The organism is Phyllobacterium sp. GQ127 (genome assembly GCF_059758635.1).
On record NZ_JCAXDZ010000002.1, the window covers coordinates 335,708 to 447,484 of the forward strand.

109 protein-coding genes, 1 tRNA gene and 1 pseudogene (2 of these 111 only partly in view) are annotated in these 111,777 nt (G+C 53.9%); 69 read left to right on the forward strand and 42 right to left on the reverse strand.

Annotated features, from left to right (window positions below):
* On the forward strand, positions 1 to 354 hold the end of the coding sequence (locus AC6CHM_RS09985; protein ID WP_498172992.1) for a hypothetical protein. The gene continues 396 nt to the left of window position 1, outside the view; 354 of the gene's 750 nt are visible here — the last part of the coding sequence; its start codon lies off the left edge, out of view; it ends in the stop codon at positions 352 to 354.
* A 64-nt stretch (positions 355 to 418) separates the two neighbouring features.
* Here the strand turns inward: AC6CHM_RS09985 and chrA are convergent, their stop codons facing one another.
* The 4 genes from chrA to AC6CHM_RS10005 all read right to left on the reverse strand — a co-directional run bounded on the left by chrA (position 419) and on the right by AC6CHM_RS10005 (position 3,687).
* Entirely contained in the window at positions 419 to 1,633 is a 1,215-nt protein-coding gene (chrA, locus tag AC6CHM_RS09990) for a chromate efflux transporter (RefSeq protein ID WP_498173298.1), read from the reverse strand.
* Positions 1,634 to 1,685: 52 nt separating this feature from the next.
* Positions 1,686 to 1,985 carry a PadR family transcriptional regulator gene (locus AC6CHM_RS09995; protein ID WP_307282771.1) on the reverse strand — a complete coding sequence of 100 codons (300 nt, stop codon included), beginning with the start codon at positions 1,983 to 1,985 and terminating at the stop codon, positions 1,686 to 1,688.
* Positions 1,986 to 2,062: 77 nt separating this feature from the next.
* On the reverse strand, positions 2,063 to 3,325 hold the full coding sequence (arsK, locus tag AC6CHM_RS10000) for an arsenite efflux MFS transporter ArsK (RefSeq protein ID WP_498172994.1): 1,263 nt from the start codon (positions 3,323 to 3,325) through the stop codon (positions 2,063 to 2,065).
* Positions 3,326 to 3,357: 32 nt separating this feature from the next.
* Positions 3,358 to 3,687: a metalloregulator ArsR/SmtB family transcription factor gene (locus AC6CHM_RS10005; RefSeq protein ID WP_115051285.1), complete on the reverse strand. Its 330-nt coding sequence runs from the start codon at positions 3,685 to 3,687 to the stop codon at positions 3,358 to 3,360.
* A gap of 46 nt (positions 3,688 to 3,733) precedes the next feature.
* Here AC6CHM_RS10005 and AC6CHM_RS10010 point away from each other — a divergent pair, with 46 nt between their 5' ends.
* From AC6CHM_RS10010 to AC6CHM_RS10040, 7 genes are all read left to right on the forward strand, one after another.
* Positions 3,734 to 4,258 carry a DUF6428 family protein gene (locus tag AC6CHM_RS10010; RefSeq protein ID WP_498172996.1) on the forward strand — a complete coding sequence of 175 codons (525 nt, stop codon included), beginning with the start codon at positions 3,734 to 3,736 and terminating at the stop codon, positions 4,256 to 4,258.
* 69 nt (positions 4,259 to 4,327) lie between these two features.
* On the forward strand, positions 4,328 to 4,684 hold the full coding sequence (locus tag AC6CHM_RS10015) for an ArsR/SmtB family transcription factor (protein ID WP_498173300.1): 357 nt from the start codon (positions 4,328 to 4,330) through the stop codon (positions 4,682 to 4,684).
* Positions 4,677 to 5,168: an arsenic resistance N-acetyltransferase ArsN2 gene (gene arsN2 / locus AC6CHM_RS10020; RefSeq protein ID WP_307282785.1), complete on the forward strand. Its 492-nt coding sequence runs from the start codon at positions 4,677 to 4,679 to the stop codon at positions 5,166 to 5,168. Before AC6CHM_RS10015 ends, arsN2 begins: the two co-directional genes overlap by 8 nt.
* Before the next feature lie 11 nt (positions 5,169 to 5,179).
* Complete coding sequence (gene arsB, locus AC6CHM_RS10025) at positions 5,180 to 6,241, forward strand: ACR3 family arsenite efflux transporter (protein ID WP_498172998.1); 1,062 nt, start codon at positions 5,180 to 5,182, stop codon at positions 6,239 to 6,241.
* Positions 6,238 to 6,657 carry an arsenate reductase (glutaredoxin) gene (gene arsC, locus AC6CHM_RS10030; protein WP_354342526.1) on the forward strand — a complete coding sequence of 140 codons (420 nt, stop codon included), beginning with the start codon at positions 6,238 to 6,240 and terminating at the stop codon, positions 6,655 to 6,657. Before arsB ends, arsC begins: the two co-directional genes overlap by 4 nt.
* On the forward strand, positions 6,632 to 7,360 hold the full coding sequence (gene arsH, locus AC6CHM_RS10035) for an arsenical resistance protein ArsH (RefSeq protein ID WP_115051280.1): 729 nt from the start codon (positions 6,632 to 6,634) through the stop codon (positions 7,358 to 7,360). Before arsC ends, arsH begins: the two co-directional genes overlap by 26 nt.
* Before the next feature lie 130 nt (positions 7,361 to 7,490).
* A complete protein-coding gene (locus tag AC6CHM_RS10040; protein ID WP_498173001.1) occupies positions 7,491 to 8,216 on the forward strand; it encodes a membrane-anchored protein in 726 nt (241 codons plus the stop codon).
* Here AC6CHM_RS10040 and AC6CHM_RS10045 read toward each other — a convergent pair.
* The 3 genes from AC6CHM_RS10045 to AC6CHM_RS10055 all read right to left on the reverse strand — a co-directional run bounded on the left by AC6CHM_RS10045 (position 8,213) and on the right by AC6CHM_RS10055 (position 9,957).
* Positions 8,213 to 8,914: a polysaccharide deacetylase family protein gene (locus AC6CHM_RS10045; protein WP_498173003.1), complete on the reverse strand. Its 702-nt coding sequence runs from the start codon at positions 8,912 to 8,914 to the stop codon at positions 8,213 to 8,215. The two genes, AC6CHM_RS10040 and AC6CHM_RS10045, sit on opposite strands and share 4 nt — an antisense overlap.
* A 2-nt stretch (positions 8,915 to 8,916) precedes the next feature.
* A complete protein-coding gene (locus tag AC6CHM_RS10050; RefSeq protein WP_440807492.1) occupies positions 8,917 to 9,672 on the reverse strand; it encodes a glycosyltransferase family 25 protein in 756 nt (251 codons plus the stop codon).
* A gap of 141 nt (positions 9,673 to 9,813) precedes the next feature.
* The gene (locus AC6CHM_RS10055) at positions 9,814 to 9,957 is read right to left on the reverse strand and encodes a DUF1127 domain-containing protein (protein WP_115051276.1); all 144 of its coding nucleotides are present in this window, start codon (positions 9,955 to 9,957) and stop codon (positions 9,814 to 9,816) included.
* Between the two features lie 182 nt (positions 9,958 to 10,139).
* Here AC6CHM_RS10055 and AC6CHM_RS10060 point away from each other — a divergent pair, with 182 nt between their 5' ends.
* The 8 genes from AC6CHM_RS10060 to AC6CHM_RS10095 all read left to right on the forward strand — a co-directional run bounded on the left by AC6CHM_RS10060 (position 10,140) and on the right by AC6CHM_RS10095 (position 16,439).
* On the forward strand, positions 10,140 to 11,438 hold the full coding sequence (locus AC6CHM_RS10060; RefSeq protein ID WP_115051275.1) for an amidase: 1,299 nt from the start codon (positions 10,140 to 10,142) through the stop codon (positions 11,436 to 11,438).
* A gap of 85 nt (positions 11,439 to 11,523) precedes the next feature.
* Positions 11,524 to 11,835 carry a Dabb family protein gene (locus AC6CHM_RS10065; RefSeq protein WP_115051274.1) on the forward strand — a complete coding sequence of 104 codons (312 nt, stop codon included), beginning with the start codon at positions 11,524 to 11,526 and terminating at the stop codon, positions 11,833 to 11,835.
* 5 nt (positions 11,836 to 11,840) lie between these two features.
* Positions 11,841 to 13,112, forward strand: a complete 1,272-nt coding sequence (locus AC6CHM_RS10070) for a glycerate kinase type-2 family protein (protein ID WP_435530073.1) — start codon at positions 11,841 to 11,843, stop codon at positions 13,110 to 13,112.
* 154 nt (positions 13,113 to 13,266) lie between these two features.
* Positions 13,267 to 13,479 (forward strand): hypothetical protein, encoded by a 213-nt coding sequence (locus AC6CHM_RS10075; protein WP_336440592.1) that lies wholly within the window; start codon positions 13,267 to 13,269, stop codon positions 13,477 to 13,479.
* 599 nt (positions 13,480 to 14,078) lie between these two features.
* A complete protein-coding gene (locus AC6CHM_RS10080) occupies positions 14,079 to 14,417 on the forward strand; it encodes a hypothetical protein (RefSeq protein ID WP_498173005.1) in 339 nt (112 codons plus the stop codon).
* Positions 14,418 to 14,592: 175 nt separating this feature from the next.
* On the forward strand, positions 14,593 to 14,799 hold the full coding sequence (locus tag AC6CHM_RS10085; RefSeq protein ID WP_354342512.1) for a hypothetical protein: 207 nt from the start codon (positions 14,593 to 14,595) through the stop codon (positions 14,797 to 14,799).
* Positions 14,800 to 14,904: 105 nt separating this feature from the next.
* Complete coding sequence (locus tag AC6CHM_RS10090) at positions 14,905 to 15,927, forward strand: MsnO8 family LLM class oxidoreductase (RefSeq protein WP_115051596.1); 1,023 nt, start codon at positions 14,905 to 14,907, stop codon at positions 15,925 to 15,927.
* 134 nt (positions 15,928 to 16,061) lie between these two features.
* Positions 16,062 to 16,439 (forward strand): hypothetical protein, encoded by a 378-nt coding sequence (locus AC6CHM_RS10095; protein WP_115051269.1) that lies wholly within the window; start codon positions 16,062 to 16,064, stop codon positions 16,437 to 16,439.
* 61 nt (positions 16,440 to 16,500) lie between these two features.
* On the opposite strand, the gene proC is transcribed toward AC6CHM_RS10095, so the two are convergent.
* The 3 genes from proC to AC6CHM_RS10110 all read right to left on the reverse strand — a co-directional run bounded on the left by proC (position 16,501) and on the right by AC6CHM_RS10110 (position 19,663).
* Entirely contained in the window at positions 16,501 to 17,319 is an 819-nt protein-coding gene (proC, locus tag AC6CHM_RS10100) for a pyrroline-5-carboxylate reductase (protein ID WP_115051268.1), read from the reverse strand.
* Positions 17,320 to 17,391: 72 nt separating this feature from the next.
* Positions 17,392 to 18,696, reverse strand: a complete 1,305-nt coding sequence (locus tag AC6CHM_RS10105) for an O-antigen ligase family protein (RefSeq protein ID WP_498173009.1) — start codon at positions 18,694 to 18,696, stop codon at positions 17,392 to 17,394.
* Positions 18,665 to 19,663: a glycosyltransferase family 2 protein gene (locus AC6CHM_RS10110; RefSeq protein ID WP_498173011.1), complete on the reverse strand. Its 999-nt coding sequence runs from the start codon at positions 19,661 to 19,663 to the stop codon at positions 18,665 to 18,667. The genes AC6CHM_RS10105 and AC6CHM_RS10110 overlap by 32 nt, the downstream gene beginning before the upstream one ends.
* A 77-nt stretch (positions 19,664 to 19,740) precedes the next feature.
* Here AC6CHM_RS10110 and AC6CHM_RS10115 point away from each other — a divergent pair, with 77 nt between their 5' ends.
* From AC6CHM_RS10115 to AC6CHM_RS10125, 3 genes are read left to right on the forward strand one after another with little or no spacing between them, the layout of a single operon-like run.
* Positions 19,741 to 20,910: a glycosyltransferase family 4 protein gene (locus AC6CHM_RS10115; protein WP_498173013.1), complete on the forward strand. Its 1,170-nt coding sequence runs from the start codon at positions 19,741 to 19,743 to the stop codon at positions 20,908 to 20,910.
* A gap of 2 nt (positions 20,911 to 20,912) precedes the next feature.
* Complete coding sequence (locus AC6CHM_RS10120; protein ID WP_307282830.1) at positions 20,913 to 21,659, forward strand: WecB/TagA/CpsF family glycosyltransferase; 747 nt, start codon at positions 20,913 to 20,915, stop codon at positions 21,657 to 21,659.
* Positions 21,656 to 22,516: a DUF6492 family protein gene (locus tag AC6CHM_RS10125; protein WP_440807513.1), complete on the forward strand. Its 861-nt coding sequence runs from the start codon at positions 21,656 to 21,658 to the stop codon at positions 22,514 to 22,516. Before AC6CHM_RS10120 ends, AC6CHM_RS10125 begins: the two co-directional genes overlap by 4 nt.
* Here the strand turns inward: AC6CHM_RS10125 and AC6CHM_RS10130 are convergent.
* Complete coding sequence (locus tag AC6CHM_RS10130) at positions 22,513 to 23,772, reverse strand: lipopolysaccharide biosynthesis protein (protein WP_336440738.1); 1,260 nt, start codon at positions 23,770 to 23,772, stop codon at positions 22,513 to 22,515. The genes AC6CHM_RS10125 and AC6CHM_RS10130 overlap by 4 nt on opposite strands.
* Positions 23,773 to 23,840: 68 nt before the next feature.
* On the opposite strand from AC6CHM_RS10130, the gene AC6CHM_RS10135 reads away from it, so the two are divergent.
* The 3 genes from AC6CHM_RS10135 (at position 23,841) to AC6CHM_RS10145 (ending at position 26,810) form a co-directional block, all read left to right on the forward strand.
* On the forward strand, positions 23,841 to 24,239 hold the full coding sequence (locus AC6CHM_RS10135; protein WP_498173014.1) for a type II toxin-antitoxin system RelE/ParE family toxin: 399 nt from the start codon (positions 23,841 to 23,843) through the stop codon (positions 24,237 to 24,239).
* Complete coding sequence (locus AC6CHM_RS10140; protein ID WP_307282839.1) at positions 24,236 to 24,514, forward strand: helix-turn-helix domain-containing protein; 279 nt, start codon at positions 24,236 to 24,238, stop codon at positions 24,512 to 24,514. The genes AC6CHM_RS10135 and AC6CHM_RS10140 overlap by 4 nt, the downstream gene beginning before the upstream one ends.
* Positions 24,515 to 24,635: 121 nt before the next feature.
* On the forward strand, positions 24,636 to 26,810 hold the full coding sequence (locus AC6CHM_RS10145) for a GumC family protein (protein ID WP_498173017.1): 2,175 nt from the start codon (positions 24,636 to 24,638) through the stop codon (positions 26,808 to 26,810).
* Between the two features lie 26 nt (positions 26,811 to 26,836).
* On the opposite strand, the gene AC6CHM_RS10150 is transcribed toward AC6CHM_RS10145, so the two are convergent.
* On the reverse strand, positions 26,837 to 28,090 hold the full coding sequence (locus tag AC6CHM_RS10150; protein WP_307282845.1) for a sarcosine oxidase subunit beta family protein: 1,254 nt from the start codon (positions 28,088 to 28,090) through the stop codon (positions 26,837 to 26,839).
* A 200-nt stretch (positions 28,091 to 28,290) separates the two neighbouring features.
* On the opposite strand from AC6CHM_RS10150, the gene AC6CHM_RS10155 reads away from it, so the two are divergent.
* Complete coding sequence (locus AC6CHM_RS10155) at positions 28,291 to 29,190, forward strand: bifunctional methylenetetrahydrofolate dehydrogenase/methenyltetrahydrofolate cyclohydrolase (RefSeq protein WP_498173018.1); 900 nt, start codon at positions 28,291 to 28,293, stop codon at positions 29,188 to 29,190.
* Positions 29,191 to 29,228: 38 nt separating this feature from the next.
* Positions 29,229 to 30,191, forward strand: a complete 963-nt coding sequence (locus tag AC6CHM_RS10160; protein WP_115051260.1) for a GlxA family transcriptional regulator — start codon at positions 29,229 to 29,231, stop codon at positions 30,189 to 30,191.
* A 77-nt stretch (positions 30,192 to 30,268) separates the two neighbouring features.
* Here the strand turns inward: AC6CHM_RS10160 and edd are convergent, their stop codons facing one another.
* The 3 genes from edd to zwf all read right to left on the reverse strand — a co-directional run bounded on the left by edd (position 30,269) and on the right by zwf (position 34,350).
* On the reverse strand, positions 30,269 to 32,095 hold the full coding sequence (gene edd, locus AC6CHM_RS10165; protein ID WP_307282848.1) for a phosphogluconate dehydratase: 1,827 nt from the start codon (positions 32,093 to 32,095) through the stop codon (positions 30,269 to 30,271).
* A 66-nt stretch (positions 32,096 to 32,161) separates the two neighbouring features.
* Positions 32,162 to 32,896 carry a 6-phosphogluconolactonase gene (gene pgl, locus AC6CHM_RS10170; protein ID WP_498173021.1) on the reverse strand — a complete coding sequence of 245 codons (735 nt, stop codon included), beginning with the start codon at positions 32,894 to 32,896 and terminating at the stop codon, positions 32,162 to 32,164.
* The gene (gene zwf / locus AC6CHM_RS10175; RefSeq protein ID WP_115051257.1) at positions 32,878 to 34,350 is read right to left on the reverse strand and encodes a glucose-6-phosphate dehydrogenase; all 1,473 of its coding nucleotides are present in this window, start codon (positions 34,348 to 34,350) and stop codon (positions 32,878 to 32,880) included. The genes pgl and zwf overlap by 19 nt, the downstream gene beginning before the upstream one ends.
* Positions 34,351 to 34,520: 170 nt before the next feature.
* Between zwf and AC6CHM_RS10180 the strand changes: the two genes are divergently transcribed.
* The 5 genes from AC6CHM_RS10180 (at position 34,521) to AC6CHM_RS10200 (ending at position 40,810) form a co-directional block, all read left to right on the forward strand.
* A complete protein-coding gene (locus AC6CHM_RS10180) occupies positions 34,521 to 35,996 on the forward strand; it encodes an aldehyde dehydrogenase family protein (RefSeq protein WP_498173022.1) in 1,476 nt (491 codons plus the stop codon).
* A gap of 38 nt (positions 35,997 to 36,034) precedes the next feature.
* Positions 36,035 to 36,784 (forward strand): SDR family oxidoreductase, encoded by a 750-nt coding sequence (locus AC6CHM_RS10185; protein WP_115051255.1) that lies wholly within the window; start codon positions 36,035 to 36,037, stop codon positions 36,782 to 36,784.
* A gap of 121 nt (positions 36,785 to 36,905) precedes the next feature.
* Complete coding sequence (locus AC6CHM_RS10190; protein ID WP_498173024.1) at positions 36,906 to 37,748, forward strand: oxidoreductase; 843 nt, start codon at positions 36,906 to 36,908, stop codon at positions 37,746 to 37,748.
* A 145-nt stretch (positions 37,749 to 37,893) separates the two neighbouring features.
* A complete protein-coding gene (locus AC6CHM_RS10195) occupies positions 37,894 to 39,330 on the forward strand; it encodes a glutamine synthetase family protein (protein WP_115051253.1) in 1,437 nt (478 codons plus the stop codon).
* A gap of 193 nt (positions 39,331 to 39,523) precedes the next feature.
* On the forward strand, positions 39,524 to 40,810 hold the full coding sequence (locus AC6CHM_RS10200; protein WP_498173026.1) for an NAD(P)/FAD-dependent oxidoreductase: 1,287 nt from the start codon (positions 39,524 to 39,526) through the stop codon (positions 40,808 to 40,810).
* Positions 40,811 to 40,835: 25 nt separating this feature from the next.
* Here the strand turns inward: AC6CHM_RS10200 and AC6CHM_RS10205 are convergent, their stop codons facing one another.
* Positions 40,836 to 41,960, reverse strand: coding sequence for a beta-ketoacyl-ACP synthase III (locus AC6CHM_RS10205; protein ID WP_498173027.1), 1,125 nt, complete (start codon positions 41,958 to 41,960; stop codon positions 40,836 to 40,838).
* A gap of 140 nt (positions 41,961 to 42,100) precedes the next feature.
* Here AC6CHM_RS10205 and AC6CHM_RS10210 point away from each other — a divergent pair.
* Positions 42,101 to 42,424: pseudogene (locus tag AC6CHM_RS10210) on the forward strand (inorganic phosphate transporter); the annotation flags it as partial.
* Positions 42,425 to 42,666: 242 nt separating this feature from the next.
* Here AC6CHM_RS10210 and AC6CHM_RS10215 read toward each other — a convergent pair.
* Together AC6CHM_RS10215 and aceA are read right to left on the reverse strand one after the other, a co-directional pair.
* Positions 42,667 to 42,900 carry an SMc00767 family acetate metabolism repressor gene (locus AC6CHM_RS10215; protein ID WP_115051250.1) on the reverse strand — a complete coding sequence of 78 codons (234 nt, stop codon included), beginning with the start codon at positions 42,898 to 42,900 and terminating at the stop codon, positions 42,667 to 42,669.
* Between the two features lie 22 nt (positions 42,901 to 42,922).
* Positions 42,923 to 44,212: an isocitrate lyase gene (aceA, locus tag AC6CHM_RS10220; RefSeq protein WP_115051249.1), complete on the reverse strand. Its 1,290-nt coding sequence runs from the start codon at positions 44,210 to 44,212 to the stop codon at positions 42,923 to 42,925.
* 242 nt (positions 44,213 to 44,454) lie between these two features.
* Here aceA and AC6CHM_RS10225 point away from each other — a divergent pair, with 242 nt between their 5' ends.
* A complete protein-coding gene (locus AC6CHM_RS10225; protein ID WP_307282876.1) occupies positions 44,455 to 45,900 on the forward strand; it encodes a helix-turn-helix domain-containing protein in 1,446 nt (481 codons plus the stop codon).
* Here the strand turns inward: AC6CHM_RS10225 and AC6CHM_RS10230 are convergent, their stop codons facing one another.
* The gene (locus AC6CHM_RS10230) at positions 45,901 to 46,770 is read right to left on the reverse strand and encodes a LysR family transcriptional regulator (RefSeq protein WP_115051247.1); all 870 of its coding nucleotides are present in this window, start codon (positions 46,768 to 46,770) and stop codon (positions 45,901 to 45,903) included.
* 489 nt (positions 46,771 to 47,259) lie between these two features.
* Here AC6CHM_RS10230 and AC6CHM_RS10235 point away from each other — a divergent pair, with 489 nt between their 5' ends.
* The 4 genes from AC6CHM_RS10235 (at position 47,260) to AC6CHM_RS10250 (ending at position 51,306) form a co-directional block, all read left to right on the forward strand.
* Positions 47,260 to 48,348 carry a polyamine ABC transporter substrate-binding protein gene (locus AC6CHM_RS10235; RefSeq protein ID WP_498173030.1) on the forward strand — a complete coding sequence of 363 codons (1,089 nt, stop codon included), beginning with the start codon at positions 47,260 to 47,262 and terminating at the stop codon, positions 48,346 to 48,348.
* A gap of 67 nt (positions 48,349 to 48,415) precedes the next feature.
* Positions 48,416 to 49,561, forward strand: coding sequence for an ABC transporter ATP-binding protein (locus AC6CHM_RS10240; protein ID WP_115055258.1), 1,146 nt, complete (start codon positions 48,416 to 48,418; stop codon positions 49,559 to 49,561).
* A 13-nt stretch (positions 49,562 to 49,574) separates the two neighbouring features.
* Entirely contained in the window at positions 49,575 to 50,486 is a 912-nt protein-coding gene (locus AC6CHM_RS10245; RefSeq protein ID WP_498173032.1) for an ABC transporter permease subunit, read from the forward strand.
* A 1-nt stretch (position 50,487) separates the two neighbouring features.
* On the forward strand, positions 50,488 to 51,306 hold the full coding sequence (locus AC6CHM_RS10250; protein WP_115055256.1) for an ABC transporter permease subunit: 819 nt from the start codon (positions 50,488 to 50,490) through the stop codon (positions 51,304 to 51,306).
* Between the two features lie 83 nt (positions 51,307 to 51,389).
* Here AC6CHM_RS10250 and AC6CHM_RS10255 read toward each other — a convergent pair whose 3' ends face one another.
* Complete coding sequence (locus tag AC6CHM_RS10255; protein WP_498173034.1) at positions 51,390 to 53,282, reverse strand: AsmA family protein; 1,893 nt, start codon at positions 53,280 to 53,282, stop codon at positions 51,390 to 51,392.
* Positions 53,283 to 53,583: 301 nt separating this feature from the next.
* Between AC6CHM_RS10255 and AC6CHM_RS10260 the strand changes: the two genes are divergently transcribed.
* Positions 53,584 to 53,940 (forward strand): hypothetical protein, encoded by a 357-nt coding sequence (locus AC6CHM_RS10260; RefSeq protein WP_498173036.1) that lies wholly within the window; start codon positions 53,584 to 53,586, stop codon positions 53,938 to 53,940.
* 58 nt (positions 53,941 to 53,998) lie between these two features.
* On the opposite strand, the gene AC6CHM_RS10265 is transcribed toward AC6CHM_RS10260, so the two are convergent.
* Positions 53,999 to 57,070: a PAS domain S-box protein gene (locus AC6CHM_RS10265; RefSeq protein ID WP_498173038.1), complete on the reverse strand. Its 3,072-nt coding sequence runs from the start codon at positions 57,068 to 57,070 to the stop codon at positions 53,999 to 54,001.
* 294 nt (positions 57,071 to 57,364) lie between these two features.
* On the opposite strand from AC6CHM_RS10265, the gene AC6CHM_RS10270 reads away from it, so the two are divergent.
* Positions 57,365 to 57,820 carry a phasin gene (locus tag AC6CHM_RS10270; protein ID WP_115055277.1) on the forward strand — a complete coding sequence of 152 codons (456 nt, stop codon included), beginning with the start codon at positions 57,365 to 57,367 and terminating at the stop codon, positions 57,818 to 57,820.
* A gap of 281 nt (positions 57,821 to 58,101) precedes the next feature.
* Positions 58,102 to 58,178 (forward strand) — tRNA-His (locus AC6CHM_RS10275).
* Between the two features lie 14 nt (positions 58,179 to 58,192).
* Here AC6CHM_RS10275 and AC6CHM_RS10280 read toward each other — a convergent pair.
* Complete coding sequence (locus AC6CHM_RS10280) at positions 58,193 to 59,272, reverse strand: AbrB family transcriptional regulator (protein WP_498173040.1); 1,080 nt, start codon at positions 59,270 to 59,272, stop codon at positions 58,193 to 58,195.
* A gap of 502 nt (positions 59,273 to 59,774) precedes the next feature.
* Between AC6CHM_RS10280 and AC6CHM_RS10285 the strand changes: the two genes are divergently transcribed.
* The 3 genes from AC6CHM_RS10285 to AC6CHM_RS10295 all read left to right on the forward strand — a co-directional run bounded on the left by AC6CHM_RS10285 (position 59,775) and on the right by AC6CHM_RS10295 (position 63,338).
* Positions 59,775 to 60,452, forward strand: a complete 678-nt coding sequence (locus tag AC6CHM_RS10285; RefSeq protein WP_115055249.1) for a response regulator transcription factor — start codon at positions 59,775 to 59,777, stop codon at positions 60,450 to 60,452.
* A complete protein-coding gene (locus tag AC6CHM_RS10290; RefSeq protein ID WP_307282899.1) occupies positions 60,442 to 61,848 on the forward strand; it encodes a sensor histidine kinase in 1,407 nt (468 codons plus the stop codon). The genes AC6CHM_RS10285 and AC6CHM_RS10290 overlap by 11 nt, the downstream gene beginning before the upstream one ends.
* Positions 61,849 to 62,243: 395 nt before the next feature.
* Positions 62,244 to 63,338, forward strand: a complete 1,095-nt coding sequence (locus AC6CHM_RS10295; RefSeq protein WP_115055247.1) for an extracellular solute-binding protein — start codon at positions 62,244 to 62,246, stop codon at positions 63,336 to 63,338.
* Between the two features lie 182 nt (positions 63,339 to 63,520).
* Here the strand turns inward: AC6CHM_RS10295 and xseA are convergent, their stop codons facing one another.
* Complete coding sequence (xseA, locus tag AC6CHM_RS10300; RefSeq protein WP_498173043.1) at positions 63,521 to 65,104, reverse strand: exodeoxyribonuclease VII large subunit; 1,584 nt, start codon at positions 65,102 to 65,104, stop codon at positions 63,521 to 63,523.
* A 117-nt stretch (positions 65,105 to 65,221) separates the two neighbouring features.
* Between xseA and AC6CHM_RS10305 the strand changes: the two genes are divergently transcribed.
* Positions 65,222 to 65,812 carry a DUF2585 domain-containing protein gene (locus tag AC6CHM_RS10305; RefSeq protein ID WP_115055245.1) on the forward strand — a complete coding sequence of 197 codons (591 nt, stop codon included), beginning with the start codon at positions 65,222 to 65,224 and terminating at the stop codon, positions 65,810 to 65,812.
* Here the strand turns inward: AC6CHM_RS10305 and AC6CHM_RS10310 are convergent, their stop codons facing one another.
* The gene (locus AC6CHM_RS10310) at positions 65,813 to 66,769 is read right to left on the reverse strand and encodes a LysR substrate-binding domain-containing protein (protein WP_115055244.1); all 957 of its coding nucleotides are present in this window, start codon (positions 66,767 to 66,769) and stop codon (positions 65,813 to 65,815) included.
* A gap of 200 nt (positions 66,770 to 66,969) precedes the next feature.
* Between AC6CHM_RS10310 and AC6CHM_RS10315 the strand changes: the two genes are divergently transcribed.
* Positions 66,970 to 67,251 (forward strand): DUF1127 domain-containing protein, encoded by a 282-nt coding sequence (locus tag AC6CHM_RS10315; protein ID WP_115055243.1) that lies wholly within the window; start codon positions 66,970 to 66,972, stop codon positions 67,249 to 67,251.
* Between the two features lie 123 nt (positions 67,252 to 67,374).
* On the opposite strand, the gene AC6CHM_RS10320 is transcribed toward AC6CHM_RS10315, so the two are convergent.
* The 6 genes from AC6CHM_RS10320 to AC6CHM_RS10345 all read right to left on the reverse strand — a co-directional run bounded on the left by AC6CHM_RS10320 (position 67,375) and on the right by AC6CHM_RS10345 (position 72,870).
* Entirely contained in the window at positions 67,375 to 68,346 is a 972-nt protein-coding gene (locus AC6CHM_RS10320; RefSeq protein WP_498173046.1) for a DUF937 domain-containing protein, read from the reverse strand.
* A 76-nt stretch (positions 68,347 to 68,422) separates the two neighbouring features.
* A complete protein-coding gene (locus AC6CHM_RS10325) occupies positions 68,423 to 69,361 on the reverse strand; it encodes a phosphoribosylaminoimidazolesuccinocarboxamide synthase (protein WP_336440572.1) in 939 nt (312 codons plus the stop codon).
* 82 nt (positions 69,362 to 69,443) lie between these two features.
* On the reverse strand, positions 69,444 to 70,187 hold the full coding sequence (locus tag AC6CHM_RS10330) for an SDR family oxidoreductase (RefSeq protein WP_498173049.1): 744 nt from the start codon (positions 70,185 to 70,187) through the stop codon (positions 69,444 to 69,446).
* A 17-nt stretch (positions 70,188 to 70,204) separates the two neighbouring features.
* Positions 70,205 to 71,578 (reverse strand): glutamate--cysteine ligase, encoded by a 1,374-nt coding sequence (locus AC6CHM_RS10335; RefSeq protein WP_115055239.1) that lies wholly within the window; start codon positions 71,576 to 71,578, stop codon positions 70,205 to 70,207.
* Positions 71,579 to 71,682: 104 nt separating this feature from the next.
* Positions 71,683 to 72,417 carry a 16S rRNA (uracil(1498)-N(3))-methyltransferase gene (locus tag AC6CHM_RS10340; protein WP_498173301.1) on the reverse strand — a complete coding sequence of 245 codons (735 nt, stop codon included), beginning with the start codon at positions 72,415 to 72,417 and terminating at the stop codon, positions 71,683 to 71,685.
* Between the two features lie 15 nt (positions 72,418 to 72,432).
* Entirely contained in the window at positions 72,433 to 72,870 is a 438-nt protein-coding gene (locus AC6CHM_RS10345) for an Lrp/AsnC family transcriptional regulator (RefSeq protein WP_336440568.1), read from the reverse strand.
* A gap of 133 nt (positions 72,871 to 73,003) precedes the next feature.
* Between AC6CHM_RS10345 and AC6CHM_RS10350 the strand changes: the two genes are divergently transcribed.
* Entirely contained in the window at positions 73,004 to 73,903 is a 900-nt protein-coding gene (locus AC6CHM_RS10350) for a DMT family transporter (RefSeq protein WP_337353630.1), read from the forward strand.
* A 4-nt stretch (positions 73,904 to 73,907) separates the two neighbouring features.
* Here AC6CHM_RS10350 and AC6CHM_RS10355 read toward each other — a convergent pair whose 3' ends face one another.
* The gene (locus AC6CHM_RS10355; RefSeq protein WP_498173302.1) at positions 73,908 to 74,513 is read right to left on the reverse strand and encodes a hypothetical protein; all 606 of its coding nucleotides are present in this window, start codon (positions 74,511 to 74,513) and stop codon (positions 73,908 to 73,910) included.
* Between the two features lie 67 nt (positions 74,514 to 74,580).
* Between AC6CHM_RS10355 and AC6CHM_RS10360 the strand changes: the two genes are divergently transcribed.
* Positions 74,581 to 75,282 carry a type 1 glutamine amidotransferase gene (locus tag AC6CHM_RS10360; protein ID WP_336440566.1) on the forward strand — a complete coding sequence of 234 codons (702 nt, stop codon included), beginning with the start codon at positions 74,581 to 74,583 and terminating at the stop codon, positions 75,280 to 75,282.
* Positions 75,283 to 75,457: 175 nt separating this feature from the next.
* Positions 75,458 to 75,601, forward strand: coding sequence for a hypothetical protein (locus tag AC6CHM_RS10365; RefSeq protein ID WP_336440565.1), 144 nt, complete (start codon positions 75,458 to 75,460; stop codon positions 75,599 to 75,601).
* Between the two features lie 6 nt (positions 75,602 to 75,607).
* Here AC6CHM_RS10365 and AC6CHM_RS10370 read toward each other — a convergent pair whose 3' ends face one another.
* Complete coding sequence (locus AC6CHM_RS10370; RefSeq protein WP_336440564.1) at positions 75,608 to 76,345, reverse strand: metallophosphoesterase family protein; 738 nt, start codon at positions 76,343 to 76,345, stop codon at positions 75,608 to 75,610.
* A gap of 158 nt (positions 76,346 to 76,503) precedes the next feature.
* On the opposite strand from AC6CHM_RS10370, the gene AC6CHM_RS10375 reads away from it, so the two are divergent.
* The 3 genes from AC6CHM_RS10375 to glcF are packed head-to-tail and all read left to right on the forward strand — an operon-like array spanning position 76,504 to position 80,547.
* Positions 76,504 to 78,000, forward strand: a complete 1,497-nt coding sequence (locus tag AC6CHM_RS10375) for an FAD-linked oxidase C-terminal domain-containing protein (protein WP_498173053.1) — start codon at positions 76,504 to 76,506, stop codon at positions 77,998 to 78,000.
* A 2-nt stretch (positions 78,001 to 78,002) separates the two neighbouring features.
* Positions 78,003 to 79,214 (forward strand): glycolate oxidase subunit GlcE, encoded by a 1,212-nt coding sequence (glcE, locus tag AC6CHM_RS10380; protein ID WP_498173055.1) that lies wholly within the window; start codon positions 78,003 to 78,005, stop codon positions 79,212 to 79,214.
* A 1-nt stretch (position 79,215) separates the two neighbouring features.
* Entirely contained in the window at positions 79,216 to 80,547 is a 1,332-nt protein-coding gene (glcF, locus tag AC6CHM_RS10385; protein ID WP_498173057.1) for a glycolate oxidase subunit GlcF, read from the forward strand.
* Positions 80,548 to 80,618: 71 nt separating this feature from the next.
* On the opposite strand, the gene AC6CHM_RS10390 is transcribed toward glcF, so the two are convergent.
* Positions 80,619 to 81,407: a L,D-transpeptidase gene (locus AC6CHM_RS10390; RefSeq protein WP_498173059.1), complete on the reverse strand. Its 789-nt coding sequence runs from the start codon at positions 81,405 to 81,407 to the stop codon at positions 80,619 to 80,621.
* 190 nt (positions 81,408 to 81,597) lie between these two features.
* Here AC6CHM_RS10390 and AC6CHM_RS10395 point away from each other — a divergent pair, with 190 nt between their 5' ends.
* The 6 genes from AC6CHM_RS10395 to msrA all read left to right on the forward strand — a co-directional run bounded on the left by AC6CHM_RS10395 (position 81,598) and on the right by msrA (position 86,995).
* The gene (locus AC6CHM_RS10395) at positions 81,598 to 82,245 is read left to right on the forward strand and encodes a DNA-3-methyladenine glycosylase I (protein WP_307282953.1); all 648 of its coding nucleotides are present in this window, start codon (positions 81,598 to 81,600) and stop codon (positions 82,243 to 82,245) included.
* Positions 82,246 to 82,332: 87 nt separating this feature from the next.
* On the forward strand, positions 82,333 to 83,847 hold the full coding sequence (hisS, locus tag AC6CHM_RS10400; protein ID WP_115055228.1) for a histidine--tRNA ligase: 1,515 nt from the start codon (positions 82,333 to 82,335) through the stop codon (positions 83,845 to 83,847).
* 6 nt (positions 83,848 to 83,853) lie between these two features.
* Positions 83,854 to 84,984: an ATP phosphoribosyltransferase regulatory subunit gene (locus tag AC6CHM_RS10405; RefSeq protein WP_498173065.1), complete on the forward strand. Its 1,131-nt coding sequence runs from the start codon at positions 83,854 to 83,856 to the stop codon at positions 84,982 to 84,984.
* Positions 84,981 to 85,673, forward strand: coding sequence for an ATP phosphoribosyltransferase (gene hisG, locus AC6CHM_RS10410; RefSeq protein ID WP_307282961.1), 693 nt, complete (start codon positions 84,981 to 84,983; stop codon positions 85,671 to 85,673). Before AC6CHM_RS10405 ends, hisG begins: the two co-directional genes overlap by 4 nt.
* A gap of 119 nt (positions 85,674 to 85,792) precedes the next feature.
* A complete protein-coding gene (msrB, locus tag AC6CHM_RS10415) occupies positions 85,793 to 86,287 on the forward strand; it encodes a peptide-methionine (R)-S-oxide reductase MsrB (protein ID WP_115055225.1) in 495 nt (164 codons plus the stop codon).
* Between the two features lie 21 nt (positions 86,288 to 86,308).
* The gene (gene msrA / locus AC6CHM_RS10420) at positions 86,309 to 86,995 is read left to right on the forward strand and encodes a peptide-methionine (S)-S-oxide reductase MsrA (protein WP_370878802.1); all 687 of its coding nucleotides are present in this window, start codon (positions 86,309 to 86,311) and stop codon (positions 86,993 to 86,995) included.
* Between the two features lie 59 nt (positions 86,996 to 87,054).
* On the opposite strand, the gene AC6CHM_RS10425 is transcribed toward msrA, so the two are convergent.
* Both AC6CHM_RS10425 and fumC read right to left on the reverse strand, forming a co-directional pair.
* Positions 87,055 to 87,450 carry a DoxX family protein gene (locus tag AC6CHM_RS10425; RefSeq protein ID WP_115055223.1) on the reverse strand — a complete coding sequence of 132 codons (396 nt, stop codon included), beginning with the start codon at positions 87,448 to 87,450 and terminating at the stop codon, positions 87,055 to 87,057.
* 99 nt (positions 87,451 to 87,549) lie between these two features.
* A complete protein-coding gene (gene fumC / locus AC6CHM_RS10430; protein ID WP_354342457.1) occupies positions 87,550 to 88,941 on the reverse strand; it encodes a class II fumarate hydratase in 1,392 nt (463 codons plus the stop codon).
* A gap of 139 nt (positions 88,942 to 89,080) precedes the next feature.
* Here fumC and AC6CHM_RS10435 point away from each other — a divergent pair, with 139 nt between their 5' ends.
* Positions 89,081 to 89,491, forward strand: coding sequence for an SRPBCC family protein (locus tag AC6CHM_RS10435; RefSeq protein ID WP_498173074.1), 411 nt, complete (start codon positions 89,081 to 89,083; stop codon positions 89,489 to 89,491).
* Positions 89,492 to 89,494: 3 nt separating this feature from the next.
* Positions 89,495 to 89,851 carry a VOC family protein gene (locus AC6CHM_RS10440; protein ID WP_440807581.1) on the forward strand — a complete coding sequence of 119 codons (357 nt, stop codon included), beginning with the start codon at positions 89,495 to 89,497 and terminating at the stop codon, positions 89,849 to 89,851.
* A 33-nt stretch (positions 89,852 to 89,884) separates the two neighbouring features.
* On the opposite strand, the gene AC6CHM_RS10445 is transcribed toward AC6CHM_RS10440, so the two are convergent.
* A complete protein-coding gene (locus AC6CHM_RS10445) occupies positions 89,885 to 90,445 on the reverse strand; it encodes an NADPH-dependent FMN reductase (RefSeq protein ID WP_498173076.1) in 561 nt (186 codons plus the stop codon).
* An 88-nt stretch (positions 90,446 to 90,533) separates the two neighbouring features.
* On the opposite strand from AC6CHM_RS10445, the gene AC6CHM_RS10450 reads away from it, so the two are divergent.
* A complete protein-coding gene (locus AC6CHM_RS10450) occupies positions 90,534 to 90,941 on the forward strand; it encodes a winged helix-turn-helix transcriptional regulator (protein ID WP_115055218.1) in 408 nt (135 codons plus the stop codon).
* Between the two features lie 72 nt (positions 90,942 to 91,013).
* Here AC6CHM_RS10450 and groL read toward each other — a convergent pair whose 3' ends face one another.
* The 4 genes from groL to AC6CHM_RS10470 form a co-directional block, all read right to left on the reverse strand.
* Positions 91,014 to 92,660 carry a chaperonin GroEL gene (gene groL / locus AC6CHM_RS10455; protein WP_115055217.1) on the reverse strand — a complete coding sequence of 549 codons (1,647 nt, stop codon included), beginning with the start codon at positions 92,658 to 92,660 and terminating at the stop codon, positions 91,014 to 91,016.
* A 56-nt stretch (positions 92,661 to 92,716) separates the two neighbouring features.
* The gene (gene groES, locus AC6CHM_RS10460; protein WP_115055216.1) at positions 92,717 to 93,013 is read right to left on the reverse strand and encodes a co-chaperone GroES; all 297 of its coding nucleotides are present in this window, start codon (positions 93,011 to 93,013) and stop codon (positions 92,717 to 92,719) included.
* Between the two features lie 363 nt (positions 93,014 to 93,376).
* Entirely contained in the window at positions 93,377 to 93,688 is a 312-nt protein-coding gene (locus AC6CHM_RS10465; RefSeq protein WP_336440553.1) for an ArsR/SmtB family transcription factor, read from the reverse strand.
* Positions 93,685 to 94,719: a cation diffusion facilitator family transporter gene (locus AC6CHM_RS10470; RefSeq protein ID WP_498173082.1), complete on the reverse strand. Its 1,035-nt coding sequence runs from the start codon at positions 94,717 to 94,719 to the stop codon at positions 93,685 to 93,687. Before AC6CHM_RS10470 ends, AC6CHM_RS10465 begins: the two co-directional genes overlap by 4 nt.
* 161 nt (positions 94,720 to 94,880) lie before the next feature.
* Between AC6CHM_RS10470 and AC6CHM_RS10475 the strand changes: the two genes are divergently transcribed.
* From AC6CHM_RS10475 to AC6CHM_RS10500, 6 genes are all read left to right on the forward strand, one after another.
* Positions 94,881 to 95,729: a TIGR01459 family HAD-type hydrolase gene (locus AC6CHM_RS10475; protein ID WP_498173303.1), complete on the forward strand. Its 849-nt coding sequence runs from the start codon at positions 94,881 to 94,883 to the stop codon at positions 95,727 to 95,729.
* 12 nt (positions 95,730 to 95,741) lie between these two features.
* The gene (locus AC6CHM_RS10480; protein ID WP_498173084.1) at positions 95,742 to 96,722 is read left to right on the forward strand and encodes a bifunctional riboflavin kinase/FAD synthetase; all 981 of its coding nucleotides are present in this window, start codon (positions 95,742 to 95,744) and stop codon (positions 96,720 to 96,722) included.
* Between the two features lie 101 nt (positions 96,723 to 96,823).
* Entirely contained in the window at positions 96,824 to 97,669 is an 846-nt protein-coding gene (locus AC6CHM_RS10485) for a MipA/OmpV family protein (protein ID WP_336440550.1), read from the forward strand.
* Positions 97,670 to 97,940: 271 nt separating this feature from the next.
* Entirely contained in the window at positions 97,941 to 100,859 is a 2,919-nt protein-coding gene (gene ileS, locus AC6CHM_RS10490) for an isoleucine--tRNA ligase (protein WP_498173086.1), read from the forward strand.
* A gap of 189 nt (positions 100,860 to 101,048) precedes the next feature.
* A complete protein-coding gene (locus tag AC6CHM_RS10495) occupies positions 101,049 to 101,729 on the forward strand; it encodes a hypothetical protein (protein ID WP_115055209.1) in 681 nt (226 codons plus the stop codon).
* Positions 101,730 to 101,863: 134 nt separating this feature from the next.
* The gene (locus tag AC6CHM_RS10500) at positions 101,864 to 102,847 is read left to right on the forward strand and encodes an Lnb N-terminal periplasmic domain-containing protein (protein WP_498173090.1); all 984 of its coding nucleotides are present in this window, start codon (positions 101,864 to 101,866) and stop codon (positions 102,845 to 102,847) included.
* 5 nt (positions 102,848 to 102,852) lie between these two features.
* Here the strand turns inward: AC6CHM_RS10500 and AC6CHM_RS10505 are convergent, their stop codons facing one another.
* Positions 102,853 to 103,284 carry a nucleoside deaminase gene (locus tag AC6CHM_RS10505; RefSeq protein WP_498173304.1) on the reverse strand — a complete coding sequence of 144 codons (432 nt, stop codon included), beginning with the start codon at positions 103,282 to 103,284 and terminating at the stop codon, positions 102,853 to 102,855.
* A gap of 99 nt (positions 103,285 to 103,383) precedes the next feature.
* Here AC6CHM_RS10505 and AC6CHM_RS10510 point away from each other — a divergent pair, with 99 nt between their 5' ends.
* Genes AC6CHM_RS10510 through AC6CHM_RS10525 form a run of 4 tightly spaced genes read left to right on the forward strand, consistent with a single transcriptional unit; the run spans position 103,384 to position 108,653 of the window.
* Positions 103,384 to 105,255 (forward strand): pseudouridine synthase, encoded by a 1,872-nt coding sequence (locus AC6CHM_RS10510; protein ID WP_498173091.1) that lies wholly within the window; start codon positions 103,384 to 103,386, stop codon positions 105,253 to 105,255.
* A gap of 8 nt (positions 105,256 to 105,263) precedes the next feature.
* Positions 105,264 to 105,821, forward strand: coding sequence for a 16S rRNA (guanine(966)-N(2))-methyltransferase RsmD (gene rsmD / locus AC6CHM_RS10515; protein WP_115055205.1), 558 nt, complete (start codon positions 105,264 to 105,266; stop codon positions 105,819 to 105,821).
* Positions 105,822 to 105,876: 55 nt separating this feature from the next.
* A complete protein-coding gene (locus AC6CHM_RS10520; protein WP_115055204.1) occupies positions 105,877 to 107,346 on the forward strand; it encodes a M16 family metallopeptidase in 1,470 nt (489 codons plus the stop codon).
* Complete coding sequence (locus AC6CHM_RS10525; RefSeq protein WP_435530069.1) at positions 107,343 to 108,653, forward strand: M16 family metallopeptidase; 1,311 nt, start codon at positions 107,343 to 107,345, stop codon at positions 108,651 to 108,653. Before AC6CHM_RS10520 ends, AC6CHM_RS10525 begins: the two co-directional genes overlap by 4 nt.
* A gap of 2 nt (positions 108,654 to 108,655) precedes the next feature.
* Here the strand turns inward: AC6CHM_RS10525 and AC6CHM_RS10530 are convergent, their stop codons facing one another.
* Entirely contained in the window at positions 108,656 to 110,488 is a 1,833-nt protein-coding gene (locus AC6CHM_RS10530; protein WP_115055202.1) for a monovalent cation:proton antiporter-2 (CPA2) family protein, read from the reverse strand.
* A gap of 143 nt (positions 110,489 to 110,631) precedes the next feature.
* Between AC6CHM_RS10530 and AC6CHM_RS10535 the strand changes: the two genes are divergently transcribed.
* Positions 110,632 to 111,777, forward strand: partial view of a TldD/PmbA family protein gene (locus AC6CHM_RS10535; protein ID WP_336440546.1) — the 5' portion only. It continues 198 nt past the right edge of the window; only the first 1,146 of its 1,344 coding nucleotides appear in the window; the start codon lies at positions 110,632 to 110,634; its stop codon lies beyond the right edge, outside the window.

The following is a 111,777-nucleotide window of genomic DNA, read 5'->3' on the forward strand; positions in this document are numbered from 1 at the left end:
GTTACGGCCGGAGTGGGCGCTAGTGTCACTGGCGGGGTCCGTGCAGGGGCGGGCTTAAGCGTTGGTGGGGCAGGTGGCATAAATGCTGGCGTTGGCGTCGGCATTGGTAACACCATCACTAATCCTGGCAGTGGCATAAGTCCCGGCACCAGGACGACTGCTGGAGTGACTCCCAGGGGAACTTCTGTCAGTCCCGGTACGCACCTGAATGCCCGTGTGGTATCCGCCCGGTTCGCCAGCTTGAGTGCAACCGAGCGCACGAAGTTGAAGGTGCGTTGCCGCGATATTTCCGCTAATGCAATGAACTATGACGGCGGGCTTGTCGCTCTTTGCAAGATGCTGCGCGGTATCTGATCCACGTCAAATTAATGTTAGGTGGCCCCAAATGGGGGCCACTTTTCTTGTAACGATCTGAAGTCTACGCAGCGCCCATGATCGCGCCAGCAATGGCAAGAGCGGCTACGACAATCCAAGGCGGCATCTTCCATATTGTCAGAAACAGGAATCCGGCTGTCACCAGCAGGAAGTCCGATGGCTTGAAAACTGCGCTCGTCCAAACAGGATTATAGAATGCAGCTGCAAGAATCCCCACCACAGCGGCATTGGCGCCTCTCATGGCTGCTTGCGCTAAGGGGAGGCGTCTGAGGTCGTCCCAGAACGGCAAGGTTCCATAGGCAAGAAGCAATCCCGGCAGAGACAATGCAATCACTGCAATAAGCGCGCCGAGCAGCCCGTTGGGCGGTGAACTCACAATTGCGCCAAGATAGGCACCAAACGTAAAAAGCGGCCCGGGAACCGCCTGTGCTGCCCCATAACCTGCAAGGAACGCCTCGTGGCTCACCCAGCCGGGAGCCACGACCGCTGTTTCGAGCAGTGGCAAAACCACATGGCCGCCACCAAAGACGAGCGCGCCAGAACGGTAGAACGCGTCAAACAGCGAGATCGCTTGGCTGTGCAAGCTATCTGGCAATATCACAGGAAGAGCAAACAAAGCCGCAAACAGAATGAGGGCCAGGATGGCGCTGCGCCTGGTAACGGAAAAGCCGAGACGATGTGTGTCTTGAGTATCGGTATTGCGGCAAAAGAACAGACCGGCCAATGCGCCACCTGCAATCGCGCCTATCTGTCCGAGTGTGCTACTAAGGAAAACTGCGGCAGCTATTGCGGCCAGCGCAATGGCAATTCTGGTTTTATCAGGTGTCAGCGTACGAGCCATGCCCCAGATTGCCTGTGCTACAACGGCGACGGCGACAAGTTTCAATCCATGGATAATGCCCTGACCGATTGGCCCCGCAAAATTTGCTGCTCCATAAGCAAATGCGATCAACAAAATCGCGGAAGGGAGCGTAAAAGCCGTCCAGGCTGCGATTCCTCCCAATACCCCGCCACCCCGGAATATTCCGATAGCGAAGCCAACCTGGCTGGAAGCAGGGCCGGGCAGAAACTGACATAGGGCCACCACGTCGGCAAAGGCTCCATCGGTCAACCATTTGCGGCGATTTACAAATTCCTCTCGAAAATAGCCAAGATGGGCAATGGGCCCGCCAAAGGAGGTAAGGCCGAGTTTCAGGAACACAATGAATACTTCGACAATCCGGTTCATGGCGGAAGCGATGGGGGTGGGTTCGACCATGGTCACTCAGCAGTTCCTTATTGCGGATGGACGGGCGCTCTTTTCCAGAGCTCTAAGAAATCATTTCTCCAAAGAGTTCCTTTACTTTGAGACGGGCGATTTCCAATGCCTCGCGTCCCAAAGGGGTGGCACGGTAAAATTTGCGGGCCGTACGTCCGTCGCGCCGATTTTCTGAAACAAGATAGCCCTTCTTTTCCATGGCCTTGAGCATTGGATAAAGCGTGCCCGCACTCAGCCTATACCCATGATGGGCAAGCTCATCGATCATCCATTGGCCGTAAAGTTCCCCTTCGACTGCGTGATGCAAGACGTGCAGCCGGATGAGGCCGCTGAGTAAATCCTGATGTTCCATGTTTGCCCGGCTATAGTTATTCGGCTCACAATAGCGATTTTCGATATCGTCAATCTATAGGGAGAAGAAGCCGGTCGTCAATCGGGAATACTGGTTAACTCAGCCAAATTAGACAGAGGTCTGCGGGCTGATTTCTTGGCAAAAACGCCATGGCCCTGCCTGCCGAGAGCGGCGAACGAGATGACGGCCGTTAATCCAAGTACCGCAAAGGCTATCAAGCCGGCTCGAACACCAAAATGTTGCATGGTAAATGCGAATGCGAAAGGCGCCGCGGCAGTCGCAACCAAGCGAATTGCGGTGGCCTTTCCGACGCGTTGTCCGTAACCGTGGCTGCCGAAGAGAGCGAGTGGCAGCGTTCCCTGTACGATGCTGGCAAGCCCAGCTCCCAAACCAAAAATGATAGCAAATGCAAGGGACCCGGGAACCCATGAGCCGCTCAACAGCAGGATGAAAACGGACACAGGCACGAGCAGTGCTGAGATCAGCGCCAGACCCAATGGTGGGATATGATTGCCGCTGAACATGCTGAATAGTCGACCGGCAACTTGAGCGGGGCCAAACAATGTTCCGATCAGGACGCTTGTGCTTCCAATTCCCAATGAGGTCAACATCGGCAACATGTGGATAAGAATTGCTGCGTCAACGAAGCTTACAAGGGCGAGTCCCATGGACATCAGGATAAAGCCTGATCGTCTCCGGTCTTGAGCAAGGCTGCCCTCGACGGAGGGCGTTGCCGGTGCCTCACCAGACATATCTGCCCTCGATCTGGCGGGTAGGCAGGACAGCCAGACATGTATTGGAAGGCAGAGAGTTATATGGAGCGCGGCAAAGACGATATAGACCTCTCGCCACGACAAAGACGCGTGGAGTGCTGAGGTCAAGGGCCAGAATATTGTCGAAGCGAAGCCTGCGATAAGCGTGAGATAAGTGATCGCCCGTGGTGCGGTGACAGGGTTGATCTGTACCAATACAGCAAAGGCGGCATTGTAGAGAACGAAGGTGGAGGCAAGCTCTATCGTTATCAATCCAGCAGTAAAGGTCATGGGGCTTGGGGCAATCGCGCAGGCGATCAATGCCGTCACCGCGCCAATGGTGCCCCAGCTCATGACTTTGCCTGCTCCGTGGCGATCTATCCAGCCGCCCGCCACTGGAGCGGCCAATCCACCTGCAAGAAGCGAAATTGAGAAAACGCCAAAAACCCATTCCGGTGGCCAGCCAAAATCTTCCGCCATAGCTTGGGCAAGTACACTGAAACTATAATACAGCGTGCCATAGCCGATAATTTGCGTTAGGCCGAGAACGGCAACGACGAGGTAGTCCCGATGGGAGGAAGCGGACATTCTGGACCTCTTGGATCAAACGGGTACGCGGCTCAGTCGGTGCAGGTATCAGCGCAATTTTTCTCGACTGGGTCGCACCGTCCTTGACAGCAATCTTTCATCAGGAATTCAATTAACCCGGAGAGCGCGGGATAGACGGCGCTGTAAATGATGGAACGCGCCTCGCGCCGTGACTGGATCAGGCCAGAGCGCTCCAGATGGCTCAAGTGAAACGAGATCTTGGACGATGATGCTCCCATAGCGTCGCCTACCCCTCCGGCAGGCATTCCCTCCGGGCCAGCCTTGACCAGCAGGCGCACAATCCTCAACCGGGTTTCTTGTGAGAGCGACGCAAAAGCGTCAAGGGCTTGCAATTCATTCATAATTACCTCAATATCTCAAAAGATGTTGAAATGAGGTTATATGATCATGAACTCCGTTACCAGCCCTATACTCATAGATTTTCATGGCGATGCTTCACTTCATGCATTGTTGTCAGCGCTCGAACCCTATCACGAACGCCCTCTTGTTATTGAATATGCAGGGAGGACCATCCAGCCCGGATATCATGTTACAGAGGTGAAGGCAGGTTCGTTTGTAACGCTGGACTGCGGTGGCAATCCCGATAGCTGGCATGAATCGGTCCTGCAGGTAGAAGACTTGCCGTCGGGACAGGGTAGAGACTTTATGACTGTGGAAAAATTCAGCAGCATCCTCAGCCTGGTGGGAAAGAAGGTTGAGCTTCGTGCCGATGCTCGCCTGACGTTCGAAGTAGGGCTGCCAGATATGCCCATGCAAATATTCGACGCGAGCACGTTGATCCTTGAGGCTGAACGGCTTGTGTTGAACCTGGTTGCTCGTCCAACGATCTGCAAGCCGAGACATCGTGCGGCGCAAGCCGCTGCCACCAGCTGTTGTGGCTCGAGCAGTGCATCGTCCACATGCTGCAACTAGAGCAAGTTTGCTCTCGTTGATCAGCAAAACAAATTGACTGCAAGCAATTATATCCGTATATCTCGATATATGGAAAAAGAAAGCACAATCGATGCCTTCGCCGCCTTGGCCCAGACCACGCGGATGGATGCGTTCAAGCTTATCGTTATGCATGAGCCTGACGGCATTCCTGCGGGTGAAATTTCACGGATACTCAATGTACCGCAAAACACCATGTCCACCCATCTTGGCATTCTTTCCCGGGCCGGCTTGATTTCCTCCGAACGGCAAAGTCGATCCATCATCTATCGTGCGGACTTCGAAAGCCTGCGCGGAGCGATCAATTATCTTCTGAAAGATTGCTGTGCCGGACATCCGAACATTTGTGCGCCACTGCTTGCGGATATCGTTCCCTGTTGCCCGCCCAAGGAGACCTTCAATGGCTGACCGTATCTCCAATGTCTCGATCCAGTGCAGCGGAAACTCCGCCCGCTTCGTCATTGCCGAATCGATTCTGTCGTCCGATGAGGAATTGGCAAAAGCGCTGCAGGAAGCCTCGCTGCCGATTGACGATCTGTTGCAGTCCGGAGGCGCATTCTTTCGCTTCACGGATGATAAGGGTGAGCCTGCCGGATTTGGTGGGATCGAATTGCATGGCAAGAATGCTCTGCTGCGTTCGATCGTAGTCCCGCAAGGCATGCAGAAGTCGGGTTGCGGCACTGCCATTACTCGCTCGCTGTTGCGCTACGCCGAGATGGCGGGTGCAGAATCTGGATATTTGCTGACAATGGGAGCCGCGCCATTTTTCAACAAGCTCGGTTTCAAGACCATCACCAGAAGCGAAGCGCCCCCCGAGATTCTGGCGACGCCGCAAGCCTCTGGTCTTTGCCCTTCAATCGCTACCTTGATGGTGCGCTCGGTCTCTCTTTAAGGAAAAGCAGAATGTCTATCTTCGAGCGCTACCTCACCGTGTGGGTTGCCCTGTGCATTGTCGTCGGCATTGCGCTTGGTCATTTCATTCCAGTCGTTTTCCAGGCCATAGGTTCGGCGGAATATGCCAAGGTCAATATTCCGATGGCAGTACTGATCTGGTTGATGATCATCCCCATGCTGCTGCGCATTGATTTTGCTTCGCTTGGCCATGTAGGACAGTTCTGGCGTGGTATCGGCGTCACGCTATTTATCAACTGGGCGGTCAAGCCGTTTTCCATGGCATTGCTCGGTTGGCTATTCATCGGCTGGCTGTTTCGGCCATATTTGCCTGAAATGCAGATCGACTCGTATATTGCCGGTCTGATCATTCTGGCAGCGGCTCCATGCACAGCAATGGTATTCGTCTGGTCTAACCTTACAAAAGGCGAGCCGCATTTCACCCTGTCGCAGGTTGCCTTGAACGACGCGATCATGATCGTGGCTTTTGCTCCCATTGTCGGCCTCCTGCTCGGCCTTTCGGCAATTACCGTGCCTTGGGATACGCTTGTCCTGTCAGTGGTGCTTTATATTGTTATTCCGGTGATTATTGCGCAGTTTGCCCGCCGCCAGTTGCTGGGACACGGCAATGCTGCGTTCGAACGCGTTCTTGGTATCTTGCAACCAATTTCGCTGGTCTCGCTTTTAGCAACCCTCATCATGCTCTTCGGTTTTCAAGGTGAGCAGATCATAGCCCAGCCGCTGATTATTGCCTTGCTGGCAGTGCCCATCCTCATTCAGGTCTATTTCAATTCGGGACTTGCCTATCTGCTCAATCGCATAAGCGGGGAACAGCATTGCGTGGCAGGGCCATCCGCGCTGATCGGCGCCAGCAATTTCTTCGAACTCGCCGTTGCAGCCGCCATTAGTTTGTTTGGCTTTAATTCCGGTGCGGCCCTTGCCACAGTTGTGGGCGTGTTGATCGAAGTGCCCGTCATGCTGTCTGTCGTGTGGATCGTAAATCGCAGCAAGGGCTGGTACGAAAGCGGTGCCGCCGTTCAAAATCTCAAGAAAATTGAAAGGACAGTCGGATGACCGTCACCATCTACCACAATCCATCCTGCGGCACGTCGCGCAATACGCTGGCACTCATTCGCAATGCGGGCATTGAACCTGTCGTGATTGAATATTTGAAGACAGCGCCGAGCCGCAAAGAACTCAAAGACATGATCAAGCGAGCCGGTTTGACGGTGCGTGAGGCTATTCGCGAGAAGGGAACGCCTTACGCCGAGCTTGGTCTTGACGATCCATCCCTGACGGATGAGCAATTATTAGATGCAATGGAAGCACATCCGATCCTGATCAACCGCCCTTTCGTTGTAACGGATCTCGGCGTGCGTTTGGCGCGGCCATCTGAACGGGTGCTGGATATTTTACCTGCGCAACAAGGCCCCTTCACCAAGGAAGACGGTGAAGTCGTTATAGATGCGGAAGGAAATCGCCTTGTCTGATCTGCCGAACACAAATCCGGAGGCTCTGCGTCTGCCAGAGTCCGCAAAGCTCAGTGCTCCGATGTCGACGCATCGTCCACGCATTCTTCTGCTGTATGGCTCATTGCGCAAAGTCGCCTATAGTCGTCTCCTGACGCAGGAAGCAGCCCGGTTGCTTGAGCATTTTGGTGCCGAAACGCGGATCTATGATCCTTCCGGTCTGCCACTGCCGGACGACGCACCGGTCGATCATCCAAAAGTTCAGGAATTGCGGGAATTATCACTCTGGTCCGAAGGCCAGGTCTGGACCAGTCCAGAACGCCACGGCGCAATGACAGGCGTCATGAAATCGCAGATTGATTGGATACCGCTCGCAATGGGAGCAATCCGTCCGACGCAGGGCCGCACGCTTGCCCTCATGCAGGTCTCGGGCGGCTCCCAGTCTTTCAACGCGGTCAATCAGATGCGGGTGCTTGGACGCTGGATGCGAATGATCACTATCCCCAATCAGTCCTCTGTGGCGAAGGCCTATCAGGAGTTTGATGAAAACGGTCGCATGAAACCCTCCGCCTACTATGATCGGGTGGTGGATGTGATGGAGGAGCTGGTCAAATTCACACTGCTGACTCGCGATGTTTCCGGTTATTTGACAGATCGCTATAGCGAGCGAAAGGAGAGCATCGCGATGCTGGAAAAGCGTGTGAAACTGAACGAAGCGGTTTAACAACACTTTGGGGGCTTCCATGAGATGGCGCGTGTAGCGGCCGTCCTGTTCAAACTTATGCAGACTGAGGATGGGCAGAACCCTGCAAATAGCCTATGTACCATTCGGTCTCTTGCATCGGGTTTGAAAATTGAAAGCTTATAAATCACTCATTCGCCGGGTCGGTTATTATGCGCTTCGCCCGCACCCGCCTCACTATCCTTCGCCCTTTCGCAATCCTGTTTTGATTGTGGGGTCTGCGCCTGTTTCAAATCTGCCGGATGGTCATCAATCCAATTACCACCTTCTTACGATCAACGGGTCGCAATCGGTGTCGACCGGTTGGGGGCTGGCCGATCCCGATGTGACTTTCCTTCAATACAGGCAGGTCTATGGCACCAATGACAATGCCGTGGCGGTACGCAAGGCATTGAAAGACCAGTCGACAGGGCATCTTTATGTGATGCGCTGGACCCAGAGCAGGAAAGAGCTTGAAGACGGGCTGGCTGCGTTCAATTACAGCTATCGCCACCTGCATATCGTGAACAGGCTGCAACGCATGGCATTGTTCAAGCGCATTATGGGCTATCTGAACACTGAAGACGATCTTGAAACAAGATTCTCAAATGGTGTGACTGCCGTGCTTTACGCGCTGGCCAGTGGGGCTCGCGCCGTTATCATCACCGGCATCAATCCTGCGTCCCAAGGGCACATTTACAACAATCTCAATCTGGGTCGTCAGCATAGCCAGACTGATCATGATGTGCTGGTTGCACTTCTTCGGGCTGGCCATCCTGTTTACACCGCTGATCCGGACGTTGCGCAATCAACGGGATTGCCGCTCTGGAAAGCGGATAACTGGACTCTGGGTTCTTAGCGCAGCAGGCACTTTGCGACGAAGTGTAACCAGGTATCATCGCGGCGGATTGTCAGCCTTGGCAGGTTCATCAGATCGTCATTGCCGGTCGAGCGGCGCCGTTCTGTGCCTGCTGCCACTATATAGCCTGCCTGCCTTACGAGCTCGCGCACCTTGTCATTGTGGTCGCCATAGGGATAGGCAAAAGTGTCGACGCTCTCGCCGATGATCTCCTGCAACTTTTCCCTACAAAAGGAAAGCTGTTCGAAAGCCTGCGTCTCGGAAATCTGACTGAGATGCACATGATCCATTGTATGCGCACCAACTTCGTGACCGGAAGAAAGCCATTGTTTTATCTGGCTGATATCCATGCAGGTTGCTGGTAAAACACCGAGCGGACGATCCCATTCATTCGAGCCGCCAATCTGGTTGCTGACGAAAAAATTGGTCGCGGTGAAACCGAATTCCTGCAGGATCGGCATGGCATTTTGATAAACATTGGTAAAGCCATCATCGAAGGTGATAGCGGCCACTTTTCCGGTTTTCTGACCGGAAATGTAAGGCAAGCTTTCGCGCAGCGAGAGCCCTTGATAACCCAATCGCTTGAGCCAGCCCATCTGCCGCCGAAAGGATTCCGGGCTTACAATCATGCTTCTAAAGGGCGTCTTGCGAAACGGTGGCGTGGCGATCTGATGATATAGGAGAATTGGTACAGGCACGGTCAGCTCTCCTTGCCGCGAGAATAGGCGTTGACCCGCATTCGGTAAATCGGCCGTAATATTTCGCGCCTTAATTTTTCCAGCAAAGGTTTCTTCTGTTGAATTGTGCTGCCGCCAAGTTGCGAAGAAACTTCCCTGACGCCGCCAGGAACGACTGCGAGCGGCGACAGTCCTGTTATCCAGTTCATCTGCAACATCGTATCAACCGGACGGTCAAAGGTTTCGGTGACAGCCAGTAATCGTTTGGCTGCTTCGTAACCGATGAGTTGGGTTACCATTCCCAGCCCGACTGGTTTGGCGCGCAGAATGCGGGCGTTGTCAGCGGCAAAAACCTCCGGCCCCTGTTCGCGATGAGGCCGGAATGGAAAGCGGATAAAATCCGTCGGGCCTGCAAATCGGGCGGCTGCGGAATATGCCGCGGCAAATTCGGGCGTCAGGGCAACATCATCCTCAAGCACCAGCCCTGCTGTGAGATTTTGGTCGACGATCGCTTGCCATGCTTTCCGGTGCGACAGGAAACAGGCGACTTCCCTGATATTGAGATCAAAGGGATAGCGCGGAGCATGCAGTCCGGCTTTGTAGACCCGGCGGACATCTTCATCGGTCAGTTTTCTGGCATCGACAGCGTCGACGACATCGGTCGAAACAGGGAGCGTTTGGCTAAGCAAATCTACCTGTTGCTGTCTGTCTGTAGACCGTGCCAGATGTATGATGAATGCTTTGATCACTGTAGAATGCTCACCCCGGGCTCCGATCATCGGATATTGTCCCACGAGCTTCTTAGTACCGGTTTGATGTGCGCCGTGCAATGCGATGCATCGGATGTCGTGCCACCAAACACTCAACAAAAAGCGCCGGAGCAAAGCCCACGGCGCCTTTTTAAAGCTTTACGGGTTTGATTAGTTGCACGCCATCCAGGCAATCTGGCGGATGTCGGCGCGGGAAATTCCAAGATCAGCAAGATTGCGATCGCTGCACAGGCGCAGCTCATGGAGATTCTGGCGATATTGACGATATTTCTGAATGCGATTGCGAAGGCTCATGGCTCTTACCCCTTTTATTGTTGCCCTCCCTGTTGCGTAGATTGCTTCAAATAATATCGATTTAAAACTATGAATGTTGCAACGCACCCTTGCACTCGGTGCATGGCAAGTTACCGGACTTTAACCCGCAAGGTCTTCGCGCTATAGAAAGCGTGACGCAACATTTCCAGCGGGATATTTTCTTGCCAAATCCAAATCCGTCGGCCTCCCAAAGGCTTGAACATATTCTTGCGCGCTTGATGGAGCGTGAGGCAGACGAGCGGGTTTTTACCCGCCTCTATGCCGGTTCAGCGCGCCAGGAGGCGCAGGCCTCGGACAGTCGCTTCCGCAAGAACGAAACGCTTGGGCCGCTCGATGGGCGAATAGTCTCCATCAAGGATCTGTTCGACGTTGCCGGGGAGGTCACCTTGGCTGGCTCGGTGATACGGAAAACGGCTGCGGCAGCGACCAATGATGCGCTCATCGTGCAGCGATTGCGCGCAGCGGGTGCGGTCATCATCGGCAAAACACTCATGACCGAGTTTGCATTCACCGCAGTAGGCTTGAATCCGCACTATCCGACAGCAGGCAATGCCATGGATTCTTCGCGCGTGGCTGGCGGCTCATCTATCGGAGCTGGAATTTCGATAGCGGAAGGCACGAGCGAAATTTCAATCGGCTCGGACACGGGCGGTTCGATACGGATTCCAGCGGCTTTGAATGGCGTGACCGGTTTTAAACCAACCGCCAGGCGCGTTCCTCGGCAAGGCGCGTTTCCCCTTTCGCCCAGTCTGGATTCCATTGGGCCTTTGGCGCGAAACGTAGCAGACTGCGCATTTACCGACTCGGTCTTGGCGGGGGAGCGTCCGCAGCCCCTCGATCAGTTCTCATTGTCCGGCCTGCATATTGGCGTGCCGCGCGGTATATTATTCAGCAATATCGAATCGGAAATTGAAAAGGCATTCGATTTAAGTCTTCAAGCCTGCGAAAAAGCCGGTGCGACGATTGTCGACTGTTCGATAGATGACCTGATTGAGGCCATGGCGCGAGCAACCTTGGTCGGATCGATTGCAGGTATCGAAGCCAGCAGGATTCACGCGGGATGGTTGCGAGATGAAAGCCTGGACGTAGACCAGCGTGTGCAGCGTCCGCTCTTGCGTAGGTTGGAGACGTCCGAATCCGATTACATCGACCTCATGTTGAAACGTCAGTCTTTGATGCATGAAATGGATCAGCGATTGAGAGTCTATAATTTTTTGGCCTTGCCGACTGTGCCAATTATGGCTCCTTCGATTGAGGCGGTCAGCGATGAAAATTTCTACCGGGAAACAGAATCGCTGCTGCTGCGCAATACGCAGGTGGCCAACCAGTTTGATCTGACCGCGATCAGCCTGCCGATGCCGGATATGGCACTGCCAGCGGGGCTAATGCTCATGGCGCAGCACGGTACCGACCGCAGGTTGCTTGCTATGGCAATGGCCGTAGAGCGCATTTTGACCTGACGTTTTGTTGAGGGGGTGAAATATTGCTCGCAATTTTCAGCAATCCCGTCAGGATGCGCATCCAATATTCAGAAGGAAGGTTTTCATGATCCGTCACTGTGTTTTTATCCGTTTTCGTGATGGGGTTCCCACGTCGGATAGACAGGCTTGTTATGATGATCTCGCCATACTCTGCGCGAAACTGCCGGGCGCCCTGACCTTCCGGTCCGGTGTCAATGTCAGCCCGGAGGTGGGCATGGATAAAGGATTTACCGAAGGCTTTCTGATTGATTTCGCTGACGCCGCAGCGCGGGATGCCTATCTCATCCATCCGGAACATCAAGCCATTGGCGGGCGCATCGTCTCTTCAGCCATTGGCGGTCCGGACGGCGTCTTTGTGTTCGATCTGGAAGTTTGACACCCATGCGAGACAAGGAGTTTTTCACCAAACTGTTCCGCGCTGCTGTGGACGCCGCCAATCCTGAGCGCGTGATTGCATCTCACCTGCCACCAAGGCCAAAAGGCCGGACGATTGTAATCGGCGCAGGCAAAGGTTCGGCGCAAATGGCGAGCGCGTTTGAAAAAGCATGGACGGCCAAATATCCTGATTCATCCATCGAAGGACTGGTCGTGACCCGTTATGGTTTTGGCGTGGCCTGCGAGCACATAGAAATTATCGAAGCGTCCCATCCAGTGCCCGATGCGGCGGGTCTCGTCGCCTCGAAACGTCTTCTGGAAACCGTGTCCGATTTGACGGCGGATGATCTTGTCATCGCCCTTGTGTCGGGTGGGGGCTCTGCATTGCTGCCATCGCCGCCGGACGGCATGACCATTGAGGACGAGATTGCAGTGAACAAGGTTCTTCTGGCTTCAGGAGCACCAATTTCGGCAATGAATGCGGTTCGCAAGCACTTATCCGCCATCAAGGGCGGACGTCTTGCTGCAGCGGCATTTCCGGCCCGGGTATATTCGCTTGTCGTGTCGGATATTCCCGGAGACAATCCTGCATTTGTCGCTTCCGGGCCTACGGTTCCGGACGAAACAACGCGGGAAGAGGCGCTGGCAATTGTGGACCGCTACAGTCTCGACTTGCCGGCCGCAGCTCTTGCGCATCTTCAATCACATGCTGCGGATGCTCCAAAACCAGGCGATGCTGTTTTCAAAGGTCACGAACACCATGTCATAGCATCGGCTGGTGTTTCCCTCGAAGCTGCTGCCAAAGTTGCGCGGGAAAATGGCATCGAGGCCGTCATTCTCTCTGACGCAATAGAAGGCGAGGCGCGGGAGGTTGCTCATGTGCATGCGGCTCTTGCAAAACACGTGCTTGCAAAAGGACAGCCTTTTACGAAACCCGTTGTGATCCTCTCCGGCGGCGAAACCACAGTCACAGTGCGCGGAAAAGGCAAAGGGGGTCGCAATACCGAATTCCTGTTGTCGCTCGCCATGGATATTGATGGCGCCAATGGCATCAGTGCTTTTGCCGCCGATACGGACGGCATTGATGGTTCCGAAGACAATGCAGGTGCATTTGCCGATAGCACAACGGTGGCGCGTTTGCTGGCAAAGGGACAGGACGCATCGGCCTATCTCAATGGCAATAATGCGTGGACGGCATTCGATGCCATTGGGGATCTTTTTGTACCCGGACCCACTGGAACAAATGTAAACGATTTGCGGGCAATTCTTGTTCGTTGACGCGCTATCGCCATTATTCGATGGTCAACCGTGGTCCGCGTTTACGGGTTTGACATTTGCATAAGAGTTTGCGACCGGATGGGACGCAAATGTCAAATTCGCAGCGCTTGAGGCCTGCGCCACTCAATGGCGTTTTATGCAAAAGGAAAGTTGAATGCGAGTTGCACCTACCTTGATTATTCTTTCGGCAATCGTCGTTGCTGGTTGCACAACCGGTTCGACTGGTGGCGTTCCCGCCAATTCGCCGGTCAAGGACGTCTCGTTTGTCCCGCCGCCGAAGTCTCTTACCGAACGTGCAAAGCCTGAAAAGAAATTGACCCTCGAAGAGAGCGTCGCAAGGCGCAAACTGGAGACGGGCAAGCAATAAGCCCTGATACGTTTTATGGCCTGATTACAATGCCGTTTCATTTCGCAAGAACTGAAACGGCATTTTTATTTGAATGAGAGCCGGGCGAGCATCCGAGAATGAAATTTCGATTGTGGCCGCTATTCCGCAATGACCTGACTGGCACAGTCCACTGTAGAAGCAAGGTTTTACAATTCCATGGGAAGCTAGCAGTTGGATGGCCGTTCTGCGCCCGCTGAGCCTGAGGCCTAGAAACAACAAAACCCACCGCGGGAGGAGGTGCGGTGGGTTTCGTTGGTTATGGAGGGTCTTCTGGGAGGAGAAGAGACCGTCCGTTTCGACAGGGTCGGGAGGAGGTGACGCTGTCGAAAATTCCTGATCTGAAAATAACTCAATCACCGTGATTTAATACAGACAATATTGCATAGCAGCATTGCAGTTGGTGCAATGCAACATTTTCGCTTGGTTTTAAGCGAGACATCACAGCCAGTTGAAGAGGCTCCGGGAACGCAAACGGCGCTGCATCGTTTATAATGGGTTAACGAGGTTGAAAACGGCAAAACTGCCGCGCTTTGGAATATGGCTGGAAAGGGCGAATCATGCACCTTTTAAGATCATCAATGATATTGCTTACGACAGGGTTTCTGGCATTTGCCCCTGTTACGACAAGTCATGCTTTTAGCATCAAAGGGTCTCTGGAAACCGAAGGTGAAGGCGGCGATATTAGTAATAAGAAGTTCCAAAGGGCGGCTGTATTGGAAGCCAAGGCCTATATTTGCGGTACTGGTACTGAAGCTAGTGAGGCTGCTATGCGGGCCGGCATGGCGGAGACCGGTTTGCCGGAAGATATCGCTGTTGAAGTCGTTTCCGACCTCGCCTCTGGTATTATTGATAATGCCACCAAGACCGGATCAAAAAAGATGTGTGAAACTCCTGAAGTGCAAATGTCTAGCTTTTAGTTGAGAAAGTACGTTGCTGAATGATCTCATAGGGTTGCATGCAACATGATAAAATTTGAAATTAATTTTACTGTAAATTACTAACGAAACCTGTGGTCCGTGCAAGATTTAGTCTTTTCAAAATGTCAAATGTGGTATTAGGGTCCCGCAACTTTGGGTTGTGGGAGCGGCAGGCATGAATAAGAGGACCGAGACATTGGAAGTTCTGAAAACAGAGCTTTCCCGGTTATGCGCTCTTGCAGATGATGAGGGTTTTGAAATGATTGCCTATTTCATTGAAACCGCCATTCGCGAATCCGATGAACAGCTTTCACAGGAAAGACGCCCCGTTGTTGGCATGGAGTTGCGCTTGGCTTCCTCCCGCAGCGGCACAGTCGGATAAGAACAGGATTTAACAAGATCCCGATTTAATCGACGTTCAATTTTTGTGAATCATGAAATCGCGTGGCCTCATTGTGTAGCGTTTGACGCGGCCTATATTCAGCTCATGATCCCATTATCAGTCCTCGACCTTTCACCGATTGCAGCAGGCAGCACTGCCGCGCAGTCTCTTCGTAACTCACTGGATCTCGCGCAGAATGCCGAGCGCCTTGGCTATCATCGTCTTTGGCTTGCCGAGCATCACAGTATGCGCGGCATTGCCAGTGCGGCGACAGCCGTTGTGATCGCGCATGTTGCAGCGGGGACCTCCAAAATTCGCCTTGGTGCGGGCGGTATCATGCTGCCCAACCACTCGCCTTTGATGGTCGCCGAAGCTTTTGGCACGCTTGCCTCTCTTCACCCTGGCCGCATTGACCTTGGCGTTGGCCGCGCTCCGGGTACGGATCAGATCACGGCTCAGGCGCTTCGCCGTAATCTCAATCAGGATATTAATGGGTTCCCGCAAGATGTCGTCGAATTGCTGAGTTATTTTGGCGAGCCTCAACCCGGCCAGCATGTCATAGCCGTTCCGGGTGCGGGACTTGATGTTCCCGTGTGGATTTTGGGCTCCAGCCTTTTCGGCGCTCAGCTCGCTGCCGCATTGGGGCTTCCTTATGCTTTTGCATCCCATTTCGCGCCAGCGGAAATGGAGCGCGCAATCGAAATTTATCGCGCGCGTTTTGAGCCATCTCGCTATCTCGACAAACCCTATGTGATGCTTGGTCTCAACGTATTTGCCGCTGAGAGCGATGAAGAAGCCCAACTTTTGCAAACATCCCAGCAACAGGCCTTTGTAAATTTGCGTACCGGAAATCCCGGACCGCTTCCAGCGCCTGTTCAGGGCTATGAAGAAACGCTTGATCTGCATGCAAAGGCGATTCTGCGCCAAGCTCTATCCTGTTCTGTCGTCGGTGCCGCGCCTGCCATCAAGACCGGTGTCGAAGAGTTTATCCATCGTACCGGCGCCGATGAGATCATGGTTACGGGCCATATTTTCGAGCATAAGGCGCGGGTGCGGTCATATGAAATTCTGGCCAAAACAATGATTGGACATGATAGGACGCCCGCGCCGGTTGGTCTGTTGGCATAAATGGCGGACACATTTTTGCCGCAATATTGCCTTGAAAAAACCCGGCCATCGACTGGTTGAGATCGAATTTCGCAGGTGAAGTGGCGGGCATCATCAATAGATGATCGTTCGCCAATCATCTGAAAGGAAAAACGATGCGAAAGATGATAGTGCTCGCGCTCTGCGCGGCATTCCCCTTGGCCACTTCGGCCGCTTATGCCCAGACAGCTACGCAGACCGCTCCAAACGCTGCTGCTCCATCACCTGAAGCGCCAGCTCAAACAGGGGCACCGCAGATCACGACCATCAATATTGTCGATATCAATGAATTGCCGGATGCCACCAAAACGCAGGTCAACGATGCCGTTGCTCAGCGCAGCGATGAAGACGTAAAGAAACTGCGTTCTTCCATCGATAAATCGCCGGAAGTAACATCCGCGTTGAAGGAAAAAGGCCTCACATCCGAAGCAGTTGTGATAGCCAGCCTCGATTCAAAAGGGCTGCTGACGCTCGTCACCAAAAAGCCGAGCTAATCCAAATTTCTTTGCCTCCAGCAAAGTCAGTGAATACGACCGGAAACTTCCGGTCGTATTTCTATGCCTGATTACCCAATTCGACAGCACGCTTATGTGCAGCGGAAACCGCTTCGATCACGAGGTTTTTAAGCCTGTCTGCACCCATCAAGACATCGAGGGCGGCGGCCGTTGTTCCCTTCGGGCTGGTTACCTGTTCCCGCAGCTTTGTCGGCGTATCCTCGCTTGAAGCGGCCAATGCGCCTGCTCCGAACACTGTCTGCATGGCCAGTATTTCTGCGGTCTTCCGTTCAAGCCCTGCATGGACACCAGCCTCTGTCAGCGCTTCTATGAAATGAAATACATAAGCCGGTCCCGATCCTGAAACGGCTGTTGCAACATCAATCAGACTTTCATCATCCACTGCGGCCACGGCGCCGCTGGTTTCAAGCAGCCGGTCAACAAATGCTGCATTATCATCTGCGACATGGGCATTGCGAAATGTCACGATCATGCCCTTGCCGATTGCTGCCGGCGTATTGGGAATGGTGCGGATGATCGCTGCGCTTGCACCGAGATGTTCTTCAAAGAATGCTACTTTTATTCCCGCTGCCACACTGACAAATGTCGATGTTCCTGCAAATCGCGCATAGGCAGGAAGCACGTCGCGCATCACCTGAGGCTTCACCGCGACAAGTATGACACGCGGTGCGAGATCGTCCTCAACCTTTGATGCGTCATCAACAGCATTCACGCCCAAACTTGCAGCGCGTTCGAGAAGGGCAGGGGTTGGCTCGACAACAGTGACTTGGTCAGGCTGCAATATCCCGGCGTCCAGCCAGCCTTTAAGCATGGCAAAACCCATATTGCCGCATCCAACCAGAACCACATTATCGGACATTTTTTCTCTCCATTTGAATGGGCGGCACTTTGATCCGGTCCGGGTGCTTCGGTCAACTGGCTTCCGTCAAAATCAGGAACGCGATTGCAATGGAACCCGGGCCGTCATGCGCAATCCGAAACAGGCCATGACGACAATCAACCAGACAGGATCCGCCCGGCGAAAGAAAAAGCTCTCAAGAAAGGCATTCATAAGCGAGAAGGTCAGGCACATCATAAGAAAATCGGAGAGAAATATATTCTCGCGTTTCCTCAAAGTTCGCACATAGTCCACAAGCGGAAGCACGACCAGAACGACCATCGCGCAAATCAACGCGGGAACGCCCATAGCAATGGCAATATCCAGATAGCCATTATGCGCATGAACTATGCCTCGGACATCCCAGTCCAGATAATATGGGTTTTCCGCTTGCCGGACAACTGCCGCTTCCCAAAAGCTTTCCAGTCCATAGCCTCGCCATGGCGTTTCGCGGAGCTTTTCAAGACCAAACTGCCATATTGATGTTCGGCCCGTAAAGGTCGCATCGGCTCCCATTTGAACCAGTAGATCGTGTAGGGGAGGAAAGAAAAGCGTGCCAATGGTGAAACAGAAAAAGCCTGCAAGCGCAGCCACGATGAGCAGCGCAGTCAGTATTCGTAATCCGAATAGACCTGGAACCATGACAAGCAGGATCACCATGGGGACCAGCGCAGTGGATGTTTTGGAGCCAGTATGCGCAACAAAGACCAGCGCAAATATCAAAATTGCTGTCCCGCTTTTTCGCCAGTCACGGCGAATGAGATAAATGCCTGCAAAGGCGAAGGAGGCCATGACGGGCCCGGCAACATTCTTATGGGCAAAAATACCGCGCCAAAGTCCGGCATGTTCAGACTCTATTTCACCCGCCGTATGCTTGGCGAGATCGGGTACGACGACCAATCCGACATAGGACAGAACAAGTACTGCCGTTGCAGCAATAATCAGAGCAAGCGAGAAGCCGTCCATGTCGGGTGGAAGCGCCAGAACAGCAACGACGCATAATACCCCGATAATGGTGAAGATGACCGCACGTTGTGCCGAACCGGGATCGACAGCAACAAGCGTTGAAAGGAAAACAAACCCGAACATGACGATCCACAGCGGGCTTGCAAGAGAAAGCAGACGGCGTGGATCAGCCAACACAATCATCGCAAGAATTGAAACGCCGCCAAGGGCGCCAAAACCCAGCTGGTTGACCAGATCACCGCCGCTCCCGGCAATGGCAGTGCTCGCCGGTTGAAAAGGCCGGAATGACACAAGCAGAACACACAAAATCAGCCCGGCAAGAAGGCTGGCGACAAGCCGCATCGGTATCGCCATAGGCGCGTCAGTTCTTTTCAGGTTGCCGATATTGCTCATTCGAATATCCGAATTCTGCCAAGACGCGGCCAAGCCCAATATAAATTTGATAGACACCGATAGATAGCGAGCCGGTTTGCGCTGTTTTCAGCGCGGCGCGAAAAGGCGAAATTGCAAGCAGCGCAAGGCTTTTCAAAATGGTCTTTACCTTGCCCAAAGGTTCGTCAGCGCGTTTGCGTTTTTCGATGAGGCTTGAGATGACGCCATTGCGCAAAGCGCGTGCCCTGATCCAGCCGGCTTCTACGCGCCGGGCAGGCACGGTTTCATAGACGGGCGCTTCTGCACACCACGCAATGGTAAAGCCTTTGACCACGCTCCTGCTGATAAAATCAGAATCTCCGCCACCCATAAAATTGAAGGTGAGGTCGAGAAACGGGAAAGGCATCGCCTCAAGCACATTTCGCCCAATCAGCAGATTGCCCGAGGAGTAAATAATCGGCACGCGTCCGGTTGTATCATAATGCGGGCTGAATACAGGATGCTTTGCCCATATTTGGTGTTCCGGCTTTGCAAATATCGGGATTTGAGGGCCGCCGACAAAATCGACATTATAGGCTTCGCGCGTTCTGCAAAGATTTTCGAGCCAATCGGGGGCCGCAATCTCATCATCGTCGATCACCACCAAGGATGTGAAGTTCGGGAAGATTTCCAGCGCTGTCTGCCAACCGGCATTATAGGCATTACAATTGCCGCGATCATGCGCGACGATTACCAAGCCACTATAGTCGCCGCTTTCGAACAGCGGTGAAGCGACAGCCGCGCCCTCGCGTTTCTCCGCCTCATTCTCCATGACAATAATTGCAAATGACCGGTCTGTCGCCTGTTGCTTGAGCGAGGCGAGGGTCCTCAGCAGGTGATCGGGCCGCTTGAAGGTTGGCAGAGTAACAACAACGTCAATCGTTTCCGGCGAAAGGCCGGGTGACTGCATGACGATACTTATATTGTCGTGGCCGTTCAGTTTCATCACGGGGCTATTTATCCGTTATTTATCTATATGAGGATATAGAAGACACTTGTTCAATATTTCATTACGTTCGAGCCGCAATGCATGTAGTTTTCGTCACATCTATCGTCCCGGACGGTAAACCGGCCACCGGCTATGAAATAGCCAATAAGGCAATTATCGATGGGCTGAAGCGCGCTGGCGTAAAGGTCACGGTAATCGGCTTTGTCTGGCCGGGCAGCACGTCGCTTGATCCGGAAAATACAATATTGCTCGGCGAGGTGGATGTTAGAAACGATACGGCGAGCTTTAGCCGCAAATTGCGTTGGCTGGGCAAGGCCGTGCTCACAGGACTAACCGTATCCTCAGTAAAACTGCGCATCATTACCAGGGCAAAGTTTCGAGCCGCACTTGCTTCTGCGGAACCATTCGACGCCTATATATTGAATGGTGTGGCGCTTGCGGGTGCTTTCGAAGATTGTTTTACCGGCAAGCCGCAAATATTCATCGCCCATAATGTCGAGCACCGCTCCGCTCGCGAAAACGCAGAGGCCGCGACGAGCCCGATACAAAAATATCTGTTCGATCGCGAATCCCGGCTGTTGGCAGGATTGGAAAAGCGCCTTTGCGATAGTGCTGCATTCGTCTTTACATTGGCTGATGAAGACATAGCCGCATTGCAACTTAATACAACTGATCGGGCCGCCGCCTTGCCTTTGGTAACTGAAGCGGACCCGGCGAAAATGTCCAGCCGCACGATTGAACATGATTTGGGCCTGATAGGCACGTGGACATGGCAGCCCAATCGTATTGGCCTTGAATGGTTCCTGCGCGAAGTAGCGCCCCATCTGGACAATGATATTGGTATTACAGTTGCTGGCAGCATCCCGGCTGATCTCAAAGCGGCATGGCCAAAGGTGAATTTTGCTGGGCGCGTGCCGGACGCAACGGATTTTGTTCGCAGCTGCGCGGTGATTCCATTGATCAGTCGGGCGGGAACAGGCGTTCAGCTGAAAACGATCGAAACGTTTGAGCTGGGCTTACCGAGTGTCGCTACAGCGCTGTCTATACGGGGCATTGCCGATATACCAGACAACTGCGTGGTGGCGGACGATCCGATAGTGTTCGCCAAGGCTGTCAGCCAAATGGTTCGCAAGGTACGGTCCGGCGAAGATATGATCCGCTCCGGTAAAGTTTTCCGGCAAGCGCAACAGGCCCGCTTTGATCGCCAGCTAAAGCTCGGCCTTGGCCGAATTGAAGCGGTGAAATGAGCATGAGCGCTTTACCCAGCCGCTCTATTCTCGGCGTGTCTGTTATTGCTTTGCCATGGCAGGAAGCGATTGATCTGCTGCGCCAGTGCATTGCCACGCATGATTTTACGCTCATCACTTGGCTCAATGCTCACAACGCCAATGTTGCACAAACAGATGCCGGATTTCGCGCAGCGCTGGATAGTTTTCTGGTTCTACCCGATGGCATCGGCGTAGATATCGCTGCAAAGATTCTGCATGGCTCACCGTTTCCCGCCAATTTGAATGGAACAGACTTTACGCCCGCTCTGTTGCAAGCCGAAATCAATCCGCTGCGCATCGGCCTGATTGGCGCAAGGCCGGATGTCGTTGAAAAAGCGGCGGGCAAGTTCCGGCAGATCGCTCCTCAGCACGAGATTCGCGTGATCAGCGACGGGTTTTTTAACGCGGCAGATGAACCGCGTATCCTGGAATCATTGAACGACTTCTCGCCGCATATTCTTCTTGTCGCGATGGGCGTTCCGCGCCAGGAAATATTCATGGCGCAAAAATTGACGGCACAGCATTGCACCGTGGCATTAGGCGTCGGCGCATTGTTCGATTTCATGGCGGGCGCCGTGCCTCGCGCTCCGCTGCTCATACAAAAAATGCGTTTTGAGTGGCTTTATCGTCTAGCCCAGGAACCGGGACGTTTGTGGCGCCGCTATGTTGTCGGCAACCCGCTTTTTCTGCTACGCGTCGTGCGAGCAAAATTAAGGGGTCGCAATTGAAGAACGCACTGGTTACCGCGAGTTACGCGCCGGATTTCCGGCGTTGCCAACTTCTGTGCGAGACCATTGACCGTTTTGTGACGGGCTATACCAAGCATTATATCCTGGTAGAGCACCGCGATATTGCTTTGTTCAAGCAGCTCGAAACGCCCAACCGCATCATCATCGATGAAAACGATCTTTTACCCGGCTGGATAAGGCCTTTTCCTGATCCCACGAATTTTGGCAGGCGCCGTATCTGGCTGTCGCCAAAAACCATGCCGTTGCGTGGCTGGCATATGCAGCAGTTGCGGCGCATCGCTATTGCCAAATATACAGATGATGATGCGCTGATCTACATTGATTCAGACGTGACTTTTCTCAAGCCATTTGACTGTGCTTCGTTCTGGCGCGGTAACACTATGCGGCTGTTCCGGCGCGATGGTGATCTGTTGCGGCCAGTCCCGGGCGATCAGCTCATCTGGTCGGAAAATGCGGGAAATCTGCTCGGCGTGACGCCGGTTAGTATTGTGGGGCATGATTACATCGGAACCCTCATTGCATGGCGGCGCGATGCGGTGATCGGCATGTGCAATCTCATAGAGAAGCGCAGCGGCAAGCACTGGGTGGCAGCTATTGGCCGCACACGCAAGTTTTCAGAATGCATGATCTATGGCCGCTATGTCGATGAAGTTTTGAACGCCAGGGGCCATTACCATGATGGCCGCGAATTCTGCCGGATTCATTGGTCGGCACCCGCGCCAACCGATGCCGAACTGGTGAAATTCGTTGAGGAAATGGCACCTTATCAGGTGGCAATCGGCATTCAGTCATTTCTTGGTGATGGCACCGATCGCATTCGCAAACTGTTCTTTTAGACGCGCCGCGCCGGTTTCTTGATCGCGCTGTAGGTGAGCGCGGTAGAAGCAATATAGATCACTACGAACATTGCGTTGAGCCAGACAAGCCAGTCATTGACCTCAAGGAATGTCACCAAAAGCCAGGACAGCAGCCCCGCTTTGATAATACCGAGCACGGCAAGATTGACTGCCCTCAAACCCGATTGGCCGCGGGCATAGAGTATTTCCGCTTGGTATTCAACGAGATTGCGCAGACCCGGTACGAGGATGACCAAGGGCAGCAGGGCAACCACTGACGCAACATTGTCGCCCAGGGCCCGTGGAAAAATATGCAGGAAAAGCGCTAGCGCGGCCAAGCCGAGAGTTGAGACCAGAAACACGCCCAGTTCCAACCCGCCACGGATTTTCATCGACTTGAGCATATCGGGCGTGCGCATCAGCTTTTGAACCAGCATCATATTGAAAGAGCGCACCGGCAGCGCGGTCAAATCAACGAGACGCATGATGATCGTGTACACACCGGCTGTCTGCGGTCCGCCAACAGCCAGAACCAGCAATTTGTCCAGTTCTGACTGAACATAGAACAATACTTCCGCGCCGGTGACCGCAAATGAGTCACTTAGCCTGCGGCGATAAAGTTTCGGCACCAGCCGCAACCGCACTCTCGGATAGAAAAACAGGATGGCAATGATCAGGGCAATGCCATTGGCGCCTGCATACCACCAGCTCCAGATGGCAAGATTGGCAATGCTGGAAAATGCAAATAATACCGCTGCACCGGCTCGTAATGCCGTGCCGATAATGACAAGCAGCGCTGCTCGGCCAAATCGGTTGAGGCCATTATTGACAATGACCACAACTTCCATGGAGCGCCAGAGCAGGGCTTCAGTGCCGACAATGACGGCAAAAGTTCCAAGCGCAAGATCGGCACCGAAAAATACCAGATGAGCCAGATAGGCAGCGAGTATGAAGATCGGTAGAGATATGATGACGGCCGCCAGAAACCCGCCCGTATATGCACCGATTAACTGCGGTTTCACCGTCGAGATACGGTAAAGCGGCGAGACAAAACCGAAAGAGACAAGGCGTGAAAGTACCACGCCGGTCGCCGATGCTGTGGCAAACAGTCCAAACTCTGCAATTGTCAGCGTGTTGGCCAGCGCGACAAAATAGGCCAGCGATATAATTAGCCGCCCCGCCGATCCGCTGATCACCGAGAAATAGTCGCGGATGAGCCCCGCATTGGCTTTCACGTGCCGAACGACCAATTTCATATCCTGTATAACAACGTTTCAATGATTTAGCGTAAAAGGCTTAACGGCTCGTATTGGAGCAATTGTAAATGGCGCTTGCGGAAGATAACTTCTTATTTTCTCTGCATCATATTTCAAAATTATATCATATAGGCTATACTGAAATGGATTGGTCTGTTGAAATTCTAGGCTCGGCGGAAGCGGAGATGGATGCACTGCCTTCTGGTTTGCAGGCGCGATTGACCCGCCTTATGGAGATGGTGGAATGTATAGGGCTCGAAGCCATGCGAGAGCCCCATGTAAAACATATTGATGGAAAGCTGTGGGAGCTTCGCGCCAAGGCACCGGAAGGAATAGCACGAGGGTTATACGTGGCTGTAACAGGCAGGCGAATTGTGATTTTGCATGTCTTTGTAAAAAAATCACAACGGACACCCCGAAATGCGTTGGCATTGGCCTATCGGCGGATGAATGAGGTGGAAACATGAAAACTCTCGGGAAACTGAAAGAAAAATACATGAATGATCCGGAATTCCGGAAGCATTACAAACAAGCAGATTTGGAATATTCGGTGATAGAGTTGCTTATTCGCAGCCGAACCCAGGCCAAAATGACTCAAGCAGAACTGGCCAAGCGCATGGCAACCACGCAGTCCGCAATTGCAAGGCTCGAAGGCGGGAGGGTCTCCCCCTCTATTGCAACTTTGCGACGATACGCTGAGGCCACGGGATTTGAGTTGCGTGTTGATATGACTCCCCTGTAAGCCGGAAGGTGCCATGACAATTAACGTTTTATTTTCCATAGAACTTTAGTGTGGATTAACCGTGGATCTCAGCATCCGCGATTGATCGCATTTGGGTTGAGATGTTGGAGTTCAGTTGCGGATGACTAGTCGTGAAAACGAGACGGTAAAGCGGCGCTCGCTGCTCTCGTTTGCCAGCGAGGAGGGCTTGGAGGCACAGCCATCGCCAGTTGGGCCTGCATCATCTGTGCGCAACGAGACCAATCTCGATCATTATCACAGAATGCGCAATTTACGCCTTGCCGCTGAGTCCGAATCTATCCAGCCGCCGCTCAATGATATCCCTGAAAATCTCAGTGATGAGGCAGCCGAGCAGGATGCCATAAACCGTATGCGCGCCGATATGGCGGCGATCAAGGCCGAGCTCAATCGCCGCGTTGATGCTGCCGAAAGCGAAGTTCGCATGCCCGAGGCGACCTATGACGACCTGCTGCCGAACAACAAGCCTGCGGACGTGCCTCGAGTCCCCATTCCCCCAATTACCGAGCCGGTAATTGAAGAGCCGGTGCCGTTTGAGAAGCCGGTATTTTCTCCTTTGCGGCGGCCGGAACCAGCCCGGTCAGAACCTCAAAATACCAGTTATCAGGATGATGAATGGCGGCCTCTGGTCGATCCGCGTATTGTCATAAACAGAGTTGGCCGGTCTAAATCATTAATTGTGGCGACGACGCTCATTGGGACTTTGCTGGGCGTCGGTTACGCCATGACCCTGCCCAAGCTGTATTCCTCCACGGTTGAATTGCTTGTTGACCCTCGTGACCTCAAAATCGTCGACAAGGAGATTTCGTCAACCCAACTTCCTCTCGACGCCTCGCTTGCCGTTGCTGAAAGTCAATTGCGTGTCATCCAATCGAGCAGCGTGTTGACGAAAGTGATAGACCGGGCCGGTCTTGCCAAAGATCCGGAGTTTAATGGTGATCTGAAAGAGCGCGGGCTGGTTGCTACGATAAGGGAATTGTTTTCCACTGACAGCACGCCTGATGCCACGACACGAGAGACTCTGCTCCTTCGGAATCTTTATGAGCATTTGAACGTCGAGCGCAGCACCAAGAACTACATTTTCAACATCACGGTCGATTCACGCGATCCGGATAAATCCGCACTCATCGCCAATACCGTGTCGGAAGTCTTCCGTGAAGAGCAGGGCAATATTCAGTCCGATACGGCAAGACAGGCCACAGAGGCACTGACAGCCCGGCTGAATGACCTGCGGGCAGGGGTCGAAGAGGCTGAAAACGCCGTTCAAAAGTTCAAGGCTGAAAATGACCTCGTTGATGTTCAGGGACGGCTGATCAGCGACGACGAAATCACGCGCACCAATGATGAATTGACAGCCGCGCGCAACCAGACAATCCGGCTGAACGCGCAGGCAGCATCTATTCGCAGTACCTCTGTTGATGGTGTGCTTGGCAATACTCTGCCGGAAGAATTTCGCTCAGGCGTCATTGTCGCCCTGCGCTCGCAATATGGTGCGTTAAAGCAGCAGGCCGATGGCCTTGCCACCAAGCTTGGACCGCGCCACCCGCAACTCATTCAGGCGCAATCGCAAGTCAGTGGTATCCGCAGTGAAATCCGCAATGAATTGCAGCGCATCGCCTCATCGGTGCAAACGGAACTCAAGCGCTCTCAACAGCAGGAACAGGAGTTGATGACACGCCTGAACCAGTTAAAGGCGCGCACTGCCTCCAACAATGAGGAGATGGTCAAACTACGTGAACTTGAGCGCGAAGTTGCGGCCAAGCGTGCAGTCTATGAAGCGTTTCTCCTGCGTGCCAAGGAAACCGGTGAGCTTGAAGGCGTCAACACCACCAATATACGCGTGATTTCTCCTGCACGGCCTGCACTCGAAAGCACGGGCGGGTCGCGCAAGCTCGTGGCTGTCGCAGGTTTGCTCGGGGGGCTTTTCGCAGGCCTTGGTATCGCGATCCTGCTTGGTATGATCGAAAGTTTTCGTGCGGGAAATTCGCCAACGGAGCCTCGCCCAACAGGAAATGGCAAGCGGACCAAACCTTCGCCCAGTGATGAGGCTACCTCGCCGGAGAAGTCGCGATTGGGTGCTGCCATTGAACGTGTGCATAGCAGCGGAACCTCATCCGAGCTTGAGGATGAAGTGGCAATCGCCGAGTTCCTTTATGCCTATGCCGACGCCCATATTGCCCCCCGTGAACACGACAATTCCAATATCGAAGAGATGCTGGACGAGATTGCAGCATTGCGCGAGATATTGCGTGAAGAAGCCGAGCGGCAGGCTTCTTAGGTAGTTCCAGCGTTTTCCGATCTGCTCTAATGCAGCCTTGGCGTGGGGCCTTGCCCCTTATCGTCTACAACATAGCCACGATAGAAACGATCCAGCGTAAAGGGCGCGGAGAGAGGGTGCGGCTCATCCCGGGCAATTGTCCAGGCAAAACATTTGCCGGAAATCGGCGTTGCCTTGAAGCCGCCATAGCACCAGCCGGTGTTCAGATACATGCCAGGAAGTGGTCCCGTGGTAATGATAGGTGAGCCGTCCATGCTCATATCCATGATACCGCCCCACGAGCGCAGCAACTTGACCCGCGCCAGAGCCGGGATAAGCGCGACGAATTCGCTCATGACATCTTCAACAACCGGAAGATTGCCACGCTGCGCATAGGAATTGTAACCGTCAATGTCGCCGCCAAAAACCAGCCCGCCCTTGTCGGACTGACTGAAATAAAGATGCCCCCCGCCAAAAGTTGCAACCGTATCGACGACGGGCTTCAACGCTTCCGAAACAAACGCTTGCAGCACATGTGATTCAAGCGGCAAACGATCAATGCCTGCACGGCGCATGAGTTCACTCGTATTGCCCGCCACCGCACAGCCAACCTTTTTGGCATTGATCGGTCCGCGGGTCGTCATGACGCCGGTAACCTGATCACCGTCTTTCAGAAAACTGGTCACTTCGCAGTTCTCGATAATATCGACGCCAAGTTGATCGGCAGCCCGCGCATAGCCCCAAACCACGGCATCGTGCCGCGCCGTACCCGCGCTGCGCTGCATCAAGCCGCCAATAATGGGAAAGCGCGCCGAACTGCTGATATCGAGGCCCGGTATCAATTTCTTGATCTGGACCGGAGTCACCAGTTCTGCGTCTATACCGTTCAGCCGCATCTGGTTGCCGCGCCTTGCATAGACGTCGAGCTGCGGCAAGGAGTGAGCGAGATTAACAACGCCGCGCTGCGAAAACATCACATTATAGTTGAGGTCATGGGACATGGTTTCCCACAACTTCATCGACGCTTCATAGAAATGCTGATTTTCAGAAAGGAGGTAATTGGAGCGGATAGCGGTGGTGTTGCGGCCGATATTGCCCGATCCGAGCCAGCCTTTTTCCACCACGGCTATGTTGCGGATGCCATGTTCCTTTGCAAGATAATAGGCCGTCGCAAGTCCGTGGCCGCCCCCGATTATAACCACATCATAGGCAGGTTTCGGATCAGGTTTACGCCATGCAGGCTTCCAGTCCTTGTTGCCGTTAAGGGCATTTTTAAGCAGGCTGAAGGCTGAATAGCGCATTTGAATTCCCGGAATCGGTAAGGTGTTCACAATCATGCTTGGATTTGCTGCGTTAGCCAAGCCCTGCAACGTATCATCGCATTGCGGTTCTGTATCGCTTTCGCTATTGCGTCAGGGAACGCCGTTCTGACGGTATTGTTTGGGCGTAAAATCAAGAGAATGACGCTCAATCCGCGAAGTAAGAGTTTCAGGAGCAGCACATGGCAGTGACAATCAATGGCAGGGAGATTGCCGAGGATGTGGTTTCGAAGGTCAAGCTATCTGCCGCCGAGCTGATTGAGGGCACGGGCATTACACCGGGGATCGCCGTTGTCATCGTTGGCGAAGATCCTGCCAGTCAGGTTTATGTTGCATCCAAGGGCAAAAAAGCGCGCGAATGCGGGTTTCATTCCGAGCAACATACCTTGCCTGCGGAAACCTCCGAGGAAGACCTTGTTACGCTGGTAGAGAAGCTCAATGCTGATCCGCTGATCCACGGCATTCTGGTACAGCTCCCTTTGCCCAAGCACATTGATTCGGGCCGCATTATCCAGACGATATCGCCGGACAAGGATGTCGATGGTTTCCATTTTATCAATGTCGGAAAATTGGGCACCGGCGAACTAGACACTGCGTTTGTTCCCTGCACGCCTGCTGGCTCGATGCTGTTGATCGATCGGGTTCTCGGGCGCGATCTTTCCGGCTTGAATGCTGTGGTGGTTGGTCGTTCCAATATTGTTGGCAAGCCCATGTTCAATTTGCTTCTTGCACATAATGCGACAGTCACTATCGCCCATAGCAAAACGAAAGATCTGGCAGCCCTCTGCCGCACTGCCGATATTCTTGTGGCCGCTGTCGGCAGGCCGCAAATGATCAAGGCCGATTGGGTAAAGCCCGGAGCGACGGTCATTGACGTTGGCATCAATCGTATTCCAGCTCCTGAGCGAGGCGAAGGAAAGACACGGCTTGTGGGCGATGTGGATTTTGCCGATGCTGCGACGGTTGCTGCGGCGGTCACCCCGGTGCCCGGTGGCGTTGGTCCCATGACAATCGCCATGCTTATGGCAAATACGCTTGTCGCCGCCTATCGCTCCGCTGGAAAAACGCCGCCGCGCTTCTGATCCATTTGCTCAAATAGGGAATCTCGTTACAACACCGTATGGCCGAAACAATCAAGGTCGGCAGAACCTTCGCCTTTCTGCTCGTCGACAAATTTCCGATGTTCAGCCTTGCGGCTGCTATCGATACAATGCGCACGGCCAATCGCATGTCCGAAGAGACCTTTTATTCGTGGATCACTGTATCGGCGACCGGAGCAGCTGTAACTGCATCCAATGGTCTTCAGATCAATGTGGAATATGCGCTTGCTGATCTGCCCTCGGCCGACATATTTTTCATCTGTGCCGGATTGACGACCGAATTTGAAGACAAGCCGAAAGTCATCGCGACATTACGCAATCTCGGACGGCGCGGCGCCTCATTGGGCGGTTTGAATATTGGCAGCTATATCCTTGCTGAGGCGGGCCAATTGGAAGGGCATCGTTGCACCATTCACTGGGAAAACCGGGCTGGTTTTCAGGAGCGTTTTCCGCAGATTGAATGCACGGGAAATGTCTTCGAGATTGACCGCAAGCGCTATACATGTGCAGGCGGCACAACATCGATCGATCTGATGCTGGAAATCATCAAGCAGGATTTCAGCCCGGCCCTTGCCAATGAGGTGGCCAACCAGTTTCATCATGAGCGTATTCGCTCTCAAACAGACCGACAGCGCATCGGCCCTGAGCGCGACCTCACCGGCAAATCGGAGAAATTGCGCAAGATCGTCGAGATTATGGCCGATAATCTGGAGCAGCCGAAATCTGCCGTGCGGTTGGCCAAGGCCGTTGGATTGTCCGTTCGTCAGGTAGAGCGGCTCTTCCTGCGTCATCTCAATATGACGCCTGGACGCTACTATATGAGCCTGCGCCTTGAGCGCGCGCGCGAGCTTTTGCGGCAAACCCACTCGCCCATTCTGGATGTAGCGCTGGCCACCGGCTTCACATCACATTCTTATTTTGCCCAAAGCTATCGCGCGCAATTCGGGCGCTCACCTTCCGACGAGCGCCGTACCAATTACTGATTTTTCGCCGGCCCGATTGTTTCGATATCGGTAAGTGCGAAACCAGCATCCTTGGTCAGGATAGGCACGTGCTGACCCTAAAGTCCAAACACCGATGCGCCTGCATCCGCGCGGCCTACGACATTGCGGAAGGAAGCAAAGAGTTCCCGTCCCATTCCATAGCTGTTATGGCTGATATCGACGACCGGCTCCGGACGCGCTGCCAGCACTGCCGGGTCTTCCAACACGTCAAGCGTGCCGATCTCAGCGTCTAGCCGCACTATATCGCCATCGCGTATTTTGCCGATGATGCCGCCGTCCAGAGCCTCTGGCGTGACATGAATAGCGGCTGGCACCTTGCCCGATGCACCGGACATACGGCCATCGGTAACAAGCGCAACCATGTGACCGCGATCTTGCAATACGCCAAGGGCAGGGGTCAATTTATGCAGTTCCGGCATGCCATTGGCACGCGGACCCTGGAAACGCACAATCGCTACGAAATCGCGATTAAGTTTTCCGGCCTTGAAGGCGTCTTGCAGCGCCGCCTGGCTGTCAAAGACCAAAGCCGGTGCTTCAATAATATGGCGGTCGGCTTTGACTGCGGAAGTTTTGATAACGGCAGTGCCAAGATTGCCCTTGAGCATCTTCAGTCCGCCAGTCACCTGAAACGGTTCTACGCAGGTCGAGAGCACTTTTTTGTCGGCGCTTTCGGCTGGCGTAGGATTGCGAACCACAGTACCGTTTTCGCCAAGCGCGGGTTCGATTGTATAAGCGCGCAAGCCATCGCTGCCGCCCCAGACCGTCTTGACATCCTCATGCAGCAATCCGCCATCAAGCAATTCCCGGATGATGTAGCCCATGCCGCCCGCCGCGTGGAAATGGTTTACATCGGCAAGACCATTCGGATAGACGCGTGCCAAGAGTGGCACGACATCGGAAAGGTCGGAAATGTCCTGCCATGTGAGTTTGATGCCAGCGGCGGCAGCCATTGCAACCAGATGCATCGTGTGATTGGTTGAGCCGCCGGTTGCATGCAGACCCACAACGCCATTGACGATAGTACGCTCGTCGATCATTTCGCCGACAGGCGTGAATTCATTGCCGAGCGCCGTGATTGCAAGCGCGCGCTTGGCGGCTTCACGCGTTAGCGCATCACGCAAGGGTGTGCCCGGATTGATGAAAGATGAGCCGGGCATATGCAGGCCCATGATCTCCATCAGCATCTGGTTGGAATTTGCAGTGCCATAGAAGGTGCAGGTGCCGGGACCATGATAAGATTTTGACTCCGATTCAAGCAATTCGTCGCGCCCGACCTTGCCTTCCGCGTAGAGCTGGCGTGTTTTGGCCTTCTCATCATTCGGCAGTCCAGTGGTCATGGGGCCCGCAGGTATGAACACGGCTGGCAAATGACCGAAAGTCAGCGCACCGATGACCAGACCCGGAACAATCTTGTCGCAAACACCAAGATAGACCGCCGCGTCGAACATATCATGCGATAGGCCGATGGCTGTCGCCATGGCGATGACATCGCGCGAGAACAGCGACAATTCCATGCCGGGCTGGCCCTGCGTCACGCCATCGCACATGGCAGGCACGCCGCCCGCAACCTGCGCCACGCCGCCTGCTTCCTTTGCTGCCTGCTTGATCAGGTTCGGATAAGTCTCGAATGGCTGATGCGCGGAAAGCATATCATTATAGGAAGTGATAATGCCTAAGTTTGGCACCACATCGCCCGCAAGCGCCGCCTTGTCGGAAGGGCTGCATGCGGCAAAACCATGGGCGAGATTGGCGCAGGCAAGAGCGGAGCGTTTTGGCTTGCGCGATGCGGCCTCGCGCAAATGATCGAGATACACATCACGCGTTGGCTTTGACTGTTCGCGGATGCGATTTGTAATGCTTTTCACCCGTTGCATGACGGTCATGTGTTCTCTCCTTGTAGCGTCTGCCGGTGAGTTTGGGAGCCTCCCGGCGATCACGCATCCGGGCGTTTACGGCGCCCAGAAAATCTCAAGATCAATCGGCTGAGAGGATAGCACGGCGCGGATAGGCATGTCCTCGACCTCACCCTCGCCAAGTGCTGCTTCCAGCGTGGTCATCTTGCCGGCACCTTCAATGTGCAACGCGATGAAACGCGCGGCTATGATGACAGGCAGTGTCAGCGTCAATCTCGGCTCGCCTGCATTTTCTGCGGACATTGGCAAAACCAAAGCTTTCTCATCTTTGGAAATTGCTGCTTTCAAATTGTCGCCGCCGGGAAAAAATGACGCCGTATGGCCATCACCGCCCATGCCAAGCACTACCACATCGAAAGGTTGTCCGAGCCTGGCAATTTCAGCGGCCGCCATTTTCGCGCCTTGATCCGCGTCAACAGCTTCGTGATACAGCCCGACAAAATTTGCGCCGGCTGCCGCATTTTGCAAAAGCGCTTCGCGCACCAGACGTTCGTTCGAGCGCTCGCTGGTGGGCGGCACAAAGCGCTCGTCCACCAACGTTATCGTGATCGTGTTCCACGGCAAATCCTTGAGCGATAAAGCCTTGAAAAAGCGGGCAGGTGTCGTCCCGCCAGAGACAGCCAGCACGGCCTTGCCATTTGCCTTGCAGCCCGCCCGCAGGTGGCCCGCAACAGTCGTTGCCAAAGCCTCGGCCAGAGCGTCGCCATTTTCAAAACTGTTCAATCGTTCGTCTGTCGCCATGGAATTGCGCCCTATTCCGGCTCGTGCCATGTGCGGCCATCACGCTCAATAAGTGCAATAGCGGATGAGGGGCCCCATGTTCCGGCGGTATAGCCAGAAGGCACCTGCTCGGTCTCGGCCCAGGCTTTGAGAATAGGGTCGATCCAGCGCCAGGCCGCAACCACTTCGTCACGGCGCATGAACAATGTCTGATTGCCGCGAACAACATCCATCAGCAGCCGCTCATACGCGTCAGGGCTGCGAACCTTGAACGATTCGGCAAAACTCATATCCAGCGGAACGTGACGCAGGCGCATGCCGCCCGGACCCGGATCCTTGATCATCATCCACTGCTTCACGCCTTCATCCGGCTGCAGGCGGATGACGAGCTGGTTGGCAACAATGCGTCCGGCTGTCTCGCCAAAAATGGAATGAGGAATTGGCTTGAACGAAACGACGATCTCCGATGCGCGCGCGCCGAGACGCTTGCCGGTGCGAAGGTAGAACGGCACACCAGCCCAGCGCCAATTGGCAATTTCCGCTTTGATGGCGACAAATGTTTCCGTGCTGCTTGGAGAGCCAAGTTCGTCGAGATAGCCTTTGACGGCGCCGCCCGATGAAGCGCCGGCACGGTATTGGCCGCGTACGGTCAGTTCTTCGGCGTTTTTGGAGGTGATGGGGCTCAGCGAGCGCAGCACTTTCAACTTTTCATCGCGAACGGCATCGGCATCCATGGATGCGGGCGGTTCCATTGCAACAAGGCACAGGAGCTGCATGATGTGGTTCTGCACCATGTCGCGCAGCGCACCGGCCTTGTCATAATAGCCCGCGCGACCCTCAAGACCCACCTGCTCGGCAACAGTGATCTGAACGTGATCGATATGGGCGGAATTCCATAGCGGCTCGTAAAACGCATTGGCAAAGCGCAGCGCCATGAGGTTCTGCACGGTTTCCTTGCCGAGATAATGATCGATACGGAAGATTTGCTGTTCGCTGAACACATGGCCGATTGTGTCATTGAGCGCGATGGCGCTATCGAGGTCGCGGCCGATAGGCTTTTCAACAATGATGCGCGTGTGGTCGGTAACGAGCTTGTAGCTCTTTAAACGGCTGGCGATATCACCGAAAAGCGAAGGGCTGACCGCGAGGTAGAAAGCGCGGATGCGCTTGGAGTCATTGCCGATTTCGTTCTTCAGCTCTTCCCATCCGGCATCCGAGGTCGCGTCAACCGCGACATAGCTGATGCGCTGGAGAAATTGCTCCACCTGCGCTTTGTCATATTCATCAGCCTTGACGAATTCCTTGATCGCAGCCTGGGCAAACTTGCGATAATCCTCAGTCGACATGGCTGAACGTGACGCACCGATAATACGGGTTGGTTCGGAAAGCTGGCCATCCCGCTGGCGCTGATAAAGCGCCGGGATCAGCTTGCGTTCGGCAAGATCGCCGGTTCCGCCAAAAACAATGCAATCAAATGGTTCAACCGGGATAATCTGACTTGTCATGAATAGAGTCTCGCTATGCCTGAATTGCGCAACACAAAGTGTAGCTCCGAAGCGCATGGTTTCTATAATCTAATCGATTTAAAATGACCAGTCCTTTAGCGCAAACTGCGTCAAATTGCATTTCCAATCCGCTGAAGTTCCGGTACGACTATCACGAACGGGAAACAGCCATGTTACAGAATCTCTCGCGAATTATCGCACAGGATAAGAATTTCCTGAACATCATCAATGGCAGACGTGTCGGCGCAGTCACGGGAAAAACCATAGCTGTGGCATGCCCTTCGGACGGGTCGGATTTCGCCACTATCCCCGCTTGCGACGCAACCGATGTGGATCGCGCTGTCAGCGCGGCCCGGCTGGCTTTTGAAGAGGGAGCCTGGTCGCATATGCCTGCCTTTGAGCGCGGGCGCTTGCTGACGCGTCTTGGGCAGCTCGTAGAAGAACATGGTGATGAACTCGCTGCCCTTGAGGCGCGCGATACCGGAAAACCGATAAGACAGGGCAAGGCTGACGTTGCTGCAACGATACGCTATTACGAGTTTTATGGCGGTGCAGCCGACAAGATTCACGGCGATACGATACCTTTTTTGGATGGCTACACGGCCCTGACATTACGCGAGCCGCACGGCGTTGTTGCCGGTATCACCCCATGGAACTATCCGATGCAAATCATGGCGCGCGTTGTTGGCGCAGCGCTTGCCATGGGCAATACGCTGGTGATCAAACCCGCCGAAGATGCCTCGCTATCCACCATCCGCATCGGCGAACTCGCCATTGAAGCGGGGTTTCCAGACGGCGTGCTCAATATCATCACCGGGTTTGGGGGTGAAGCAGGAGCGGCCTTGTCCGCCCATCCCGGCGTTGATTACGTCACTTTTACCGGCTCACCCGTGACTGGCACTGCGATCCAGCAGGCGGCGGCCACCAATAATCGCGGTGTAACGATGGAGCTTGGTGGTAAATCACCGCAAATTGTTTTCGCCGATGCCGATATTGGCAAGGCCCTTCCGGTCCTCGTCAATGCCATCATTCAGAATGGCGGCCAGACGTGCTCGGCAGGAAGCCGCATTCTCATTGAGCATTCTATATATAATGAAGTGGCGGGAGAGTTGGCGGCAAGGTTCAACAATCTTGTCGCCGGGCCACATGACGCGGATCTCGACCTTGGACCCATGATCAATGCAGCGCAAAAGCGCCGCGTGGAAAATTATATAACAGCCGCTGCCGAAGCCGGGATTGAGGTCGTGGCGCGCGGCTCAATCCATGTGGATGCGCCTCTCTCCGGTTTCTACGTCGCGCCGGTTCTGTTCGGTGCGGTCGAGCGGGCGGCAGTTCTGGCGCAAGAAGAGGTATTCGGCCCCGTACTTTCGCTTTTTTCCTTCAATGATGAGGAGGAAGCAATTCGCCTCGCCAACAGCACTGAATATGGGCTTGTCGCGGGGGTCTGGACCAGTGACGGTGCGCGTCAGCATCGTGTGGCCAAGCGCGTGCGTGCAGGGCAAGTCTATGTCAATTCCTATGGCGCTGGCGGTGGCGTGGAGCTGCCTTTCGGCGGTTTCAAGCGTTCCGGCCATGGCCGCGAAAAGGGGTTTGAGGCGCTTTACGATATGTCTGCAACCAAGACGATCGTTTTCCGCCACGATTGAATCCCATAAAACAAATCACAGTAGATGGAGGATAGAACATGGCCCGTTTGGCAGGCAAAACAGCGATCATTACCGGTGCGGCATCAGGATTTGGCGAGGCAATGGCGCGCCGTTTTGCCGAGGAGGGCGCCAATGTCGTTGTTGCTGATTTAAATCTTGTCGGAGCGGAGGCCGTCGCTCAATCCCTCGGTGAAAACGCTCTTGCCGTGCATACGGATGTGACGCGCAAGGAAGAAATTGACGCCATGGTGCAGACCACCATGGACAAATTCGGTCGCATTGACATCATGGTCAATAATGCCGGTTATTCCCACCGAAACGGGTCCATGCTTGGCGTAGATGAAGATACATATGATCTCATCGCCGCGATCAACATGAAGGCCATTTATTATACCGCTCTTGCTGTTGTGCCGATCATGGAGCGGCAGGGCAGTGGATCGATCATCACGACAGCTTCGACTGCTGGCTTGCGCCCGCGTCCGGGTCTAACCTGGTACAATGCCTCAAAAGGCTGGGCCATCAGCGTTACAAAATCCATGGCCGTCGAGCTTGGCCCGAAGAATATTCGCGTCAATTGCCTCTGCCCTGCGGCGGGCGAAACTCCCATGCTCGGGCTGTTTCTCGGTGAGGATACGCCAGAACGCCGGGCGCAATTCAAGGCCACCATTCCTCTCGGCCGTCTGTCTGTACCTCTCGATGTTGCCAATGCAGCGCTCTATCTGGCTTCCGACGAAGCCCAGTTCATCACAGGCGTTGCGCTCGAGGTCGACGGCGGGCGTTGCATATAAAAGTGGGGTTTACCCTTGAATCAATGAGATAGGGGTCTACATCTTTGCTGTATTCCCCCTTTAATAAGCGCTGCCCGGCCAAGCTGCCGCTCTGGCGTTATGCTTTTTCAAGGATATCATCATGACATCGAAACCTGTCTGGTTCATCACTGGTTGTTCAACCGGCTTTGGCCGCGAGCTCGCCCAATATACATTGTCGCTCGGTTATCCGACTGTTGTCACCGCCCGCAACCCCGTGCAGGTCGAAGACATCGTCAAGAGTCACGAAGACAATGCTCTTGTCCTGAAGCTTGATGTCACCAAGCCGGAAGAAGTCGCCGCTGCGGTCAAGGCTGCCGAAGCGCGCTTCGGACGCATAGATGTGTTGGTGAACAATGCGGGCATCGGCTATTTTGGCTCTCTCGAAGAAAGCGATCTGGCCGAAGCGCGCAAGATGTTCGACATCAATATCTGGGGTCTTATGGACATGACCCGCGCTGCTCTGCCGGGCATGCGCAAGCAACGCTCCGGCACCGTGGTCAATATCTCCTCGATTGGCGGATTAAGGGGCTTTCCGGCGGTCGGTTTTTATAATGCGACAAAGTTTGCTGTCGAGGGATTGTCGGAGGCGCTCTCCAAGGAAGTCGCGCATCTTGGCATCAAGGTGCTGATCGTAGAGCCTAGCGGATTCCGCACCGATTGGGCCGGTCGTTCTGCCAATGAAGCGTCGGAAACCATCGAAGATTATCGCCCCTCTGCCGGGGAGCGTATGCGCCAGATCAGGGAAGCGAGCGGCAATCAGCCGGGCGATCCGGTGAAAGCCGTGCAGGCAATCGTCAAGGCGGTTGAGGCGAACTATCCGCCGCTGCGTCTGTTGCTTGGCAAGATCGCCCTTGATGGCGCTCGCGAAAAAATCACGGAAATGCAACGCGATTTCGATGCTTGGGCTGAAGTGAGCATAGGCGCGGACGCGCCAAAGCAATAGTTAGAAGGGCCACGCGCGCATTTCGGACGAGATATTCGCCTGGCCGCATCCTTCACGAGTTTGCTAAAACAATTTTCGGGCCCAGCCTCCCATCGGCCTGTTTTATGCGCTATCATCCTGTCACCGAAACTAATCCTGGTGATTGATGCCTTCCGAAACTCCCGAAAAGAAATCCGCGCGAACCTCAGCGAAGCGGCCGCGTACGCCTGCCTATGTCAAAGCCACACGCGGAGTAAAAAACTGGCGTGAAGCTGCCGAATGGCTGGCCTGGCGGGATATCGAAGACATAGAATGCATCACGCCCGATCAAGCTGGCGTGGCGCGGGGCAAGATGATGCCCTCGAAGAAATTCACTTCAAACACATCGCTTGCACTGCCATCGGCTGTTTTCATGGCGACGATTTCCGGTTCTTATCCGGAAGATGGCCATGGGTTCGCCTATCCTGAAGATGATGGCGATCTCAAACTGATGCCAGACCTTTCCACCCTGTCGGAGGTGCCATGGGAAAGCGACCCTACTGCTCAGGTCATTTGTGATTTGGTAAACAAGGATGGGCATGCGGTCGAGTTTACGCCGCGCAACGTATTGAAGCGCGTGGTGGCGGCATATCACAAGAAGGGGCTGAAGCCCGTCGTTGCGCCTGAAATCGAATTTTATCTCGTCAAGAAAAACCCCGATCCTGACTATCCGCTGACACCGCCAGTTGGCAGGTCGGGCCGCGCTATCGGCGGCGGACAGGGCTATTCAATTGCGGGCGTCAATGAATTCGACGAACTGATCGATGACATCTACCATTTCTCCGAGAGCCAGGGCCTTGAGATCGATACATTGATCCATGAAGAAGGTGCAGCGCAGCTGGAAATCAACCTGCGTCATGGCGATCCGGTCGAACTTGCCGATCAGGTTTTCCTGTTTAAGCGCACGATCAGAGAAGCGGCGCTGAAGCACGATATGTATGCGACTTTCATGGCCAAGCCCATTCAGGGACAACCGGGGTCTGCCATGCATATCCACCAGTCCATCGTCGACAAGAAGACCGGACGCAATGTCTTCTCCAATCCGGATGGCACGGAAAGCGAAGCATTCAGGCATTTCATCGGTGGTATGCAGAAGCACGTTCCGGCTTCGCTGGTCATGTTTGCTCCCTATGTGAATTCCTATCGCCGCCTGACACCGGCTGCTTCGGCACCGGTCAACGTCAAATGGGGCTATGACAATCGCACCACGGCATTCCGTGTGCCGCGCTCCGACCCGGCGGCGCGTCGCGTGGAAAATCGTATTCCGTCCTCCGATGCCAATCCCTATCTGGCGCTGGCAGCATCGCTTGCTTGCGGGTTGCTCGGTATGAACAACCGGATTGAGCCCGATGCACCCGCTTCCACGACGGTTAATGACAATTTGATCGAGTTGCCTCGCGGATTGATCGAGGCCACCTTGCTGTTCGAGCAGGACAAGGATTTGATTGCCATGCTGGGTGAGTCTTTCGCGATCACCTATGCCGCCATCAAACGTGCAGAGTTCGAAACCTTCATGGAGGTTATCAGTCCTTGGGAACGTGAATTTCTGCTGCTGAACGTTTGAGTTTGGCAGCAGCATCTTCGTGCGTGGTTCGCCATTCGACAAGCTCGGGAGGGGCCACCATGAGGGAAGTGATTGATTGCGGTGCTGAAACTGTTCGGCAATTAACTTGCAGGGCAATACCTTCCTCATGGTGAGTCCCGTCGAACCACGCACGGCGTTTTTGCCTCAAGAGTGAACAAGATTGCATCAATATATGGCTTACCAGTCTCCCATCTCGCCCGGCATATCGTGGTACGAAACGACGATTTCTGATCGTACGGAATATCCACCTCTGGATGGCTCTCGCACGGCTGACGTTGTGATTATTGGCGGCGGATTCACCGGCCTGTCGGCAGCCGTGCATCTGGCGTCTTCAGGTGTTGATGTTGTTCTGCTGGAAGCGTTCCGGTTTGGTGATGGGGCGTCGGGGCGTAATGGCGGCCAGCTTGGTACGGGTCAGCGCGCATGGGCGGAAGAGCTCGAGGCTCAATATGGTTTTGAACGCGCCAAAGCCCTGTTCGAGCTTGCCGAAGAGGCAAAGAGCCATTTGCTGGAATTTGCTGAAACCCATCAGATCGATATTGAATATGTGCCCGGCCAGATGTCCGTTGTGCACAAGAAGCGTTACCTCAAAAGCTACCGCGAACATGCGGAGCTTATGACGACGCGATTCAATTATCCGCATATTCACTATATGGAAGCCGATGAGACTGCCGCACGGCTGGGCTCCAACCGCTATTTCGGCGGCCTTTACGACAAAGGAACCGGGCATATCCAGCCGATGAAACTTGTCGTCGGCACCGCCAGCGCAGCGGCAAGGGCAGGCGCTCATCTCTATGAGAACACCAAGGTTACCGGCATTAAATCCGAGAACGGCAAGGTGCGTGTCACCACTGCGACCGGTACCGTCACTGCGGCAAAGGCCTTGATCGCGGTCAATGCCTATGGCGGTAACCTTGAACCCATCAGCGCGTCGCATGTCATGCCGATACGCTCCTTCATAGGCGCAACAGTGCCATTGGGTGACGATAGCCCGGTGCTGCCGGGTGGCGAAAGCGTGGACGATTCGCGTTTCGTTGTGCGCTACTTTCGCCGCTCAAAGGATGGCCGCCTGCTGTTCGGCGGGCGTGAGGCTTATACAGCCGACAATCCGCTAGATATAAGCACCCATATTCGCCGCCAGATCGCCGAGATCTATCCGGCGCTTGCCAATGTGGAGATGACTCAAGCCTGGGGCGGATCGGTCGGTATCACCATGCCACGCCAGCCTTTTGTGCGGGAGGTCATGCCCAATGTGATTTCCGCCGGCGGTTATTCGGGCCATGGCGTGATGCTGTCCAATTTCGTCGGCAAGCTCTATGCGGAAACTGTTGCTGGCAACCGCGACCGGCTGAAGCTTCTGGAAGACCTCAAAGTTCCGGCATTTCCGGGAGGGCGCACATTCCGTTCGCCCATGCTGTTTCTTGCCCTCAGCTGGTACGCGCTAGTGGACCGGATTTAGAGCCTTTCTTGCAATAAGAGTAACTTTAAACTTTCCGTACAATCACGCTGCCCACGGAATATCCCGCTCCAAATGAGCAGATAACGCCAAGGCTTCCCGGCGCAAGGTCATCTGAATATTTCGAAAATGCGATGATCGAGCCTGCCGATGATGTATTGGCGTAATCCTGCAAGATATTGGGCTGTTCGCCGGGTTCCGGTTCACGGCCAAGCACTTTCACCCCGATCAAATCGTTCATTCCCTTATTTGCCTGATGCAACCACAGGCGTGAAAGATGCGCAGGCGCGATATTCTCATCGGCGAGATGTGTCAGGATAAGATCGGAAACAATAGGCACGACCTGTTTGAAAACCTTGCGGCCCTCCTGCTTGAAAAGCATATCGCGGCGATCGCTCATGTGACCTTCGCGTGTACGGCGCAGAAAGCCATTATTGTTGCGGATATTGTTGGAAAACTGCGTCAGACAGCGCGTTGAGACGATCTCAAAACGATCTTCTGCGGTGGCCAGATCGTCGCGTTCGAGCAATACTGCCGTACAAACATCGCCAAAGATAAAATGGCAGTCACGATCGCGCCATTCGAGATGCGCCGAGCAAATTTCCGGATTGACCATGAGAATTGCGCGAGCGGAGCCGGAGCGGATCATGTCGGCGGCCGCCTGAATACCGAATGTTGCCGATGAGCAAGCCACATTCATGTCGAAACCGAAGCCTTCAATACCAAGGGCCTGCTGCACTTCGATGGCGATCGCCGGATAGGCGCGTTCATGGTTCGACGCCGCGCAAATGACAGCGTCAATTTCCGATGCTTCACGCCCGGCCTTTTTTAAAGCCAGAGTGGCAGCATGGACGGCCATTTGCGCCATGACGGAAAGATCTTCATCGCTGCGTTCGGGCAAGACGGGATGCATGATGTCGGGATCCAGAATGCCCGATTTATTGAGCACATACCGATTTTCAATGCCCGAGGCGCGGACAATGAAATCTTCGTTTGACATAGTCATCGCATCGCGCGTGCCAGCAGCGATTTCGCCCGCATACAGCTCGTTTTGCCGCGTTGCATAAGTGTTGAACGCCTCAACAAGTTCGGCATTGCTGATGGACTGGTCCGGCGTGAAAACGCCTGTACCGCTGATGACGACTTTATGCATGGGCGTTTCCAGAGTTTTTCTTCTTCAAAAAGCGATAGAGCAAATGAGACCCATTGTCATTAAAGCTTCATGCCATTGTCCTAGTGATTTGTCATTTCGATGAGGAATTTTCATGATGACAATGACCCGATACAACCAACATGGGAATGGGCGTTGATCACCCATTGGCAAAGCCCGGAAAGCTCGGAAATTTGCCCAATTATGCCGTGGTTGCCATTTTCATTGGCGGCATGTTCTACGTGGGCTGGTCGCTGACGCGGGATCTGACGAGCTCTGTCGCTGTGCCATGGATACTTTTGGGGCTGGCGCTGGTCACAGCATTGGGCTTTGAGTTCGTCAACGACTTCCACGACACTGCCAATGCCGTCGCGACAGTCATCTATACGAACTCGCTTCCCGCCGAGATTGCCGTCATCTGGTCCGGCTTCTTCAATTTTCTCGGCGTTCTCACGGCAAGTGGTGCGGAGATCCGAGGATCCACACATTGATAGCGCCGTTCCTGTTCTTAGGGTTTGCGGGTCAAGCCAGAGAATGACGGGCGAGGTGAGGCGTTTTGGAAACCGTTAAAACAAAACCGCCCGCAATTTCTCGCGGGCGGTTCTGCGCTGCCGTGCTGGTCCCCAGACCGAAACCAGAGAAGGCCACAGCAGAGCAATTCCAGGAAAAGTGGGAACCGGTTTACCGATCAGAATTACGGCCCTGATCTTTACTGCCGGGTTACAACGACGGGAATCAAAAGGTCTCCCCAGTTTCCATCACCGCCATGATGACGGGCAGAGCGGACCAGCTCGACCGAAACCCCGGCATCAACCGCCTTCATGACAGACTGGTTGAGGCGATGGAGATCATTGGCAACCATACGAATAACAGCCTGCTGGTCTGTATTCATGGAGGAAGCCTGTTCCTCAGCCCGTTCTTTTACGCGTGAAATGGAAGCCATGATCGTTCTCCTCTTGTTATCTCTATTCGGCAGCCGGGCGGAATTGCGCGGTTTCCGTTGATTCCTTCATTGCGGTTGTTGAAGACTGGCCACCTGTGATCGCCAGTGAAACCGCATCAAAATAGCCTGTGCCAACTTCGCGTTGGTGTTTGGTGGCGGTGTAGCCATTTGCCTCAGCGGCAAACTCAGCCTCTTGCAATTCCGAATAGGCGGACATCTGCCGGTCCTTGTAGCCACGTGCCAGTTCAAACATGCCGAAGTTCAGCTGATGGAAGCCGGCCAGCGTAATAAACTGGAATTTATAGCCCATCGCACCGAGTTCGCGCTGGAATTTGGCAATTGTTGCTTCATCCAGATGCTTCTTCCAGTTGAAGGAAGGCGAACAATTATAGGCCAGTAGCTTGCCCGGATGTTCCTTGTGCACACCTTCGGCAAAGCGTCGTGCTTGTTCCAGATCAGGCTTGGATGTCTCGCACCAGATAAGATCCGCATGTGGTGCATAGGCGACAGCACGGGCAATGCAGGAGTCGAGGCCATTCTTGACCTGATAGAAGCCTTCTGTTGTCCGCCCCGCATCATAATCAACAAAAGGCTGATCGCGCTCGTCAATATCTGAAGTCAGCAGCTTTGCAGCTTCCGCATCCGTGCGGGCAATAACCAGTGTTGGCGTACCCATCACGTCCGCAGCCAGACGCGCTGCATTGAGATTGCGAATATGCGCTGCTGTCGGGATCAGAACCTTGCCGCCAAGATGGCCGCACTTCTTTTCCGAAGCGAGCTGATCTTCATAGTGAACGCCAGCCGCGCCTGCCTCGATAAAGGCTTTCATAATCTCGAAAGCGTTCAGGGGCCCACCAAAACCTGCTTCAGCATCGGCGATGATCGGTGCAAACCATGTATCGACCGAAAGACCTTTACCCTCGGCGGTTTCGATTTGATCGGCACGCTGCAACGTCTTGTTGATGCGCTTTGCCAGTTCGGGAGCCGCATTCGCCGGATAAAGTGACTGGTCCGGATACATGGATGAGGCTGTATTTGCATCTGCGGCAACCTGCCAGCCCGAGAGATAGATCGCCTTCAGCCCGGCGCGAACCATCTGCATGGCCTGATTGCCGGAGAGCGCGCCAAGCGCATTGACGAAATCCTCCTCGTGAATGAGTTTCCACAACCGGTTCGCGCCGTTTTCCGCCAGCGTGTGCTTTATCTGAACCGAACCGCGCAGCCGCTTGACGTCTTCAGCGGTATATGGACGCTCAATATTGTCAAAGCGGCCAGCTGGCGCATTCGGTACAAGGTTGTAAAAATCAGTCATTGTCGTCTCCAAAAATAGATGTAAACACTCACGGCGACCAAATCAGGAAGCAAGATAGCCGCTTCTGTTTGACTAAATTTACATTGCACTGCGATGAAAGCGAGAAATATCGCCATTTTATGCCGATATATCGAGTTATCTTGTAATGGGATTTACAGATCGCGATTGTAAATCTGTAAATGTTGTAATAGGCTGCAAAGAGCGCTTTAATGTAAATATTGTCACAGAATGCGGGAGTTGTGATGGCTGAGGGGAAAATCTTCGCAGGTCCGCGCATCAGGCGCATCCGCAATGAGCAAGGTTTAACGCAGACCTCCATGGCCGAGGCGCTCGGCATTTCGCCTTCCTATCTCAATCTGATCGAGCGCAATCAACGTCCGCTCACCGTGCAGCTCCTGCTCAAGCTATCCTCCACCTATAAGATCGAGCTGGATACGCTGCAGCTTGAAACCGGCTCGTCCATGGCGTCGCTGAAAGAGGTATTTTCTGATCCGCTGTTGAATGGAGAACTGCCGGGTGATCAGGAACTGATCGAGATTTCCAACGCTGCGCCCAATGCTGCCACCGGCATGATCAAGCTCTACCGCGCTTATCGCGAACAGCAAGAGCGCCTGTCGGATCTTTCGGCGCTTCTGGCCAAGGACGGGCAGGCGCCATCGCTTTCCGGCACGCGCCTGCCGCTCAATGAAGTGCGCGAGGTGATGGAGCGCCGCGCCAATTATTTCCCGCGCATTGAAGGAGAGGTAGATAGCTTCCTCAGTCTGATAAAGCCCGGGGATGATCTTTCAGGAGCGCTGAAGGCGTGGCTGAAAAGCGAATATGGCACCACAGTTCGCATCCTGCCGGTCGCGACCATGCCCAACTGGCGCCGCCGTTATGATCGTCACTCGCAGCGCCTGTTTCTGTCAGAGCGCCTGTCGCCTTTCGACCAATTGCGTGAACTGGCCATGGAGGCGGCGCTGATCCGCATGCAGGTGGTCATTGCCGCCGAAATTCAGGATCTCAAATTCTCATCCGACGAAGCCCGCCGTATCGCCCGCTTTGAATTTGGCCGCTACGCCGCCCATGCGCTGATGATGCCCTATCAGGCGTTCCAGACCGCCGCTGCCCGCGCCAGATATGACATTGATGTGCTGCGCTCTCGTTTCTCCGTTTCCTTCGAACAAGCGGCAAACCGGCTCACCACGCTTGCCGCACCTGGTAACAGCATTCCCTTTTTCATGCTCGAAGTCGATCATGCGGGAAACCGTTTCCGCAGGGCGGGCGCGCAGGGTTTTCCACAATCGCGCTTTGGCGGCGACTGTCCCAAACTTGCCATTCATTCGGCCTTTGCGCAGCCCGGTCAAATATTGGTTGAGGCGGTGGAAATGCCGGATGGTGCAGAGTTTTTGACCATCGCGCGCACGCTCGAAGGTCCGCAAGGCGCTTTCAATGAGCGTCCGCGTCGTACTGCACTTCTGCTGGGATGTGACATCAGCTTTGCCGATGAGACAGTCTATGGTAGCGCGCTGGGAAATCGCAGCATTAGTGCCGCGCCTCTTGGCAAGTTTGTTGGTCTCACGCCTGTCGGGCCCGCCTGCCGCCTGTGCGAGCGCTCGGCCTGCCTTTCCCGTGCCGAGCCACCGGTTACACGCCCGCTCGGCCTTGATGAAATGGTCACAGGGTTGAGCGCGTTTGATTTTCAGTAATCATCCTCTCGGCCTTTGGCCACGAAACAGCGGCTGCTGTTTTTCGATCAGTTGCGCAAGCCGCTCGACCAAGGTGCGGATTTCCGGGCGCCGCCTGTCATCATCATGCATCACCAGCCATTGCCGGTGATAAAGCGGCTTGATCTCCTCGCCGGCCCGCACCAGCGAAGGGTCAGTATCGCCAACAAAGCACGGCAGCACTCCCCGTCCGGCTCCGCTACGCAGAAGATCATGCAGCATGCGCGGATTATTTGCCCAGATCGTCACCCATAGGTCTGTCTGAGCAAGCAGCCAGCGCGCAGAAGGTGCGACCGCGTCATCAGCCCCGATCCCCACCCAGTTGCAGTCACGCACCATGTTGAAATGGCTGGCGCAGTAGGGTGCATAGGCAACATCGCCAATCGGTCGCGCCGCCAGATTGCTGCTTTCCGGAAAGCTGTTGCGAATGCCGATTTCCGCTTCGCGATGCGCCAGATCAAGACGGATTTCCGCCGTCTTGAAACAAAGACGGAATGGGTCGTCAGGCGTCCATAGCTGCGCCAGATTGACCGCCATGAAATGCGACATCCAGCTGCCAGCTGAAATACGCACCGTCGGAAGCTCATTGACGCCTTCATTCCAGGCGCCGATAGACCGGGCGGCTTCGTTCATCGCCAGAACATGTGTGAGCAGCGCTTGTCCGTCCTTGGTCAGCGAATAACCGGTTTGCCGCCGTATGAAAAAGTTGCGCCCCATCTGGCGCTCCAAAGCCAATAGCCGCCGTCCTATTGTCGCCGGGCTTGCACCGGTTTTTTCCGATGCGCCGGTTAAGCCACCCTCGCGCGCAACATGCAAGAAAAGTTTCAGGTCATCCCAATTCTCGTTTTTCATTTTTGAAAAACCTGTTTCATCGTTGCTCGTAGAAAACGGCCATTAATCTGCCCATTCTTCTCTCATGTGCAAACGGTTTTTTACTGGAGATAAATATGAGTGACGATTTTTACCTGTTGTGGGGTACGGCCCATCAGCTAATAAGCCGGAATCAAAGGTGTCGGATGTCGGAGGATGAGTTTTATGAAAAGTACGGTGGACCACCAAGCCGGCTTTCCCTGTTGCTCAATCGCTTTTTTACATTGATACGTTCCGTGTTTTTGCGGGGCAAAGGTGCGTAACACCACTGAGTTTGATGCAAAAAAATTCACGCCCAAACAACTTTCTGCATAAGACCTGCGCGATCCTAGTTGACGAAGTCATCGCAATCTAAAAAGGTAGGGGAAACTTACCTGTGCGGTGCACCTTCGCGGATGCACAAAGATACAGTAAAGCGTCGATCTGGGAACGAGCGGCATTGTAGAAGGTGCTGGCAGCATGGAGAAAATAATGGGTATCAAAACAATATTGTTAACCGCAACGCTTGCGCTGGGGCTGACCACATCGGCGTGGGCGCAGGAACGCGTCGTTAATGTCTACAACTGGTCAGACTATATTGACCCGACCACTCTTGAAGATTTTACCAAGGAAACCGGAATCAAGGTCGTCTATGACACCTTCGACTCCAACGAAATTCTGGAAACCAAGCTTCTGGCAGGCGGAACCGGCTATGATGTTGTTGTTCCGACAGCCTCCTTTCTCCAGCGCCAGATTGCTGCCGGGGTATTCCAGAAGCTCGACAAGTCAAAGCTGCCAAACCTCTCCAATATGTGGGACGTCATCTCCGAGCGCGTCCAGAAATACGATCCCGGCAATGAATATGCGGTTGACTGGATGTGGGGAACCACGGGCCTTGGTTATAACGTAGCCAAAGCCAAGGAAATCCTGGGCAATGATGAGCCGCCGACATGGGATGCATTGTTCAAGCCGGAACTGGCTGCCAAGTTCAAGGATTGCGGCATTCATGTTCTCGACTCGGCAACCGATGTCCTGCCATCCGTTCTTGCCTATCTTGGTCTTGATCCGGACAGCAAGAACCCGGACGACCTGGCAAAGGCCGGCGAGTTGCTGGAAAAGACCCGCCCCAATATCCGCAAGTTCCATTCGTCAGAATATATCAATGGACTGGCCAACGGCGATATTTGCCTTGCGCTCGGCTATTCGGGCGATATTTTCCAGGCCCGCGACCGCGCAGCGGAAGCCAAGGCCGGTGTTGAAGTCGGCTATTCCATTCCGGGTGCTGCGCAAATGTGGTTCGACGTGCTGGCCATTCCTGCCGATGCGCCGCATGTGGCCGAAGCACACGAACTCATCAATTATCTGATGCGTCCGGATGTAGCCGCCAAGGCTTCCAACGTGGTCTTCTATGCCAATGGCAACAAGGCCTCGCAGGAATTCGTCAGCAAGGAAATCATGGATGATCCGGCGATTTATCCAACGCCTGAAGTTCTGTCGAAACTGTTTACCGTCACGCCCTACGATACCAAAATTCAGCGTGTGGTGACGCGCCTGTGGACCAAAGTCGTCACAGGCCAATAATCAACAAAGACCCCGGCAGCAATTGCCGGGGTCTTTTAACAAAAGCGACAGAATATCGGGGCATATTATGAAGTCATTGGGAAGTTTTCGCCGCAAATTTGCACCCTGGAATGATCCGGAAGCAAAGCCCTTCATCGCTGTCGAGAACGTTACCAAGAGATTCGGCGATTTCACCGCGGTCGACGATCTTTCCCTGAATATCTACAATCGTGAGTTCTTTGCGCTGCTCGGCGCGTCGGGTTGCGGCAAGTCAACGCTGCTGCGCATGCTGGCTGGCTTTGAAACACCGACATCGGGCCGTATTTTGATTGATGGCCAGGATATGAGCGGCATTCCGCCGTATAAGCGTCCGGTCAATATGATGTTCCAGTCCTATGCGCTGTTTCCGCATATGACAGTCGAGGGCAATATCGCCTTTGGCCTCAAGCAGGATGGCATGCCCAAAAACGAGATCGAAGCCCGCGTTGCCGAGATGCTCAAACTGGTCAAGCTCGAACAATTTGCCAAGCGCAAGCCGCACCAGCTTTCTGGCGGGCAGCGCCAGCGCGTAGCCTTGGCGCGTTGTGTCGCCAAGCGGCCAAAGGTTTTGCTTCTGGATGAGCCTCTGGGCGCACTCGACAAGAAGCTGCGAGAGGAAACCCAGTTTGAACTCATGGACCTGCAGATGAAGCTGGGTCTGACATTCGTTGTGGTGACGCATGATCAGGAAGAGGCAATGACCATGTCAGATCGCATCGCGGTCATGGACAAGGGCAAGGTCAAGCAAGTGGCGACCCCTGCAGAAGTTTACGAAGCACCTAATTCGAAATTTGTCGCAGACTTTATCGGCAATGTGAATATGTTCGAGGGTACGGCGGCGGCGGTCGAAAAGGGCAAGATCGATATTGACGTTGCGACCGATAAAATGACGATCCGAACGGAGGCGACGCGCGACTGTTCTGTCGGGCAAACGGTCGGTTTCGCAATCCGGCCGGAGAAAATCAGGATCAGCCGTAAGGAGCCTGCAAACTCCTCAGTTAACACCGCTTATGGCGAGCTTTACGACATTGCCTATTTCGGTGACATGACAGTTTTCCATGTGCGGCTTGAAAATGGCCGTATCATCAAGGCGGCAAGCCTGAATGCAGTGCGCACGGTGGAAGACCCGCTTGGATATGAGGATATGGTCTGGGTCAATTTCGATACCGATGCCGGTATTCTTTTAACCGCGTGAGGAGGGCTATCCGATGCAAAAATTGATAGCATCCGTCACAAGCCGGTTGGTCATCAGCGTCCCTTATCTGTGGCTGCTCATCTTCTTTCTTGTTCCATTCCTCATCGTATTCAAGATTTCCCTGTCCGAAGTGGCGATGGCCATTCCGCCCTATACGCCCGTGCTTGATATTACGGCGGGTATCAGGTCTGTCTTCAACAGCATATCGCAGTTCTCCTGGGATAATTATATCTGGCTGGTCGAGGATCCGCTTTACTATAAGGCCTATATTTCCAGCCTGCTCATAGCGGCGGTTTCAACCCTTCTGACACTCATCATAGGCTATCCAATCGCCTATGGCATGGCGCGCGCGCCTGCAAGCGTTCGCCCGACTCTGCTTATGCTTGTCATTCTTCCATTCTGGACCAGTTTTCTTATTCGCGTTTATGCGTGGATAGGCATTTTGAAGCCCGAGGGATTGCTCAATCAGTTTCTGATGTGGGCCAATGTCATCGATACCCCGCTGAATATTCTCAACACCAATACGGCGATTTTCATCGGTATCGTCTATTCCTATCTGCCGTTCCTCGTCCTGCCGATTTATTCGGCTTTGGAAAAGATGGATTATTCGCTGGTTGAAGCTGCCGAAGATCTTGGATGCCCGCCGCTCATGGCGTTCTGGAGGATCACATTTCCACTCTCAATGCCCGGTGTCATTGCCGGTTGCTTCCTTGTTTTCATTCCGGCTACCGGCGAGTTTGTCATTCCTGATCTCTTGGGCGGCTCGTCTACGCTGATGATAGGCAAGACATTGTGGAGCGAATTCTTCTCAAACCGCGATTGGCCGGTGTCGTCGGCGGTTGCGGTTGTTCTGCTTTTGCTGCTGGTCGTGCCCATTGTGCTGTTCCAGCGGTCCGAAGCCAAAGCCCAGGAAAGCGGGAAATAAAATGAACACAACCTGGTCCCGCTTTAACATTGCTTCGCTGGTTTTGGGCTTTGCCTTTCTTTATCTGCCCATCGTTCTGCTGGTGATCTATTCGTTCAACGAGTCCCGTCTCGTCACCGTTTGGGCGGGTTTCTCCACCAAATGGTATGTATCGCTTTTCCACAACCAAGCCTTTATCGATGCGGCTTGGGTTACCATCCGTGTCGGCCTGATTTCGGCGACCTTTGCTACCATTCTTGGCACGCTCGGTGCGTTGGCGATGACCCGCTACACGCGCTTTCGCGGGCGCATGCTCTTTTCCGCGATGATCTATGCGCCGCTGGTCATGCCTGAAGTCATCACAGGTCTGTCACTGCTGTTGCTCTTTGTCGCCATCGGTCTCGACAGGGGCATCTTGACAGTCACGCTCGCGCATATCACTTTTTCCATGTGCTTCGTGGCCGTGGTGGTTCAGTCGCGCCTTGTCACCTTTGATCGTTCGCTGGAAGAAGCGGCGATGGACCTTGGCGCAACGCCCGTCACGACGTTCTTCAAGGTGACATTGCCGGTTATCCTTCCTGCTGTCGTCTCTGGCTGGATGCTTGCTTTCACCCTCTCGCTTGATGATCTGGTTATTTCCAGCTTCACTTCTGGACCAGGGGCAACCACCTTGCCGATGCGCATTTATTCGCAGGTGCGTCTTGGCGTGACACCGGAGATCAATGCTGCCTGCACGATCCTTATCGCCATTGTTGCTGTGGGAGTAATCATCGCTTCGATTGCCAATAAGCGCCGTGAGGTCAACCGTGCCCGCGATGAACAGGCCGCCGCACGGAATTGATGCAGGAAATGCTGTTGTTTGCAGCGTAAGTAAACAGCAAAAAAAGCGCGAACCTTTCTCTCTCCACCAGAGGGATAGGCGAATTATTGTGAAATGATTGGCGAGATGAATGGATTGTCCCACGAGCCGCCGATGAAGAACCGCGTATGATTGAACATAGGTTCCGGCTTTGGCGCATCAGCCGGCGCGCCTTCCGCAGGCGCGGGTGTAGCAATCGGTGCTGCGAAGTCACCGGTGAGTGCCAGGCTCTTGCTCACAAGCGTTACAATGCCTGCAAAGGTAAAGGTGCCAAGCTTGTTCTGGATCTGCGCCGTTTCGAGCGCCGCGACGCCGTCCATGATATTTGCCTTAAGCTCCAGTCTGTCGAGACTAAGCCATGCATCGGTCTTTTCGTTCAGGCTGAAAAATCGATCTGTCTTTGCTTTGCTAAGCAAGCGATTGAGATCGAGACTACGGATTTGACCATTGCCGAAGCGCATGGATAGCGTGCCCTTGGCGCTGCTCAAGGCTGTGGACCAGCGTGTTATCGGACCCTTCAGCACCAGTGACACGGTGCCCTTGCCAAGCTCAAAGCGATTTCCAAGTCCGAGCAGCGAGGCGATGGAAGCGCTGTTTACATCGGTTCCATTCAAGCGCAACTCCCCGGTTGTCCCGGCTTCAGGTTCGTCGGCAAGTTGGAAGCTTCCGGCAACCGAGCCGTCAAAAGCAGTGGCATCGCCAATGTCAAATATGGCGCGGCCGTTCCGCACTTGTGCAGTAGCCGCCACCTTTGTCAGACTGACATTGCCCGCCGTTGCCTTTTGCGCCGAAACCCGCAGATCAAGATTGAGCTGTTTAAGAAAGGCCGTGTTTATCTCAGCGTCGGAATTGGCTGAGCCATCCGGTAGCGGCATGATGCCGGAGAAAACCGAGCGAAGGTCCAAAGTCTCGAATGCCAGCGTTCCATTGATACCAAGCGGAGTGTTTGTTGCCGCGTTATTCAGCGTGATTTCGATCACACCCTTTGCCGGATTGTCGTTCAGCGTGGCCGTCAGATTATCCAGTTTCACACGGGAAGATGAGCCGGTAACAGAAGCATCAAGCGTAAAGCTGCCAATGGGCGCCGTCGGGATTTCCGCCATTCGGGACCATTCGAGCGTGCGTCGCAGCGATGGCGAGGTGAGGGAGAGTGTCCCTTCAAAAAAACGGTCCTTGGCAATATTGGCGGAGCCATTGAAAGAAAGGGTCAGAGGCGTCGAACTCAGATTGATCTGCATCGGGCTTGACCCGCCCGCCAGAAGCAGCAGCGCCTTGCTGGCAGAGCTGTCGATTTCAGTCTCTTCGCCATGCCAGATTGCTTTGCCCTGAAAGCTGGCAATGCCAGATGTCTGCGGCCAGTCAAAAACACCGCTTATGCTTGAAATCTGTTCTTCAGCGCCGTTGATGGGCCTTTTGAACGTGACCATTGCATCTTCCAGCCGTACGCGCCCGAATGGCTGCGACGACACTGTGCTCATATCCGGCTTGGCAGGGTTCGCCACGATAGCGGCCTTTGCCTCGCGCACGACATCGCCGATGCGCCCATCGCTCCTGGCAAGCGCTTCACCAATATCTGCAAGGCTTTTAATTGGCTCATCGAGGACAAACCGTGGCCTGATGATTTTGGTCTCGGTGAATTCGGTTTTTCCCATCAATGCCGAGAGCAGGGAAAGATCAACCTCGATCCGCTCTGCCTGCATGAAGGGTTGGCCTTCCGTAGCCCATGGGTTGCGGATGGTCACATTGCCCATTGACGCGGTGAATGTTGGAAAGAAGGAAATGTGAGGCTCTTGACTTGCTTCGACGCTGTAGCCAGTCCAGTTGCTGATTTCTTGAGCCAAACGCTCGCGAATGAGATCCGTGCTGACAAGGCTGGGCAAAGCAACGAGTACCCCACCGGCGATAAATGCCAATAGCAGGATTGTCGCCAAAAGGTTTCTCGGTCTCAGCCAGAACATGAGTATTCCGATTTACAGCCAGTGAGCCAAAGCTCATGGTGCTATTGCACTATGTATCAACGGTTTAGCCATCATGGGCAGCAATTCAAGTCGATAAAGCGGCTTTGGCGCAATTTTATTGCCTAAGGTCCTGTTTAATCCCGTGCGCGCGCATTTTCAAATTGACAGGCGCGCGTCTGGTCGGAGAACGTAAGGACGGTAAGACCGTGATATATTTAATTGGCGACGATCACGTCCTGAAGCTTATCGAGAATGCGATTGAGCAACATTAACCACCAAGTTTTTTTGAAAGGAATGAATTATGAGCAACTGCACTTTTCCGCATCACCACGATCATGATCACAAGCATGAACCTAATTGCGGCCACACCGCCATTCGTCACGGCGATCATGTGGACTACCTTCACGATGGCCATTTGCATCACCCTCATGGCGACCATATTGATGAGCACGTGCTTGAGGTAAGCGCTAGAAATCCTGATCGCTGCACACCGGAACATCATTGCTCGGGCCACGATGCTGACCATGTGCATGGTCCTGGCTGCGGCCACGAGGCCGTACCCCACGGGGATCATATTGATTATCTCGTGGATGGGCATTTGCATCATCCACATGGCGATCATTGCGATGATCATGGCCCCGTTGAAATCGTCGCCTGATCAATAAGGACCATACCCCTGCATATCAGCAGGGGTATCTTTATTCGAAGATGGAAGATTACTCGGCCAGCACCCGTGTTGAAGGGAACGTAATTTCGACCATCGTTCCGCGGCCCGGGCTGGAATCAATATTGAAACTCGCCCGGTTTGCTTCCGCCATCGCTTTGGTGAGCGGCAGACCGAGACCTGTTCCGTCGCTGCGAACATTCCCCGGTGTTGTAATCTGCTTGTAGGGGCGCAGAGCCTGCTCGACCTCCTGCCGGGTCATGCCGATGCCTGTATCGCGTACCCGCAGCAAAACATCGCCGCTGGCTTCATAGCTTGTCGAAACGATGACCTGCCCGCCGGGGCCGGTAAAACGCACGGCATTTGACAATAAATTCAGCGCGATCTGCGTGATGGAGCGGTTGTCCGCCACGATGTCCGGCAAGCGCGAGGTCAGGCTTGACCGGATAATGACGCGCTCGCGATTGGCTTGTGGCTGCATGATCGCGACAGCTTCCGTCAGGGCGTCGTTCAAGGAGACTGCCTCGAAATTCATCTCGACAGCGCCAGCCTCGATCTTGGAAATATCCAGAAGATCATTGACCAGCGAAAGCACGTGATTACCCGAGCGGCTGATATCGTGCAGATAGTCGCGGTAACGCTCGCTGCCGATGGGACCGAATTTTTCATCCGCCATCAATTCGGAAAAACCGATTATGGCGTTCAGCGGCGTGCGGATCTCATGGCTGATGCGAGCCAGAAATTCACTTTTCTGAGTGGACGTGCGTTCAGCCTCGCGCTTGGCGCTTAGCAGTTCTTCTTCCGCGCGTTTCCAGTGGGTTATGTCGCGCAGCACGACACAATATCCTTTGGAAGCGTCCAGCTTGCCGATTGTCATGAACAGCGGAATAAAACGCCCCTGACTTTCGCGGCCAATCACTTCACGCCCATCATTCAGCAGGCTGGCAACACCATTATTGGAAAGGCTGTTGAGATAATCCATCGCCGCTCTTTGGCTTTCGATAGCGAACAGGAGCGAGAATGCTTTGCCGTTGACCTCTTCTGGTTCATAGCCAAACAGCGCGGAAGCAGAGTGATTGATCGAGCGGATGGAACCTGCGGAGTCAAGCAGGATCACACCATCGGTAGCCGTATCGAGAATGGCGTTGAGCTCATCGATCCGTGTCTGCAGCAGCAGTCGTTCGCTTTCGTCGAAATGATTGGCCTTTGTTTGGGGCGACAAAGCCAGAAGCAGGGCGCGTGACCCATCGCCGTTTTCATCATTCCAGCGCACTGCCTGTAAATGTGCTTCAACACGGAGCGTCGAAGCGTCATTGCGGCGCAAATTCATGCCGCCTTCATCCTCGTCTTCGCCTTCAGGGCCGTCGGCGAAAAGGGTGCTTAATCCGCCAGCGACATTGATTTCTTCTGCACTCTCATAAGCTGTCGCATCAAGCATGGCTTTGTTGGCATAAAGAATCTGGCCTTCACGATGGATCAAAACAGCAAGCGGCAAGGCTGCCAGAATCGATGTGTCGACGCCCTGGCGCACCTGCTCGCGAATGTCGCTGGCAAAACTCTTCGACGGCGCGTCAGCGGCAAATCCGGGTCCAACAATCTCGGCTTCAGGCACCTTGGCTTTCGCAGCAACAGGCTTCGTTTTTTCTTCCCGATCAGTAACGGCTTCCTCTGCGTTAACAGAAGCGGGCTCTGCAAGAACCTCCCGGCGCAGCCTCTCGGCAATCTCACGAAATGCATTGCGTTCTGCATCATTCAAGCGGCCATCATTCTGCAAGGGCCGCTGGGTTTTCAGCGCTACAACATTGCTGGGCTCTGATGATGCGGCAAGAGCCGGCGGTTCGCCCCCAAATGAATCGAGCGCGCTGGCAGCTATCGGATCGACCGAAGTTTTCTGCCCGCTCGAGTCCAATGGCGTGTCGATGACGGTCAAGTCCTCAACGACCTCTGCCATTTTGGCTACACCAAAGCCGCGAAAACCCAAAAAGACCCGCTCACGCGAATAGATGGGCAATGCTGCAAGTTCAATTGGCACACGCAGATTGGCGCCCTCGATTGGCCAAAGCACGGCCCGCCCTGACCATGTATCGCGCCGTTCAAGCAGCCCGGCTATTTCACCATCCGCATCAAAACCATATTGGGCGGCCACGTCGCGAAAAGATTTGCCGATAATATCGGCTGAAACCGGCCCGACTGCTGCCGCGAATTCCGGCGAAATCTCGCTGAAATTGGCCTGCGCATCCACTTTCCAGACAAAACGGGCGGATGTGTCACTGGGCCTATATTGAAACGCCTCGGAAACTGGTTCGCTCTCGCTTGATCTTACTGCCGTCTGTTTATCTTCGGCAGTTATGGCAGACGCAATCGGTTCGAATGGCAGACTTGCCTGCGGCACGTCCTTCACTTCGGCCTCTGGAACAGGTGCAGCGGGGATTACATTCTCGGCAGGCGCCACCAGCCCGACATTCTCAGGTTCGATAGCCAGCAATAAATGCAGGGCAGGGCTATCAGTCAGCCGGGCTATGCCTGTCGGCACAATACCCTTTATCGTCGTGACAGCGCGCTTCACCAGCCGATTACGCTCGTGGCGGACTTCGCGCACCAGGTCGCCAAGGCTCTTGTCATTAAAGCCAAGCGCTGAAAATTGTTGCGATGCTGCGATGACAGCGCCTGATCCATCGACCATGGCGGCATGGGTTGTTTCGTCACCAAAGCCTTTTATCGCCAGAGCTGCGATCTGCTCCTCGGAACTCACGCGGTCATTATTGGCGATTGAAAGTACGATGGCCTCTTCGCCTCGCGGCAGAATAATATCGCTGGCCTGAAAGGTTAGAATGCGGCTGGTCAGCCCGAATGCAATGCGAAGCGAGACGCTGCGCCCATGCCCGATGGAAGGAAAGCCGTCCAGCGCCTTCAACTGCCGCTGTGCCTGAACGCCCAGCACCGTGCCAGCAGTCAATATATCATCGACTGTCGCATAGCCGAGCATGGAGGCGCCCTGGCCATTGGCCCAGATGACATTTGCAAGATCGGGTGAAATGACCACAAGCGCATCGCCATTGGCAAAGTGCTCGCGAATTTCATCGAGAACGGCAATGTCGATGAACGGGTATGTTCCAGACGCCATTATTGTTTAGCAGCTCCGTAGCGGACCACCGCATCCATGCGACGTCCTTAATACTTTATTAATAATAGCCACAACGGCGCGCGTCCACTGGCTGCCTCTTATCTGCCAGCTCTTTCTCTTGGTTTAGTTAACTTCGATCAGCGCCTTTTAATGGTCCCCAGAATAATTTCCTTGGAAAATCAACGGGAAATGGTGCGCTGCAAGAAAAATGTTGCAATGCACAATAAATGTATTATATTCGGCCTATCAAATCACTTGCAGAGACAAACATCTGCACCAAGGAAGGGCTTTATTATGAGCAAGACTGCTAAACAGACTGCCGACGCATTTGCAATGCCTGCCTTCGATGCTACCGCTGTAACCGATCAGGTTCGCGAGTTCACTGAAAAGGGTGTTGCCCAGTCCAAGGAAGCCTATGCCAAGATCAAGGATCAGGCTGAAGCTGCACAGAAGACTCTTGAAACAACTTTCGAAACTGCCCAGTCTAATGGCACTGCTCTTTCGTTGAAGGCGCTTGCTGCCCTGCGCACCAACACAGAAGCTGGCTTTGCACATATCGAAGCTCTGTTCGGCGTAAAGTCGTTCGGCGAAGTTATCGAACTGCAGACTGCATTTGTTCGCAAGCAGGCTGAAGCAATCTCCGGCCAGGCCAAAGAGCTTCAGGCCGTTGCTTCCAAGGCAGTTGAAGAAATCTCCGCACCGGTCAAGTCGGCTGTAGAGAAGGCAATCAAGGACGTAAAGGTAGCCTGATAAGGCACCTGCGGATCGCAATTTTGCCTGCAAAGGCGTTAGACGATCCAGATATTCTCCAGCGGCATTCCTCCTCCCAGCTGCCGGAGACGCGAGAACCGGCATCTCCTCCCAGCCATTCTCGCATTTATGGAAAAGGCCGGGTCCTCCCCCCGGCCTTTTTTCTTTTCTGGAGGTAGCTTGGCGTTTTTTTGGGAATGTCCCTGCCTTTTGTTGCATCAAGCGCTTGCAAAAAGCATCAATTCTCCGTATGTGACGCCAAGTCAAAAACTTGACGGTGTGCGGTCGTAGCTCAGTTGGTTAGAGCGCAGGATTGTGGCTCCTGAGGTCGGTGGTTCGAATCCACCCGTCCGTACCATTTTTCCCACATTATCAAAGATCATTCCTGCCGGTCAGCCCCGTGCGCTTTGCTATGAAGCGGGCGATGGCTGGGCCCGTTACAAGCACGATGAGAAAACGCGCTGTTTGCATGGCCATGACGAATGGCAAATCCACATCGCTTGAGGCGGCAATAATAGCGATGGAATCGGCACCGCCCGGGCTGGTGGCAAGATAGGCTGTTAGCGGGTCAATATCGGCGAAATAAACCAGCAAGGCTGCAATGCCGCCGCATATGGTGATGAGTGTAAGGATGGATGCAACCACGCGGGGCAGGGCGCGCGCTGCATGAACGAGGATCGGCCGCGTAAAGCGTGAGCCGATGTTCCAGCCGATCAGCGCATAGCTGGCTGCAAGCATCCAGGGCGGCAGTACGATGGTCATCAGGCCGGTATTGTGAAGAATAATGCCGAGAATCATCGGCACCAGCATTGGTCCAGCCGGGATACGCAACCTGACCGCGAGCCAACTTCCTCCTATGATCAGAATCAAGGTCTGGCCAAAGCCTAACCAGTCGAGTGGTGGGAACCAGATGAATTCAGGTGCTGCGGCGGCCGGACCTGTTATCCAGATGCGGGAAACGAGCGAGGCGACCACTGCTACAAAAACAACGCGCAGATATTGCATGAAGGCGACGAGGCGGATATCCGCGCCATAGGCTTCGGCCATCAGGGTCATCGCGGCGGCTGCACCCGGCGACGAACCCCAGACTGCCGTCGTACCTGGCAGTACCTGCCAACGTGCGAGAAACCAGCCGAGCGTGTTGCTGGCAAAAATTACAGATGCAATGACCATCAGGAAAATCGGCCAGTCATGCACCATTTCTTTCAGCGTCGAGGGTTCGATACTATGGGCAATAAGACAACCGATTACACCTTGAGATAGGATGAAAGGACGTACCGGAACACGAATGGCGCCTTCAGCCGCCGCAATCGCAATCGCCGCTGCCATGGGACCAAGAAGCAGCGCTGCGGGGAGGCGCATGGCCTGAAAAATTACAAAAAAGAGCAAGGATAGGGCAAGCAGAGCCAGCCATTGCAACCCTGGCGAGCGGCTGCTCAAATTCATGCGCATTGTCTGTGAGTCCTAGCCTGTTTTGAAATTGCAGAATAATACTCTGAGTGCCGCCGTCCAGCCCTGAAGAGTTTCGCATTAGACGAATTGACACTTTAGCAATGGTCGATGAGATGCTATATTTGTTCTTGGAGTGGGGCGAACTTTCGTCTGCCCCTTTCCTCATTTCGTAAAGTGAACCCGGATCGTGAGTGACCAGCTCGTCCGGGTTCTTTTTACGATGAGGGTAATGCTAAGCGGTTTTGGCCACATAGCTTACCTCCAAGTTTGAGAGCAAGGCTGATGCCGCAGTCAAGGAAGCCCATCTTCCTTGATGCACTGGCTGGCTCAATGCTGCTGCTTCTGCGCTCAAAATCGAATAAGCGTCTGACCCATCGCCTGAATTCACACATGCTGCAACGAATGCAGGGTTGCAATCATCTATGCTGGCTGGGTTGAGCAGTTGCGCGGGCGGCAATCGATACTGTTTGCGGGCTTTCCTGTTTCGTGCCAATGAAACACCATGCGCATATTGCTGGTAGAAGACACGCACGATGTGGGAGAAGCGATCGTCAAGCGCTTTGAAGCGACTGGCCATGCCGTCGATTGGGAAACCAACGGGCGCAATGCGGCGGAAATAATTGATTTTACCGAATACGCGCTCATCATTCTTGACGTCATGCTGCCGGGCATGGACGGTTTTGAAATTCTCAAATCAATCCGCAAGTCGGGAAATGCCGTTCCCGTGCTGATCCTCACGGCCAGATCGGAAATTGACGACCGCGTGAGCGCACTTGATCTTGGCGCGGACGACTATCTGGTCAAGCCATTCGACTTCCGCGAATTGGAGGCCCGTGCCCGCGTTTTAATGCGTCGCCATGGTGGCGGGGAAGCGACCAACCTTATCAAATGCGGCGATATTGCCGTGGATCGCGCCACGCGTTCTGTCCATGTGGGCAAGCGTGAAATACAGTTGAAGCGGCGCGAGCTGACTTTGCTGGAGGTATTGGTCGCCAGGCCGGGCCGCGTTTTCAGCAAGGATGAATTGCTCGACCAGATTTTCGGATTCGATGAGGCGGCCAATGCCAATGCTATCGAACTCTATATTGGCCGTTTGCGCAAAAAACTTGATGGAGCCAAAGCCCGCATCGTCACTGTTCGCGGCTTGGGTTATCAATTGGTGTCCGGCGATGCTGCCTGAAATGCGCGCAACCCAACCTTCGCTGTTCGCGCGCCTTGCAAGGCGCATTTCGCTGGTTCTTGGTGTTGGGGCAGCTCTGCTGGTCAGCGCCGCCTGGTATTATGCCGACACCGCCGCGGACAAGGCCTATGACCGTCTGCTTGTGGGCGCTGCGCTGCAAATGGCGGAAAGCCTGGCAGTTGAAGATGGAAAGCTCAGTGTTCGCCTTCCGGCCTCGGCTTTCGAGCTCCTCGGTCTTGCCGATCGTGACCGGATTTTCTACCGCGTCATCGATACCAATGGCGAAACGCTTACCGGCTATGACGACCTTGAGAGTCCGCGCGCTCCGGAAAGCAATGATGATGCAATGCGTGTCGAAGAGGGCACTTATAAGGGAGAGGATGTTCGCATTACCCGCGCCACCCGCGTTCTCGCTGATCCAGCCGTTACGGGCCGCGCCTATGTCATCGTCGCACAGACCAATGAAGCGCGATCGGCATTGACCCGCGAACTCACTTTGCGCGCGACTATATTGGTGATCGTCATGAGCCTTCTGGCATTTGTCGGGGCCATGCTTGCCATTCGTTATGCGCTCAAGCCTGTCGAACATTTGGGGACGGAAGTCCGCGGCCGCGATCCGCATGATTTGACACCAGTTTCTGTCGATGTGCCGCGCGAACTTGATCCATTTGTCGGTTCAATCAATCATTTCATGGGTCGTCTTGGTGAGCGGGTCGACCTGCTGCAGCGCTTCATCGCCGATGCCGCTCATCAGATACGCACCCCGCTTACCGCACTTAATGCCCAGATTGATCTGCTTGGTTCAGGGAAAATGAGTAAAGCAGACCGCCAGCATTTTGATCGTGTCAAGGAACGCACGGACGAGTTATCCCGCTTGACCAATCAATTGCTCAGCCATGCCATGGTTGTTCATCGCGCCGATTCTGTGCAACTGGAACCGATCAGTCTCGTTGATGTGGCTCGGCGCGCTTGGCGTGCGGCTGTGCCCATTACTGTTGATCCGGATATTGTCGTTTCCTTCGAGGCGCCGGAGAACCGCCCCTTTGTCCTGGGCGATGCGGTCAGCCTTCGCGAGGCGATTGTCAACGTCATTGATAATGCGCTGCGTCATGGCACTCGTAATCGTCTGGAAGTGCGGGTCAATGCGGACCAAACGCACGCCTTTGTCGAGGTCGAAGATGATGGGCCAGGCATCCCACCGGAAGGGTGGGAAAAGGCGATGCAGCGTTTCTCGACCTCGAAATCGCACGAAGGCGGCTCCGGACTCGGCTTCGCGATCGCACAGGAAGTTGCCAAGGCCCATGGCGGAAGCCTGAGTTTCCGTCCACGCAATGAACGCGGTTTCGTTGTGGTTTTAACACTGCCGCTCCACCAGAAAGAGCAAACCGCAGATTAGTCCTCACCATTGCTTATAAAAAAGACAGGCCCTGAAGAGCCTGCAAGTTGCCGCAGCGGGGACCAGGTTGCGGGGGAGCTGTGATGGGATCATACAGCCACCTTCAAATCTGCCATTGGCTCCAACTTTGTGCGTGGTTCGACGGGCTCACCATGAGGAAGGTTGAGGACTGCAAAAACCGTCTTCAATGCGGAATTAAAGTTCTCGCCAAACTTATGAGCGAGATTGGGATTGTACTACGCGCTAACAGTACGAGTTCCTTGCCAATCTCCACTTTCCTCATGGTGAGCCCCGTCGAACCACGCATAACGCCCTTACCATCCTGAGCTTGTCTTGCGCTTTAGAACAGCAACCTCGTATATGTCTATATTGGCAACTTGGCTGGGAGCCGGAAGATGATCAAACGCCTATGTGTTGCGCTAGCCGCAGCATTCATTGCGGCGCCCGCCTTTGCCGCAGATAACACAATCCGCTTTCCTGCCTTGCAGACAGAAACCGGTCGCTTGACCATTTATTCGGCCACAGACCTTGTTGTCATGAAGCCGTTGATTGATGACTTTCAAACCATTTGGCCGGACGTAACTGTCGACGTTATCGATTACCTGACCAATGAACTCAGCGTGCGTGCTGCCGAGGCCTGCCGCAAACAGCAACCGCTCGGCGATCTTCTGCTGTCATCATCCGTGGATCAACTTGTGAAACTGGCCAATGATGGCTGTGCAACGGCCCATACCTCACCCGAAACCGCTCGCGTTGCCGACTGGGCAAATTGGAGGGATGAGGTTTTTGGGTTCACTTACGAACCGGCCGTCTTTGTATATAATAATGTCAAGGTGCCGCCGGGCGACGTGCCGCGCACCCATGTCGAGCTTGCAGATCTGCTGCGCGAGAAACTCGATACCTATCGTGGACGTGTCGGAACCTATGATATCCGCCTGTCCGGCATTGGATATTTGTTGGCATTTAATGATGCCCGTCAGACAACAGCCGTGTTTGGCCGGTTGCTGGAAGGCATGGCGCGCGCCTCTGCCGTGGCTCGTTGCTGCACGGGCGAAATTCTTGAGGAAGTTGCCAAGGGCAATCTCTATATCGGCTATAATATGCTCGGTTCCTATGCCTATGAGGCGGCACGCCGCTATCCGCAATTAAAAGTTGTCGTTCCTCGTGATTACACTTTGGTGTTGAGTCGTGGTGCCCTGATTCCGAAAGGCGCGAAACGTGCCGATCTTGCCGCAAGATTTCTGGATTATCTCCTCTCGCAGCAGGGGCAATCGGTTGCAAAAAACAATGCGTTTTACTTTACCGAAACCGGCAGCCTGCCGCCCGGTGTTGATGGCCCGCAAAACTTGAAGGAGTCGGGTATTGCGCAGCCGATCCGCATTGGACCTGCCTTGCTGGCGGTGCAGGACAGAGCGCAACGTCAGCGTTTCATTGATGATTGGTCGCAATCACTGATTGAACTGAACAGCCCGTCATGGAATCGGGAATAGATAAAACGGTTTTGGAAAATCAATGTTTGCTTTTAGCTAACTGTAAGCCCTGTCTCAGACAGGTTTTGCGCCAAACAACTACATTTCAGACAAAGTTCGAAGCTTTTTGCCGAAGAATGGCTGATTTTTGCTGAAAAATTTCCATCATGGCGAGTAAAATAGTTGTGGCGACGCGAGTAGAGCTAGAAAAGTGATCCCTGCGAACCGCCCGGAACAGGTGTTTTCTTGATGGCTGCGGGCTTCTCGATTTTTGGCTGTGCGGGCTTTGCATCGCCGTCTTTTGCCAATGCCTGAATGTCTCCATCCTGAAACCGGAGCGTCAAATCATCGCCAGCAGCGATACCCGAGGCGCGCTTGATCGGCGTTCCGGAAGGATCGAGAACGATGGCAAAACCACGCTCCAAAATGCTCGTGTGAGACAAGCCGTTCAGCAGCCGCCATTGTTCGTCCCTGCGGCGTTTGGCGCGGTCAAGCAGAAGCTTTACAGCTTGGATCTGGCGTCGGTCGAGCTGCTGCAAATGTTGCCTGCCGCGCTCGGCCAGACGTGACGTCTGTTCTATGGAAAGCCTGACTGAGCGGCGCGCGAAATTGGCACGCCTGTCCCGCACAAGAATCTCGACGGCACGCGGCAGGCGAGCGGATAAAGCACTGATTTCACGACGCTTTTCACGAAATTTCTGTTCGAGAAGGCGCGGGGACAATTGGCGTGCAGCCCCATCAAACTCACCGCGTTTTTTCTGCGTATTGGCTTGCAAGGCACGGCCCAGCCTCGCCGCGGTTTCGTCAAAACGACGTCTTGGCAATGCCAGTAACTGGTCTGCCGAGGGCAGGGCTCTCGCCAAGGCTCTTTGAGCCTGCCGCCGCTGGTCGAGATAGCGCGACATGCCTGAGGAAAGCCTTGCGCCAAGCGTTGCAAGATGGGCAACCAGGTCGGCTTTTACAGGCACTGCCATCTCTGCGGCCCCAGTGGGTGTCGGGGCGCGAACATCGGCGGCCAGGTCAATCAATGTCCAATCGGTCTCATGACCAACAGCGGAAATGACAGGTATATGCGAGGCAGCGACGGCTCTCACCACCACCTCATCATTGAAGCCCCAAAGGTCTTCAAGGCTTCCTCCTCCGCGCGCCACGATCAGGACGTCCGGCTGCGGGAAAATAGCGCTATTGGCTAAGCTATTGAAACCATTGACAGCATTGGCAACCTCATTGCCGGAAGTCTCACCTTGTACGCGCACCGGCCAGACCAGAACGTGCAGCGGAAAGCGGTCTGTTATGCGGTGAATAATATCGCGAATGACTGCACCTGTAGGTGACGTCACGACGCCGATAATCCGTGGCATATAAGGCAAAAGTTGCTTGGCGGAACTGTCGAAAAGTCCTTCTGCACCAAGCTTGCGTTTCCGCTCTTCAAGAAGCGCCATCAGAGCCCCGGCACCGGCTGGCTCCATTTGTTCGATGACAATCTGATATTTTGAAGAACCGGGGTAAGTGGTCAATTTGCCGGTAGCGATCACTTCCATGCCTTCTTCAGGCTGAAAGCGCATACGGCTCATGGAGCCGCGCCAAACAACAGCTTCAATACGCGCCTTGTCATCCTTCAGGGAAAAATAGGCATGCCCCGAAGAATGCGGTCCCCGATAACCGGAAATCTCACCCCGAACCCGAACATGGCCGAATGTATCCTCGACGGTACGCTTCAACGCCCCCGAAATTTCAGACACGGTATATTCGGCAACATTGGATGTGGTTTCGAGTTTTTCAGTCATATTCCATTCCTATCGGGACGATGGCGGAAATCAGCCTTCCATAATCTCTGATTGCATTCTCAGCGGCAGACGAATAACGCCTATGGGAGAATGTATAGGGGAAAGAGGGAACACCATATGCCTGCAGTTGCATATATACAGAAAAAAAGCCCGAATTTGCGTTACTATTTGCTGTTAGGTGCGCTTATGATCGCTGTTGCGGCGGTGATTTTGCTGCTCATGGGCCGCAACCCCATCTGTACTTGCGGGACGGTAAAATTATGGGTGAGTGACACAAACTCTTCGGACAATTCGCAGCATATCGCCGATTGGTATACGCTTTCCCATATCATTCACGGCTTTTTGTTTTACGGGATTCTCTGGCTTGCAGCCCGCAAAAGGCCAGTCGGGCAGCGTCTTCTCGGAGCCATTTTCATAGAGGCAGCCTGGGAAATATTTGAAAATACCGAGATGGTCATAAGCCGCTATCGCGAAGCGACCATTGCGCTTGGCTATGTTGGTGACAGCGTGCTGAACTCCGTCAGCGATATTCTGTTTATGGTGCTCGGCTTTTTCTTTGCCGCGCGTGCGCCAATCTGGCTGACAATCGTTCTGGCAATCATATTTGAGTTGCTGGCTGGGTGGGTTATCCGCGACAACCTCACCCTTAATATTGTCATGTTGCTCTATCCGCTTGATGCAATCAAAGCCTGGCAGGGCGGATTATAATTACCAACCCGGGACAAGTTCGGTCGAGCGGACTTGTCTCATGCGCTGATTGACCGGCACTGGAACTGCCGCTTGTGTCATGCTGACCGGCGTTGGCATGGACAGATTATCAAGACTTTCAACAATGTGCTGCACCAACGCATCAACAATGGCGGAAGGCTTTGTGTGACCGCGCATGATGCCGATTCCAAACTCTGGAAGACGGCCAAATCCATCGGCCTCCGTTAGAACCCGCATACCCGGTCGCAACGCACATTCCGGTAGAATTGACACGGCAAGCCCGGCGAGAACAGCCGCGGCAAGAACTGTGGCAGACCAGCTGGTAAAGAGAATGCGATAGTCGTGATGCATCGAGTCGAGCACATCGACAGCTGCTGCGCGCCATATGCAGGTGGGTCGACCCACTGCCAGCGGCAGAACCACCTCCTCATGCACATTATGATTTGCGGACGTCACCCATAGGAGCTGTTCGCTACGCACGACCTCAGAGCGGCGCTGTTCGTCGCATTGAGTAACCAGCGCAATATCCAACTGGCCCTTGCGGATCATCTCATCAAGATTGACCGTTGGCTCACAGACAACGGATAGTTCAACACGCGGATTCGAGCGCGAGAAACGCGCCATGATTTCGGGCAGAAAACGATCTGCATAGTCGTCTGGAGTGCCGATGCGGATATGACCCTGCAACTGCGTATCATCAAAAGCTGCAATGGTTTCATTGTTTAGCTGCAGCATGCGCCGTGCATATGCAAGAAGCCGCTCGCCATCCTCGGTCAGACGGTTCGTGCGGCCATCGCGTTCGAAAAGCGCCTTCGAAACACGTTCTTCCAAGCGCCTCATCTGCATCGATACAGCCGATTGAGTCTTGTTGACCTTATCGGCTGCCTTGGTGAAGCTTCCCAAGTCGGCTATGGCTGTGAATGTCTGCAACTGGTCGAGATCAAGCGGTGCGCTCATGACAGGTTCCCAAGGCTGTTGACTCATCATTATTATTGAACGTTTACATTAAAAACATTCGTTTGAATAATCAATCCTTCTGTATCATTCTAAGGATGTTCAGGAAACGCTGGTGTCTAACGGACATTGAGCGTGCTGCGCGGAAAATGGTTTTCGCGTGATTTAACTTCTGATCGCTGCCGTTCAAAGGAGTACGGGCGATGACAACAACAACGAGAATGACTGAAGTAACTGGTTTCACCGGCACGATCGCATCGCTTGCGTCGCTGGCTGTCAGCTTTGTCAACCGAATGATTGTTGCCCGCCGGAACCGTAAAACGATTTTGAGTCTTGGCGAATGGAACGATTCAATGCTGCATGACATTGGTGTCACGCGTGCGGATCTCCATTCCGCCATTGGAACATCGCTGCTGGATGATCCGAGCCAAAGGCTGGGAGCGCTTGCAGACGTGCGCTCACGCGTTCGTAGTGCAACAAGATAGTATGATTTGACTGTTTAGCAGGCGCCCATTCACGCCGGAATCCCCTCCCGGCGCTCCGCCTGCCTCCTGCCCGGCCCATTTTGCATATGCAATTTGGCCGGGCTTTTTCTTATCGCGCCTGACCTATTTGTGGCGGTCCATTCCCCGCATATATTGGTCGAAAATGGATTCCATGCCCTTCTGATATTGCTCGTTGGTCTTACGGCCCGTATCGAACATCTGGCCTAGAATATCTTTCAAAGGATTATCGGAAGGAGGCGCAGACGCAGTTTCCGGCTCTGGCGCGGGTTCTGGCTGCGGAGCCGATCGCTTTTGCGTCGCGCCACCAAGCATTTCTTCAAAGATTTTGCCGAAAGGATTATCGCCAAAGGGATTTTGGCCTGCGCCCGGCTGCTGTTGGTTTTGCTGTGGGGTTTTTGGAGCTGCACTGCCAGGAATTCCCCCACGCATCATTTCCTCAAAGATCTTTCCGAGCGGGTTATTACCGGTGGTACCACCTTGCCCTTGTGGTTGCTGCGTTGCGCCACCGAGCATTCCTTCGAGAATCTGCCCCCAAGGATTGGCGCTGGGTGCATTTTGTTGCTTACTGGCAGTCTGGCCTCCGCCCCCTTGCCGCATCATCTGCTCGATCAGATCGCCGATTACATTTCCGCCGCCAAGACCGGAGGCGGCAAATTGGCCCGTAGACTTCTTATAGAGCCCGCCCATCAGCATGGAAGCGATAACGGGAAGCATCTCCTTTAGCGTGGTAGTCGCTAGGCCGGTCGTGGCAGCGGCATGGTCAGCTACAGCCCGTGACAAATCCTTGGAGCCAAACAAATGGCCCAGAATATTATTGCCGTCAGCTATACCAGACGAATTGAATGCCGCAGAAGGATCATCAAAATAATTGGCGTGCTGACCCGATGAAAGTGCCTGCACGAAAGCGCCCATGCCCATGGGATCGGCAGTGTTGCGCTGCAGCCCTTGCGAAAATGCGGGCATCAACGCTTCGATAGCGGCAAGCGTTTGCTGTTGGGAAAGATTGAATTGCCGGGAAAGCGCTTCAATATTTTTCCCCCCATCACCCTTTAGAAACATGTCCACGAGATTCATAACGCTGTCCTCCCTCACACTTGGTGTTGAGGAAGACTACCGCCGTAATAATGCGAACATCAACTGATTTGTGAGTCTAGAAAAAGCGCTTCAGATTTTCCCTGATGCGTTGCAATGGATCTGTTGCAGCATCACCGGCTTCAAATTTACGGTCAGTGATTTTCTCATAGGCCTGAATATAGACCTTGGTTGTCGCATCAATGACGTCTTCAGGAATTTCCGGAATATCATCCTTGTATGGATCGCAACGCTCAACGACCCAATTTCGCACGAAATCCTTGTCAAAACTGACAGGGCGCTTGCCTGCTTCGTAGCTATCGGCAAACCAGTAACGGCTGGAATCGGGCGTATGAATTTCATCGGCAAGAACGATATTTCCTGCTTCATCCGTACCGAATTCATATTTGGTGTCGGCAAGGATCAGGCCCCGGCTTGTCGCAATTTCCTGGCCGCGTGCAAAGAGCTTCAAAGCGTAGGATGAGATTGTCTCCCATTGTTCTTTGGTCAGCAGCTTTTGCTCGATTATATCTTCAGCAGTCAAAGGCTCGTCGTGACCGCCATCAAACGCTTTGGAAGTTGGTGTGATGATTGGCTCCGGCAGCTTTTCATTGTCCAGCATCCCGTCCGGAAGGGTGAAGCCGTACATTTCACGTCGGCCGGACTTGTATAGCGTCAGGATTGACGTGCCCGTTGTTCCGGCGAGATAGCCACGCACAATGATTTCGACCGGCAAGATAGTAAGCTTGCGGCAGAGCAAAACATTTGGGTCGGGATATTCAATAACGTGGTTGGGACAAATATCCTGCGTTTGCTCAAACTGGAAACGCGCCGTTTGCGTCAAAACCTGCCCTTTGAGCGGTATCGAGGCCAATATACGGTCAAACGCACTGATGCGATCCGTAGCGATAATGATGCGCGTGCCATCCGCAAGATCATAATTCTCGCGAACTTTGCCTTTATAGTAATTTGGAAGCTCGGGGATAAAGGCTTCGGACAGCGCTTTGTGTTTTGCCATGGTTCGTCAATCCGCGTGAATGAGATTGCTCCGCATAACACATATAGCGCGCAACGGGAGTCCTAATTGTCGATATGAACGTTTAACGTCCACCCGTCACGTCGAGCAATGCGCCCGTGACATAGGATGATGCATCGCTTAGTAGCCAGACGATCGATTCCCCAACTTCCTCTGCGGTTCCAGCCCTGCCGAGTGGGGCTGTGGCTCCAAGCCGTTGCGCACGGTCGGGTTGCCCTCCACTGGCGTGAAGGTCGGTCTCGATCAATCCCGGACGCACTGCATTGACGCGAATATTTTCAGAGCCAGCCTCTTTTGCAAGACCAAGTGTCAGGCTGTCCATTGCGCCTTTTGATCCGGCATAATCCACATATTCGAAAGGGCCACCGATGCGGGCCGCTGCCGAAGATAAAAGCACTATGGAGCCACCATTGCCGCCGCGCGACGGTGCGAGATAGCGTACAGCCTCGCGGGCACACAAATAGGCTCCAAATACATTCACGTCGAAGACACGCCGCATGCGGTCGCTGTCCATATCCATGAGTTTGGAAGCCGGAGCCACAATACCCGCATTGACCACAACGCCATCAAGTCTGCCGAGCTGCTTGGTCTGCTCGAACATTGAAATGACATCAGCCTCAACGGCTACGTCTCCCTGAATGGCTAATGCCTTGCCGCCAGCTGCGATGACGGCCTCCACCACTTCGTCAGCAGCAGCTTTGTTGCTTGTGTAGTTTACGCCAACGGACCAGCCCTTTTGACCAGCGAGAATTGCGGCTGAACGACCAATACCGCGGCTCCCGCCTGTGATCAGAATTGTCTTTGTCATCGGGCTTTTCCCTCTGCTCAGTAGGCATATTCCAGAAATGCGGGTTCGACGGAACTGCCCCAAACTGTGTTGTACTGGGATAACATCTGTTCGGCTGATGTTGTACCACGCGCAACGACTTCTTCCAGCGAAGAGAGATAGTGCGTCTCGTCGAAACCTTCACTATTGAGCATCGCTCTGTTTCGAAGGCCAAGCTTCGAAATAGCCAGCACGTCGCGCGCTATTTCGTGGACGGAACGATTGCGTAATTTGGCCTGAAGGCCCTTGGCGGGAACCTCATCGCGCAATGCCTGAACTTCTTCGTAGCTCCAGTCACGCGTCATGGCTTCCGCTGCATTGAGAGCCTCGGCATCATAGAGCAAACCTACCCAGAACGCGGGCAGGGCGCAGATACGCCGCCATGGTCCACCATCTGCGCCGCGCATTTCGAGGAAGCGTTTCAGCCGAACCTCGGGAAAAAGCGTTGAAAGATGATTGGCCCAATCACCCATATTGGGCGTGCTTTCCGGTATCGAGTCCTTAAGTGCACCATTCATGAATTGCCGGAACGTCACATGGGTACAGTCGTGATATCGTCCATGGCGCATGACAAAATACATCGGGACATCCAGCGCCCATTCAACATAGTCGGCAAAGCCGAAATTTTCATTGAAGATGAAGGGCAGGACGCCCGAGCGATTATTATCGGTATCCCGCCATATCTCCGAACGCCACGAAAGCAGGCCATTTGGCTTGCCTTCCGTGAAAGGCGACATGGCGAACAGTGCGGTAGCGATGGATTGCAGTTTGACCGAAACCTGCATCTTGCGCCGCATGTCGGTTTCCGATGAGAAGTCCAGATTTACCTGGATAGTACAGGTGCGGTACATCATGTTCAGTCCATCTTTGCCAACCTTTGGCATATAATTGGACATGATATTGTACCGGGATTTGGGCATGCGCGGTGTTTCGGCAAGCGTCCATTTCGGGCTGCCGCCAAGACCAAGAAAACGAATGCCGAGGGGTTCGGCAATCTCGCGGACTTGAGCCAGGTGAGCGTTGGATTCGCGGCAAGTCTGATGGATGGAAAGAAGCGGTGCGCCGGAAAGTTCGAACTGTCCGCCCGGTTCAAGCGAAATTGCCCCTTGTCCTGTTGGCTCAACCAGGCCGATAATATTACCTTCGTCAATGATCGGTTCCCAGCCGAGTTTAGACTGCATGCCTTCCAAAATCGCGCGAATACCGCGTGGCCCGTCATAGGGAACCGGGCTGTTATGCTCGGTGTAGAAGGGAAATTTCTCGTGTTCCGTCCCGATCCGCCAGGCAGATTCCGGCTTTGATCCTTCCGCGAGATGCGCAGCCAATTCTTCTGTATTGGCGATCCGTGTTTCGTCTGTCGTGTCCCGCGCCATGACTGGTGTTTCCATTATTGAAATATTGTTGGGCGTGATTGGCCATTTTTTGCATGAGAGCGCAAGCAAATTTCATTGATAGATCGATCAACAGAAATTGCTTCTCACCAATCTCCGATTGTCGCCTGAATCAGGGCGAGTGCAGCTACCGCCGCAGTGTCTGCCCGCAAGATGCGCTGACCAAGCGGAATTGCCGTTACAAAAGGCAAGCTGCGTAATCTCTGCCGCTCTTTATCGGAGAAGCCACCCTCTGGTCCAATGATCACGCCAAGAGGCGTTTTAGGCAATGATTCCAACAGAGGTAGGGGATTATGTGTGTCGTGTCCCTCGTCGCAGAAGATCAACCGCCGCGCGGGGTCCCATTCATCGAGCAATCTTTCCAGTTTCAAAGGTTCGCGCACTGCAGGTATCGCCAAAACTCCACATTGTTCAGCTGCTTCAATTGCATTTGCTTCAATGCGCTCAATGCCGATACGCGCCACTTGCGTGTGTTGGGTTATCACTGGTTGCAGAACGCCGGCACCCATTTCAACGGCCTTCTGCACCAGATAATCGAGCCGCCCCTGCTTCAGTGGTGCGAAACAGTAGATCAAATCAGGGATTGCGGGCTGTTCACGGGTCAATTCTACGGGCTCAAAATACAGCTTTTTCTTGCTCTCGAACCGCAAGACTGCCCGCCATTCCCCGTCGCGGCCGTTGAAGATAAGAATCTCATCGCCATCCTTCATCCGCAAAACATTGACTAGATAGTTGACCGCTTCCGGTGCAGCATCAGCCTTGCTTCCCGTTCTCAAGTCCGCAGCAACAAAAAGCCGTTGCATCTTATAGTTTGCGCGCATCATTGGCTCCGGGCGTCAGGCGAGGGGTGGCAAGCGGCGTTTTACCGGCGAGGATTTGACAATTGCAGTGTTTGTTTCAGCCTTTTCGGCCAAGCGGTCAAGGATGCTGTCCAATTGCTGCATTGTTCGGAACTGTAATTTGCCGATAAAGCAATCATCACCTGTGACCTTATCGCATTCGGTAATTTCCGGTGTTTCCTGGATCAGCTTTTCCACGATGTGGATCATGCCGGGGAGCGGCCGTACCCGCACAATTGCAGTCAGATTATAGCCTAATGTCTGTGGGTCAATATCGACAGTGAAGGCGCGGATGACCTTCTTTTCTTCCAGTCGTCGCAGTCGTTCTGAAACGCTCGGCGATGATAGACCCACTTTTTGGCTGAGCTCTTTCAAAGAGATACGCGCGTCGTCAACCAGAATTTCGATAATGGTCCTGTCGAGTTCATCAAGCATGTTTTTTCCGTAAGGCTCTTAGCTAAAATAGCCTTCATTAAAAAGGTTGAACGCCAATATTCCTGTCTCAAAATCATATCAATTCCCGAAGCCGCCGCATAGTCTGTTCCTTAACAGCTAAGGAGAACAGGCAATGGAAAGAGATATCGTCAGAGGCAGTTTGGAAATGACCGCAGCAATGGTCATTTCCGGTACGATTGGCTGGTTCGTATTGATGTCAGGTCAACCTGTTTTCTCCGTGGTGTTCTGGCGCTGCGCCATAGGCGCGTTGACATTGCTGCTTATTTGCGGCGCTTTGGGTTTGCTTCGCCCTAATGTGATCTCGTTGAAAATTCTGGGATTGGCCATGATAGGCGGTGTCGCAATTGTGCTTAATTGGGTTCTGCTGTTTGCTGCCTACCCGCGCGCATCCATCGCAATCGCCACCACAGTTTATAATGTACAGCCGTTCATGCTCGTCGGTTTGGGAGCATTAATGTTCAAGGAAAAGCTCACAGTTACAAAGCTGGCGTGGCTGGCACTCGCATTTGCGGGTATGTTGTTGATCGTGCAGGCGAAGCCAGGTGGAATCTATAGCGGATCTGACTACATGGCCGGTATTGCTTTGGCGCTCGGCGCGGCATTTCTCTATGCCATAGCAGCGATCGTCGCCAAACGGTTGAGAGGCACCCCGCCGCATTTGATAGCGCTGATCCAAGTGAGCGTCGGCATTGTGATGCTCGCGCCCCTTGCCGATTTTACTACTCTGCCACAAAGTACGGGTGAGTGGGCGAGCATCATAACCATAGGCATCGTGCATACCGGGCTAATGTATATCCTGCTGTACAGCGCTATACAGAGACTACCCACCCACATCACTGGCTCGCTATCCTTCATTTATCCGGTGGCCGCCATTCTGGTTGATTATTTTGCCTTCGGTCATGCTTTGCAGGCAAGTCAGCTACTAGGCTCAGCGATAATTCTGATTGCCGCTGCCGGAACAAGTCTGGGCTGGAGCTTTCGCAGGCCGGTGATTGTCAATGCAAAAATTTGAAGTCTTATCTCGTAAGCGGTGTGAAGCCTGCTCTGAGAGCCTGAACTGTGGAAGGCGGTGTAAGCAAGGTTGCCTTGGATAATTCGATTTCAGCCGATGAATAGCCTTCCCAAGACCAGAGCAGCGTCTCCCCCTTTCTGACCAGAAAAGCATTGGCTCCGCTGGCCAGCATGGTTCCATCGGGCAGGTCGCGAACTGCGCTTTTGAGTGGGTGGTGTCTTTTGCGGCCCTTTTGATCAAGCCTTTCGCCGTGGAGTATTGCATCCATCTGTGGTGCAGATGGCAGCTCGGTTGCGTTTCCATCAGCCCAGGCCGCTTGAAACTCTTTGGCTCTTTGCCGCTGGCAGTAGAAGCAGGGGCGATGCCCCGCGCTAAGAGCGGTAGCTTCATCGAGAAAGAACAGCTCAGTCCAGCTTCGGCGCGCCATCACATCGCGCCGTACATTCTTGAACTGGCAAACGCAGATGATCCAGGCGCGCGATGACCATCGCCTTTTTAAGAGCGTTTTAGTAGCGGGGTCATGGATAATGCCGCGGTTTCCCATCAGCGAGCCGCGTTGTGTTACAGCAATAATGTCGCCAAAGGGTGTGACACGATTTTGCAGGGGCATCTTGCGGCTTCCGGTCATTGAGTCCTCATGCTATCCGGGAACATAGTCAATACACATCAGGGTCGCCATGCACGTTCTTGTCGTTCAGAATTATCACAATACCGGACTTGGACAGGTTGGCACCGCGTTAAATGAGGCCAATGCCTCGATTGACCTTCGCAGCGCCTATCTTGGCGAAGCTTTGCCGAGCAGCCATGACGATCACGACGCGATTGTCGTCCTTGGCGGTGATCAAAATGCCCTGGCTGACGAAGAATATCCCTATCTCCCGCAACTCGCTGATCTCATCAAAAAATTTGGCGATGCGGACAAGGCGGTTCTTGGCATATGTCTTGGTAGCCAATTGGTGGCGCGGGGCTATGGCGCTACCAACATTCTTGGCCGTCCAGCGGAATTTGGCTGGCAAGACGTGATCTGCACGGCTGAGGCTGCGTCGGATCCGGTGCTCTCCGCCGTCGAAGAGCGATTTCCGATCTTTCATTGGCACAGCGATACTTTTACGCTGCCGGAGCAGGCAACACATCTCGCCCTAAGCCAGATGACAACCAATCAAGCCTTCCGGATCGGTCGGGCAGTCTACGGTATCCAATTTCACTTTGAGGCTGACACGCGCCTTGTCGACGAATGGAAACACGTGTTCCATGACCAGATAGTTGAAAGTTATCCGAATTGGCTTGCTAATTATGCCGGTAACGTTGCGAAGGATGGTGCTGCTGCAGACGCAGCAGGACTCGCTCTGGCTCGTGCGTGGGTAGCGCTGATCCGATAGCGGGCATCCGGCTTTAGTTGCAGCTATGCAACATGTGTATCCTGAATCGCTTCAACGCTGCTCAAATATGTGGAACGTGTCTTCAATTCACTAGTTGGTAACGAGTGTGTCCTTTAGTGGGCACACGCACAACTGGCATCAAGCCAGAACAAAGCTAGCAACGGAAACGCCTAAGATGACCACCAAAAGTGCCGCCCTTTTGACCGCCTTTATGCTGTCAGCTATTTTGTTCATGGGCGTTGGTTTGTTTTCCGTTGATGCTGGCGGGCATCCGGTATCAAGCGATGGATACGGGATCAGCACGTCGTTTCGCCGATAGGCTCGATTATACGGTCGCTTCAAGAAACGTCTTGTTCGGCCCATCGATCATAATCGCGCTAAGCCGTCCGCTGGCATAGGCACCAGTATCCAAATTAATTCGATTTGGCCTGATTTCGACCTCGGTCGCTGGCGTATGCCCGTGGATGATGATTTTGGAATGAGGCCGTTGATCATCCAAAAATTCGGACCTGATCCAGATCAAATCTTCCTGACTCTGTCGTTCAAGCGCAATGCCGGGGCGAATACCGGCGTGGCAGAAGAAAAAATCTCCAAAGATCATTGATCGGGGTAGTCGTCTGATAAAATCCAAGTGGCTGTTCGGCACAGCGCGCTTCAATGCTTCATGACCTGATGCGACCGACAGTTCATTGTTGAAATCAATATTCACACCATAGGACAACCCCGTCTGGCGACCGCCGCAGCGAGCAAAAACACCGTAAGCGTCGCCAGTATTGAGAAAATCAACAAAACCAACTTCGTGATTGCCGGCCAGGGCAAGTATTCGATGATTTTTGCGTTGTCCATTGATCAGGAAATCGATGACGCCGCAGGAGTGAAGTCCCCGATCAACATAATCGCCAAGATGCACAACCACCCAATCAAAGGGCGGTGACTTTTCATTCTCCATGTAGATACGTCGATGCATCTCTTGCAAAAGATCAAGCCTGCCATGCACGTCGCCTATGGCATAGATGCGCAATTTATCGGGACCCCGGGCATGTTTGAAATCGACTGTTTTCATGATCCGTCATTGAAAGCTGTTTCGAAATCAAATCTTGGCACGGTTTGATGCTTTAACAAATATGAATGTCTGAATTGACCACTGGAACAGCATGACGCAGTCTAAGCGGATCATTGGGATGTTATAGCTCTTTCCGAAGACTGTGACTGGGAGGAACAATGCCGGGACTTGTTATGCCAAAGGCTGACGAAGCAACCATGTCGCGTCGTGCAGCTATTGTTGCAGCCCTGCAGGCAATTGTTCCGGGCGAAGGCGTCGTTGATGCCACGAACGAAATGCGCGTATTCGAATCGGATGCGCTGACTGCTTATCACCAGTTGCCGCTTGTTGTGGTACTTCCCCAGACCGTGGCGCAGGTCTCGCTCATTCTCAAATATTGCTATGAAAACAATGTGAAGGTTGTTCCGCGCGGCTCTGGCACATCATTGTCTGGTGGAGCTTTACCCTTGGAAGATGCGGTGCTTCTGGTCATGACCCGCTTCAACCGCATTCTTGAGATTGATTACCCCAACAGAACCGCTGTTGTGCAGCCGGGCGTCACCAACCTGGGAATAACCAAGGCAGTAGAACATGAAGGTTTTTATTATGCGCCTGATCCTTCTTCGCAAATTGCCTGTTCGATTGGAGGCAATGTTGCAGAAAATTCCGGCGGCGTTCACTGTCTGAAATACGGGCTGACAGTAAACAATGTTCTGGGTCTGGAGATGGTGCTGATAACCGGGGAAGTCATTCGGCTTGGCGGTAAGCATCTCGATAGCGAAGGCTATGACTTCTTGGGACTCATGACCGGTTCGGAGGGTTTGCTCGGGGTTGTCACTGAAGTTACCGTTCGCATTTTGCAAAAGCCAACGACAGCACGTGCGCTTATGGTAGGCTTTGCTACAAGCGAGCAGGCCGGACAATGCGTGGCAGAAATTATTGCAGCGGGGATAATTCCAGGTGGTATGGAAATGATGGATCGGCCGGCGATCCACGCGGCCGAAGATTTCGTTCATGCGGGCTACCCTCTTGACGTTGAAGCATTGCTCATTATCGAATTGGACGGGCCGGCCGTTGAGGTTGACCACCTCATAACTATGGTTGAAGCCATCGGTCGCAAGAATGGCGCGACGACTTGCGTCATATCGCAGAGCGAAGAGGAGCGCATGGCATTTTGGGCAGGGCGCAAGGCTGCCTTCCCGGCGGTTGGTCGTATTTCGCCCGACTACCTGTGCATGGATGGCACAATCCCGCGAAAAGAGCTGCCGAAAGTCCTTGCCGGGATGCGCGAGCTTTCTGAGAAATATGGCTTGCGCGTTGCCAATGTTTTCCATGCAGGCGATGGCAATCTCCACCCGCTCATCCTTTATGACGCCAATATCCCGGACGAATTGCACAAGGCAGAAAGCTTCGGTGCGGATATATTGCGGCTTTGCGTAAAAGTTGGGGGCGTATTGACCGGCGAACATGGGGTCGGTGTTGAGAAGCGTGACCTCATGCCGGAAATGTTTAACGAGATCGATCTCAATCAACAGATCCGCGTCAAGTGCGCTTTCGATGAACGGCACTTGTTAAATCCCGGCAAAGTCTTTCCGCAGTTGCATCGTTGTGCGGAGCTTGGCCGGATGCATGTGCATCGAGGTAAGGTGCCATTTCCAGATATACCGAGATTCTGAACTTGAGCACATTCAATCCCCACTCCGAAGATGAGATTGTCGAGATCGTGCAATGGGCGCTGTCTGAACAAGCCCCGATTGAGATCATCGGTCAGGGCTCCAAGCGCGAACTCGGACGTCCTTTGCAAACGGAACACACGATCGCCTTATCAACCTATTCGGGCGTGACACTCTACGAGCCCGACGAGCTCGTGCTGGCGGCAAAGGCCGGAACACCGGTGGCTGAACTGGAAGCACTGCTTGCTGCCAGCGGTCAGGCATTTCAGTTTGAGCCAATGGATTATGGGCCATTGCTTGGTAAAGCTGCGGGGCAGGGCAGTCTTGGCGGCCTGCTTGCGACAAATCTTTGCGGCCCCCGCCGCCTTAAGGCGGGCTCAGCGCGCGATCACGTCTTGGGTGTGCGGGTTGTCTCCGGGCGAGGCGAATTGTTCAAGTCAGGTGGCCGTGTCGTAAAAAACGTGACGGGTTATGATCTTTCGAAAGGCATGGCACATTCGTGGGGAACCTTGGGTGTTGCAACAGAAATCACATTTAAAGTTCTGCCCAAGCCCGAAGCTGAGACCACTCTGGTACTGCGCGGATTAGCCGACGATGAAGCCGCCCGGGCGATGGCGATTGCAATGGGTTCAAGCGGAGAGGTGGCTTCCGCGGCGCATCTACCCGGCAATGTCGCCAGCCGTGTGATTGGCGGTACCCTTCAAGGTGAAGCCTCGACCTTGCTTCGTCTTGAAGGTTTTGCGCCTTCCGTCGCCGATCGCGCGGAAATGCTAAAAAAACTATTGGCGTCAGCGGGTACGGTTGACACGTTGAGCGAAGATATATCCCGAAATCTGTGGCGCGAAATCCGCGATGTCATACCATTCGCGGATGGAACGGAGCGTCCGGTCTGGCGGGTGTCGATGGCGCCGATGGAGGCTTACAAACTGGTTGCCTCTCTTCGCATGGGCGCGGCGGTCGACGCGTTTTATGACTGGCAGGGCGGCTTGATCTGGCTGCGGATGGAAGGCGATCCGGAGGCAGAGGCTGTCCGTGCGCTTGTTGCAAAGTATGGCGGAGGTCACGCAACATTGGTGCGTGCTTCAGTGGCTCTGCGTGCCGCATTGCCCGTATTCGAACCGCAACCCGCGCCTTTGGCAGCCCTGTCGAAAAGGTTGAAACAACAGTTTGACCCCAGCGGCATATTTAATCCCGGTCGCATGGTTTCAGGAGTGTAGGATGCAAACCAACTTTACTCCCGAGCAATTGCTTGATCCCGGTGTCGCAGAGTCGGAAAAGATACTGCGCAAATGTGTGCATTGCGGATTTTGTACCGCGACCTGTCCTACCTATGTCACGCTAGGCAATGAACTCGATAGCCCGCGTGGGCGCATTTACCTGATCAAGGACATGCTTGAAAATGGGAGGGCGGCGGATGAGCAGATCGTCAAGCACGTGGACAGGTGTCTGTCCTGTCTTGCCTGCATGACAACCTGTCCTTCCGGTGTAAATTATATGCACTTGGTGGACAATGCCCGGGCGCATATCGAGAAAACCTATAAACGGCCATTCATCAATCGTCTGACGCGCGCCCTGCTTGCGCTGGTTCTGCCTTATCCGTCGCGTTTCCGCCTTGCAGTGACGGCAGCCAGATTTGGCAGGCCGTTGATCCCTCTGTTCAAATCCGTTGCGGCTTTGAAGCCCATGGCTGCAATGCTGGAACTTGCACCCAAATCGCTTGCTGCAAAATCCCCCTATGCAGAAGCGGGTACGCACAAGGCGAAAACAGCAAAAAGGGGACGAGTCGCCATTTTAACCGGCTGCGCGCAGCCAGTCCTTGCCCCCGAAATTAACGAGGCAACGATCCGGCTGCTGACCCGGCTTGGCATTGAGGTAACTGTACCAAAAGGCGAGGGCTGTTGTGGCGCGCTCGTGCACCATATGGGACGCGAGGAAGCTGCCTTGGAAAATGCCCGCCGGAATGTCGATATATGGACGCGTGAGCTTGAGAATGGTGGCCTTGATGCGATCGTCATCACGGCTTCGGGCTGCGGGACGACGATCAAGGATTATGGTTATATGCTGCGACTTGACGCTGCCTATAAAGAGAAAGCCGCACGCATCTCTGCCTTGGCAAAAGATGTTACCGAGTATCTGACAATGCTGGATTTACCAGAGGCTGCGTATCAAACGGGGGTCACAGTTGCCTATCACTCCGCCTGTTCCATGCAGCATGGCCAAAAAATTACCCGTCAGCCAAAGGATTTGCTGAAGGCCGCCGGTTTTATTGTCAAGGAACCCGCTGAAGGTCATCTCTGTTGCGGTTCGGCTGGCACCTATAACATCATGCAGCCCGAAATCGCCCGCACGCTTCGGAACCGCAAGGTCAAGAATATAGAGGCCACCGGAGCCAGCTTGATTGCAACGGGCAATATAGGTTGCATTACCCAGATTGCGAGTGGAACCAGATTGCCGATTGTCCATACGGTAGAGTTGCTGGATTGGGCTTATGGCGGTCCGCAACCTTCATGCGTCCCGCAAGCCAAGCCTGTGCTTAACATTGCTGAATAAAGGGCAGCGACGCATTTAAAAATGCGCCGCTGCCTTTTCCGGCACCACCCCTGATGCCGGCCCCCGTAACCTTATCTGACGATAACTTTTGTACCAACATTCACCCGCTCATAGAGATCGGTGACGTCTTCGTTGCGCATGCGAATACAGCCGCTCGACACGGACTGACCGATCGTCCATGGCGCATTTGTCCCGTGAATACGGTAAAGCGTGGATCCTAGATAGAGCGCTCGGGCGCCAAGAGGATTTTCAACGCCACCCTCCATATGCGCAGGTAGAATACGGCCCTTGCGTTTCTCACGTTTGATCATCTCGGCTGGCGGGTACCAAGACGGCCATTCTGCTTTGCGACTTATCGTGTTCGTACCGGACCAGCCAAAGCCTTCTTTGCCAACGCCGACGCCGTATCGCTGCGCCGTTCCACCGGCTTCGACCAGGTAGAGAAAACGTTGCGCCGTATCGATGACAATTGTTCCGGGTTGCTCAGGACCATCATAAGCTACGCTCTGCGGCAGGAACTTCGCGTCCATTTCCCGTTTTTTTGGTTTAGCGTCAGTTGATGGAACGGTGGGGCGCTGAAACGAAACTTCGCGCACAGCAGGATTGGAGCTAAGGTTTTTACGCGCTGCTCGGCGTTCGCGTTGCTTGGCACGTGGGCTGGGCTGCTCGTCAAAAACGACATATCCGCGCGGATTGACCGGTGTGCCGACAGGTCGCTGGCGTAGTTGCATAACCCATGGAGCCGATAAGTCAGGACTCATGACCACAGGCGGGCGGGTAGCATAACGTTCGCTGGCAAATGCGCCGGAGGCGATGGTAAGGCCAATGCAGGATAGCAAAAGCAGGCGCGCAGACTTCATGGAACTCAGTCTCGTAATATAACTCTGCTGACAGGTTTTGTCAGGTTTCGGATTGAGTTTGCCAGTGGCAGGGTAGAAAAAAGTGAACGAGAATCGATAAAGCGCAATTTTGGGCGGAAACCATTTGGTATGGTTACCGAAGCGTGTTGCAAGCTGGTTAATCGCCGGTAAAAAGTAAAGAGGACTGGTTATGACTGAAGATGTTCCCGTGAAGACCGGCCTGATAAAAGGTGATGACGGCGCTACGCGCTGTTTCTGGCCTGGTGCTTTGCCTGAATATATTCGCTACCACGACAATGAATGGGGCAGGCCGGTAACGGACGACACGCGACTGTTTGAAAAAATATGCCTCGAAGGTTTTCAATCCGGGCTTTCATGGCTGACAATTCTGCGCAAGCGCGCGAATTTTCGCGAAGCTTTTGATGGTTTCGACTATCACAAGATCGCCCGGTATACCGATAAGGATGTCGAACGGCTGCTTGGTAATGCTGGCATTATCCGCCATCGCGGCAAGATAAATTCTGCTATCAACAATGCCAATCGCGCTATCGAACTGGTTAAAGAAACCGGCTCGCTTGCCGCCTATTTCTGGTCGTTTGAGCCGCCCGCAGACGAGCGCCCCAAGATTGTCGATTATGCAACCCTCGTGGCCAATCCCACATCACCGACGTCAACGCGTCTTTCCAAGGATTTGAAGAAGCGCGGCTGGAGTTTCGTGGGGCCAACAACAATGTATGCGCATATGCAGGCGATGGGTCTCGTGAATGATCATATCGAGGGCTGCAAATGTCGTCAGGAAATTGAAACCATCCGTGCAAGTTTCAAAAGGCCCAAATAACGTTCAATCCTTGCCCTTGGGAGCCTGATAAGCTAGAGCAAACCCGCTTCGGCAATCAGCTTCATCTCAGGATATCGGATCATCATCATGGCAACCAAGGCAGACAGGGTAAAAGCGCGGCTGCCGCGCGGTTTCGTGGACCGGACACCGGATGATTTGCGCGCCGCCGAAAAAATGATGGCGGAAATCCGCAAAGTCTATGAGCTTTATGGTTTTGAGCCAGTTGAAACGCCATTGATTGAATATACCGATGCGCTTGGAAAATTCCTTCCTGATCAGGATCGCCCGAATGAAGGCGTGTTCTCGTTTCAGGACGATGATGAGCAATGGCTTTCGCTGCGCTATGACTTGACCGCGCCGTTGGCGCGCTATGTCGCCGAAAATTACGAAAGCATCCCGAAGCCATATCGCAGCTACCGGGCTGGATGGGTATTCCGTAACGAAAAGCCAGGCCCCGGCCGCTTCCGTCAGTTCATGCAGTTCGATGCGGATACGGTGGGTGCGCCCAATGTCTCGGCCGATGCCGAGATGTGCATGATGATGGCTGACGTCATGGAGGCGCTCGGCATTCAGCGCGGCGACTACGTAATCCGCGTCAATAATCGCAAGGTTCTTGATGGGGTGCTTGAGGCGATTGGGCTCGGCGGCGATGAGAATGCAGGCAGACGCCTGACTGTGCTGCGCGCCATCGACAAGCTTGATAAGTTCGGTGTCGAGGGCGTTCGTGAGTTGCTTGGAAAAGGCCGCAAAGACGAAAGCGGCGATTTCACCAAAGGTGCAAACCTGGATGAGGCCGCTATCAAGCAGGTTCTTGATTTCACTGCGGCAGGCGCTGCGACGGGCAGTGCTACTATTGCCAATCTGGAAAAAGTTGTCACCGGCAATGATAAAGGCGCAGAGGGCGTCGCTGAACTGGGTACAATAGAAGCGCTTTGTTCTGCCGCTGGTTATGATGGCCGCGTCAAGATTGATCCATCCGTCGTGCGGGGTCTTGAATATTATACCGGCCCCGTTTTCGAAGCGGAGCTTCTTGCTGAAATTCCAAACGAAGATGGCCAGATTGTCCGTTTCGGCTCGGTGGGAGGCGGCGGACGCTATGATGGACTTGTTTCGCGTTTTCGCTCTGAACCCGTGCCGGCAACAGGTATTTCTATCGGTGTTTCCCGCCTGATGACCGCGCTCAAAAATCTCGGAAAGCTCGATATGTCCGACAATATCGGACCTGTTGTCGTGATGGTCATGGACCGCGATACGGAAAGCCTTGGCCGCTACCAGAAAATGGTATCCGATCTGCGGCAGGCCGGTATCCGTGCCGAAATGTATCTTGGTGGCTCAGGCATGAAGCCGCAGATGAAATATGCGGACCGTCGCGGCGCTCCCTGCGTCATCATTCAGGGTTCGCAGGAACGTGATCTTGGCGAGGTGCAGATCAAGGATTTGATCGAAGGCGCACGTTTATCGGCCGAAATCGAGGATAATATTACCTGGCGCGAAAGCCGCCCTGCACAGATCACGGCAAAGGAAAGCGATATTATCGCGGAGGTGCGTAAGATTCTCGATGCGCAGGCCCAAGATCGCGTCAACGCAGCAAAGGCCTCGTAAGCTCGGATGGTTGCTTCCCGTGCTCCTTTATTTAGCGATAGACTTGCCGCGTTGATAGCGAGCAGGGAAGCGGAACTTGTCGATATTCCTGTCATCCAGCCTGCGGACCAGTTTCTGGATATGGCTGGTGAAGATTTGCGCCGAAGGATTTTCCTCACGGAGAATGAAACAGGCCAAAGCCTGTGTCTGCGCCCTGAATTTACAATCCCGGTCTGTCGCAATCATATCGAACTCAATGCTGCGACGCCAAAACGTTATGCTTATCTAGGCGAGGTATTCCGCCAGCGGCGCGATGGTGGCAATGAGTTCTTCCAAGCGGGTATTGAAGATTTGGGCGATGCCAATCGCGCCCGAGCCGATGCACGCTCTCTAGCGGACGCTCTGGCTTCCATAAGGCTCGTTGCGCCTGATGCCCAGCTGGAAACCTTGCTTGGAGACCAAGCGATCTTTGAAGCGGTTCTGGCAGCTCTCGGCCTGCCACGCGGCTGGCAAAAAAAGCTTGTCCGGGCTTTCGGCAATCCTGATCAGCTCAAGGGCTTGTTGAAGGATTTGTCATCCGACAAACAAAATGGCGATCTGCCGGTCCATCTTGCAGCGCTGGTTGCCAAAGGTGACGAGGCCGCGCTCGCCGCCGAATTGGAAAAGGATATGGAGTCGGCTGGCATTTCTCCAGGGGCAGGTCGTACACCTGTTGAAATTGCTCGCCGTCTCATCGATAAAGTGGCCCTTGCTTCCGTGCGCTTGCAGCCCAAGGCGATTTCGGCACTTCAGGATTTTCTGGCGATCCGCATTCCTTTGCAATCAGCAGCGGGGCATCTGTTGCGATATGCGCGGGCAAATGAATTCGATTTGGGTCCAGCTTTGGAACAATTCGAGGCGCGTTCTGTATCGATCGTGGAAGCGGGTATCGGAGATGAAACCATCATCTACGACGCTTCGTTTGGGCGTCCGCTCGATTATTATACGGGTCTGGTCTACGAAACCCGTGCAGTGAGCAATGCCGAAATTGGTGCTATCGTTGGCGGCGGCCGTTATGATCGGCTGCTGACGATGCTTGGTGCTGTCGGTTCGATCCCGGGTGTGGGCTTTTCCATCTGGCTTGACCGTCTCGAGCAGATAGCTGGAGATGCAAAATGACCATCACATTAGCACTTCCATCAAAGGGGCGGCTTAAGGAGCAGGCTCTTGAAGTACTCAGGAAAGCCGGTTTGGAAGTCCTCCTTCCGAGTGATCAGCGTAACTACAGGGCGCAGGTAGCGGGCGAGGGCCAAATTGACATTCTTTTCCTTTCTGCTTCCGAGATTGCCCGTGAACTGGGATATGGCAGCGTCGATCTTGGTGTAACCGGCGAAGACCTCATTCGTGAAACCCTGTCTTCCGCCGATGATCGGGTGCAAATCGAGGCACGGCTTGGCTTTGGCCATGCGGATGTGATCGTCGCTGTGCCAGAGGTTTGGTACGACGTATCTACCATGGCGGACCTTGATGACGTTGCTGCCGATTTCCGTCAGCGCCACGGTCGTCGTTTGCGTATTGCAACAAAATATTGGCGGTTAACCCAGCAATTTTTCTCACAGATGCACGGTATCCAGGTTTATCGCATCGTTGAGAGCCTTGGCGCAACCGAAGGTGCTCCTGCTTCCGGGTCGGCAGATATCATCGTCGATATTACATCGACAGGGTCTACGCTGCGTGCCAATCAGCTCAAAATTCTGGAAGATGGCGTCATCCTGAAGTCGCAGGCATGTTTGATTTCTTCGCGTGCGGCAGCAGACGCCAAGGCTGTATCAGAACTATCGCAGCGCATAAAGGCAGCGCTCGGTTAACTGTAAATCCATCAACTCTCTGTGATCCGTCCGGTTGAACGTAACCTTTTGGGTTCTTCCTTCGTATTTCCCTGCATGAAGCCGAAATAATTCGGTATCATCATGCAGGGAGCTTATCCATGATGACACGTCGAACCCTGTTCGGAGGCGCTGTGGCCACATTTGGTGCAGTTGTTGCCGCGCGCTTTGCGACCATGCCCAAGGCTCACGCTACGGGTACATTCGAAATTGAACACACGGATGCTGAATGGAAGAAACTTCTGACGCCGGAGCAGTATGATGTGCTGCGTCAGGAAGGCACGGAAGCGCCCTTCACCAGCCCGTTAAATCATGAAAAACGTAAAGGCATATTTGCCTGCGCTGGCTGTGATCAGCAGCTTTTTGAATCCGAAAAGAAGTTTGACAGTGGTACTGGCTGGCCCAGCTTCTGGCAGCCGATAAAAGGTGCGGTGATCGAGAAATCCGACAACTCGTTCGGCATGGTGCGTACGGCGGTGGAGTGTCATCGCTGCGGTGGCCATCTAGGGCATGTCTTCGACGATGGCCCGCAACCCACCGGTCTTCGCTACTGCATGAACGGTGTTGCCATGAAATTCATGCCCGCTGCTGCCTAAGCTATTTCGAAGGAAAAACAAATGAAACTTCGTTACTTGTTACTTGCAACTACCTTGCTATTTGCCCCAGCTATGGCATTCGCGGAAAGCGTCACGATGGTGCCTCCGCCAGCGATGGATCAGTCAATAGCGGCCGGAACTGAAAAAATCGTGCTTGCCGGCGGATGTTTTTGGGGCGTTCAGGGTGTTTACCAGCACATGAAGGGCGTCACAAACGCTGTGTCAGGTTATTCGGGTGGAGAAAAGGGCACTGCGAATTATGATCTTGTGAGCGGCGGCGATACCGGCCATGCGGAAGCGGTTGAGGTCACGTTTGATCCAAAGACCGTCAGCCTGGGCAAGATTTTACAGGTCTATTTTTCTGTCGCTCACAACCCAACCGAACTGAACCGGCAAGGACCAGATACGGGCACGCAATATCGCTCTGCAGTGTTCACGACCAGCGTAGATCAAGAAAAAGTGGTGAAGGCCTATATAGACCAGCTCGACAAAGCCAAGGTCTATTCAGATCCGATAGTGACCAAGGTCGAGCCTCTCAAGGCTTTTTACACGGCAGAAGCCTATCATCAGGATTATGCGACCATTAATCCGACGCAGCCCTATATCGTCTACAATGATCTGCCCAAGATCAAAAACTTGAGCAAGCTCTTTCCGCAGGAATATCGGGAAAAGCCGGTGCTTGTGAGTGAAGTCCAGCCTACCAATTGACGCAACAATAAAAATAAAGGCCGCGTGAAGCGGCCTTTATAAGCGAATGATATTTTCGTTTAACCGCGCTTTGCGTCGATTGAAAGTGCACCAGCTCCATAAGCAGCCAGGACAAAGAAACCACCAGCTACGCCCAGGTTTTTCTGAAAGAACATGAATTGGGTCATGCCGGCATCGCCAGCCCAGTTCAGGTGAGCAGTCGCCGTGGCGGCCAAAGTGAAGAGGCCAAGCAAGAGAGCTGCAATACGGGTCTGGAAGCCAACGAGAACTGCAATGCCCCCGAAGAATTCAAGCAGACCGACAAGAACCGCAACAACTGTTGGCGCTGGCAAACCCATGCCGCCAAAATAGGCAGCAGTACCGCCGATAGCTGTTAGCTTGCCCCAGCCAGCCATGATAAACATGACCGAAAGCAGAATGCGACCGATCAGAACCAGAATGCCATTGTTAGACATAGATTTTTCTCCAAAAAAGTGACTGCGCGGTCAGTACGCGATGCATACTGTTTACTAAAGTCACTTTTTCGACAACAGATTGTTCATCAAATCCACTGCTTATTCCGGAGCGATCATCCGTTCCGGCCGCACAAGACGATCATAGTCCTCGGCTGACACATGTCCGCTGGCAAGCGCTTCCTCACGCAAAGTCGTCCCGTTCTTATGCGCTGTCTTGGCGATCTTGGCCGCATTGTCGTATCCGATGGCCGGAGCCAACGCAGTGACGAGCATGAGCGAACGTTCGAGCAGATCCTTGATGCGAACTTCGTCGGCTTCGATGCCCTCAACACAATTATCGGCAAATGACACCATCGAATCGGCAAGGAGGCGAATGGACTGGAGTACATTCAGCGCGATAACCGGCTTGAACACATTCAGTTCAAAGTGGCCTTGGCTCGCTGCCACTGTAACGGTAGTTTGATTACCGAAAACCTGTGCTGCAACCATCGTCAGTGCTTCCGCCTGGGTTGGGTTGACCTTGCCTGGCATAATCGAGGAACCAGGTTCGTTTTCTGGCAATTTCAACTCACCGAGACCCGAACGGGGCCCTGATCCCAGAAAGCGAATATCATTGGCAATCTTGAAAAGATCAGTAGCAAGCGCATTCAGGCTGCCATGGAAATTCGCCAACGCGCCATGGCTCGCCAGAGCCTCAAATTTGTTTGGAGCCGTCTTGAACGGCAATCCCGTTATGTCTGACACAGCTTCAGCAAAGCCGGTATCGAAGCCAGCCGGAGCATTGAGCCCTGTGCCGACAGCAGTACCGCCCTGCGCCAGCAGGAAAACGTCCGCCAAGCTCTGTTCGATGCGTTTGCGGGCGTATTCAAGCGCGGCGCGGTACCCCGAAAACTCCTGTCCAAGTGTGACGGGTGTGGCATCCTGTGTGTGAGTGCGACCGATCTTGATGATGTCGGCGAACGCCTTTTCCTTCTTGGCGAGCGCCTCAGTCAGATGGGCCAGGGCAGGATAGAGACGCTCGGTCGCTTCGACCGCCGTCGCAATGTGAATGGCCGTCGGGAACGTGTCATTTGACGACTGGCTCATATTGACGTGATCGTTCGGATGGACCGGTTTCTTCGAGCCCTTCATTCCGCCGAGCATTTCAATAGCACGGTTAGAGATAACCTCGTTGGCATTCATATTGGACTGTGTTCCGGAACCAGTCTGCCATACGACGAGCGGGAAATGATCATCGAGCTTGCCTTCGATAACCTCTTCGGCGGCAACTGTAATTGCACGGCCAGTGACTTCATCCAGTTTGCCCAGAGCCATATTGGTTTCTGCCGCAGCGCGTTTTACGATACCAAGTGCCCGAACCAATGGGATGGGCATACGTTCGCCGCCGATCTTGAAATTATGCAAAGAGCGCTCGGTCTGTGCGCCCCAATATTTGTCGGCAGCTACTTCGATTGGACCAAACGTGTCTGTTTCGGTGCGTGTAGAAGTCATCGTCTATTTTTCCTGTGACAGTTGGCGCAATGACTACTGCGAAGCGGTCCGGGAGGCAAGGTTCCAGCACGGAATGTTGGTCTGGATTTCGTAAGGTGCTAAGATAAAATCGATTATAGCACTGGTGGGAGGTCAAGCTATGACAGCACTGGAAGCACGAACTCTTCAGATCGCCATTCAACGCGATTGGAAGGATGTTTACCGCTATGCAAGCTTGCCTGAGCATTTGCCGGAGTGGGCATCGGGATTGACTTCCAGCCTGCAGAAGTCCGGAAATGAATGGGTGGCTGACGGTCCCGCCGGAAAGCTGCGTCTCCGGTTTGCGCCCGATAATGAGTTTGGCGTGTTAGACCATTGGGTAATAACGGAAACCGGAGAGAATGTTTATATTCCCCTGCGCGTCGTTGCCAATGGCAATGCTTCCGAAGTGATATTCACCTTGTTTCGATTGCCCGGCATTGACGATGAAAAGTTTACTGCGGACGCAGCATGGGTTATGCGCGACTTACAGAAACTGAGAGATTTGCTGGAAGCGCAATTGCTGGAGTAAGGGATGAGCAATAGTTCAGGTCAAGACAAACAGATCAACTATATCGAGTTCAACGTCGAGGATATTTCGCGCGCGAAGGATTTCTACGGCACCGCATTCGGCTGGACCTTCACCGATTATGGCCCGGCCTATTGCGAGTTTTCGGACGGCAATCTCAAGGGCGGTTTTGCTCATTCTGAGGGGGTGAGATCTGGCGGCCCATTGGTTATTCTTTTCGCCGATGATCTTGCGGATACGCTGGAACGTGTCAAAAAAGCGGGCGGAAAAATTTCAAAAGAGATATTTGAATTTCCCGGAGGAAAGCGCTTCCATTTTGTCGATCCTGAAGGCTACGAATTGGCGGTCTGGTCGGACAAGTAAGGAGGCGGCTGCACAAGCAGCCGCCGAATAGCATTAGGCGTCGCGTGCAGCTTTCAAGGCGTTGCCCCACCAGACAAGCTGATCAAGCTGGGCGCTTGCCGCCTCATTGAGGTGCGGATAATCGCTAAGCTTCTTTTCCCCTTTAACGACAGTCAAATATTCGGGGAAGGAAATATGGACGCCGGTCTTGACAGATGCCGCACCCATTTCAACGAATATAAGACGTAGATGTTCAACGGCGCGTGCACCGCCGACACCACCATATCCCACAAAAGCGACTGGCTTTTGAATGAACTCACCAAGATCTATCGCATTCTTCAGCACGGCAGTTGGCGCGTGGTTGTACTCTGCGACGGTGAAAATAAATCCGTCGAAAGAGCGCATCTTCTTCTTCCAGCGCTCGGCGGTTTCGCTTTCCGCCGTCGTGCTGCGTTCTTCACCAAAGAAATGCATAGGATAGTCCAGCAGGTCGACAATCTCGACCTCTAAATCATCGCGTTGGCTTGCAACGTCAGCGATCCATTTGGCAGGAAACTCGGCGAACCGGCCAATGCGCGTGCTGCCGACGATGACGCCGATTTTTAGTTTTGCCATTTTCAGAAATCCTTATCTTGGGATGGTAACTATTTGTGACCGGAGCTATATAGGTGACTGTTAAAAGTTCTAGCAAGGAGGCACTTTTTTGAAACCGAAGCACTTTGAGGTAACTCCTGCCTGTGGTGCGGTCCACCAGATTCTTTCCCGTGTCGGAGATAAGTGGACCGTGCTGGTCGTTAATTATTTGGGCGCTGGTTCAATGCGGTTCAACGAGTTGAAACGCTCGATTGATGGCATTTCTCAAAAGATGCTTACCAGCACTTTGCGTGGCTTGGAGCGCGACGGTTTTGTAACGAGAACGGTGTTTCCGACAATCCCGCCGCGTGTGGATTATGAGCTTACCGATCTTGGACGCGATCTGCTTGTACCGGTGCGCAACCTTGCTGACTTCGCCATCCAAAATGAAACGCGTATCGCCAATGCGCGGGCCAGCTTCGATTCCGCGAACAAGGCTACGGAAATCACTCCGCCTTTCGCTCAAGCTGCCGAATAAAAACGCTTACTCGTACAACAAAAAAGGCGGGTCGAAACCCGCCTTTTCCGTATTCTATAGGGAGAGGACTTCTTAGAAGTCCATGCCGCCCATGCCGCCCATTCCGCCGCCTGGCATCTGGGGAGCGCCGCCATTGTCCTTCTTAGGAGCTTCGGCAATCATGGCTTCTGTGGTGACTAGAAGACCTGCAACCGATGCTGCGTCCTGCAGAGCAGTACGAACAACCTTGACTGGATCAACAATGCCCATGACGATCAGATCGCCATATTCACCATTGGCCGCATTGTAGCCGTAGGTTTCTTTCTTGCTTTCAAGAATCTTGCCAACAACGATGGAAGCTTCATCGCCAGCATTTGTTGCGATCTGACGAGCCGGAGCCTGCAGAGCACGACGAACGATGTTGATGCCTGCATCCTGATCGGAATTTGCGCCCTTAAGAGTAAGGTTCGCAGAGGCACGTAGAAGAGCAACACCACCGCCAGGAACAATGCCTTCTTCAACAGCAGCGCGCGTTGCGTTGAGAGCGTCGTCAACGCGGTCCTTCTTTTCCTTCACTTCAACTTCCGTTGCACCGCCAACGCGGATAACTGCAACACCGCCAGCGAGCTTGGCAAGACGTTCCTGCAGCTTCTCACGGTCGTAGTCGGAAGTTGTTTCATCGATCTGCTGCTTGATCTGGCCGACGCGGGCGTTGATTTCACCCTTCTTGCCATGACCGTCAACGATCGTGGTGTTTTCCTTGGTGATCGACACCTTCTTGGCGCGGCCGAGCATGTCGAGCGTAACGCTTTCGAGCTTGATGCCGAGGTCTTCGGAAATAACCTGACCGCCAGTAAGGATAGCGATGTCTTCAAGCATTGCCTTGCGGCGATCGCCGAAGCCAGGAGCCTTTACAGCAGCAATCTTCAGACCGCCGCGCAGCTTGTTGACAACGAGCGTAGCAAGAGCTTCGCCTTCTACGTCTTCAGAAATGATGACGAGTGGCTTGGAAGTCTGAACAACAGCTTCGAGAACTGGCAAAAGAGCCTGAAGGTTCGAGAGCTTCTTTTCATGAAGAAGGATGTAAGCATCTTCAAGATCAGCAACCATCTTTTCAGGGTTGGTGACGAAGTATGGCGACAGGTAGCCGCGATCGAACTGCATGCCTTCAACGACTTCGAGTTCTGTTTCAGCGGTCTTGGCTTCTTCAACGGTAATGACACCCTCGTTGCCGACCTTCTGCATTGCCTTGGCAATCATTTCGCCGATTTCGGTCTCGCCATTGGCAGAGATCGTGCCAACCTGCGCAACTTCTTCCGAAGTCTTGATCTTCTTGGCGCTCTTGCCGAGCTGCTTGACGACTTCTGCAACAGCAAGATCGATGCCGCGCTTCAGATCCATCGGGTTCATGCCAGCAGCAACAGCCTTGCCGCCTTCCTGAACAATTGCCTGAGCAAGAACAGTAGCAGTCGTGGTGCCGTCGCCAGCGATGTCGTTCGTCTTCGAAGCGACTTCACGGACCATCTGTGCGCCCATGTTTTCGAACTTGTCCTCAAGTTCGATTTCCTTGGCAACAGTCACGCCGTCCTTGGTGATGCGTGGAGCGCCGAAGGACTTGTCGATGACAACGTTGCGGCCTTTCGGGCCGAGCGTTACCTTGACTGCATCTGCAAGGATATTAACGCCGCGCAGCATGCGCTCACGCGCGTCGCGGCCGAATTTTACTTCTTTAGAAGCCATTTTATCTCTCCTGGGATTTAACCCGGTTTGATCGAAATATTATTGGGTGACGGTGATTAGCCGAGGATGCCGAGAATGTCGGATTCCTTCATGATCAGCAGATCTTCGCCGCCGATCTTGACTTCCGTGCCGGACCACTTGCCGAACAGGATGTGATCGCCTGCCTTGACATCGAGCGGTATGAGCTTGCCAGCTTCGTCACGAGCGCCTGTGCCTACGGAGACGATTTCGCCTTCCTGTGGCTTTTCCTTGGCAGTATCCGGAATGATGATGCCGCCTGCAGTCTTTGCTTCCGATTCAACGCGGCGTACTACGACGCGGTCGTGAAGCGGGCGGAACTTGGTCTTGGCCATGGTTAGAACCCTTGATGTTGGTGTCAAAACGGTTTCGCAAACAGTTGTGCCATTCGCGTTATTAGCACTCGTTGATAGTGAGTGCTAACTGGAGCCGGAGATAGTGGGAGGGGTCGAAAGAGTCAAGGGAAAGGCGATGAAATTTTCATGACATTGGTGGATTCGAAGTTCCCGGTTGGGCGCCGTCATACTCAGATAGCAGGGCCCCGGTAGGCTCCATCGCTATTTCACCATCCAGCGCTCGAGCAATGTGCATGTGCTGTCTTTGATTGCGCGCCATTGCGGCAACTCGTCCTTTGAAAAAGAGCCCAGAACTTTGGTGAGCGCCTTACCTAAAGTATAAAACGATCCGATGAAGCAGTTTTAGTCGTCACTATCCTCGCATACGTGATGCGCCATATCGACAAGCATGTCGCTGACATGTTTATCAGCAAGTTCATAAAAAATCTGCTTTGCCTGCCGGTTGCCGCGCACCAGACGCGCCCCACGCAATAATCGCAAGTGGTGACTGACTAATGATTGCGACAAATCCAGGCTTGCCGCAATATCGCCGACGGAGCGTGGGTTTTCGAGACAAAAGAACAGGATTCGTAGTCGCGTCGGGTCGCCAAGCAGTTTGAATGTCTCGGCGAGGATGGTCGTATCAAGCTGGGATGGTATCGTTATTTTGCTCAATGTTTGTGACCTTCATGGCTATGGTCATGCGCTGCATGATCATGATCACCGTGGCCGCTATGGTCATCCTCCCCGTGATCGTGGTCATGTTCGCCGGAGGTGTCGATGCCAAGACAGCAGTCGCCGGTAGCATCGGCAAAATCGATGGCAATGGTCGAATGCTCGATCTCGAATTTTTTGATCAGCTCCGCCTCGACGGCTTTCACCAGCAGGCGCGGATCGCTGCCCTCTTTTGGCTTCACATGCAAGGTTGCCAGCGCCTTGCCGGATGTGATCATCCAGACGTGGACATGGCGTACGCCAGCCAGGTCGGGGACCGTTTTCATCAAGTGCTGTTCGATTTCTTCCGGCTTGGCATTTTCCGGGGCGCCTTCAAGCAGAATATGCAGGGAATTGCGCAGAAGTGCCCAAGCGCTGCGCAGGATCAACAAGCACACGAAGACCGAAAGGATCGGGTCGATTGGTGTCCAACCAGTATAATAGATAATGACCGATGCCGTAATGGCAGCTACGGAACCAAGCAGGTCGCCAAGAACGTGCAAGATCGCACCTTTGATGTTGACGTGATCCTTGTCGCCGCGGGTCAAAATCCAGAAGACGCCGATATTTACGAGCAGTCCTATCGTTGCGACGATAAACATTGGACCCGCGAGGACCTCGCCGGGATTGCGAAACCGCTCAAAGGCTTCGATGGCGATCCAGACAAGAATGGCGAAAAGTGCGAGCGCATTAATAAGGCCGGCAATGACTTCAAAGCGTAGATATCCAAATGTGCGGCGTTCATCAGCCGCGCGTTTGCCAAAACGAAATGCTGCATAGGCCAGTGCGAGAGCCCCCGCATCCGTCAACATATGTCCGGCGTCGGCAATCAATGCCAAGGAACCCGATAAAAGGCCCCCAATGACTTCCACAATCATAAACGTGAATGTGATCAGGAAGGCGATCAGGACCTTGCGCTCATTGTCAGCCGTTATTTTGGGAGCATGATCATGTGCGTGATCGTGCCCGTGCGTGCCGTGGGAATGCGCCATTTGAACCTCGTTTGATAACAAACATATCAATATTTGTTCATGTGTTTACTGTCAACCGGTCGATACAGCTTTTGATGATGATCCCGAGTGACAGTTTTCCTGCAATCAGGTAAGCGAGGTGCAACTCGATTACTGGCATGGAGAAGAGCGGCATGACCGACATGGTACATTTGGCAAGTCTGGACGACTTGATGGATCGTTATGACGTGCTTCTTTGCGATGTCTGGGGTGTTTTGCACAATGGTGTCGATTCGTTTGCCTCTGCTTCAAAAGCATTGGCTCGCGCCAGAGCCGCTGGTTTGACCGTGGTCCTGATAACCAACGCCCCGCGACGCTTCGATAGCGTGGCAGCGCAAATCCATGGCTTGGGTGTGCCCGAAGATGCCTATGACCGGATCGTTACATCAGGCGATGTTACGCGTGAATTGATCCGCAATTCGCCGCGTAAGGTCTTCCATCTTGGACCGGAGCGTGATGAAACGCTTTACGAAGGACTGGACGTTGAGCTTGTGGAAGAGCGGGAGGCTGATGTCGTCGTCTGTACTGGTTATTTTGATGACGAAACGGAGACACCGGCTGATTATGCCGAAATGCTGACGCGTTTCCGTTCGCGCGATCTGCCATTTATCTGTGCCAATCCTGATATTGTCGTTGAGCGCGGAGATCGTCTGATCTGGTGTGCCGGTGCTTTGGCCCGCGATTATGGCCAGCTTGGTGGCCGGACCTTGATCGCCGGCAAGCCGCATCGACCGATTTATGAGGCTTCCATTGCCACAGCTGAAGAGGTGCGTGGCAAACCTGTGGACCTTAACCGTGTCATTGCGATAGGCGATGGTATGCTGACGGATGTCAAAGGTGCTGATCTCTTTGGCATAGATGTCCTATATATATCCGGTGGCATTCACGCGGGTGATTATGTCCATGGTGGCGTTCACGATGTCGAAAAGCTGCTGGAATTCCTGAAGAAACACGGAAGCAATCCTGTTGCTACGATGCCTGCTCTGGCTTGAGGACAAGCAGCTATGCCAATTTTGCGCTTGACGGACCCCACGCAGCTGCCAGCTGATTTAAGAGACGCTGTTGTCGCGATTGGTAACTTTGACGGGGTGCATCGTGGGCATCAAGCAGTTCTCGAACGCGCTTTGGAAGCGGCTCAGGCTGCGGGCAGGCCCTCGCTGGTTTTAACGTTCGAGCCGCATCCACGCAGCGTCTTTGTGCCGGACCAACCCGTGGACCGGCTGACACCGGCAGCTGAAAAAGCTACTATTCTGGAGGCTTTGGGCTTCGACGCCGTGGTGGAATGCCCGTTCACGCGCGAATTCTCGCAATTGACTGCCGATGACTTCGTTGACCAGATTCTGGTCAGTGCCCTGCATGCAAGCCGCATCGTTACCGGCTTTGATTTTCATTTTGGCAAAAATCGCCAAGGCGGCCCCGCTTTTCTCATGGAGGCCGGTGACAAGCGCGGTTTCCATGTCACGCTGGTTGATGCGTTTCGCGATGAAGGCGGACAGGCCGTATCATCCAGCCGCATTCGCTCGCTGTTCGGGGAGGGCAACGTTGTAGAGGCGGCCGGCCTGTTGGGATATCGCCATCGCATTCGGGCAAAAGTGGTTCACGGCAAGCAGCTTGGTCGGACCATCGGTTATCCTACTGCCAATATGGTTCTGCCCCCGGAAACTCATTTGAAGCACGGCATCTATGCGGTTCGCTTTCGCCGGGCTGATGGCACCCTTTACGATGGCGTGGCCAGCTTCGGACGCAGACCCACAGTTGACACGGATGGCGAGCCACTTTTGGAAACGTACGTTTTCGATTTTTCCGGCGATCTATACGGTGAGATCTGCGCTGTTTCCTTCTTTGCATACCTTCGTGGCGAAGAAAAATTCGATGGGCTGGAGCCTATGATGCTTCAGATCAGAAGGGATGAAGAAGAGGCACGGGGACTTTTACAGGGTGTGAAGCCGCTCTCGCCGCTGGATAACACGATTAATTTTGTCTGAAATGGCAAATCGTTTACCATAAGAATAAATCCAATTTTATCTATCCTTTCGTAGCTTGGCCTGGAATTGCCGTCTCCCAAGGCAAATTTCGGAGTCAAGATATGTCTGTTCGTTTGATTGGCGCCCTTGCTGGCGCAGTATTTTTCGCGTTCCCCGCCATAGTGCTTGCGGATGAATATTATAGTGACGCGGAAACACCGGCCAGCAGCTCAAGAGGCGATCATTGGTGGTCGGGCGACTGGTATCTGACATTGGGAGCAAAGGGATTTGTTGCGCCGCGCTATGATGGCGCAAGCGATTATCGCCTGCTGGCCGCTCCGGTTATTTCACTTGGACGCGCTGGCAAGTCTGAAAAATTCTCGTCTCTGAATGACAATGCTTCCATCGGCTTTATCGATACCGGCGTGTTTCGCGCCGGTCTGACGGGCAAGCTGGTTTCCGGGCGCGACGATGATGACTCACGCGATTTGAAGGGACTGCATGATACCGATTGGGGCGTAGAAGTTGGCGGGTTTGCCGAATTCTATCCGACAGATAATGTCCGCGGCCGCGTTGAAGTTCGCCGTGGCATTGGCGCGCATGATGGCGTGGTTGCAGATTTCGCTGTTGATGCCTTTACGGATATTACTCCAACGGTGCGTGTGTCCGCCGGTCCACGCGCTACTGTCGCGACGAAAGATTACTTCCGTGAATATTACGGTGTTAATCCAGCAGAGTCTGCTGCGTCTGGCCTTAAGGAATACCGGCCAGGAGGGGGGCTGAAGTCGCTCGGAATCGGCGGACAAATTACCTGGAAGACCACAGACAAGATCACGACAAGCGCCTATGCGGAGTATAACCGTTTGATGGGACCTGCTGCCGATTCAAGTCTGGTCAAAGAGCGTGGGTCAGCTAATCAGGCAACGTTTGGTTTGCAGGCAACCTACCGATTTGACTTCTCGCTGTAGCGGATGTCGCAGATACAGACGAAGTTTATTGCATCTGCCCCTTTATTCTCGCGAGCGTGGTTGCTAAAAGCGCGGTCATGAAAACCGTTTGCGGGGCTTTTCCCAAGTCCGTACCGATTCAGATACGAATTACTGGCCCGGCCTTCACCTGAACCTGAAGCTATTCGCTTCGTGGTGTTGAAGGTCCGGGCGGCGCCTTTGCGCCTTATTTCGATTTCTTCAAATCCTTGCTTGCAGCGATAACGCGCGGGCCCAAGAAAAGCCAAGAAAAATGAACGATACGCCTAAGCCAATCGACTATTCGAAAACTCTATATCTGCCGCAGACGGATTTTCCGATGCGTGCTGGTTTGCCAGCCAAGGAACCGGAATTCGTCCAGCGCTGGCAGGACATGGACCTTTATCGGAAGCTGCGTGAAGACGGCAAAGATCGTCCGCTTTATGTGCTGCATGACGGTCCTCCCTATGCCAATGGCAATATCCATATCGGCCATGCACTGAACAAAATTCTCAAGGACGTCATCACGCGCTCCTTCCAGATGCGCGGTTACAATTCCAATTATGTCCCGGGTTGGGATTGCCACGGTCTGCCAATCGAATGGAAGATCGAGGAACAGTACCGCGCCAAAGGCAAAGACAAGGATCAGGTGCCGATCAACGAGTTCCGCAAGGAATGCCGCGAATTTGCCGCCAACTGGATCAAGGTCCAATCTGCCGAGTTCAAACGGCTTGGTATCGAAGGCGATTTCGAAAATCCCTACACAACGATGGCATTTCATGCAGAAAGCCGCATTGCTGGGGAACTCCTGAAGTTCGCCATGTCGGATCAGCTCTATCGCGGTTCCAAGCCTGTCATGTGGTCGGTTGTCGAGCGTACTGCTTTGGCCGAGGCCGAAGTGGAATATGCCGACGTTGAAAGCGATACGATCTGGGTCAAGTTTCCGATCGTCAATGGCGAAGGTGATCTCGCATCGGCCCATGTCGTCATCTGGACGACGACCCCTTGGACCATTCCTGGAAATAGGGCGGTCAACTACTCACCTCGCGTAGCCTACGGACTTTACGAGGTTGAAACGGCAGAGAATGATTTCGGCCCGCGTCCGGGCGAGATGTTGATTTTTGCAGATGCATTGGCGGAAGATTCGGCCACGAAAGCCAAGCTGACTTTCAAGCGTATCAGAGCCATAACAGCCGATGAGTTTGCAGGCATCGCTCTCTCCCACCCGTTCAAAGGTTTTGGCGGTGGTTATGAATTTGCGGTGCCGATGCTTGGCGGGGATCACGTAACCGACGATGCAGGTACAGGCTTCGTCCATACAGCGCCCGGCCATGGTCGTGAGGATTTCGATGCGTGGATGGATGCGCGCAGCGATCTTGAAGCACGCGGTATTTCCTCGGCAATCCCCTTCACCGTTGATGATGCGGGTTACTACACCAAGGATGCACCGGGTTTTGGGCCGGACCGTGAAGGAGGTGCCGCGCGCGTCATCGACGATAATGGCAAGAAGGGCGATGCCAACAAGGCTGTTATTGAAGAGCTGATCAATCGCGGCATGCTGTTTGCACGCGGTCGTATCAAACACTCTTATCCGCATTCGTGGCGTTCGAAAAAGCCGGTCATTTTCCGCAATACGCCGCAATGGTTTGTCTATATGGACAAAGATCTTGGCGATCAGACGACATTGCGTTCGCGCGCTCTTGCCGCCATCGACGAGACACGTTTCGTCCCTGCTGGTGGGCAAAACCGCTTGCGTGCAATGATTGAGGACCGTCCCGATTGGGTGCTTTCGCGCCAACGTGCCTGGGGCGTGCCAATCTGCGTTTTTGCCGACGAAGATGGCAATGTGTTGAAGGATGAAGTGGTCAACGCCCGCATTCTTGAGGCCTTTGAGCAGGAAGGCGCTGACGCCTGGTTTGCCGAAGGTGCCCGTGAGCGGTTCCTTGGCGAAAAAGCCAATGAACCCTGGGTACAAGTACGCGACATTCTCGACGTCTGGTTTGATTCAGGCTCGACCCATGTCTTCACCCTCGAGGATCGCCCTGATCTGAAATGGCCAGCGGATGTTTACCTCGAAGGCTCCGATCAACATCGCGGCTGGTTCCATTCGTCTTTGCTTGAAAGCTGCGGCACACGCGGACGCGCTCCATATAATACTCTTGTCACCCATGGCTTCACCATGGATGAAGAGGGGCGCAAGATGTCGAAGTCGCTTGGCAATACTGTCACGCCGCAGGATGTCATCAAGGGTTCTGGGGCAGACATCCTTCGCCTTTGGGTTATGACAACCGATTATTGGGAAGATCAACGTCTGGGTAAAAACATCATCCAGACAAATATCGACTCATACCGCAAGCTGCGTAATACGATCCGTTGGATGCTAGGGACTTTGGCTCATGACGAAGGCGATGAAGTTGCCTATGCGGATATGCCAGAACTCGAGCAGCTAATGCTGCATCGACTCGCGGAACTCGATGAACTTGTGCGTTCGGGCTATGATGCCTTCGAATTCAAGCGGATCACGCGCGCATTGATCGATTTCCTCAATGTGGAATTGTCTGCATTTTATTTCGATATCCGCAAAGACGCACTCTATTGCGATGCGCCTTCCAGCATCAAGCGGAAAGCTGCACTGCAAGTTGTCAGGCATCTGTTCGACCGTATCGTGACTTGGCTGGCTCCCATGCTGCCATTTACAACAGAGGAAGCATGGCTTGATCTGCATAAGAATGCCGTTTCTGTTCATCTGGAGCAGTTCAGGGACACGCCAAAAGAGTGGAAGAACGAAGCGCTGGCCGCAAAGTGGCGCAAGGTGCGCGATGTTCGCCGTGTAGTTACGGGTGCGCTGGAGTTGGAGCGTGCCAAGAAGACGTTGGGTTCATCACTTGAGGCTGCCCCGCTGGTTTTCATCAACGATTCTGAATTGTTCGAAGCGGTGAAGGGTCTTGATATGGCCGAGATATGCATCACCAGTGCCATAACCATCACGGACGGAGCAGCGCCAGCAGATGCCTTTGTTGCTGATGACGTCAAAGGCGTTGCGGTCGTATCGGAACGGGCAACCGGCACAAAATGCGCACGGTCATGGCGATACACGCATGATGTTGGATCAGATCCGGCCTATCCTGATGTATCGGCGCGGGATGCAGCGGCGCTACATGAGCTGGCGAAGTTGGGAAAACTTGATGCCTGAATCAAATCCGCGGGTTATCCCTTGAGATAATCCGCGGATTTATTAACAAGAAAGAGCCTCGACTTGCTTAATGCTACAGGCCTCATGTAAAAGGCTTGCCATTGAGTTGCCTGAATTTAGAGGCAGGGCATAGATCAAGCGTATTTTTTGGCGGGCATCAGTGCTCAGGCTTGGGTGGAAGTGGCGAGTATGAATTTGAACGGACGCATCACGGTTCTAAGTGCATTGTTTGCATCGCTGGCAATAGCTGGCTGCAGCACATCGCCCACCTATGGCACCGACAAAACGTCCGGTGCGCAATTGCTTGACGACGTATCAAACATTGCTTCGTTCAGTAAAAAGAAAAATACGATCGCGTATAATCCAAGGCCGGAGCTTGTTCGTCCACCTGCTGGCGCTTCTGCAAACGCCCAGTTGCCGCAGCCGCAGGGCAATGTTGTATCTGAAAACAGCGCCAACTGGCCAGAATCGCCAGAACAGCGGCGCAAGCGCATTCGCGATACCGCAACTGCCAACCAGAACAACCCGAATTTTGTTCCGGAAGTTGAAAACGATATTCCTGCCGCTACCAAGTCGTCAAAATGGGATGAGTATGGCGTTTACAATGATAAGGCACCGAAGGTCGTGCCCGCCGGCTCGCCGCAAACCGATCAGAGCAGCGAGTTTCGTGCGCGCAAGCTCGCCTCAACGGCTGGCTCACCGACCACACGCAGATATTTGAGCGAACCACCGTTGGAATATAGGGCGCCCGCACCGACTGCGGCCACGGATGATCTTGGCAAAGACGAGGTCAAGAAAGAACGTGAGCGGAAAGCTGCAGCCCGGAAGGACAAGGGCTTCAGCTTCAAAAACTTGATTCCCTGGAACTGATCCAGAATTATTGCTCCTTACCTGTCGTAATGGTTGCCGCTTAAAGCGTGTTTCCGCAATCTGTTCCGAAAGTTTGGGAACAGATATGCTTGCGTTTCGTTAAGTTAACCTACGCCAGTCGAGGATTCTCCCAATTGTTCATTTTAAGATTGATCGGACGGATTATCCTCGTCCCTGTTTCGGTTCTGGTTTTTATATGGGGCGGATTTGCCCTTTGGTATCAGCTTCCCTTTGGCGTTTTCGGCACCATCGGCTGTCTTACAGTCTGGATAGCGATTGCCTTTTCCGTGCTTTGGCTGGAAATAAAGGGCCGGTCATTTAGGGCATTGATCGTTCTTGTGCCAATATTGCTTGGACTGCTCTATTGGTGGAGCACGATTACACCATCGCTCACGCGCATCTGGGCTGACGATGTTGCACAGACGGTCACCGGAACTTTGTCAGGCAATCAGGTCACCTTGTCCAATGTGCGCAACTTCGAATGGAGAACGCGCGAGGATTTCACGCCGCGCTGGGAAGTGCGCACGTATAATATGGAAGATCTGGCATCGGTCGATGTATTCCTTTCCTATTGGTCCAATCCCGCCATCGCGCATACGCTTGTCAGTTTTGGCTTTAATAATGGCGAGCATGTTGTCTTTTCTGCTGAAATCCGGAAGGAGCGGCACGAAGCGTTTTCTGAGATCGGCGGTTTTTTCAAAGAATTTGAACTGGCAATGATCGCAGCCGACGAACGCGATATCGTTCGGTTGCGCACCAATATACGCAAGGAAGATGTGTATCGTTATCGTATCAATATGAAGCCGGAGATGCGCCAGGCATTGTTCCTGTCCTATGTCGACAATGCCAATCGCCTGGCGGAAAAAGCCAGCTTCTACAATACCGTCACCGCGAATTGCACGACGGTTATTTTTGATATGATACGAGCCATCACGCCGGATATTCCCATTGATTATCGGGTCGTTTTCTCCGGTTATCTGCCAAGCTATCTTTATGATCTTGGCGCGATAGATAATCAGAAGCCTTTAAGTGAGGTGGAAAAGTCTGCCTTGATCAATCAGCGCGCGATAAATGCAGACGCGTCACCTGATTTTTCGGCAAGAATACGCAGCGATTAACGGCACTAGAGCCGCTTTGCCTTGAAAAACTCTTTTAGCAGAGCTTCTGACTCGGCTTCGCCAAAACCAGAATAGACTTCCGGGGCGTGATGGCAGGTTGGTTGCGTGAAGAAGCGAGCCCCGTTTTCGACGCCGCCACCTTTTATATCCTGTGCGCCATAATAAAGTCGGCGAATTCGAGCAAAGGAAACTGCGGCAGCGCACATGGTGCAAGGCTCAAGGGTAACGAAGAGGTCGCATCCGGTCAGGCGCTCATCTGCAAGGATCTGGCAAGCTTCCCGGATGGCCAGAACTTCGGCATGTGCAGTCGGGTCATTAAGTTCTCGGGTCCGGTTGCCAGCTGCCGAAATAACAGCCCCGTCTTTGACCAAGACGGCTCCAATTGGTACCTCTCCTCGGGCCGCAGCCGCGTGTGCTTGTGCCAAAGCCAGGCTCATAGGATCAGTTTTTTGGTTCACGGGCGGCTCATCATCCAGAATTTACTCGCAAGCACACTCCATAGCTGGTAGTGAGCCCTGCTGAAAGGCAAACATTCCATGACAAGCTCAAATGATGACGGCAAGGGCGGCAAACGCCCCTTTGAAAAGCGCAGTTTCGACAAGCGCGGTAATGATGGTCCCAAAGGACCCCGCAAGTTCGACAATGCTGCTCCGGCAAAGCGCGGTTTTGAACCGCGTAAAGAAGAAGCGCCGCTCGAAGAGGGCGAGCGCATAGCCAAGCGTTTGGCACGCGCGGGAATAGCATCCCGCCGCGAAGCCGAAACGATGATTGCGGCGGGCCGTGTTTCCGTCAATGGCAAGCGACTTTCCAGTCCCGCTATAAACGTCATGCGCAGTGATCGCATCGAGGTTGATGGAAAACCATTGCCTGAAAAAGAGCGGACGCGCTTGTGGCTTTACCACAAGCCAGCTGGTCTTGTGACGACCAATCGCGATCCCGAAGGCCGACAGACCGTTTTCGAATCCTTGCCGAAAGATATGCCGCGCGTTTTGTCCGTTGGCCGTCTCGACATCAACACCGAAGGGCTGCTTTTGCTCACGAATGACGGTGGCTTGTCGCGTGCTTTGGAATTGCCTTCTACGGGTTGGCTTCGCCGTTACCGCGTTCGGGCTCATGGCAGTGTCACTCAGGAAAAGCTTGATACATTGAAGGATGGCATTGCTGTTGACGGCGTCTTCTATGGTGCAATTGAGGCCCATCTGGAACGTGAGCAGGGCTCTAACGTCTGGATCATGATGGGACTTCGTGAGGGCAAGAACCGCGAAGTCAAGAACGTCCTGGGTGCGTTGGGTCTGTCTGTTAATCGGCTCATTCGTATTTCCTATGGTCCATTCCAGTTGAGCGATTTGCCGGAAGGTTCTGTTCGCGAAATGAATGGCCGCACGCTTCGCGACCAGCTTGGCGAACGCCTGATCGAAGAATCCGGCGCTGATTTTGATGCGCCGATCATCAATGTATTCTCGAATGATGCCGTGAAAGGCGAAGCTGTTCAGCAGCCCGCCGAACGTCCGGCTCCGGCACGCCGCTCGGAGTGGATTTCCAGCGCACCGGTAGAAAAACGACACGCGCCTCGTAAATCCAAGGATGAACAGCGCGAAGAAAACCTTTCCCGCTGGTCGACAGATCGTACTGACCGCCCAGCCACACCGCGAACCGGTCGTGACGAACGGCCTGCACGTGGACCACGCGAAGAGCGCCCAACTCGCGCGGCTAGTGACAACGATCAGAAGCCGCGCGGCATTAGCTCGAAAGCGGATCGGGAGCGCAAGGAAGACGAGGCTATGGCACCGCGCAGTTCGCGTTCCGCGAATGTGTGGATGGCTCCGGGTGCCCGTCCCATGGGCAGTGCGAGGGCAAAGGCGGTAGAATCGCGTGAAGCAAGAAATCGCGCGGAAAGCGCAAGGTCGGAAAGACCGGCACGTGCTGGCGAAGGCGCGAGCCGGCCAGCTCGGGGCTCTGATCGTCCGGCCTCGGATCGTCCTCGGGAAGACCGTGAAAGGCCAGGTGCTCGCGCGCCGGGGGGGTATTCCGGCGACAAGCCGCGCAGTTATTCTCCGCGTCCACCGCGTGAAGGCGGCGATAATGCGGAGCGTCCGAAGCGTTCATTCGGCTCAGACCGTCCAGAAGGTTCCCGCAATGCACCGCGTCCCCCACGGGTTGGCAAGCGCGAGCGTGCGGAACTCAAGGAACGTGAAGCACGCGGCGACGCGCCGGCACAAGGTGACCGTCCAAACCGCTCGGAACGCCCCTATGGTGCAAGCGGCAAGCCAACGCGCGCGCCCGGCAGGCAGGATGGCCGCAGCGGCGACCGCCCCTATGGTGGACCGAAAGCCGCACCCAGGGGTGCACCGCGTAGCGGCCCTGGTGGCGGAAGCAGGCCACCACGCGGCGGCAAGCCTAAAAGCTAAGGCCTCATATGCGGATTGTTGGCGGAAAATTTCGCGGACGCAGCTTGGCGACCCCAGAAACAAACGCGATCCGGCCGACAACGGACCGGACGCGTGAAAGCCTTTTCAATGTACTGGCGCATAACTACCCGGAAAAGTTCGAGTCCACGCGTGTGCTCGACCTATTTGCCGGCACAGGCGCTTTGGGACTGGAGGCTATGTCTCGCGGCGCACGCTATGGAATCTTCATTGAAGAATCTGCGCAAGGGCGTGGTTTGATTCGTACGAATATTGAGGCGTTTGGACTTAACGGAAACACCAAAGTGTTCAGCCGTGATGCAACCAAGCTTGGCGATGCAGGCAATGTCGAGCCCTTTGACCTGGTCTTTGCTGATCCGCCCTATGGCAAAGGTTTGGGCGAGCGTGCATTCAAGGCCGCTCTTGATGGCGGGTGGTTAAAGCCGGACGCGTTGCTGATCCTCGAAGAAGAAGCTGAAGCTGTCATTGCTTTTGACGCCCGCTTTGAAATCATCGAAGAGCGTTCTTACGGCGGAACAATCATAAGGCTTGTCACATTGAAGTCGTAATAGCTTGGGAAGTCCATCATTGCAGTGTCTGCAAAACAGAATTGGATTGATCTGAATGCTTCTTGCTCAAGGCCGCCTTGTTGCGGCATTTGTCTTGTCGGGCGTGGTTTTCGCCTCGTTTTCAACCCTTCCAGTGCGAGCGGAAACAAAGACTGCAACATTGGTTGCAGCCAACGCCTCGATCAAGAATGATGTCAGCTCGTTCCATCTCGAAAATGGGCTGGAAGTTGTTGTTATTCCCGACCACCGTGCCCCCGTTGTCACGCACATGCTGTGGTATCATGTCGGATCTGCCGACGAGGAGCCGGGAAAATCTGGTATTGCCCACTTCTTCGAGCATTTGATGTTCAAGGCGACCAAGACCTATCCGGCCGGTGAGTTCTCGCGCAAGGTTGCCGAGATTGGCGGACAGGAAAACGCGTTCACATCCTACGATTATACGGCCTTCTACCAGCAGCTCGCTCCACAGGCGCTGGAAATGGCTATGACCTATGAAGCTGACCGGATGGAAAATCTCATCCTGAACGATGAAGTGGTCAAGACGGAACGGGATGTCGTTCTGGAAGAGCGCCGATCGCGCGTTGATAGCAATCCGTCTTCATTGCTCTCGGAAGAAGTGAATGCCACGCTTTATCAGAACCATCCATATCGGATGCCGGTAATCGGCTGGCTGCATGAGATGGAGAAGCTCAATCTGACAGATGCTCTGGCCTTCTATCAAAAATATTACACACCCAATAATGCGACGCTTGTTGTATCTGGTGACGTAGACAGCGCTACCGTTAAGGCACTTGCGGAAAAGACCTATGGCAAGGTTCCACGGCGGGCAGAGCCCGGCAAGCGCGAGCGTCCGCAGGAACCTGAACAGAATACCAAACGTACGGTTTCGCTGGCCGACCCGCGTGTTTCTCAACCCAGCTTCCAGAAGATGTGGCTTGCCCCGTCCTATACCAATGCAAAACCCGGCGAAGCAGAGGCACTTGATCTGCTCAGCGAAATTCTGGGTGGCTCTGCGCGCAGCCGTATCTACCAGACACTGGTGGTCAAGGATGGCTCAGCGGCAAGCGCTGGCGCATATTATCAGGGCTCTTCGCTCGATGATGGCAGTTTTGGCGTTTATGGGTCGCCCCGTGGCGATGCCACATTAAAAGATGTCGAAAATGGCATCGATGCGCAGGTTGCCCGGATTATCAAGGATGGCGTTACTGAAGACGAACTGGAAAAAGCCAGAAACCGCTTTTTGAAAAGCGTTATTTTCGCGCGAGACAGTCAAACCGGTATGGCTCGCATTTACGGCTCGACACTATCTACGGGCCAAACCATCAAAGACATCGAAGAGTGGCCGGATCGCATAAAGGCGGTGAAAGTTCAGGATATCCAGGACGTGGCCAAGCGATATCTCGTCGATAGCCGTTCAGTCACGAGCTATCTGATGCCGGAAGCGGGCACGCCCGATAAAAAAACCGAAAACCAGACGCAGAATGCAGGCGAGGGTGAAGCACCAGCGCAGGGAGTTGTCCAATGAGTGCATCCATCATGAAGCGATTTGCCGCTGCGTTTGTGCTCGCCGCCATTACCATCGCGCCTGCCTATGCCGTCGAAATCAAGGAAGTAGTATCGCCCAAAGGCATTCGGGCATGGCTGGTGCAGGACGATTTCGTCCCGCTCATCTCCATGCGCTTTTCGTTCAAAGGCGGTTCTGCGCAAGACCCATCAGGTAAGGATGGGATAGCCAATCTGATGACCGGCCTTTTTGACGAAGGCGCGGGCGATCTGGATTCCGAAAAATTTCAGCAGCAGCTCGATGATGTCGGTGCTGAAATGAGTTTCAGCGCCGATGATGATGCGATCTCCGGCACAGTACGTATGCTTTCGGACAGACGTGATGCTGCTGTCGACTTGCTTGCTCTCGCTGTCAATAAGCCACGCTTCGATCAAGCTCCTATTGACCGTATTCGCCAGCAGGTTGTGGCTGGAATAAAGGCGTCCGAGCGCGATCCCAACACTATAGCAGGGCGCAAATTTGCTGAAGCCCTCTATGGTTCGCATCCCTATGGCCGTCAGTCGGAAGGTAAAGTGGAGACGCTGGGCACTATAACGCATGATGATCTTGCCACGTTCCACAAACGCAATTTTGCCCGCGATAATCTGATTGTTGCAGCGGTCGGCTCCATCAGCCCTGAGGATTTCGCTGCTTTGCTGGACAAGGTATTTGGCGATCTTCCTGAGAAGGCACAGCTTGAACCCGTCAGCGACGCAAAGCTGGGCTTGGATCGAACCACGCGGGTGGATTATGTCTTGCCCCAGACGTCAATCTCAATGGTTTATCCGGGCGTCCGCCGTCAGGATCCGGACTTTTTTCCGGTTTTCATCATGAACCACATTCTGGGTGGCGGCACATTCTCTTCACGTATCTACAATGAAGTTCGTGAAAAGCGTGGCCTTGCCTATTCCGCGGGTTCGACCCTTGCGACCAAAGACCATATGTCCGCGCTGATAATCTCGACCGCGACACGTGCTGATCGGTCTAATGAGACTTTGCAAATTCTGAAAGATGAGGTTGCGCGCATGGCCAAGGATGGGCCGACAGAAGAAGAACTGGTTGAGGCGAAGAAGTATCTGGTTGGCTCTTATGCCGTAAACAATCTGGATTCATCGTCAGCGGTGGCCAGCACTCTTGTCGGTTTGCAGGATCAAAAGCTTGGTCGTGATTATATCGACAGACGCGCTGATCTTATCAACTCGGTAACGCTTGAGCAGGTCAAGGCTGCGGCACAAAAACTGCTGTTGACGAGCCCTGCCGTGTTGATCGTCGGGCCGCCGCAATCCTGAGTTTATTCAGCCGGCGTTGGCACAGGTTTGGCGTCGATCTCCTCGTCCGGAACAGTGTCTATACGTTGAGCCTCGCGTGTTGGCTTGACCAAAGGCTCAGGTGTTACCGGTCGTGTGAGAAGAAGATCATTACCGGCAGACAGACCTTCTGCCGCCTGCAGGTGTAGCCTGTCCTCATCGCGTTGGCGAATGTCCTGCACTATTTCGTAGGCAAGATCTTCGCTAACGCCGAGTTCCTCAAGCGCTCGCCGCCCGAACACCAGGCCGGATTCAAAGGTTTCACGCAGCTCATAATGGACGCCGCGAGCGCGTAGCTTCAGCGTATGTACGCGATCGTAAGATCGTACAAAAAGCTTTATATCCGGATACTCGGCCTGAATCATTTCAACAATCTGGTTTGTCGTTTCTTTCTTATGCGTGGTGACTGCCACAATCTTGGCCCGTCTTATACCGGCAGCTTCCAGCACTTCCTTTCGGGTTCCATCGCCGAAATAGATGCGGAATCCGAATTTGCTCGCCGCGCGTATACGGTCGGCTGAGGCATCGATAACAGTAACGTCGCTGCCGCCCGCCAGAAGAATTTGCGCTGCAATCTGCCCATAGCGCGAGAAGCCGATCATCATGACGTCGGCACCAGCCCCGTCAAAGTCCTCGTCAATCTCATCCTTCTTGTTGTGATCGACCAGAAAACGATTCCCAAGGGCAACCGATAAAGGCATCGCCGCCATGGAAAGCGTTGTTACCGCAACGAGTTCTGAGGCAGCCGAACCGGTCATAAGGCCTGCGGCAGCTGCTGCCGAAAACAAGACGAAACCAAACTCACCGCCTTGTGGCAGGAAAAACGCGACACGGATCGCATCATTGTGATTGTTGCGGAATATCCGGGCGAGCAGGTAAACTACCAAAGCTTTGATTGCCATGAAAACCGGTACAGCCAAAAGAATTGCCTGCCAATTTTGCAAAATGACATCAAGGTCGAGAGACAGGCCGACAGCCATGAAGAAAAGGCCGAGGAACACGCCGCGAAAGGGTTCGATATCGGCTTCAAGCTCATGGCGATAGGAAGATTCAGCCAAGAGTACACCGGCAATGAATGCACCCATAGCCATTGATAGACCGGCAAATTGCATCAGCGTCGCCGCCCCCAGAACCACGAACAAGGCTGCTGCGATCATGACTTCGCGTGCGCCGGTATTGGCAATAAACCGGAAAAGTGGATTAAGCAGATAGCGACCAACGGCAATGATCGCTCCAACGCAGATAACGGCGATGAGAAATTTGCCCAGCGGATCTGCCTCATGCGTTGCTGAGCCCGGTGCAAGGACAGGCACCATGGCCAAAAGCGGGACGATTGCCAGGTCCTGAAACAGCAAAATTGCAAATGATGTCTGTCCGTGAGGCATGGTCGTTTCGCCGCGCTCTTCCAGAATCTGCATGGCAAAGGCTGTCGATGAGAGGGCAAGGCCAAATCCCGTGATCAAGGCGGCCTGCCAATTCATAAGGGCAAGCGCAACGATCAAGCCGGTCAAAAGAGCGCCGGTAACGATTACCTGCGCTGCGCCGAGACCAAAAATTGCATGTCGCAATGTCCAAAGACGAGATGGCTTGAGTTCAAGGCCGATGACGAAAAGCAGGAAAACCACGCCGAGTTCTGAAAAGTGAAGGACCTGTTCGCCATCCGTGATCAGATTGGCAAGGGGGCCTATCAGCAGCCCGGCGGCAAGGTAGCCAAGCACGGTCCCCAGACCGAGACGCTTGAAAAGCGGGGCCGCAATAATCGCCCCTGCAAGAAGTGCAAGTGCCTGATAGTAGAGGTTGCCGCTCTGTGAAAGCATGTGCTCGTGATCCGGACCTTAAAAAATGTTGCGCGCGTTTGCCTTGATAGACCCTGATTTGCACCATATAGGGTGGAGTACATCGTCTGGCTTTGTCAGATAAGTCCTCGCATCCTCTCATGCAATCAACCTTAGAGATGAATATGGTCGAGCCGGTAAATTCCCGCGAATTTGTAGACAGTGCCACAGCGTTGGTAGAGGCCGCAAGGCGTGCTGGTGCTGATGCGGCAGATGCCGTTGTGGTGCGCTCCCGCTCGACTGGCGTTAACGTGCGGTTGGGCAAAGTGGAGTCGACCGAATCTTCGGAAAGTGACGAATTTTCGTTGCGGGTCTTTGTCGGCCGCAAGATCGCGAGCATTTCCGCAAATACGGGCTCTGATCCCAAGATTCTGGCTGAACGAGCTGTCGCAATGGCCAAGGTTTCGCCGGATGATGCCTACGAAGGATTAGCGGCAACAGAACAGCTCGTGCGCAATATTCGTGATCTTGAGCTCTACGATCCAACCAATGTCGATGCCGCACAATTGACTGAAGCTGCACTTGCGGCAGAGGAAGCAGCGCTCAGCGTCGAAGGCATTACCAATTCTGGCGGTGGCTCGGCATCTGCCGGCATGGGCGGGTTGGTTCTGGTCACTTCGGGAGGGTTTGCCGGGTATTATAATGGCTCACGTTTTTCACGTTCGGTGAGTGCTATCGCAGGCACTGGAACCGCGATGGAACGCGACTATGATTTCTCGTCGCGTATTTATTATGGTGAGCTGGAAGATGCTGCCGCTATCGGACGTTCCGCTGGCGCGCGCGCTGTCAAGCGGCTGAATGCACGTCAGGCGCAGACGGGGCGCGTCAATGTCGTCTACGATCCGCGCGTGGCGCGTGGCATTGCCTCGCATTTGGCGAGCGCCATCAACGGAGCATCGGTTGCCCGCAAAACCAGCTTTCTAAAAGATCGCATGGGAGAGAAAATTCTCAGCGATGCTATTTATGTCTCTGATGATCCATTGCGGGTGCGGGGCTCTGGATCTCGCCCTTTCGACGGCGAAGGCCTTGAGGGCGTTCCATTGAACATGGTTGAAAATGGGGTGCTGAAGCACTGGTTGCTCTCCACGTCTACAGCCAAGGAATTGGGTTTGACCACGAACGGGCGCGGCACACGCTCGGGCTCGACTGTCGTGCCGTCATCTACCAATTTTGCTATCGAGCCTGGCGAAAAAACGCCGGACGAATTAATCCGCGCCGTTGGCACAGGGTTTTATGTCACGGAACTGTTTGGGCAGGGTGTTGACATGATA

What these genes read in the sequence shown, in the direction of transcription:
- AC6CHM_RS10115 (WP_498173013.1), top strand. Translation starts at nt 19,741, where the DNA reads ATGCATGTAGTTTTCGTCACATCTATCGTCCCGGACGGTAAACCGGCC.
- AC6CHM_RS10070 (WP_435530073.1), top strand. Translation starts at nt 11,841, where the DNA reads ATGCGAGACAAGGAGTTTTTCACCAAACTGTTCCGCGCTGCTGTGGAC.
- AC6CHM_RS10200 (WP_498173026.1), top strand. Translation starts at nt 39,524, where the DNA reads ATGGCTTACCAGTCTCCCATCTCGCCCGGCATATCGTGGTACGAAACG.
- AC6CHM_RS10140 (WP_307282839.1), top strand. Translation starts at nt 24,236, where the DNA reads ATGAAAACTCTCGGGAAACTGAAAGAAAAATACATGAATGATCCGGAA.
- AC6CHM_RS10265 (WP_498173038.1), bottom strand. Translation starts at nt 57,070, where the DNA reads ATGGCGTCTGGAACATACCCGTTCATCGACATTGCCGTTCTCGATGAA.
- aceA (WP_115051249.1), bottom strand. Translation starts at nt 44,212, where the DNA reads ATGACTGATTTTTACAACCTTGTACCGAATGCGCCAGCTGGCCGCTTT.
- AC6CHM_RS10145 (WP_498173017.1), top strand. Translation starts at nt 24,636, where the DNA reads ATGACTAGTCGTGAAAACGAGACGGTAAAGCGGCGCTCGCTGCTCTCG.
- msrB (WP_115055225.1), top strand. Translation starts at nt 85,793, where the DNA reads ATGATGACACGTCGAACCCTGTTCGGAGGCGCTGTGGCCACATTTGGT.
- AC6CHM_RS10240 (WP_115055258.1), top strand. Translation starts at nt 48,416, where the DNA reads ATGAAGTCATTGGGAAGTTTTCGCCGCAAATTTGCACCCTGGAATGAT.
- AC6CHM_RS10360 (WP_336440566.1), top strand. Translation starts at nt 74,581, where the DNA reads ATGCACGTTCTTGTCGTTCAGAATTATCACAATACCGGACTTGGACAG.
- AC6CHM_RS10180 (WP_498173022.1), top strand. Translation starts at nt 34,521, where the DNA reads ATGTTACAGAATCTCTCGCGAATTATCGCACAGGATAAGAATTTCCTG.
- arsC (WP_354342526.1), top strand. Translation starts at nt 6,238, where the DNA reads ATGACCGTCACCATCTACCACAATCCATCCTGCGGCACGTCGCGCAAT.
- AC6CHM_RS10185 (WP_115051255.1), top strand. Translation starts at nt 36,035, where the DNA reads ATGGCCCGTTTGGCAGGCAAAACAGCGATCATTACCGGTGCGGCATCA.
- AC6CHM_RS10120 (WP_307282830.1), top strand. Translation starts at nt 20,913, where the DNA reads ATGAGCGCTTTACCCAGCCGCTCTATTCTCGGCGTGTCTGTTATTGCT.
- AC6CHM_RS10495 (WP_115055209.1), top strand. Translation starts at nt 101,049, where the DNA reads ATGAATTTGAACGGACGCATCACGGTTCTAAGTGCATTGTTTGCATCG.
- AC6CHM_RS10085 (WP_354342512.1), top strand. Translation starts at nt 14,593, where the DNA reads ATGAATAAGAGGACCGAGACATTGGAAGTTCTGAAAACAGAGCTTTCC.
- AC6CHM_RS10285 (WP_115055249.1), top strand. Translation starts at nt 59,775, where the DNA reads ATGCGCATATTGCTGGTAGAAGACACGCACGATGTGGGAGAAGCGATC.
- AC6CHM_RS10290 (WP_307282899.1), top strand. Translation starts at nt 60,442, where the DNA reads ATGCTGCCTGAAATGCGCGCAACCCAACCTTCGCTGTTCGCGCGCCTT.
- AC6CHM_RS10405 (WP_498173065.1), top strand. Translation starts at nt 83,854, where the DNA reads ATGGTTGCTTCCCGTGCTCCTTTATTTAGCGATAGACTTGCCGCGTTG.
- AC6CHM_RS10260 (WP_498173036.1), top strand. Translation starts at nt 53,584, where the DNA reads ATGAGCAACTGCACTTTTCCGCATCACCACGATCATGATCACAAGCAT.
- AC6CHM_RS10440 (WP_440807581.1), top strand. Translation starts at nt 89,495, where the DNA reads ATGAGCAATAGTTCAGGTCAAGACAAACAGATCAACTATATCGAGTTC.
- AC6CHM_RS10105 (WP_498173009.1), bottom strand. Translation starts at nt 18,696, where the DNA reads ATGAGCAATATCGGCAACCTGAAAAGAACTGACGCGCCTATGGCGATA.
- AC6CHM_RS10205 (WP_498173027.1), bottom strand. Translation starts at nt 41,960, where the DNA reads ATGCATAAAGTCGTCATCAGCGGTACAGGCGTTTTCACGCCGGACCAG.
- msrA (WP_370878802.1), top strand. Translation starts at nt 86,309, where the DNA reads ATGAAACTTCGTTACTTGTTACTTGCAACTACCTTGCTATTTGCCCCA.
- arsN2 (WP_307282785.1), top strand. Translation starts at nt 4,677, where the DNA reads ATGGCTGACCGTATCTCCAATGTCTCGATCCAGTGCAGCGGAAACTCC.
- AC6CHM_RS10190 (WP_498173024.1), top strand. Translation starts at nt 36,906, where the DNA reads ATGACATCGAAACCTGTCTGGTTCATCACTGGTTGTTCAACCGGCTTT.
- AC6CHM_RS10525 (WP_435530069.1), top strand. Translation starts at nt 107,343, where the DNA reads ATGAGTGCATCCATCATGAAGCGATTTGCCGCTGCGTTTGTGCTCGCC.
- AC6CHM_RS10050 (WP_440807492.1), bottom strand. Translation starts at nt 9,672, where the DNA reads ATGATCGGAGCCCGGGGTGAGCATTCTACAGTGATCAAAGCATTCATC.
- AC6CHM_RS10530 (WP_115055202.1), bottom strand. Translation starts at nt 110,488, where the DNA reads ATGCTTTCACAGAGCGGCAACCTCTACTATCAGGCACTTGCACTTCTT.
- pgl (WP_498173021.1), bottom strand. Translation starts at nt 32,896, where the DNA reads ATGGCACGAGCCGGAATAGGGCGCAATTCCATGGCGACAGACGAACGA.
- AC6CHM_RS10310 (WP_115055244.1), bottom strand. Translation starts at nt 66,769, where the DNA reads ATGAGCGCACCGCTTGATCTCGACCAGTTGCAGACATTCACAGCCATA.
- AC6CHM_RS10510 (WP_498173091.1), top strand. Translation starts at nt 103,384, where the DNA reads ATGACAAGCTCAAATGATGACGGCAAGGGCGGCAAACGCCCCTTTGAA.
- arsB (WP_498172998.1), top strand. Translation starts at nt 5,180, where the DNA reads ATGTCTATCTTCGAGCGCTACCTCACCGTGTGGGTTGCCCTGTGCATT.
- AC6CHM_RS10065 (WP_115051274.1), top strand. Translation starts at nt 11,524, where the DNA reads ATGATCCGTCACTGTGTTTTTATCCGTTTTCGTGATGGGGTTCCCACG.
- AC6CHM_RS10090 (WP_115051596.1), top strand. Translation starts at nt 14,905, where the DNA reads ATGATCCCATTATCAGTCCTCGACCTTTCACCGATTGCAGCAGGCAGC.
- AC6CHM_RS10375 (WP_498173053.1), top strand. Translation starts at nt 76,504, where the DNA reads ATGCCGGGACTTGTTATGCCAAAGGCTGACGAAGCAACCATGTCGCGT.
- proC (WP_115051268.1), bottom strand. Translation starts at nt 17,319, where the DNA reads ATGTCCGATAATGTGGTTCTGGTTGGATGCGGCAATATGGGTTTTGCC.
- AC6CHM_RS10295 (WP_115055247.1), top strand. Translation starts at nt 62,244, where the DNA reads ATGATCAAACGCCTATGTGTTGCGCTAGCCGCAGCATTCATTGCGGCG.
- AC6CHM_RS10250 (WP_115055256.1), top strand. Translation starts at nt 50,488, where the DNA reads ATGAACACAACCTGGTCCCGCTTTAACATTGCTTCGCTGGTTTTGGGC.
- AC6CHM_RS10055 (WP_115051276.1), bottom strand. Translation starts at nt 9,957, where the DNA reads ATGAGCCTTCGCAATCGCATTCAGAAATATCGTCAATATCGCCAGAAT.
- AC6CHM_RS10350 (WP_337353630.1), top strand. Translation starts at nt 73,004, where the DNA reads ATGGAAAGAGATATCGTCAGAGGCAGTTTGGAAATGACCGCAGCAATG.
- AC6CHM_RS10195 (WP_115051253.1), top strand. Translation starts at nt 37,894, where the DNA reads ATGCCTTCCGAAACTCCCGAAAAGAAATCCGCGCGAACCTCAGCGAAG.
- AC6CHM_RS10330 (WP_498173049.1), bottom strand. Translation starts at nt 70,187, where the DNA reads ATGACAAAGACAATTCTGATCACAGGCGGGAGCCGCGGTATTGGTCGT.
- AC6CHM_RS09995 (WP_307282771.1), bottom strand. Translation starts at nt 1,985, where the DNA reads ATGGAACATCAGGATTTACTCAGCGGCCTCATCCGGCTGCACGTCTTG.
- AC6CHM_RS10150 (WP_307282845.1), bottom strand. Translation starts at nt 28,090, where the DNA reads ATGCGCTATTCAGCCTTCAGCCTGCTTAAAAATGCCCTTAACGGCAAC.
- ileS (WP_498173086.1), top strand. Translation starts at nt 97,941, where the DNA reads ATGAACGATACGCCTAAGCCAATCGACTATTCGAAAACTCTATATCTG.
- AC6CHM_RS10270 (WP_115055277.1), top strand. Translation starts at nt 57,365, where the DNA reads ATGAGCAAGACTGCTAAACAGACTGCCGACGCATTTGCAATGCCTGCC.
- AC6CHM_RS10520 (WP_115055204.1), top strand. Translation starts at nt 105,877, where the DNA reads ATGCTTCTTGCTCAAGGCCGCCTTGTTGCGGCATTTGTCTTGTCGGGC.
- AC6CHM_RS10255 (WP_498173034.1), bottom strand. Translation starts at nt 53,282, where the DNA reads ATGTTCTGGCTGAGACCGAGAAACCTTTTGGCGACAATCCTGCTATTG.
- AC6CHM_RS10305 (WP_115055245.1), top strand. Translation starts at nt 65,222, where the DNA reads ATGCCTGCAGTTGCATATATACAGAAAAAAAGCCCGAATTTGCGTTAC.
- AC6CHM_RS10320 (WP_498173046.1), bottom strand. Translation starts at nt 68,346, where the DNA reads ATGAATCTCGTGGACATGTTTCTAAAGGGTGATGGGGGGAAAAATATT.
- arsH (WP_115051280.1), top strand. Translation starts at nt 6,632, where the DNA reads ATGCGGAAGGAAATCGCCTTGTCTGATCTGCCGAACACAAATCCGGAG.
- AC6CHM_RS10475 (WP_498173303.1), top strand. Translation starts at nt 94,881, where the DNA reads ATGGTACATTTGGCAAGTCTGGACGACTTGATGGATCGTTATGACGTG.
- AC6CHM_RS10335 (WP_115055239.1), bottom strand. Translation starts at nt 71,578, where the DNA reads ATGGCGCGGGACACGACAGACGAAACACGGATCGCCAATACAGAAGAA.
- AC6CHM_RS10480 (WP_498173084.1), top strand. Translation starts at nt 95,742, where the DNA reads ATGCCAATTTTGCGCTTGACGGACCCCACGCAGCTGCCAGCTGATTTA.
- xseA (WP_498173043.1), bottom strand. Translation starts at nt 65,104, where the DNA reads ATGACTGAAAAACTCGAAACCACATCCAATGTTGCCGAATATACCGTG.
- AC6CHM_RS10315 (WP_115055243.1), top strand. Translation starts at nt 66,970, where the DNA reads ATGACAACAACAACGAGAATGACTGAAGTAACTGGTTTCACCGGCACG.
- AC6CHM_RS10470 (WP_498173082.1), bottom strand. Translation starts at nt 94,719, where the DNA reads ATGGCGCATTCCCACGGCACGCACGGGCACGATCACGCACATGATCAT.
- hisS (WP_115055228.1), top strand. Translation starts at nt 82,333, where the DNA reads ATGGCAACCAAGGCAGACAGGGTAAAAGCGCGGCTGCCGCGCGGTTTC.
- AC6CHM_RS10160 (WP_115051260.1), top strand. Translation starts at nt 29,229, where the DNA reads ATGGCCGAAACAATCAAGGTCGGCAGAACCTTCGCCTTTCTGCTCGTC.
- AC6CHM_RS10435 (WP_498173074.1), top strand. Translation starts at nt 89,081, where the DNA reads ATGACAGCACTGGAAGCACGAACTCTTCAGATCGCCATTCAACGCGAT.
- AC6CHM_RS10325 (WP_336440572.1), bottom strand. Translation starts at nt 69,361, where the DNA reads ATGGCAAAACACAAAGCGCTGTCCGAAGCCTTTATCCCCGAGCTTCCA.
- AC6CHM_RS10010 (WP_498172996.1), top strand. Translation starts at nt 3,734, where the DNA reads ATGAACTCCGTTACCAGCCCTATACTCATAGATTTTCATGGCGATGCT.
- hisG (WP_307282961.1), top strand. Translation starts at nt 84,981, where the DNA reads ATGACCATCACATTAGCACTTCCATCAAAGGGGCGGCTTAAGGAGCAG.
- AC6CHM_RS10345 (WP_336440568.1), bottom strand. Translation starts at nt 72,870, where the DNA reads ATGCTTGATGAACTCGACAGGACCATTATCGAAATTCTGGTTGACGAC.
- AC6CHM_RS10075 (WP_336440592.1), top strand. Translation starts at nt 13,267, where the DNA reads ATGCGAGTTGCACCTACCTTGATTATTCTTTCGGCAATCGTCGTTGCT.
- AC6CHM_RS10015 (WP_498173300.1), top strand. Translation starts at nt 4,328, where the DNA reads ATGGAAAAAGAAAGCACAATCGATGCCTTCGCCGCCTTGGCCCAGACC.
- rsmD (WP_115055205.1), top strand. Translation starts at nt 105,264, where the DNA reads ATGCGGATTGTTGGCGGAAAATTTCGCGGACGCAGCTTGGCGACCCCA.
- AC6CHM_RS10225 (WP_307282876.1), top strand. Translation starts at nt 44,455, where the DNA reads ATGGCTGAGGGGAAAATCTTCGCAGGTCCGCGCATCAGGCGCATCCGC.
- AC6CHM_RS10245 (WP_498173032.1), top strand. Translation starts at nt 49,575, where the DNA reads ATGCAAAAATTGATAGCATCCGTCACAAGCCGGTTGGTCATCAGCGTC.
- glcF (WP_498173057.1), top strand. Translation starts at nt 79,216, where the DNA reads ATGCAAACCAACTTTACTCCCGAGCAATTGCTTGATCCCGGTGTCGCA.
- AC6CHM_RS10370 (WP_336440564.1), bottom strand. Translation starts at nt 76,345, where the DNA reads ATGAAAACAGTCGATTTCAAACATGCCCGGGGTCCCGATAAATTGCGC.
- AC6CHM_RS10340 (WP_498173301.1), bottom strand. Translation starts at nt 72,417, where the DNA reads ATGCGCGCAAACTATAAGATGCAACGGCTTTTTGTTGCTGCGGACTTG.
- AC6CHM_RS10215 (WP_115051250.1), bottom strand. Translation starts at nt 42,900, where the DNA reads ATGGCTTCCATTTCACGCGTAAAAGAACGGGCTGAGGAACAGGCTTCC.
- AC6CHM_RS10155 (WP_498173018.1), top strand. Translation starts at nt 28,291, where the DNA reads ATGGCAGTGACAATCAATGGCAGGGAGATTGCCGAGGATGTGGTTTCG.
- fumC (WP_354342457.1), bottom strand. Translation starts at nt 88,941, where the DNA reads ATGACTTCTACACGCACCGAAACAGACACGTTTGGTCCAATCGAAGTA.
- AC6CHM_RS10130 (WP_336440738.1), bottom strand. Translation starts at nt 23,772, where the DNA reads ATGAAATTGGTCGTTCGGCACGTGAAAGCCAATGCGGGGCTCATCCGC.
- AC6CHM_RS10445 (WP_498173076.1), bottom strand. Translation starts at nt 90,445, where the DNA reads ATGGCAAAACTAAAAATCGGCGTCATCGTCGGCAGCACGCGCATTGGC.
- AC6CHM_RS10505 (WP_498173304.1), bottom strand. Translation starts at nt 103,284, where the DNA reads ATGAGCCTGGCTTTGGCACAAGCACACGCGGCTGCGGCCCGAGGAGAG.
- groES (WP_115055216.1), bottom strand. Translation starts at nt 93,013, where the DNA reads ATGGCCAAGACCAAGTTCCGCCCGCTTCACGACCGCGTCGTAGTACGC.
- AC6CHM_RS10390 (WP_498173059.1), bottom strand. Translation starts at nt 81,407, where the DNA reads ATGAAGTCTGCGCGCCTGCTTTTGCTATCCTGCATTGGCCTTACCATC.
- AC6CHM_RS10365 (WP_336440565.1), top strand. Translation starts at nt 75,458, where the DNA reads ATGACCACCAAAAGTGCCGCCCTTTTGACCGCCTTTATGCTGTCAGCT.
- groL (WP_115055217.1), bottom strand. Translation starts at nt 92,660, where the DNA reads ATGGCTTCTAAAGAAGTAAAATTCGGCCGCGACGCGCGTGAGCGCATG.
- AC6CHM_RS10355 (WP_498173302.1), bottom strand. Translation starts at nt 74,513, where the DNA reads ATGCCCCTGCAAAATCGTGTCACACCCTTTGGCGACATTATTGCTGTA.
- AC6CHM_RS10485 (WP_336440550.1), top strand. Translation starts at nt 96,824, where the DNA reads ATGTCTGTTCGTTTGATTGGCGCCCTTGCTGGCGCAGTATTTTTCGCG.
- AC6CHM_RS10280 (WP_498173040.1), bottom strand. Translation starts at nt 59,272, where the DNA reads ATGCGCATGAATTTGAGCAGCCGCTCGCCAGGGTTGCAATGGCTGGCT.
- AC6CHM_RS10005 (WP_115051285.1), bottom strand. Translation starts at nt 3,687, where the DNA reads ATGAATGAATTGCAAGCCCTTGACGCTTTTGCGTCGCTCTCACAAGAA.
- edd (WP_307282848.1), bottom strand. Translation starts at nt 32,095, where the DNA reads ATGACCGTCATGCAACGGGTGAAAAGCATTACAAATCGCATCCGCGAA.
- AC6CHM_RS10135 (WP_498173014.1), top strand. Translation starts at nt 23,841, where the DNA reads ATGGCGCTTGCGGAAGATAACTTCTTATTTTCTCTGCATCATATTTCA.
- arsK (WP_498172994.1), bottom strand. Translation starts at nt 3,325, where the DNA reads ATGTCCGCTTCCTCCCATCGGGACTACCTCGTCGTTGCCGTTCTCGGC.
- AC6CHM_RS10095 (WP_115051269.1), top strand. Translation starts at nt 16,062, where the DNA reads ATGCGAAAGATGATAGTGCTCGCGCTCTGCGCGGCATTCCCCTTGGCC.
- AC6CHM_RS10080 (WP_498173005.1), top strand. Translation starts at nt 14,079, where the DNA reads ATGATATTGCTTACGACAGGGTTTCTGGCATTTGCCCCTGTTACGACA.
- AC6CHM_RS10395 (WP_307282953.1), top strand. Translation starts at nt 81,598, where the DNA reads ATGACTGAAGATGTTCCCGTGAAGACCGGCCTGATAAAAGGTGATGAC.
- zwf (WP_115051257.1), bottom strand. Translation starts at nt 34,350, where the DNA reads ATGACAAGTCAGATTATCCCGGTTGAACCATTTGATTGCATTGTTTTT.
- AC6CHM_RS10235 (WP_498173030.1), top strand. Translation starts at nt 47,260, where the DNA reads ATGGGTATCAAAACAATATTGTTAACCGCAACGCTTGCGCTGGGGCTG.
- chrA (WP_498173298.1), bottom strand. Translation starts at nt 1,633, where the DNA reads ATGGTCGAACCCACCCCCATCGCTTCCGCCATGAACCGGATTGTCGAA.
- AC6CHM_RS10230 (WP_115051247.1), bottom strand. Translation starts at nt 46,770, where the DNA reads ATGAAAAACGAGAATTGGGATGACCTGAAACTTTTCTTGCATGTTGCG.
- AC6CHM_RS10425 (WP_115055223.1), bottom strand. Translation starts at nt 87,450, where the DNA reads ATGTCTAACAATGGCATTCTGGTTCTGATCGGTCGCATTCTGCTTTCG.